Source organism: Streptomyces sp. AK02-01A, from assembly GCF_033795305.1.
Classification (GTDB): Bacteria; Actinomycetota; Actinomycetes; order Streptomycetales; family Streptomycetaceae; genus Streptomyces.
In genome coordinates this window covers 56,195-171,537 of sequence record NZ_JARBAE010000010.1, presented here as the reverse complement: position 1 = coordinate 171,537, position 115,343 = coordinate 56,195, and the positions used below count along the sequence as shown (strand labels likewise).

General features: G+C 70.0%; 104 protein-coding genes and 2 pseudogenes (2 of these 106 running past the window's edge). 67 read left to right on the top strand and 39 right to left on the bottom strand.

Annotated features, from left to right (window positions below; translation table 11 throughout):
- Positions 1–645: the 3' end of a 30S ribosomal protein S1 gene (gene rpsA / locus PV679_RS13340; protein ID WP_093595272.1), read on the top strand. The gene continues 861 nt to the left of window position 1, outside the view; 645 of the gene's 1,506 nt are visible here — the last part of the coding sequence; its start codon lies beyond the left edge, outside the window; it ends in the stop codon at positions 643–645.
- A gap of 92 nt (positions 646–737) precedes the next feature.
- On the opposite strand, the gene PV679_RS13335 is transcribed toward rpsA, so the two are convergent.
- Positions 738–1,700 (bottom strand): right-handed parallel beta-helix repeat-containing protein, encoded by a 963-nt coding sequence (locus PV679_RS13335; RefSeq protein WP_319680378.1) that lies wholly within the window; start codon positions 1,698–1,700, stop codon positions 738–740.
- 304 nt (positions 1,701–2,004) lie between these two features.
- On the opposite strand from PV679_RS13335, the gene PV679_RS13330 reads away from it, so the two are divergent.
- From PV679_RS13330 to PV679_RS13310, 5 genes are all read left to right on the top strand, one after another.
- On the top strand, positions 2,005–3,528 hold the full coding sequence (locus tag PV679_RS13330; protein ID WP_319680394.1) for a flavin monoamine oxidase family protein: 1,524 nt from the start codon (positions 2,005–2,007) through the stop codon (positions 3,526–3,528).
- 141 nt (positions 3,529–3,669) lie between these two features.
- A complete protein-coding gene (locus PV679_RS13325) occupies positions 3,670–4,614 on the top strand; it encodes a PAC2 family protein (protein ID WP_319680377.1) in 945 nt (314 codons plus the stop codon).
- A 186-nt stretch (positions 4,615–4,800) separates the two neighbouring features.
- Complete coding sequence (coaE, locus tag PV679_RS13320; RefSeq protein ID WP_319680376.1) at positions 4,801–5,406, top strand: dephospho-CoA kinase; 606 nt, start codon at positions 4,801–4,803, stop codon at positions 5,404–5,406.
- A gap of 104 nt (positions 5,407–5,510) precedes the next feature.
- The gene (locus tag PV679_RS13315; protein ID WP_319680375.1) at positions 5,511–5,879 is read left to right on the top strand and encodes a hypothetical protein; all 369 of its coding nucleotides are present in this window, start codon (positions 5,511–5,513) and stop codon (positions 5,877–5,879) included.
- Between the two features lie 124 nt (positions 5,880–6,003).
- Positions 6,004–6,384: a tetratricopeptide repeat protein gene (locus PV679_RS13310; protein WP_319680374.1), complete on the top strand. Its 381-nt coding sequence runs from the start codon at positions 6,004–6,006 to the stop codon at positions 6,382–6,384.
- Between the two features lie 43 nt (positions 6,385–6,427).
- On the opposite strand, the gene PV679_RS13305 is transcribed toward PV679_RS13310, so the two are convergent.
- Together PV679_RS13305 and PV679_RS13300 are read right to left on the bottom strand one after the other, a co-directional pair.
- Entirely contained in the window at positions 6,428–6,769 is a 342-nt protein-coding gene (locus tag PV679_RS13305) for a DUF6343 family protein (RefSeq protein ID WP_319680373.1), read from the bottom strand.
- Positions 6,770–6,979: 210 nt separating this feature from the next.
- Positions 6,980–7,321, bottom strand: coding sequence for a hypothetical protein (locus PV679_RS13300; RefSeq protein WP_319680372.1), 342 nt, complete (start codon positions 7,319–7,321; stop codon positions 6,980–6,982).
- 181 nt (positions 7,322–7,502) lie between these two features.
- Between PV679_RS13300 and PV679_RS13295 the strand changes: the two genes are divergently transcribed.
- The 6 genes from PV679_RS13295 to PV679_RS13270 all read left to right on the top strand — a co-directional run bounded on the left by PV679_RS13295 (position 7,503) and on the right by PV679_RS13270 (position 16,038).
- A complete protein-coding gene (locus tag PV679_RS13295; protein ID WP_319680393.1) occupies positions 7,503–8,462 on the top strand; it encodes a slipin family protein in 960 nt (319 codons plus the stop codon).
- A gap of 93 nt (positions 8,463–8,555) precedes the next feature.
- The gene (locus PV679_RS13290; RefSeq protein ID WP_319680371.1) at positions 8,556–9,614 is read left to right on the top strand and encodes an alpha/beta hydrolase; all 1,059 of its coding nucleotides are present in this window, start codon (positions 8,556–8,558) and stop codon (positions 9,612–9,614) included.
- Positions 9,615–9,619: 5 nt separating this feature from the next.
- Complete coding sequence (locus PV679_RS13285) at positions 9,620–11,134, top strand: carboxylesterase/lipase family protein (RefSeq protein WP_416069712.1); 1,515 nt, start codon at positions 9,620–9,622, stop codon at positions 11,132–11,134.
- Between the two features lie 126 nt (positions 11,135–11,260).
- A complete protein-coding gene (locus tag PV679_RS13280; protein WP_319680369.1) occupies positions 11,261–14,311 on the top strand; it encodes a DEAD/DEAH box helicase in 3,051 nt (1,016 codons plus the stop codon).
- A complete protein-coding gene (locus tag PV679_RS13275; protein ID WP_319680368.1) occupies positions 14,308–15,558 on the top strand; it encodes an SWIM zinc finger family protein in 1,251 nt (416 codons plus the stop codon). Before PV679_RS13280 ends, PV679_RS13275 begins: the two co-directional genes overlap by 4 nt.
- Positions 15,559–15,603: 45 nt before the next feature.
- Complete coding sequence (locus tag PV679_RS13270) at positions 15,604–16,038, top strand: hypothetical protein (RefSeq protein ID WP_319680367.1); 435 nt, start codon at positions 15,604–15,606, stop codon at positions 16,036–16,038.
- Positions 16,039–16,183: 145 nt separating this feature from the next.
- On the opposite strand, the gene PV679_RS13265 is transcribed toward PV679_RS13270, so the two are convergent.
- From PV679_RS13265 to PV679_RS13255, 3 genes are all read right to left on the bottom strand, one after another.
- Positions 16,184–17,332 (bottom strand): S1 family peptidase, encoded by a 1,149-nt coding sequence (locus PV679_RS13265; RefSeq protein ID WP_319680366.1) that lies wholly within the window; start codon positions 17,330–17,332, stop codon positions 16,184–16,186.
- 167 nt (positions 17,333–17,499) lie between these two features.
- Positions 17,500–18,048 (bottom strand): hypothetical protein, encoded by a 549-nt coding sequence (locus PV679_RS13260; RefSeq protein WP_319680365.1) that lies wholly within the window; start codon positions 18,046–18,048, stop codon positions 17,500–17,502.
- 219 nt (positions 18,049–18,267) lie between these two features.
- Positions 18,268–19,479 (bottom strand): pyridoxal phosphate-dependent aminotransferase, encoded by a 1,212-nt coding sequence (locus PV679_RS13255; protein WP_319680364.1) that lies wholly within the window; start codon positions 19,477–19,479, stop codon positions 18,268–18,270.
- An 86-nt stretch (positions 19,480–19,565) separates the two neighbouring features.
- On the opposite strand from PV679_RS13255, the gene PV679_RS13250 reads away from it, so the two are divergent.
- Both PV679_RS13250 and PV679_RS13245 read left to right on the top strand, forming a co-directional pair.
- A complete protein-coding gene (locus PV679_RS13250; RefSeq protein WP_319680363.1) occupies positions 19,566–20,213 on the top strand; it encodes a helix-turn-helix domain-containing protein in 648 nt (215 codons plus the stop codon).
- Positions 20,214–20,317: 104 nt separating this feature from the next.
- Positions 20,318–20,956 carry a uridine kinase gene (locus tag PV679_RS13245; protein WP_319680362.1) on the top strand — a complete coding sequence of 213 codons (639 nt, stop codon included), beginning with the start codon at positions 20,318–20,320 and terminating at the stop codon, positions 20,954–20,956.
- 118 nt (positions 20,957–21,074) lie between these two features.
- On the opposite strand, the gene PV679_RS13240 is transcribed toward PV679_RS13245, so the two are convergent.
- From PV679_RS13240 to PV679_RS13225, 4 genes are all read right to left on the bottom strand, one after another.
- Entirely contained in the window at positions 21,075–21,950 is an 876-nt protein-coding gene (locus tag PV679_RS13240; RefSeq protein WP_416069711.1) for a carbohydrate kinase family protein, read from the bottom strand.
- A gap of 20 nt (positions 21,951–21,970) precedes the next feature.
- Positions 21,971–22,879 (bottom strand): pseudouridine-5'-phosphate glycosidase, encoded by a 909-nt coding sequence (locus PV679_RS13235; RefSeq protein ID WP_319680360.1) that lies wholly within the window; start codon positions 22,877–22,879, stop codon positions 21,971–21,973.
- Between the two features lie 256 nt (positions 22,880–23,135).
- Positions 23,136–24,365, bottom strand: a complete 1,230-nt coding sequence (gene fdhA, locus PV679_RS13230; RefSeq protein WP_319680359.1) for a formaldehyde dehydrogenase, glutathione-independent — start codon at positions 24,363–24,365, stop codon at positions 23,136–23,138.
- Positions 24,366–24,763: 398 nt separating this feature from the next.
- A complete protein-coding gene (locus PV679_RS13225) occupies positions 24,764–25,309 on the bottom strand; it encodes a methylated-DNA--[protein]-cysteine S-methyltransferase (RefSeq protein WP_319680358.1) in 546 nt (181 codons plus the stop codon).
- A 218-nt stretch (positions 25,310–25,527) separates the two neighbouring features.
- Here PV679_RS13225 and PV679_RS13220 point away from each other — a divergent pair, with 218 nt between their 5' ends.
- The 5 genes from PV679_RS13220 (at position 25,528) to PV679_RS13200 (ending at position 32,941) form a co-directional block, all read left to right on the top strand.
- Positions 25,528–26,415: an MHYT domain-containing protein gene (locus PV679_RS13220; protein WP_319680357.1), complete on the top strand. Its 888-nt coding sequence runs from the start codon at positions 25,528–25,530 to the stop codon at positions 26,413–26,415.
- A 51-nt stretch (positions 26,416–26,466) separates the two neighbouring features.
- On the top strand, positions 26,467–28,611 hold the full coding sequence (gene uvrB / locus PV679_RS13215) for an excinuclease ABC subunit UvrB (RefSeq protein ID WP_319680356.1): 2,145 nt from the start codon (positions 26,467–26,469) through the stop codon (positions 28,609–28,611).
- A gap of 137 nt (positions 28,612–28,748) precedes the next feature.
- Positions 28,749–29,363 carry a TerD family protein gene (locus PV679_RS13210; protein WP_319680355.1) on the top strand — a complete coding sequence of 205 codons (615 nt, stop codon included), beginning with the start codon at positions 28,749–28,751 and terminating at the stop codon, positions 29,361–29,363.
- Between the two features lie 399 nt (positions 29,364–29,762).
- On the top strand, positions 29,763–31,721 hold the full coding sequence (locus PV679_RS13205; protein WP_319680354.1) for a TerD family protein: 1,959 nt from the start codon (positions 29,763–29,765) through the stop codon (positions 31,719–31,721).
- A 224-nt stretch (positions 31,722–31,945) separates the two neighbouring features.
- Positions 31,946–32,941: a TerC family protein gene (locus tag PV679_RS13200; protein ID WP_319680353.1), complete on the top strand. Its 996-nt coding sequence runs from the start codon at positions 31,946–31,948 to the stop codon at positions 32,939–32,941.
- A gap of 90 nt (positions 32,942–33,031) precedes the next feature.
- Here the strand turns inward: PV679_RS13200 and PV679_RS13195 are convergent, their stop codons facing one another.
- Positions 33,032–33,685, bottom strand: a complete 654-nt coding sequence (locus PV679_RS13195; RefSeq protein WP_319680352.1) for an MBL fold metallo-hydrolase — start codon at positions 33,683–33,685, stop codon at positions 33,032–33,034.
- 10 nt (positions 33,686–33,695) lie between these two features.
- Positions 33,696–34,382, bottom strand: a complete 687-nt coding sequence (locus PV679_RS13190; RefSeq protein ID WP_319680351.1) for a maleylpyruvate isomerase family mycothiol-dependent enzyme — start codon at positions 34,380–34,382, stop codon at positions 33,696–33,698.
- A 225-nt stretch (positions 34,383–34,607) separates the two neighbouring features.
- Here PV679_RS13190 and uvrA point away from each other — a divergent pair, with 225 nt between their 5' ends.
- From uvrA to PV679_RS13105, 17 genes are all read left to right on the top strand, one after another.
- The gene (gene uvrA, locus PV679_RS13185; RefSeq protein WP_319680350.1) at positions 34,608–37,562 is read left to right on the top strand and encodes an excinuclease ABC subunit UvrA; all 2,955 of its coding nucleotides are present in this window, start codon (positions 34,608–34,610) and stop codon (positions 37,560–37,562) included.
- A gap of 53 nt (positions 37,563–37,615) precedes the next feature.
- Positions 37,616–38,491, top strand: coding sequence for an alpha/beta hydrolase (locus PV679_RS13180; protein WP_319680349.1), 876 nt, complete (start codon positions 37,616–37,618; stop codon positions 38,489–38,491).
- A 248-nt stretch (positions 38,492–38,739) separates the two neighbouring features.
- Positions 38,740–39,168 (top strand): Rieske (2Fe-2S) protein, encoded by a 429-nt coding sequence (locus PV679_RS13175; protein ID WP_319680348.1) that lies wholly within the window; start codon positions 38,740–38,742, stop codon positions 39,166–39,168.
- Between the two features lie 142 nt (positions 39,169–39,310).
- Entirely contained in the window at positions 39,311–41,446 is a 2,136-nt protein-coding gene (gene uvrC / locus PV679_RS13170) for an excinuclease ABC subunit UvrC (RefSeq protein ID WP_319680347.1), read from the top strand.
- Positions 41,439–42,377, top strand: a complete 939-nt coding sequence (gene rapZ / locus PV679_RS13165; RefSeq protein WP_319680346.1) for an RNase adapter RapZ — start codon at positions 41,439–41,441, stop codon at positions 42,375–42,377. Before uvrC ends, rapZ begins: the two co-directional genes overlap by 8 nt.
- The gene (locus PV679_RS13160; protein ID WP_319680345.1) at positions 42,374–43,408 is read left to right on the top strand and encodes a uridine diphosphate-N-acetylglucosamine-binding protein YvcK; all 1,035 of its coding nucleotides are present in this window, start codon (positions 42,374–42,376) and stop codon (positions 43,406–43,408) included. Before rapZ ends, PV679_RS13160 begins: the two co-directional genes overlap by 4 nt.
- Positions 43,399–44,388: a DNA-binding protein WhiA gene (gene whiA, locus PV679_RS13155; protein WP_046495602.1), complete on the top strand. Its 990-nt coding sequence runs from the start codon at positions 43,399–43,401 to the stop codon at positions 44,386–44,388. The genes PV679_RS13160 and whiA overlap by 10 nt, the downstream gene beginning before the upstream one ends.
- 152 nt (positions 44,389–44,540) lie before the next feature.
- Positions 44,541–47,492 carry a M14 family metallopeptidase gene (locus PV679_RS13150; protein WP_319680344.1) on the top strand — a complete coding sequence of 984 codons (2,952 nt, stop codon included), beginning with the start codon at positions 44,541–44,543 and terminating at the stop codon, positions 47,490–47,492.
- Between the two features lie 207 nt (positions 47,493–47,699).
- Entirely contained in the window at positions 47,700–48,704 is a 1,005-nt protein-coding gene (gap, locus tag PV679_RS13145; protein ID WP_319680343.1) for a type I glyceraldehyde-3-phosphate dehydrogenase, read from the top strand.
- A gap of 111 nt (positions 48,705–48,815) precedes the next feature.
- A complete protein-coding gene (locus tag PV679_RS13140) occupies positions 48,816–50,039 on the top strand; it encodes a phosphoglycerate kinase (RefSeq protein WP_319680342.1) in 1,224 nt (407 codons plus the stop codon).
- A 7-nt stretch (positions 50,040–50,046) separates the two neighbouring features.
- Entirely contained in the window at positions 50,047–50,841 is a 795-nt protein-coding gene (gene tpiA / locus PV679_RS13135; protein WP_319680341.1) for a triose-phosphate isomerase, read from the top strand.
- A 125-nt stretch (positions 50,842–50,966) separates the two neighbouring features.
- On the top strand, positions 50,967–51,203 hold the full coding sequence (gene secG, locus PV679_RS13130) for a preprotein translocase subunit SecG (protein ID WP_319680340.1): 237 nt from the start codon (positions 50,967–50,969) through the stop codon (positions 51,201–51,203).
- A gap of 171 nt (positions 51,204–51,374) precedes the next feature.
- A complete protein-coding gene (locus tag PV679_RS13125; RefSeq protein ID WP_078854845.1) occupies positions 51,375–51,710 on the top strand; it encodes an RNA polymerase-binding protein RbpA in 336 nt (111 codons plus the stop codon).
- A 216-nt stretch (positions 51,711–51,926) separates the two neighbouring features.
- Positions 51,927–53,138 carry an MFS transporter gene (locus tag PV679_RS13120; RefSeq protein ID WP_319680339.1) on the top strand — a complete coding sequence of 404 codons (1,212 nt, stop codon included), beginning with the start codon at positions 51,927–51,929 and terminating at the stop codon, positions 53,136–53,138.
- 58 nt (positions 53,139–53,196) lie between these two features.
- On the top strand, positions 53,197–54,849 hold the full coding sequence (pgi, locus tag PV679_RS13115) for a glucose-6-phosphate isomerase (protein ID WP_319680392.1): 1,653 nt from the start codon (positions 53,197–53,199) through the stop codon (positions 54,847–54,849).
- A gap of 4 nt (positions 54,850–54,853) precedes the next feature.
- Positions 54,854–55,351 (top strand): PH domain-containing protein, encoded by a 498-nt coding sequence (locus tag PV679_RS13110; RefSeq protein ID WP_319680338.1) that lies wholly within the window; start codon positions 54,854–54,856, stop codon positions 55,349–55,351.
- Positions 55,348–56,934: a PH domain-containing protein gene (locus PV679_RS13105; RefSeq protein WP_319680337.1), complete on the top strand. Its 1,587-nt coding sequence runs from the start codon at positions 55,348–55,350 to the stop codon at positions 56,932–56,934. Before PV679_RS13110 ends, PV679_RS13105 begins: the two co-directional genes overlap by 4 nt.
- Positions 56,935–56,975: 41 nt before the next feature.
- Here PV679_RS13105 and pgl read toward each other — a convergent pair whose 3' ends face one another.
- From pgl to tkt, 5 genes are read right to left on the bottom strand one after another with little or no spacing between them, the layout of a single operon-like run.
- Positions 56,976–57,758, bottom strand: coding sequence for a 6-phosphogluconolactonase (gene pgl, locus PV679_RS13100; RefSeq protein ID WP_416069710.1), 783 nt, complete (start codon positions 57,756–57,758; stop codon positions 56,976–56,978).
- Positions 57,755–58,777, bottom strand: a complete 1,023-nt coding sequence (gene opcA, locus PV679_RS13095; RefSeq protein ID WP_319680336.1) for a glucose-6-phosphate dehydrogenase assembly protein OpcA — start codon at positions 58,775–58,777, stop codon at positions 57,755–57,757. The genes pgl and opcA overlap by 4 nt, the downstream gene beginning before the upstream one ends.
- A complete protein-coding gene (gene zwf, locus PV679_RS13090; RefSeq protein ID WP_319680390.1) occupies positions 58,774–60,306 on the bottom strand; it encodes a glucose-6-phosphate dehydrogenase in 1,533 nt (510 codons plus the stop codon). Before zwf ends, opcA begins: the two co-directional genes overlap by 4 nt.
- Before the next feature lie 3 nt (positions 60,307–60,309).
- Positions 60,310–61,428, bottom strand: coding sequence for a transaldolase (tal, locus tag PV679_RS13085; RefSeq protein WP_319680335.1), 1,119 nt, complete (start codon positions 61,426–61,428; stop codon positions 60,310–60,312).
- A gap of 34 nt (positions 61,429–61,462) precedes the next feature.
- Entirely contained in the window at positions 61,463–63,538 is a 2,076-nt protein-coding gene (tkt, locus tag PV679_RS13080) for a transketolase (RefSeq protein WP_319680334.1), read from the bottom strand.
- A 308-nt stretch (positions 63,539–63,846) separates the two neighbouring features.
- On the opposite strand from tkt, the gene PV679_RS13075 reads away from it, so the two are divergent.
- Positions 63,847–64,800, top strand: coding sequence for a heme o synthase (locus tag PV679_RS13075; protein ID WP_319680333.1), 954 nt, complete (start codon positions 63,847–63,849; stop codon positions 64,798–64,800).
- Positions 64,801–64,921: 121 nt separating this feature from the next.
- On the top strand, positions 64,922–65,323 hold the full coding sequence (locus PV679_RS13070) for a hypothetical protein (protein WP_319680332.1): 402 nt from the start codon (positions 64,922–64,924) through the stop codon (positions 65,321–65,323).
- A 29-nt stretch (positions 65,324–65,352) separates the two neighbouring features.
- Here PV679_RS13070 and PV679_RS13065 read toward each other — a convergent pair whose 3' ends face one another.
- The 3 genes from PV679_RS13065 to PV679_RS13055 form a co-directional block, all read right to left on the bottom strand.
- Positions 65,353–66,321 (bottom strand): COX15/CtaA family protein, encoded by a 969-nt coding sequence (locus tag PV679_RS13065; protein WP_319680331.1) that lies wholly within the window; start codon positions 66,319–66,321, stop codon positions 65,353–65,355.
- Between the two features lie 72 nt (positions 66,322–66,393).
- Positions 66,394–67,161 carry an ABC transporter permease gene (locus tag PV679_RS13060; RefSeq protein WP_319680330.1) on the bottom strand — a complete coding sequence of 256 codons (768 nt, stop codon included), beginning with the start codon at positions 67,159–67,161 and terminating at the stop codon, positions 66,394–66,396.
- Positions 67,158–68,141: an ABC transporter ATP-binding protein gene (locus tag PV679_RS13055; protein WP_319680329.1), complete on the bottom strand. Its 984-nt coding sequence runs from the start codon at positions 68,139–68,141 to the stop codon at positions 67,158–67,160. The genes PV679_RS13060 and PV679_RS13055 overlap by 4 nt, the downstream gene beginning before the upstream one ends.
- 164 nt (positions 68,142–68,305) lie before the next feature.
- On the opposite strand from PV679_RS13055, the gene PV679_RS13050 reads away from it, so the two are divergent.
- The 13 genes from PV679_RS13050 (at position 68,306) to PV679_RS12990 (ending at position 79,670) form a co-directional block, all read left to right on the top strand.
- Positions 68,306–69,049 carry a helix-turn-helix transcriptional regulator gene (locus PV679_RS13050; protein WP_319680328.1) on the top strand — a complete coding sequence of 248 codons (744 nt, stop codon included), beginning with the start codon at positions 68,306–68,308 and terminating at the stop codon, positions 69,047–69,049.
- Entirely contained in the window at positions 69,046–70,467 is a 1,422-nt protein-coding gene (sufB, locus tag PV679_RS13045; protein ID WP_319680327.1) for a Fe-S cluster assembly protein SufB, read from the top strand. Before PV679_RS13050 ends, sufB begins: the two co-directional genes overlap by 4 nt.
- 137 nt (positions 70,468–70,604) lie before the next feature.
- Positions 70,605–71,786 carry a Fe-S cluster assembly protein SufD gene (gene sufD / locus PV679_RS13040; RefSeq protein ID WP_319680326.1) on the top strand — a complete coding sequence of 394 codons (1,182 nt, stop codon included), beginning with the start codon at positions 70,605–70,607 and terminating at the stop codon, positions 71,784–71,786.
- An 8-nt stretch (positions 71,787–71,794) separates the two neighbouring features.
- A complete protein-coding gene (locus tag PV679_RS13035; protein ID WP_319680389.1) occupies positions 71,795–72,112 on the top strand; it encodes a bifunctional 3-phenylpropionate/cinnamic acid dioxygenase ferredoxin subunit in 318 nt (105 codons plus the stop codon).
- 7 nt (positions 72,113–72,119) lie between these two features.
- A complete protein-coding gene (gene sufC / locus PV679_RS13030; protein WP_319680325.1) occupies positions 72,120–72,884 on the top strand; it encodes a Fe-S cluster assembly ATPase SufC in 765 nt (254 codons plus the stop codon).
- Entirely contained in the window at positions 72,881–74,155 is a 1,275-nt protein-coding gene (locus PV679_RS13025) for a cysteine desulfurase (protein ID WP_319680324.1), read from the top strand. The genes sufC and PV679_RS13025 overlap by 4 nt, the downstream gene beginning before the upstream one ends.
- Positions 74,156–74,169: 14 nt before the next feature.
- On the top strand, positions 74,170–74,634 hold the full coding sequence (sufU, locus tag PV679_RS13020) for a Fe-S cluster assembly sulfur transfer protein SufU (RefSeq protein WP_319680323.1): 465 nt from the start codon (positions 74,170–74,172) through the stop codon (positions 74,632–74,634).
- Entirely contained in the window at positions 74,631–74,969 is a 339-nt protein-coding gene (locus tag PV679_RS13015) for a metal-sulfur cluster assembly factor (RefSeq protein ID WP_319680322.1), read from the top strand. The genes sufU and PV679_RS13015 overlap by 4 nt, the downstream gene beginning before the upstream one ends.
- 113 nt (positions 74,970–75,082) lie before the next feature.
- On the top strand, positions 75,083–75,403 hold the full coding sequence (locus PV679_RS13010; protein ID WP_319680321.1) for a multidrug efflux SMR transporter: 321 nt from the start codon (positions 75,083–75,085) through the stop codon (positions 75,401–75,403).
- On the top strand, positions 75,403–75,939 hold the full coding sequence (locus PV679_RS13005) for a TetR/AcrR family transcriptional regulator (protein WP_319680320.1): 537 nt from the start codon (positions 75,403–75,405) through the stop codon (positions 75,937–75,939). Before PV679_RS13010 ends, PV679_RS13005 begins: the two co-directional genes overlap by 1 nt.
- Positions 75,940–76,082: 143 nt before the next feature.
- Positions 76,083–77,072: a 2,3,4,5-tetrahydropyridine-2,6-dicarboxylate N-succinyltransferase gene (dapD, locus tag PV679_RS13000; protein ID WP_319680319.1), complete on the top strand. Its 990-nt coding sequence runs from the start codon at positions 76,083–76,085 to the stop codon at positions 77,070–77,072.
- Positions 77,073–77,354: 282 nt separating this feature from the next.
- Complete coding sequence (locus PV679_RS12995; RefSeq protein ID WP_319680318.1) at positions 77,355–77,948, top strand: SMI1/KNR4 family protein; 594 nt, start codon at positions 77,355–77,357, stop codon at positions 77,946–77,948.
- Positions 77,949–78,149: 201 nt separating this feature from the next.
- Positions 78,150–79,670, top strand: coding sequence for a hypothetical protein (locus tag PV679_RS12990; protein ID WP_319680317.1), 1,521 nt, complete (start codon positions 78,150–78,152; stop codon positions 79,668–79,670).
- A gap of 52 nt (positions 79,671–79,722) precedes the next feature.
- On the opposite strand, the gene PV679_RS12985 is transcribed toward PV679_RS12990, so the two are convergent.
- Positions 79,723–80,490, bottom strand: coding sequence for an SDR family oxidoreductase (locus PV679_RS12985; RefSeq protein ID WP_319680316.1), 768 nt, complete (start codon positions 80,488–80,490; stop codon positions 79,723–79,725).
- Positions 80,491–80,614: 124 nt separating this feature from the next.
- On the opposite strand from PV679_RS12985, the gene PV679_RS12980 reads away from it, so the two are divergent.
- Complete coding sequence (locus PV679_RS12980) at positions 80,615–82,039, top strand: alkaline phosphatase PhoX (protein ID WP_319680315.1); 1,425 nt, start codon at positions 80,615–80,617, stop codon at positions 82,037–82,039.
- 163 nt (positions 82,040–82,202) lie between these two features.
- Positions 82,203–82,430 (top strand): hypothetical protein, encoded by a 228-nt coding sequence (locus PV679_RS12975; RefSeq protein ID WP_078490871.1) that lies wholly within the window; start codon positions 82,203–82,205, stop codon positions 82,428–82,430.
- A gap of 147 nt (positions 82,431–82,577) precedes the next feature.
- Here PV679_RS12975 and PV679_RS12970 read toward each other — a convergent pair whose 3' ends face one another.
- Together PV679_RS12970 and PV679_RS12965 are read right to left on the bottom strand one after the other, a co-directional pair.
- Positions 82,578–83,768, bottom strand: coding sequence for a TerD family protein (locus PV679_RS12970; protein WP_319680314.1), 1,191 nt, complete (start codon positions 83,766–83,768; stop codon positions 82,578–82,580).
- Positions 83,769–83,852: 84 nt separating this feature from the next.
- Positions 83,853–84,662, bottom strand: coding sequence for an NAD(P)-dependent oxidoreductase (locus tag PV679_RS12965; protein ID WP_319680313.1), 810 nt, complete (start codon positions 84,660–84,662; stop codon positions 83,853–83,855).
- A gap of 311 nt (positions 84,663–84,973) precedes the next feature.
- Between PV679_RS12965 and PV679_RS12960 the strand changes: the two genes are divergently transcribed.
- Together PV679_RS12960 and PV679_RS12955 are read left to right on the top strand one after the other, a co-directional pair.
- Positions 84,974–85,930 carry a 5-dehydro-4-deoxyglucarate dehydratase gene (locus PV679_RS12960; protein ID WP_319680312.1) on the top strand — a complete coding sequence of 319 codons (957 nt, stop codon included), beginning with the start codon at positions 84,974–84,976 and terminating at the stop codon, positions 85,928–85,930.
- Positions 85,927–87,102: a hypothetical protein gene (locus tag PV679_RS12955; RefSeq protein WP_319680311.1), complete on the top strand. Its 1,176-nt coding sequence runs from the start codon at positions 85,927–85,929 to the stop codon at positions 87,100–87,102. The genes PV679_RS12960 and PV679_RS12955 overlap by 4 nt, the downstream gene beginning before the upstream one ends.
- On the opposite strand, the gene PV679_RS12950 is transcribed toward PV679_RS12955, so the two are convergent.
- Positions 87,088–88,374: an MFS transporter gene (locus PV679_RS12950; RefSeq protein ID WP_319680310.1), complete on the bottom strand. Its 1,287-nt coding sequence runs from the start codon at positions 88,372–88,374 to the stop codon at positions 87,088–87,090. The genes PV679_RS12955 and PV679_RS12950 overlap by 15 nt on opposite strands.
- A 231-nt stretch (positions 88,375–88,605) precedes the next feature.
- On the opposite strand from PV679_RS12950, the gene PV679_RS12945 reads away from it, so the two are divergent.
- From PV679_RS12945 to PV679_RS12935, 3 genes are all read left to right on the top strand, one after another.
- Positions 88,606–90,054: an NCS2 family permease gene (locus PV679_RS12945; RefSeq protein WP_319680309.1), complete on the top strand. Its 1,449-nt coding sequence runs from the start codon at positions 88,606–88,608 to the stop codon at positions 90,052–90,054.
- A 168-nt stretch (positions 90,055–90,222) separates the two neighbouring features.
- A complete protein-coding gene (locus PV679_RS12940) occupies positions 90,223–90,525 on the top strand; it encodes a hypothetical protein (protein WP_319680308.1) in 303 nt (100 codons plus the stop codon).
- On the top strand, positions 90,522–92,123 hold the full coding sequence (locus PV679_RS12935) for an amidase (RefSeq protein WP_319680307.1): 1,602 nt from the start codon (positions 90,522–90,524) through the stop codon (positions 92,121–92,123). Before PV679_RS12940 ends, PV679_RS12935 begins: the two co-directional genes overlap by 4 nt.
- A 46-nt stretch (positions 92,124–92,169) precedes the next feature.
- Here PV679_RS12935 and PV679_RS12930 read toward each other — a convergent pair whose 3' ends face one another.
- Together PV679_RS12930 and PV679_RS12925 are read right to left on the bottom strand one after the other, a co-directional pair.
- Entirely contained in the window at positions 92,170–93,618 is a 1,449-nt protein-coding gene (locus PV679_RS12930; RefSeq protein ID WP_319680306.1) for a penicillin-binding transpeptidase domain-containing protein, read from the bottom strand.
- A gap of 89 nt (positions 93,619–93,707) precedes the next feature.
- The gene (locus tag PV679_RS12925; RefSeq protein ID WP_319680305.1) at positions 93,708–94,478 is read right to left on the bottom strand and encodes an IclR family transcriptional regulator; all 771 of its coding nucleotides are present in this window, start codon (positions 94,476–94,478) and stop codon (positions 93,708–93,710) included.
- Between the two features lie 165 nt (positions 94,479–94,643).
- Between PV679_RS12925 and PV679_RS12920 the strand changes: the two genes are divergently transcribed.
- The 3 genes from PV679_RS12920 (at position 94,644) to PV679_RS12910 (ending at position 97,564) form a co-directional block, all read left to right on the top strand.
- Positions 94,644–96,176, top strand: coding sequence for an aldehyde dehydrogenase (NADP(+)) (locus tag PV679_RS12920; RefSeq protein WP_319680304.1), 1,533 nt, complete (start codon positions 94,644–94,646; stop codon positions 96,174–96,176).
- A 182-nt stretch (positions 96,177–96,358) separates the two neighbouring features.
- Complete coding sequence (locus tag PV679_RS12915; RefSeq protein WP_319680303.1) at positions 96,359–96,973, top strand: DUF1349 domain-containing protein; 615 nt, start codon at positions 96,359–96,361, stop codon at positions 96,971–96,973.
- 102 nt (positions 96,974–97,075) lie between these two features.
- Positions 97,076–97,564: a GNAT family N-acetyltransferase gene (locus PV679_RS12910; protein WP_319680302.1), complete on the top strand. Its 489-nt coding sequence runs from the start codon at positions 97,076–97,078 to the stop codon at positions 97,562–97,564.
- A gap of 82 nt (positions 97,565–97,646) precedes the next feature.
- Here PV679_RS12910 and PV679_RS12905 read toward each other — a convergent pair whose 3' ends face one another.
- The 5 genes from PV679_RS12905 to PV679_RS12885 all read right to left on the bottom strand — a co-directional run bounded on the left by PV679_RS12905 (position 97,647) and on the right by PV679_RS12885 (position 101,294).
- Positions 97,647–98,825, bottom strand: a complete 1,179-nt coding sequence (locus PV679_RS12905) for a methyltransferase domain-containing protein (protein WP_319680301.1) — start codon at positions 98,823–98,825, stop codon at positions 97,647–97,649.
- A gap of 10 nt (positions 98,826–98,835) precedes the next feature.
- On the bottom strand, positions 98,836–98,973 hold the full coding sequence (locus PV679_RS12900; RefSeq protein ID WP_319680300.1) for a hypothetical protein: 138 nt from the start codon (positions 98,971–98,973) through the stop codon (positions 98,836–98,838).
- Positions 98,974–99,676: 703 nt separating this feature from the next.
- Entirely contained in the window at positions 99,677–100,525 is an 849-nt protein-coding gene (locus PV679_RS12895) for a helix-turn-helix transcriptional regulator (protein WP_319680299.1), read from the bottom strand.
- Positions 100,526–100,531: 6 nt separating this feature from the next.
- Entirely contained in the window at positions 100,532–101,047 is a 516-nt protein-coding gene (locus tag PV679_RS12890) for a DUF6879 family protein (protein WP_319680298.1), read from the bottom strand.
- Positions 101,048–101,051: 4 nt separating this feature from the next.
- Positions 101,052–101,294 carry a hypothetical protein gene (locus PV679_RS12885; protein ID WP_319680297.1) on the bottom strand — a complete coding sequence of 81 codons (243 nt, stop codon included), beginning with the start codon at positions 101,292–101,294 and terminating at the stop codon, positions 101,052–101,054.
- A 567-nt stretch (positions 101,295–101,861) separates the two neighbouring features.
- Here PV679_RS12885 and PV679_RS12880 point away from each other — a divergent pair.
- Positions 101,862–102,590: a DsbA family oxidoreductase gene (locus tag PV679_RS12880; RefSeq protein ID WP_319680296.1), complete on the top strand. Its 729-nt coding sequence runs from the start codon at positions 101,862–101,864 to the stop codon at positions 102,588–102,590.
- Between the two features lie 69 nt (positions 102,591–102,659).
- Positions 102,660–103,709, top strand: a complete 1,050-nt coding sequence (locus PV679_RS12875) for an aminotransferase class V-fold PLP-dependent enzyme (RefSeq protein WP_319680295.1) — start codon at positions 102,660–102,662, stop codon at positions 103,707–103,709.
- Between the two features lie 137 nt (positions 103,710–103,846).
- Here the strand turns inward: PV679_RS12875 and PV679_RS12870 are convergent.
- Positions 103,847–104,326 (bottom strand): annotated as a pseudogene (locus tag PV679_RS12870) (MarR family winged helix-turn-helix transcriptional regulator); the annotation flags it as partial.
- A 153-nt stretch (positions 104,327–104,479) separates the two neighbouring features.
- Here PV679_RS12870 and PV679_RS12865 point away from each other — a divergent pair.
- The gene (locus PV679_RS12865; RefSeq protein ID WP_319680293.1) at positions 104,480–105,538 is read left to right on the top strand and encodes an alkene reductase; all 1,059 of its coding nucleotides are present in this window, start codon (positions 104,480–104,482) and stop codon (positions 105,536–105,538) included.
- 61 nt (positions 105,539–105,599) lie between these two features.
- Here PV679_RS12865 and thpD read toward each other — a convergent pair whose 3' ends face one another.
- The 5 genes from thpD to PV679_RS12840 all read right to left on the bottom strand — a co-directional run bounded on the left by thpD (position 105,600) and on the right by PV679_RS12840 (position 110,346).
- Positions 105,600–106,496 carry an ectoine hydroxylase gene (gene thpD / locus PV679_RS12860; RefSeq protein ID WP_319680292.1) on the bottom strand — a complete coding sequence of 299 codons (897 nt, stop codon included), beginning with the start codon at positions 106,494–106,496 and terminating at the stop codon, positions 105,600–105,602.
- A gap of 2 nt (positions 106,497–106,498) precedes the next feature.
- Complete coding sequence (locus PV679_RS12855; RefSeq protein WP_319680291.1) at positions 106,499–106,897, bottom strand: ectoine synthase; 399 nt, start codon at positions 106,895–106,897, stop codon at positions 106,499–106,501.
- 65 nt (positions 106,898–106,962) lie between these two features.
- Positions 106,963–108,231, bottom strand: a complete 1,269-nt coding sequence (ectB, locus tag PV679_RS12850; RefSeq protein WP_319680290.1) for a diaminobutyrate--2-oxoglutarate transaminase — start codon at positions 108,229–108,231, stop codon at positions 106,963–106,965.
- Positions 108,232–108,368: 137 nt separating this feature from the next.
- Positions 108,369–108,908 (bottom strand): diaminobutyrate acetyltransferase, encoded by a 540-nt coding sequence (ectA, locus tag PV679_RS12845; protein ID WP_319680289.1) that lies wholly within the window; start codon positions 108,906–108,908, stop codon positions 108,369–108,371.
- Between the two features lie 337 nt (positions 108,909–109,245).
- The gene (locus PV679_RS12840) at positions 109,246–110,346 is read right to left on the bottom strand and encodes a pyridoxal-phosphate-dependent aminotransferase family protein (protein ID WP_319680288.1); all 1,101 of its coding nucleotides are present in this window, start codon (positions 110,344–110,346) and stop codon (positions 109,246–109,248) included.
- Positions 110,347–110,499: 153 nt separating this feature from the next.
- On the opposite strand from PV679_RS12840, the gene PV679_RS12835 reads away from it, so the two are divergent.
- Entirely contained in the window at positions 110,500–111,591 is a 1,092-nt protein-coding gene (locus PV679_RS12835; RefSeq protein ID WP_319680287.1) for an amidohydrolase family protein, read from the top strand.
- Positions 111,592–111,908: 317 nt separating this feature from the next.
- Positions 111,909–112,862, top strand: a complete 954-nt coding sequence (locus PV679_RS12830; protein WP_416069709.1) for an SCO1860 family LAETG-anchored protein — start codon at positions 111,909–111,911, stop codon at positions 112,860–112,862.
- A gap of 253 nt (positions 112,863–113,115) precedes the next feature.
- On the opposite strand, the gene cobC is transcribed toward PV679_RS12830, so the two are convergent.
- Positions 113,116–114,177, bottom strand: coding sequence for an Rv2231c family pyridoxal phosphate-dependent protein CobC (gene cobC / locus PV679_RS12825; RefSeq protein ID WP_319680285.1), 1,062 nt, complete (start codon positions 114,175–114,177; stop codon positions 113,116–113,118).
- Between the two features lie 240 nt (positions 114,178–114,417).
- A pseudogene (locus PV679_RS12820) lies at positions 114,418–114,789 on the bottom strand (cobalamin biosynthesis protein); the annotation flags it as partial.
- A gap of 104 nt (positions 114,790–114,893) precedes the next feature.
- On the opposite strand from PV679_RS12820, the gene PV679_RS12815 reads away from it, so the two are divergent.
- Positions 114,894–115,343, top strand: the 5' portion of a protein-coding gene (locus PV679_RS12815) for a ZIP family metal transporter (protein WP_319680284.1). 282 nt of this gene lie beyond the right edge of the window; only the first 450 of its 732 coding nucleotides appear in the window; the start codon lies at positions 114,894–114,896; the stop codon falls past the right edge of the window.

Genomic DNA, 115,343 nt, shown 5'->3' with positions numbered 1-115,343 from the left:
CAGCAGTTCGCCCGGACGCACCAGATCGGTCAGGTCGTCCCCGGCAAGGTCACCAAGCTCGTTCCGTTCGGTGCGTTCGTCCGCGTCGACGAGGGCATCGAGGGTCTGGTGCACATCTCCGAGCTGGCCGAGCGCCACGTGGAGATCCCGGAGCAGGTCGTCCAGGTCAACGACGAGATCTTCGTCAAGGTCATCGACATCGACCTGGAGCGCCGCCGCATCAGCCTCTCGCTGAAGCAGGCCAACGAGTCCTTCGGCAGCGACCCGGCCTCGGTCGAGTTCGACCCGACGCTCTACGGCATGGCCGCGTCCTACGACGACCAGGGCAACTACATCTACCCCGAGGGCTTCGACCCCGAGACCAACGACTGGCTCGAAGGCTTCGAGACCCAGCGCGAGGCGTGGGAGGGCCAGTACGCCGAGGCGCAGCAGCGCTTCGAGCAGCACCAGGCCCAGGTCATCAAGTCCCGCGAGGCCGACGAGGCCGCTGCCGCCGAGGGTGCTGCCGCGCCCGCCGGTGGTGGCAGTGCTCCGGCCGCCTCCGGTGGCTCGTACTCCTCGGAGTCCGCGGACAACTCCGGCGCCCTGGCGTCGGACGAGGCCCTGGCCGCCCTTCGCGAGAAGCTGGCCGGTGGTCAGAGCTGACGCTCCGACCTCGTAGATAGCTGGTCGCACGGCTGAACGTAAGGCCCGCTCCCTCCTGGGGAGCGGGCCTTACGCGTGTCGGCGGCCGTGGATCAGCGGGTGACGGGGATGTTCGTCAGGCCCCTGCCGCCGGTCACGGTGTTGCTGCCGTAGACCGTGGTGGCGCAGCTCGCGCCGTTGTTGGTGACATTGACGGCGAGCTGGTTGGCCCCGGTCGCGCCGCTCAGGTCCGACGTGTTGGAGCGGAAGACCGTGCCGCAGCCCCAGCCGGTCTGCTGGCTGTGCGTCTCGTAGCCGTTGTTGGTCGTGTTCCGGCCGGTGTTGCCCTCGACGAGCACATTGTTGCCCTTGACGTCGACCCAGGAGTCGTCGAAGTTGGCGCCCGTGAGGCCGCCGCCGTCGAAGGTGTTGCCGATGATCCGCGCGCCGGTGGTGCCTTCCTTGATGTCGACGTTCTCGCCGCCGACGTCCGGGCCGATGGTGTTGTTGAGGATCTGCGCGTTGTCGCTGCGGTCGGTGAGCGTGTTGGCGCTGCCGACGTACACGCCTTCGCCCATGCCCCGGCCGTCGTTGCCGGTGTCATAGATCCGTGAGTTCCTGAGGATGCCGTTGGCGCTGGACTCACGGAAGTGCACACCTTCCATGTCCAGGTTGTGCACGGTGACGGAGTCGATGACGACACCGTTGGCCGCGTCCGCCACGATCCCTTTCTGCGCGTCGGTGAGCGTGACGCCCTCGACGGTCCAGTACGCGGCTCCGTTGAGATGGAGGCCGTAGCCTCCGCCGCCGGTGGTGAGGACCGCGGCGGACGAGCCGGTGAGCGTGATCCGGGCAGTGGCGGTGCCGGGCGTGGTCGCCTTGAAGTTGCCTTTGTACGTGCCGTCGGCCAGCCGGATCGTGTCGCCGGGGCGCACGGTGGTGAGGGCCGTCTTGAGCTGGGCGGCGGTCGTCACCTGGATGACGGTCGCGGCGCCCGCCGGAGTGGCCGTCAGCAACGGGCCGCCGGCGCCGAGAAGCGGGACCAGCAGGGCGGGGAGCAGATTTCGGGTGCGCATGGGGGTGCCTTCCCGTCGGGGTGCTCTGAGCGGGTGGGGTGCCCTGAGCATGCCAAGGTCTGGACCAATAGCCAAGCAAAATCCGGTATTTGGGATGGGTGAGGCCGCCGGTGAGCCGGTGAGCGGAGGGCAACGTGTGGGATACACGAGTAACCGGCGGGCCGTAACAAGCCGTTGTCAGGATCCCGGCACACCTGAAGATCGGAAGGGGTACCGGGACATGAGCCATGCGCCGAACACCACCACGGGCACCAGTCGCCGAAGCTTTCTGCGCCAGGTAGGGATCACCGGAGGGGCGGGCGCGATGCTCGCCACCATGGGAGCCATGGGCCTCGCTCCCACCGCCGAGGCCGCGGGCCGTGAACCCGCGTTCCGGGCCCCGCGTACGGGTGACTTCACCCTCAAGGGCAGAGGCGCGGCCAAGGTCGTCATCGTCGGCGGCGGGATAGCCGGTCTGACCTCCGCGTACGAACTGGGCAAAGCCGGCTACGACTGTACGGTCCTGGAGGCCCGGGACCGCACCGGCGGCCGGAACTTCACGGTCCGCGGCGGTGACTCCACCGTCGATCTGTACGGCAACCGCCAGACCGCCCGCTTCAGCGACGGCCAGTACCTGAACGCCGGGCCCGCGCGGATCCCGCAGTGGATGATCACCTTGGACTACTGCCGCGAACTGGGCGTTCCCATCGAGGTCTTCACCAACAGCAACGCCAGCGCGTACATCTACAACGAGAAGGCCGGCATGACGGCCCCGGTCCGCTACCGCACCGCCAAGGCCGACACGTACGGCTATGTCTCCGAGCTGCTCGCCAAGGCCACCAGCAAGGGCGCGCTGGACGGCGAGATCAGCGCCGAGGACCAGGAACGGCTCCTCGAATTCCTCAAGAGCTTCGGTGACATCGGCAGCAAGCTCACCTACACCGGGAGCGAGCACCGCGGCTTCACCGTGGATCCGGCCGCGGCGGGCACACCGGGTGTCGAGCTCGGTTCCGTACCCTCCGTCTCCGAGGTCTTCGCCAGCGGCGTCGGCCGGTACTTCTCGTTCGAGTTCGGCTACGACCAGGCCATGCTGATGTTCCAGCCCGTCGGCGGCATGGACCGCATACCCGCGGCGCTCACCAAGGCGGTCGGCGGACACCGGATCAGGACCGGCGCGGTCGTCCAGAAGATCACGGACAAGGCGCGCGGCGTCACCGTCACCTACACGCAGGACGGCCGTACCCGCTCGATCGACGCGGACTACTGCATCGCCGCGCTGCCGCCGCACATCCTCGCGAAGACCCCGCACAATCTTGGCGCCGCCGTACAGACCGCTCTGGAGGCGGTCAGGCCCTCGTCCGCAGGCAAGATCGGCCTGGAGTACCGCAGCCGCTGGTGGGAGACCGACCACCGGATCTACGGCGGCATCACCGAGACCGACATGGACCTCAGCCACATCTGGTACCCGTCGTACGGCTTCCACGGCAGGCGCGGTCTGATCGTCGGCTACTACAACACCGGCACGAACGCCGATTCGTACGCGGCGCTGAGCCCCGCCGAGCGCGAGAAGCGCGCCGTCGCCCAGGGCGTGAAGATCCACGGCGACCGGTACCGGACCGAGCTGGCCTCCTCCTTCTCCCACCACTGGCGGCAGACCCCGCATCTGGAAGGCGCCTGGCACAGCATGTCCGGCGGTCCGGACGCGCCCGCGTACGCGCCTCTCAACCAGGCGGCGGGCCGGGTCTACTTCGCCGGTGACTATCTCTCCTACGCCGACGCCTGGCAGCATGGCGCCTTCACCTCCGCACGGAAGGTGGTGACCACGCTTCACCAGCGCGTCCTCGCCTGACCGGCCCGCCCGGTGAGCGGATCCGCTCGGCCGGCCGGCCCGGCGAATCCGCTCACCGGATCTGCTCAAAGGGGCGCGGGCGGGGAATGCCCGCGCTCCGAGGGGCGTTCTTTCGTACGAACACGAGGAGGAGCGGTAATCGTGCTTGATCCGCAAGGTTTGTACGAATGGGAGCCCAAGGGCCTCGCCGTTGTGGACGTTGCGCTCGCGCAGGAGTCCGCGGGCCTTGTCATGCTCTACCACTTGGACGGCTATATCGACGCGGGGGAGACCGGCGACCAGATCGTCGAGAGCCTGCTGGAGTCACTGCCTCACCAGGTGGTGGCGCGGTTCGACCACGACAGACTGGTGGACTACCGCGCGCGCCGCCCGCTGCTGACCTTCCGCCGTGACCGGTTCACGAGCTATGAGGTCCCGAAGCTGGAGGTGCGGCTCGTACAGGACGCCACGGGCGCGCCGTTCCTGCTGCTGTCGGGCCCCGAGCCGGACGTCGAGTGGGAGCGTTTCGCGGCGGCCGTACGCCAGATCGTCGACCGACTCGGTGTACGTCTGTCGGTCAATTTCCATGGCATCCCGATGGGCGTTCCGCATACGCGGCCCGTCGGTATCACGCCGCACGGCAACCGCACCGACCTCATGCCGGGACACCGCAGCCCCTTCGACGAGGCGCAGGTGCCCGGCAGCGCCGAGTCACTTCTGGAGTTCCGGCTGATGGAGTCGGACCATGACGTTCTCGGTGTCGCCGCGCATGTCCCGCACTATGTCGCGAGGTCCTCGTACCCGGACGCGGCGCTGACCGCGCTGGAGGCGATCACGGCCGCGACCGGTCTGGTGCTGCCGAGCGTCGCGCACTCATTGCGTACGGAGGCCCAGCGCACCCAGACCGAGATCGAGCGCCAGCTCGGCGAGGGCGACGAGGAACTCGTCGCGATGGTCCAGGGACTTGAGCATCAGTACGACGCCGTGGCGGGTGCGGAGACCCGCGGCAATCTGGTCGCCGAGCCGGCGGAACTGCCCTCGGCCGACGAGATCGGCCGCGAATTCGAGAGGTTCCTCGCGGAGCGGGAGGGCGAGGGCGGCGCGTGAGACGGTCCCGGCGGCGACTGCCGGGCGCCGGTACGGACTCGCTCCGGGACCGACTGGCGCCGGACTGGTTCTGGGACGTGTCGCGAACGTAGCGCCGTCCGCCCGGAGGGCTGGGCCCGCGGCGAGCGCCCGTGCCAGGCGTCGCGGGCGAGGCGGGACGTTCGCCAGAGGCCCTAGGCTGAGTCCATGCTGAAGCTGGGGCTTACGGGCGGAATCGGTGCGGGCAAGAGTGAGGTCTCTCGCCTGCTGACCGGTTATGGAGCGGTACTGATCGACTCCGACCGGATCGCGCGCGAGGTGGTCGAGCCGGGCACACCGGGACTGGGGGCCGTGGTGGCGGAGTTCGGTCCGCAGGTGCTGACGGCCGACGGCGGCCTGGACCGCGCCGGGCTCGGCGCGATCGTCTTCGGTGACCAGGAGCGGCTGCGCGCGCTGAACGCGATCGTGCATCCGCTGGTGCGCGCCCGCTCGGCCGAGCTGGAGGCGGCGGCCGGTCCGGACTCGGTCGTGGTGCACGATGTGCCTCTGCTCGTCGAGAACGGCATGACCGGTCTGTACGACCTGGTGGTGGTCGTGGACGCCTCTCCCGAGACCCAGCTCGACCGGCTCAGCCGGCTGCGCGGAATGCCGGAGCGGGAGGCACGCGACCGCATGGCGGCGCAGGCGAACCGTGAGCAACGCCGTGCGGCCGCGGATGTGGTCATCGACAACGACGGCCCGCTGGAGGAGCTGGAGCCTCAGGTCCGCGCGGTCTGGGAGCGGCTGGCGGAGCGCGCCGCGGCGGGTCGCTGACCTCCGGCGCCGCCGGCGAAGCGCCGTGCGATCCGGTCAAGGCCATGCCACAGCCAGACACCGTACCAGCTTGGGCGCGGCGGCCGGGCGTTACCATCGGACGAGTGGAGCTCGTCTTCGCTGCCATCACGGCCTTCGGCGGCCTGGTGGCGCTCCTCGCGGGTGGTGACAGTCTCCGCCGGGCGCGCCGCATCCTCGCGGCCGGAGAGCCCGCCGTGGCCCTGGTGAAACGCGGGCCGCCCGGCTCGGGACGTCAGGTGCTTCAGTTCGAGACGGCGGACGGCCGGGTCCTTGAGGTCGTCTCGCCGGTTACGCTCACGGCGGGATCGAGCGTTCTGCTCTCGTACGATCCCGGGGATCCACGTGAGGTGGAGCTGCCCGGCCATGGGCACAACCGTCTCGATCTGGGCTTTGTGCTGGTGGGGCTGAGCGCGGTCCTGGTCGGCGCGGTCATGGCGGCCGCCGCGCTGTGACCGGATTCCGCGGTCGTGTTCCCACCGGGCCGCTGTCCGGGAGGCCGCCGTATGGTGACGGGACACGGACAGATGTGCGGAACAGCGCCGCGTGGAAAGCGCGCACCGAGGGAAGGATGCGACCGTGCCCGAGAGCCCGGAGACCCACGTCATCGACTATCGCGCGGCCGAGCAACTGCTGGCCGCGCGGGATCCACGCGGTGCGGTGAAGCTCCTCGACTCGGTGATCGCGGCCCATCCGGAGAACACCGCCGCGCGTCTGCTGCGGGCCCGCGCGTTCTTCGCGGCGGCTCAGCTTCGCCCGGCCGAGCTGGAATTCGAGCTGGTTCTGGAGCGTGAGCCGGACAACGCCTTCGCGCATTTCGCGCTCGCCCGCACCTTTGAGCGTTCCGGCCGACCCGAACAGGCCAAGCGGCATTTCCGTCTCGCGGCGGCGCTGGACCCGAAGCCGGAGTATCTGAAGGCCGCGCGTTTCGACCCCGGCAGCCGTCCCGGCGAGGACTGATCGCGGGGAGCCGCCGGAGCGAGGACTGATCGCGCGCGGTCGCTCATCTGCCGTGCGCGCGGTGACGCGGCCCCCACATCCAGGGCCGGTCCCGGTCTCCGGACCGGTCCTTGACGGCGTCGCCGGCCCCGTCGCGGTCCGGTTCGTAGGGCGGGACGTCCCGTCCGGGCTGATAGTGCGGTCCCTGACGGATATGGCGCAGCACTATCACCAGGTCAACCAGGACGATCAGGAAGAGCACGCCGCAGGCGATCGCCCAGCCCATCCGTCCGACGAGCGCGAACGCCGTGGTGCCGAAGCCCGTCCAGATCAGCCCCCACAGTCCCAGCCAGAACCGCATCCGCAGCGGACTGCGCGCGGTCACGGGTTCGCTTCCGGTACGCATGGCTTTCGCACCTCCTGTCCCTCTTGCGTGCTTCTGACTCCTTGTGTACCCGCAGAGGTGGGAGCCGACCCGGCGCGCGGCCGAATGATGTGGAGCGGCGGCCCTGTCCGGGCCGCGCGGGAGTGTCCGGTGAGCGCTGTCCGTGCGGCCGGCGGGTGAGGGCTCCGGAGCGCCGGCGGGACCGGACGGCGGCGCCGTGGTCGTCGCGGGTCAGTGGACGACGGTGTAGCTGCGCCACGGCCCGACGCCCGGAGGGATCCCGTCGGACAGTGTGGTGGCGATGTATGTGGTCATCCTGCCGGTGCAGTCGGGCGTCGGATACAACACGACGTCGACCAGGGTGCGGTTGGTGAGCTCTACGGCTCCGGCGGGCACCAGCCGGTGGCAGCCCGTGACCAGGGGATCGGACACCTGGACACGCTGCTTCCGTGGCGTCTGGTATTCGATCGTGCCCACCGCGGTCCTGCCGAGTCCGGAACAGCCGGCGACGACGAGGCTCAGGAACGCTGTCCCGGCGGCGATGCCGAGGCGCCGGTGGTCGGTCACGGACATGGGCGCTCCTCGTCGGTGCGGAAGCTTGTGCTGGTCACACTGCCGGATCCGCGGTGGAGTGGCACCAGGTGTGCGGCCGGGCGGGCTACGGGCCGGTAGATCCTGGTCCGCGCGTATCGACTGGCGGGTCATATTGGGCATACCGTGTTATTAAAACCTCGGTCCGGCGTCAGGGGTCATGATGGTCGAGGAACTGGTCATAGCGGTCATCGTGGCGGCCTGCGCCTGTGTGCTGTACGCGCTGTCGGCGGCCCGGATCGTCAAGCAGTACGAGCGAGGTGTGGTCTTCCGCCTGGGCCGGCTGCGAGAGGGCATCCGAGGGCCCGGATTCACGGTGATCGTTCCGTTCGTGGACACACTGCGCAAGGTCAATATGCAGATCGTGACGATGCCGGTGCCGGCGCAGGACGGCATCACCCGGGACAACGTCACCGTGCGCGTGGACGCCGTGATCTATTTCAAGGTCGTGGACCCGGCGGAGGCGCTGGTGCGGGTCGAGGACTACCGGTTCGCGGTGTCGCAGATGGCCCAGACATCGCTGCGGTCGATCATCGGAAAGAGCGACCTCGACGATCTGCTGTCGAACCGGGAGAAGCTGAACCAGGGCCTGGAGCTCATGATCGACAGTCCCGCGATCGGCTGGGGTGTACAGATCGACCGGGTGGAGATCAAGGACGTGTCGCTGCCGGAGACCATGAAGCGGTCGATGGCGCGGCAGGCCGAGGCGGACCGGGAGCGCCGTGCGCGGATCATCAACGCGGACGCGGAGCTGCAGGCGTCGAAGAAGCTGGCGGAGGCCGCCAAGGAGATGTCCGGGCAGCCGGCGGCGCTTCAACTGCGGCTGTTGCAGACGGTGGTGGCCGTCGCGGCGGAGAAGAACTCCACCCTGGTCCTTCCCTTCCCCGTCGAGCTCCTCCGCTTTCTCGAACGCGCCACACCGGGCGAGGCCGTCCAGGCCGTGCGGGCCGTGTCGGGAGCCGCGCAGGCGGCGCCGACGGCGGACACGGCGTGGACAGGACAGGCCGCGTCGACGCCGGCGCCGGACACCGACCCGGCACCTCGTCTGAGCGTCCGGACCTCCGCGACCGAGCGTCCGGACCGTCCGGATGTCCCCGGTGCGGCCGACGGCGCTCATGCCTGACGCTTCGCCGCTCTTCGATACCCCATATCCCCGCTCCTGCGTATAGGGCGCACACATATAAGTGGCCGGACACCACACTGCCTACCGTGAGCCATGTCCGAATCTCCTCTGTCCCCTCCCTCGCTGATCACGCGCCGGGTACGCACCCGGAGGCTCACCGTCCAGGTCACCGAGTGCGCGGACCGCGAGCACGCCGAGCCGGTCCTGTTCATCCACGGCAATGTGTCCTCGTCGGTGTTCTGGCACGACACCATGCGCGACCTGCCGGAGCGGTACCGTCCGATCGCGCCTGATCTGCGGGGCTTCGGCGGCACCGATCCGGAGCCCGTCGACGGCACGCGCGGTGTACGCGACTACACGGACGATCTGGCCGCGCTGCTCGACGCCCTGGGTGTGGAGCGCCCACATCTGGTGGGCTGGTCCCTGGGTGGTGGCATCGCTCTGCGGTTTCTGCGCGACCGGCCGGCCCAGGTGCGCTCGCTCACCCTGGTCAATCCCGTCTCGCCGTACGGCTTCGGCGGCACCCGCGGTCAGGACGGCGCGCTGATCTCTCCGGACGGCGCGGGCTCGGGTGGCGGCGCCGCCAACCCGGACTTCGTGGAGCGGCTGGCCCGGCACGACCGGAGCGAGGAGTCGCCGCTCTCGCCCCGCCAGGTGCTGAACGCGTTCTACGTCAAGCCGCCGCTGCGCCTGGAGCGGGAGGACGAGTATGTCGAATCCATGCTCAGTACCCGTACCGGCGACGACCACTACCCGGGTGACAGCGTCCCGTCGAAGACCTGGCCCGGTATCGCGCCCGGCACACGCGGAGTGCTCAACTGCCTCGCCCCCACCCATTTCCGTATCGACGACCTGCACACGATCACACCCAGGCCACCGGTTCTCTGGGTGCGCGGCGAGGATGATGTGATCATCTCGGACACCTCCGTGTTCGATCTCGCGCATCTCGGCGCGCTCGGAGCCGTCCCGGGCTGGGACGGCACACCGGCCCAGCCGATGATCGCCCAGACCCGCCATGTCCTGGGTCTGTACGCGGAGGCCGGCGGCAGGGTACGAGAGGTGTCGGTGCCCGACGCCGGGCACGCGGTGCACATCGAGCGGCGTGCGGAGTTCGCCGCGGCGCTGCTGGAGACGCTGGCCGAAGGAGCATGACACGTATGGAACCGGTGTGCGCGACCCGGCTGGGCCGGGTCAGAGGCCGTTTCTCCTCGACACCGTCCACCACCTCACCGTCCGGGCCGCCGAACCCGGAGACACCGGACGCCGTCGCGGTGGCCTCCTTCCTGGGCATCCCGTACGCGACCGCGCCGCGCTTCGGACCACCGGTCCCGGTCGAGCCGTGGGAAGGCATACGGCCGGCGGTGTCGTACGGTCCCACCGCGCCCAAAGCCGCCTACGCGCCGCCTCTCGACGCCCTCGTCCCGGAGAACTTCATCGCCGGGAAGCCGGGAGAGAGCTGCCTCAATCTGAATGTCTGGACACCTTCGCCCGGCCCGGAGGCCCGCCTTCCAGTGATGGTGTGGGTGCACGGAGGAGCGTTCTCGAACGGCTCGGGATCGGCCTCCGCGTACGACGGCGGCGCGTTCGCCCGGGACGGTGTGGTGTGTGTGACGCTCAACTACCGTCTCGGGGTGGAGGGTTTTCTCCATCTTGACGGTGTACCGGACAATCGGGGTCTGCTGGACCAGATCGCCGCGCTGGAGTGGGTACGGGACAACATCGCCTTCTTCGGAGGCGACCCGGACCGGGTCACCGTCTTCGGCGAGTCGGCCGGCGCGATGAGTATCGGTGTGCTGCTGGGGCTGGCGAAAGCGCGCGGACTGTTCCGGCGGGCGATCCTCCAGAGCGGCGCGGCCCATCATTTCCTGCGGCCCGCCTCGGCGCGGCTGATCACGGCGCGGCTGGCGGAGAAACTGTCGGTCGCTCCCACCGCGGACGGCTTCGCGGCTGTGCCCGACGCCCGGCTGCTGTCCGCGCAGACGGAGCTGCGGGCGGAGATCGGAGCCCGTCCGGACCCGGCTCTGTGGGGTGAGGCGGCACTCAACATGATGCCGTTCGAACCGGTGCTGGAGGAGCGGATCCCGCCCGCCTCCGACCGCGGTGTCGAACTGCTCGTCGGCAGCAATCGCGAGGAGTACCGCCTCTTTCTGGTGCCCACCGGGCGGCTGGACGCGCTGCGGGAGCCCAAGCTGCGCGCGACCGCCGCGGCGTACGGGCTCGATCCCGGCCCCGCGCTGTCCGTCTACCGCGAGGCGCGGCCCCGCGCCACACCCGGTGAGCTGCTCGACGCCATGTCGACGGACTGGTTCTACCGGATTCCGGCGATCCGGCTCGCCGAGGCCGTGCCCGGTTCGTATCTGTACGAGTTCGCCTGGCGCTCCCCGTGCTTCGACGGCGGGCTGGGCGCCTGTCACGCCTCGGAACTGGGTTTCGTCTTCGACCGGCTGCACGATCCGTCGTACGCGCCGATGCTCGGTGACCGTCCGCCGCAGGAGGTCGCGGACGCGATGCACCGGGCCTGGGTGGCGTTCGCGGAGACCGGCGATCCCGGGTGGGAGGCGTACGACACGGAGAAGCGGACGGCGATGGTGTTCGGCGGCGCCGGAGCGGCCTCCGAGACCGCTCAGGATCTCCGGCCCCGGGAGCGGGAGCTCTGGGAAGGGCTGCGCTGACCTGCGGAGATATCGCTCCGGAGTCGGCTGTCAGACCGCCCGCCTAGACTCGCAGAGGTAAGGGAACCTTGCGGGTGTCGGACCTCGCGGGTGTCGGAACTCGCGGGCGGGAGGGAGTCGGCGGCCATGACGCAATTCGCGCGTACCCCTCAACAGGGACCCGTGCGGGTCGCTGTGGGCCAGGTCGTGCGCGGCCGGCCCGACGCCTCTTCCGGCACGGTGGGACTGGCGCGCTGCGCCGCGGTATTCCTGCCCGCCGGACTGCCGCGCGAGGGACTGGTCGCCTTCTGGTCCCCGGAGGGCGGCCTGCCCGCCGGAGCGGAGGAAGAGCTCGCGGCCATCGCGCGGGCCGAGCCGGGCGGGCATCCGGCCGGATCCGGCCCGGCGGAGCTGACGGTCGTGGTCCGTCAGGACGACGGTGCCGACGGCGTGGCCACGCGCACCGTGCCCGCGGTGCTGCTGCCCGTCGCCGACGCCGTGCCGCTGCTGGTCCGCGCGCGGCGCGACAAGGCGGCGCATCCCGCCGCCGCCTGCTGGGGCGCCGCCGCGCTGCACGCTCTCCAACTGGCCGCGCGCGGCAGACTGCTTCCCGGGCTCACCGCGTCCGACCACGACGCCTGGCGGGCCGGGCCGCTCGACGCCGACGACATCGCGCAGTTGAGGGCGATCGCCGCGGCCATGCCTCCCGAGGCGTATGCCGTGCCGCTCCCGGATCCGCCGTCCCTCCGGCTGCCGGACCCCGAGGCCCTGGTGCGCGCGTTCCTCGACGCCGTGGCCGACACACTGCCGCGCACACCCGCCGCCGCGTATGCCGCTGGAGCGCCGTTCGCCGCCCGGGCGGCGCAGCGTCTGCCGGGAGCCCGCACCTGGGCCGCGGAGGCGGCGGCCGGCATGGACGCGGGCGTCCGGGTCTCGCTCCGCCTCGAACTGTCCGCGTACGACATCTTCGACTCCACGGAGCCGGAGCCGCGGCAGGAGAAGGGGCCGGAGCCGGAATCGGGGACGGACGAGGCCGTCCGCTCCGGTGCCGGTCATGACGACGACGGTGCCACGCGGCGGGCCGGAGCCGCCCTCGTACAGATCCACAGTCTGGCCGACCCGACCCTGGTCATCGACGCGGCCCGGCTCTGGGCGGGCGACGGCGACGAGAGCTTCGGCCCGCGCGCCCGTATCGACGCGATGCTCGCGCTGCGCCGCGCCGCCCGCGTCTGGGCCCCGCTCGCGCGGCTGCTGGAGCGCGACGTCCCGGACGCGCTGCCGCTCTCCGAGGACGAGCTGTACGAACTGCTCGGCCCGGGCGCGGCCCGCCTCGCCGCCGCGGGTGTCGCCGTCCACTGGCCCAGGGAGCTGGCCCGTACGCTCACCGCGGCGGCGGTCGTCCGACCCGCGCCGGGCTCGGCCACGGACGGCACGCAGTTCTTCGACAGCGAGGAACTCCTCAAATTCAACTGGCAGTTGGCGCTCGACGGCGATCCCCTCACGGAACAGGAGATGGACGCGCTCGCCGAGTCGCACCGCCCGATCGTGCGTCTGCGGGACCAATGGGTGGTGGTCGATCCCGCGCTCGTACGCAAGGCACGCAAACGGGAACTGGGCCTGCTGGAGCCGGTCGACGCCCTGGCGGTCGCCCTCGCGGGCACCGCCGAGGTGGACGGCGAGATGGTGGAAGCGGTCCCGACGGGCGCTCTGGCGGCCCTGCGCGACCGCCTCATCTCCGGCCCGGCCGTGGTGCCCCAGCCCGCGGCTCTGGCCGCGACGCTGCGCGACTACCAGCTCCGCGGCCTCGCCTGGCTGGACCTGATGACCTCGCTCGGCCTCGGCGGCTGCCTCGCGGACGACATGGGCCTCGGCAAGACCGTCACCGTCATCGCCCTCCATCTGCACCGGGACCGCCCGGCGCCGACCCTCGTGGTCTGTCCCGCCTCGCTGCTCGGCAACTGGCAGCGCGAGATCACCCGCTTCGCGCCCGGAGTGCCCGTGCACCGCTTCCACGGCGCCGGACGCACCCTGGACGAGGTGGCGGGCGGCTTCGTCCTCACCACCTACGGCACCATGCGCGGCAGCGCGGAGACACTCGCGGCGCACACCTGGGGGATGGTCGTCGCCGACGAGGCCCAGCACGTCAAGAATCCGTTCTCCTCCACGGCCAAGGCGCTCCGCACGATTCCGGCGCCCGCCAGGATCGCTCTGACAGGCACCCCGGTCGAGAACAACCTCTCCGAACTGTGGGCGCTGCTCGACTGGACCACGCCCGGCCTGCTCGGTCCGCTCAAGGCGTTCAGATCACGCCACGCCCGGATCGTCGAGAACGTCGAGAACGCGAAGAGCGCCGGCGTCAAGGACGCCGACAACGCGGAGGCGGTGGAGCGGCTGTCCCGGCTGGTCCGGCCGTTCCTGCTGCGCAGGAAGAAGTCCGACCCGGGCATCGTGCCCGAGCTGCCGCCCAAGACGGAGAGCGACCATCCCGTCCCGCTCACCCGGGAACAGGCGTCGCTGTACGAGGCGGTCGTCCGCGAGACGATGGCGGCCATCGAGGACGCGGAGGGCATCGCGCGTCGCGGCCTCGTGATGAAGCTGCTCACCGCGCTCAAACAGATCTGCAACCATCCGGCGCAATATCTGAAGGAGGACGCGTCCCGGCTTACCGGCCGCTCAGGCAAGCTGGCCCTCCTCGACGAGCTGCTCGACACGATCCTCACCGAGGACGGCTCGGTTCTGATCTTCACCCAGTACGTATCGATGGCCCGGCTGCTCTCCGCGCACCTCGCGGCCCGCGCGATCCCGTCCCAGCTTCTCCACGGCGGCACGCCCGTCGCGGAGCGCGAGCGCATGGTGGACCGGTTCCAGTCCGGCGAGGCGCCGGTCTTCGTCCTCTCCCTCAAGGCCGCGGGCACCGGCCTCAACCTCACCCGGGCCGGCCATGTCGTGCACTTCGACCGCTGGTGGAATCCAGCCGTCGAGGAACAGGCGACGGACCGGGCCTATCGCATCGGCCAGACCCAGCCCGTGCAGGTCCACCGGCTGATCGCGGAGGGTACGGTCGAGGACCGGATCGCCGAGATGCTCGCGTCCAAGAGGGCGCTGGCCGACGCCGTTCTCGGTTCGGGCGAAGCGGCTCTGACCGAGCTGACCGACCGGGAGCTGGCCGATCTGGTCTCCCTGCGGAGACTGTCATGACGGCCCCACGCGCACCCAGACACGACGACCGCCGCCGCACCTTCCCCGCCCTGCCGCCTCGGCCGGGCGGCGGCAACGGCGCCTTCGCCACCACCTGGTGGGGCAACGCCTGGGTCGAATCCATGGAGGACAGCGCCCTCGATCCGGCCCGCCTCCAGCGCGGCCGTGCCTACGCGAGCCGTGGCCTTGTGGACGCCATCACGGTCACCCCGGGTCGCGTCATGGCCTATGTCCATGGCTCCAGGGCCCGTCCGTACCGTACGGAAATCCGTCTTCGCACCATCGGCGACACGGAATGGGAAGAGCTCCTCGACGCCGCGGCGGACCGCCCCGACCACATCGCCGCCCTGCTCGACAAGGACATGCCGCACGCTCTCGCCGAGTCCGCCGACCTCCTCCCGACCGCCGGCGATCTCACCCCGGACTGCTCCTGCCCGGACGACGGCTATCCCTGCAAGCACGCCGCCGCTCTCTGCTATCAGACGGCCAGGCTCCTCGACGAGGACCCGTTCGTCCTGTTCCTGATGCGCGGCCGCGGCGAGCACGAAGTGCTCGCCGATCTCACCCGGCGCAACGCCACCCGTTCGGCGGCCGAACGGACCACGGCCGCACCGCCCATGCCCACGGTCGAGGCCCACACGGCACTCGCTCCGCGCACGCTCCCTTCGCTTCCGCCTCCATTTCCCGCGCCGTCGCAGCCCGGGCGCCCGCCCGCCTATCCGGAAGCTCCGGGCGCTCCTGACCCGCTCGCGCTGGATCTCCTCGCCACCGAGGCGGCGGCCCGCGCGTACACCTTCCTCACCACCGGCCTCGACCCCGTCGCGGCCCTCACTCCCTGGCAGGACGCCGTCCGCCTGGCCGCCGCGCACCCGGGCTCCGGACTGACCGCCTCCACTCGCGCCCTCTACCGGGACCTGGCCGCCGCTCTCCACCGCACCCCCACCGATCTGGCCCGCGCGGTCGCCGCCTGGCGCCAGGGCGGACTCTCCGGGCTCACCGTCCTCGAAGACGCCTGGGACCCGCCGGCCGGCCCCTTCGACCGCGCGCGCCCCGCGCTCGCCGCGGCCGACTTCCCGTATTTCCGCCCCTGGCGCAACCGGCTGGCCACGCCCTCCCTGCAACTCCGCTTCGGCCGGGACGGGCTCTGGTACGGCTATGAATCGGACCGTGACCGTGAGGACTGGTGGCCGCGCGGCACTCCGGACACCGATCCGGTGGGCGCGCTCACAGCCCTGCTCGGACGGTGACCGGTAGGCTCTTCGCCGTATCGGTCGGTGGTCGAAGGAGGCGCGGTGGAAGCCGAGTTGGTGGCACTCGCGACGGCGGGCGCGACGGCACTCGTCCAGCAGATGGCGACGGACGGCTGGACGCGGGCACGCGAGCGGATGGTGCGGTTCTTCGCCGAACGGGGCTCCGCGTCGCCGGAAACGATCGAGTCCGACCTGGAGACGGCCCGTGCCGAACTGGTCGCGGCCCAGCAGGACGACGACGAAACGACCGCCGCCGACCTCCGGGCCGAATGGCGCAACCGTCTGCGCCGGACTCTCCGGGAAGATCCGGCAGCCGCCGTCGAACTGCGCGCGCTGCTCGACGAGTTGACGCCAGGACTTCCCGTCCAGCAGGTCCACGTCCACAACACCGTCAGCGGCGGCATCCAGCACGCCCCGGTCATCCAGGCCGGCACCATCAACGGTCTGCGTCTGGGCGGACCGGACTCCGGGCACTGACGGTCCTCCGTACGGCGTCCCGGCCGTCCGGCGGCATCTCACCATCACGCCGGTGTGCGCCATGGCCGAAGCCGGAGGCACGGAGCTGCCGGGGCGCTGCCGCGGCATGGTGCGCTCCGTACCTCCGGCGCCGTCGGACGGTCCGTCAGGCCGTGTGCAGAGTCAGCCCGTAGCGGCCCAGAATCTCGTTGATCGGCTGGTGCCAGGTCTCGCCACCGCTGCTGCAGTTGCCCCAGCCGCCAGAGGTGACGCCCTGTGCCTGGTCACCGCTGAGGAACGAGCCGCCCGAGTCGCCCGGCTCGGCGCAGACGCTCGTCTTGGTCATCTGATAGACGGCGCCCTGGCTGTAGTTCACCGTCTCGTTCGTCGCCAGCACATTGCCGCAGTGCCAGTGCGAGGTGGAGCCGGACCGGCAGATCGAGGCGCCGATCGGGGCCACGGCGGAGCCCCGGACAAGCTGGTCGGGGACGGCGCCCCAGCCGAGGACGACCGGGACGGTCCACCAGCCGCTGCCGACATTCACCCACGCGTAGTCGTCGCCCGGGAACGACGACCCCTGGAAGTTGCCGATGTACGAGCCGTCCCAGCCGCTGACGGAGGCGCCCGCCTGGCCGCAGTGGCCGGCCGTGACAAAGCCGCCGTACACGGAGAAGCCGATGGAACACCTGACATTGCCCGTGTAGTACGGGTCGCCGCCGACGGTCCCGGCGGCAAAGGTCCGTGGTGCCTCGGCGGTCTCCTTGACCGTGACGGGACCCGTCTGCCGGGCGCGCGCGACGAAGTCGCGGACATCGTTGTCGCTCTTCTGTCCGGCGACGACGTTCACCACGACCTGGTTGGCCTTCGGGTCGACATGCCAGCTACTGACACCGTCAGGAGCGTCGAGCGCGTCGATCCGCGACTTGGCCGCGTCGAGCTGTCGCGCGCTGTGCTTGACGATTCGTACGGTCGCGCCTGTCGCCCGTACGGCGTCGGCCTTCTGCTCGTCGGTGACGGCGACGGCCAGTGTGCCGTCGGCCGCGTCGAACCAGGAGCCGCCGTAGGAGGATCCCGCCGCGCGCCGGGCCTTACCTTCCACAGCGGTCGCTGTCTTCTCCGCGGCCAGACGTGCCTTCGCCTGGCTCTCGGTCAGGCCCAGGTCTTCCCGCATCGCGGAGAGCAGACCGGCGCTGACTCCCGGCGCCGGAGCGGGTGTGGGGGAGGCGGCGGCCGCCGGGGCGAGCCCGACGGCTGCCCAGGTGCCGAGCAGGAGGAGGGCGGACAGGCCGGTACGCGTAACTACCGTGCGTCTCAAGGGATTGGCCCTTCTGTTGTTCCAGCATCGTGGGGATGGAACAGCAGGCGCCCGAGAGCGCTCTCAGGCGGTGCCAGGCCGGAGCGTAGTCGAGGGTTCATAGTCAGGTCCATGCCAAGTATCAGGATCGGCCGATTGGGCCGCCTCGATCCTCGCGTGGCGCAGGGTCAGGAGGTACGCGGCGCGACTCCTTCCGCCCAGCGCACCAGTGCGGTGAAGTCCGCCTCCCGCAGTCCTCGCCTGGGATGGATGCGCAGCAGCAGCGCCGGAGCGTCGTGGTGGGCCGCCACATGAGCCGTGTCCAGGTCCGTGATCATGTCGTCGACCCAGGCGAAGGGCCGGCCGGCGGCCCAATTCAGCAGCGGGCGGGTCTTCCAGTAGAGCCCGTCGGGATCCTTCGCGAAGAGTTCAGGCCATTCGATCACCGGGAGGTCGCCGGGGAGGCCGACAACGGGAGCTATCAGAGTGTTGGCCTCGTGCATCCAGGTGGTGGCCCAGGTGAGTTCGAAGGGCAGGGCCAGCAGCCGTGGGCCGTGTCCTGGGTTGAGGCGCACGCGCAGGCCGCGACGGTGACTGCGCGAGCCAGGAGTCTGGCGGGAGAGCCAGGACGAGGGATGCAGGCGGAGGCTCGTATAGCCGCGCGGGCGGGGGAGTCGGGCGGCGTACGGATTGAGGGGACCGTCCACATCGAGGAGGAGTAGCGGGCGAGCCGTCATGCACCATGACTGCCCGTCGCGCGGGCGGGTTACGACTGCCGGGGCGCACCAACTGGGCTCTGCCGGCTCGGCGGAGCGACGGCCCGTGCTCAAGGGCTCCGCCGATCGTGCGTGGGCGTGTCGTGGAGTCGGGCGCGGCAGCGGCCGTGGTCCGCCGGGCGGGATGTGTCAGACAGGGCCTGGGCACCGTGTCCCGCTCTCCGAGGCAACCGTCCGCGGTCATTGGCGGTATCCGCTGAGGAAGCGGCCGATCCGGCTGATGGCCGCGTCCAGGTCGTCGGCGTAGGGAAGAGTCAGGATCCGGAAGTGGTCCGGGCGCGGCCAGTTGAACCCCGTGCCCTGCACGACCTGGATCTTCTCGCGCAGCAGCAGGTCCAGCACGAATCGCTCGTCGTCATGGATCTTGTGCACCTTGGGATCCAGCCGAGGGAAGGCGTAGAGGGCGCCTTTCGGCTTTACGCACGAGACTCCCGGGATCTCGTTGAGCTTTTCCCAGGCGCGGTTGCGCTGCTCGTGCAGCCTTCCGCCGGGCGCGGTGAGTTCCTGGATGGTCTGACGGCCGCCGAGCGCGGCCTGTATGGCGTACTGGGCGGGCGCGTTGGGGCACAGTCGCATCGACGCGAGCATCGTCAGCCCTTCGAGATAGCTGCGCGCGTGCTGTTTGGGCCCGGTGACGACAAGCCAGCCGGAGCGGAAACCGGCCACGCGATATGTCTTCGAGAGCCCGCTGAAGGTGAGGACGACCAGATCGGGAGCGAGCGCGGCGGCGGTGTGGTGGACCGCGTCGTCATAGACGATCTGGTCGTAGATCTCGTCGGCGAACACCATGAGCTGATGACGGCGGGCGAGATCGAGAATGCCCTCGACGATCTCGCGCGGATAGACCGCGCCGGTGGGGTTGTTGGGATTGATGATCACCACGGCCTTCGTCCGGTCGGTGATCTTCGACGCCAGGTCGTCGAGGTCCGGATACCAGTCGGCGGACTCGTCGCAGAGATAGTGCACGGGACGGCCGCCGGCCAGCGCGGTGACGGCGGTCCAGAGAGGGAAGTCCGGTGCCGGGATGAGGACTTCGTCGCCGTCCTCCAGCAGGGCCTGCACCGCCATCGAGACCAGCTCGGAGACGCCGTTCCCGAGGAAGATGTCATCGACGGTGACATCGGCCAGACCCAGGGTCTGGTAGCGCTGGGCGACGGCGCGGCGCGCGGAGAGGATGCCGCGTGAGTCCGTGTAGCCGTGCGCCTGCGGCAGCATCCGGATCATGTCCTGCAGGATCTCCTCCGGCGCCTCGAAGCCGAAGAGCGCCGGGTTGCCGGTGTTGAGGCGCAGGACGCTGTGGCCCGCCTCCTCCAGCGCGTCGGCCTGCTCGATCACCGGACCGCGGATCTCGTAGCAGACCTCGCTGAGCTTGCTCGACTGCCGGAACTCCATGTGGTGGCCTCCCAGACCTTGTTGCGATACTTGGTTTTACCAAGTCCGAGCTTGGAAAGTCCAACAACATGTCTAGAATGCGTCACATGCCACGCCGCCGAAGCTACGACCAGTACTGCGCCGCCGCCCGTGCCCTCGACGCCGTGGGCGACCGCTGGACCCTGCTGATCGTGCGGGAACTGCTGGCGGGCCCGCGCCGCTACACGGATCTGCACGCCGATCTGCCCGGTGTCAGCACGGATGTGCTGGCGTCCCGGCTCAAGGACATGGAGCGCGACGAACTGGCCACGCGCCGCCGGCTGCCCCCGCCGGCCAGCGCGTATGTGTATGAACTCACCGAACGCGGCCGGGGGTTGCTGCCGGTGCTCACGGCGCTGGCGGAGTGGGGCGCGCCGGAGTTGGCGGAGCGCCGTCCGACCGATGCCGTGCGGGCGCACTGGTTCGCCATACCGCTGCTGCCGGTGCTCGACGGACTCGCGGGTCCGTCGGGTCTCCAGGGCGCGGGGACGCTGGAGGTCCGGCTCGACGAGGGCGCGTTTCATATACGGCTCGGCGAGGGCGATTTGGCTTATGGCGACGGGCCGGCCGACAGCGCGGACGCCCGCCTTGTGCTCGACTCGGACACCTGCCGCGCGCTGAGCGAAGGCGCGCTGACGGTGGAAGACGGCGTACGGGACGGGCGTATCGAGGTGTCCGGCGAAGGGACGCTGGCAAAAGTCCTGCGCGGCGAATGACCGGCCCGCGAGGTGTGTGAGGGACAAGGACGCGGCCCGTCGCGCGCCCGGGCCCGGCCGGGCCGCCGGGCCCGGATCCCTGGACACTGGACGATGATGGACGGGTGCGACTCGAAGCGATCACCTGGGAGCGGCTGACCGAGGCCCTGGCCGAGCGGGTTCTGAAGACGGAACCGGCGGACGGGGGCTCCTGGCTGCGCGTCGCCTTCGACGGAGCGCCCGCCGCCCGGCCCGGGGAGCAGGCGGAGGCGCTCGCCGAAGCCCTGCGGGTACGCGGCCGGTCGGTGCTCGTCGTCGGGACCGGCGGCTTTCTGCGGCCGGCCTCGCTGCGGTACGAGTACGGCCGCGAGGATCCGGAGGCGTATTACAGCGGCTGGTTCGACACCGGGGCGCTGTGGCGGGAGGTGTTCGGACCGCTGGACCCCGGCGGCACCGGGCGGGTGCTGCCCGATCTCTGGGATCCGGCCACCGACCGGGCGACGCGCAGCACGCCCAGCGAACTCCCGCCCGGCGGTGTGCTGGTGGTGCATGGACCGCTGCTGCTCGGGCACTGGTTCCCGTTCGACCTCACGGTGCATCTGCGGCTGTCGCCGGGTGCGCTCCGGCGCCGTACCGACGAGGACGAGCGCTGGACGCTTCCGGCCTTCGAACGCTACGAGGAAGAGGTGATCCCGGCCGAGGCAGCCGATGTGCTCGTGCGGGCCGACGATCCGCGCCACCCCGCGTGGGGCGGCCTGAGCTGACCGAAGGCAGAGACACGGACCGAAGGCAGGCGCGTCGACCGAAGGCAGACCCGCTGACGGCAGGCGGAGGCAGCCTCGATACGGCGGGGCCGGGCGGATCTCTTTCCCGTCTCGTCCGCTACGGTGCGGCCGGTCGGCCGCCCGGCACCGTCACCGCGCGCGCTCCCGCCCGGCAGCCCTCCGCCGCGGCCGCCGCCGGATCCGCACCTGCCAGCCGGGCCGCGAGAAACGCACCGGTGAAGGCGTCCCCGGCCCCCGTCGAGTCCACCGCTCTCGCCGGGACCGGCGGGACGCGCGCCCGGACGGCTCCTGCCTCCGCGACCAGAGCGCCTTCCGCGCCCAGGGTCACCACGACCACCGGCACCCGTCGGCTGAGCTCGGCAGCGGCGTCCGCCATGTCCGTCAGACCGGTGAGGATCCTGGCCTCGTCGGCGTTGGGCAGCAGCGTCTCCACGTCCTCGATCGCCGCCAGGAACCGCTCCGTACCCAGTTCCTTGATGAACCCCGCCGAGGCGGGGTCCACACTCACCGGAACACCGCGTTCCCGCGCCGACCTCAGCGCGGCGACGGCCAGCCGCCGGCTCGCGTCGGCGAAGAAGAGATAGCCCGAGAGATGCAGCCGGCCGACTCCGTCCAGCAGCGCCGGCGACCAGTCCGCGGGCGAGAGACACAGGGCCGCACCGCTGTCGGTGAGGAGAGTGCGCTCGGCGGACGCGTCGACCAGACAGATCACCGTGGCGGTCGGCACCCGGTCGTCGACGACAAGACGCGCTCGTACTCCGGCCTGCCGCAGCCGTTCCTCGTGCCAGTCACGGGCGTCCGCTCCCACGCGCGCCAGCAGCCGTACGTCCGAACAGCCGGTGCGGACGGCCCAGCAGGCCGCGTTGGCCCCGGCGCCGCCCGGCAGCGTACGGATTTCGGCGGCCGTGTCCGTGCCGTGCGCGAGCGGAGTCCGGTAGCGCGCGACGACATCGGTGACGACATCCCCGATCACCAGAAGCGCTCCGCCGGATGTCACAAGGCCGCCGCGATCCGCGCCGCGAGCCGCACATTGCCGCGAACCGCCGCGAGGTTCGCCTCCAGTGACGCGCCGCCGGTCCGCCGCATCAGATGTTCCAGCAGAAACGGGGTGACGGCCTGACCGGCGACGCCCCGGGCCTCGCACTCGGCCAGCGCCTCCGCGAGCACCTGGTCGTGCAGTACCGGATCAAGCTGTTCCGCCTCCGGGACGGGGTTGGCGACGATGAGCGCCGCCTCCGGTCCGCCGAGTGTCTCCTGGGCGCTCATCACCGCCGCCACCTCCTCGGGCGTGCGGACCGTCCAGTCGACCGGCTCGCCGGAGGAGGCCAGATAGAAGCCGGGGAAACGTTCCGTCCCGTAGCCCAGGACGCCGACTCCCAGGGTTTCCAGCCGCTGCAGGGTCGCGGGTACGTCCAGGATCGATTTGACGCCCGCGCAGACGACCGTGATCCGGGTCCGGGCCAGCAGCCGCAGATCGGCCGACTCGTCCTGTGTCTCCGTCCAGCCGCGGTGCACCCCGCCCAGGCCGCCCGTCGCGAAGACCCGGATCCCGGCGCGCGCGGCCAGGAACGCCGTGGCGGACACGGTCGTCGCGCCACTCGCACCCGCCGCGAGCGCCGGCGCCAGATCGCGATGTCCGAGCTTGCGCACGGAATCGTCTTCGGCGATCCGCTCCAACTGGTGCTTGGCCAAGCCCACATGGGGCCGGCCGTCCAGTACGGCCACGGTGGCGGGGACGGCTCCGCCGGACCGTACGAGCGCCTCAAGCTCCTGCGCGACCGCCAGATTGCGAGGCCGTGGCAGCCCGTGCGCGATGATCGTCGACTCCAGGGCGACGACGGGACGGCGTTCGGCGAGCGCCTCTCGTACCTCGGCGGACAGTTGCGATGTGGTGTCTGACATGTCCCCATCCATGGCACGCCCGGGGCCCGCGCAAACGTCTGCGGCGGCAGGCGCGGCCGTCAGCGGGCATATCAGGCGGCTCACCGGTTCAGAAAAGCCACTGAGCACGGAAAAGTCACTGAGCACGGAAAAGCCACCGGGCACGGAAAAGCCACCGGGCACGGAATCGCCGACCGGCGCAGAACGCCGGTCGGCGAAACTTTCCGCGCGCCGAGTCCCGGCAGGGATGCGCGCGCGACCTTCTGAGACGGTCGCCTCAGGCGGCCTTGAGTCCGTCCAGCACGCCGTGCGGATTGAGCACGTACTTCCGGCTCGCACCCTTGTCGAACTCCGCGTAGCCGCGCGGCGCCTCGTCCAGTGGGATCACCGTGGCGTTGACCGCCTTCGCGATCTGGACCCGGTCCTTCAGGATCGCCATCGCCAGGCCCCGGTGGTACTTCATCACCGGGCACTGGCCCGTGCTGAACGTGTGGCTCTTCGCCCAGCCCAGTCCCAGCCGTACCTTCAGTGTTCCCGTCTTCGCGTCCGAGTCGACACCGCCCGGGTCGTCCGTGACATACAGTCCCGGGATGCCGAGCGCGCCGCCCGCCCTGACGATGCTCATCAGGGAGTTGAGGACGGTCGCCGGGGCCTCCTCGGAGTCCTTGCCGGGCGCGCGCGCCTCGAAGCCGACCGCGTCGACCGCCGCGTCCACCTCCGGCGTACCCAGAATCTGGTCGATCTGCTCCTCGGCCGAGCCCTTCGTGAGGTCGACGGTCTCACAGCCGAAGCTGCGTGCCTGGGCGAGCCGTTCGGCGTTGAGGTCGCCGACGATGACGACCGCCGCGCCGAGCAGTTGCGCCGAGCAGGCAGCCGCCAGACCGACCGGGCCGGCGCCCGCGACATACACCGTGGAGCCGACGGTCGTACCCGCGGTCACCGCCCCGTGGTAGCCGGTCGGGAAGATGTCCGACAGCATCGTCAGGTCGAGGAGCTTTTCGAGCGCCGCGTCCCGGTCGGGGAACCGGAGCAGATTGAAGTCCGCGTACGGCGCCATGACGTACTCCGCCTGGCCGCCGACCCAGCCGCCCATGTCGACATAGCCGAAGGCCGCGCCGGGACGTCCCGGATTGACGTTCAGACAGATGCCTGTCTGACGCTCCTTGCAGTTGCGGCAGCGGCCGCAGGCGATGTTGAAAGGTACCGACACCACGTCCCCGACCTGGATGAATTCGACGTCGGGACCGCGCTCGACCACCTCACCGGTGATTTCGTGCCCGAGGACCAAGCCCTCGGGGGCGGTGGTGCGGCCTCGTACCATGTGCTGGTCGCTGCCGCAGATGTTGCTCGCCAGGACCTTGAGGATGACCCCGTGCCGGCACTTACGGCCGACATTCGCGGGTGCCACGCCTGGCCCGTCGTGGAGTTCAAGCGTCGGGAAGTCGATATTGGTGACGTTCACCTCGCCCGGCTTGATGTACGTGACCGCCTTGTTTCCTCCACTCATGCTGACTCGCCGTCCCTTCGGCTCTACTCGTCCAGCGGATGACTCGGCCTGTGCGCGTGATCGCGTTGTCGCGTTGTCACGCCATGGAGTCTGCTACCGAGCGGGCGGGCCGGCCGAGGAAGCTTGCGGGTACGTGTGTGGCCGGTCAGCGGGTGCCGGACGCCCTGAGCCCGTGCACTGTGTCCGCCGGAATGTACGCGCGGTGGTGCTCCGGTGATCAGCTTAAGCCCGCCAGGTAAAACGGACAAGTGGCTATAGGAAGGTGCAAATTACCGAAAAGTGTGCAGGCGTGTGGCGTATGCGCTCACACTTTTCCGGTCGGCTCGCTTCCTGTGGCCGAGACCGTGACCATTTTTCTGGCCGGGGCGTGGCGAAGCGGCCACTGAGAGCCGCGTTGCTCAGAACAGCGGCTCCGGAAGCACTCCTTCCAGAGCGAGCAGCCGGCGCTTTGTCTCCAGCCCGCCACCGAACCCACCGAGTCCTCCGTCGCTCTCCACCACCCGGTGGCACGGCACGACCACCGGCAGCGGGTTGGAGCCCATCGCCACACCCACTGCCTGGGCGGCCCGGGGCTGCCCGACCCGCTCGGCCAGATCGCCGTAACCGACCACGGTGCCGTACGAGACGCCCGTCGCCAGCTCGCGCAGCACCTGCCGGTTGAACCCCGAGGAGAGCGACCAGTCCAGCGGCAGACGAAACTCCCGGAGGCCGCCCGCGAAGTACGCGGACAGCATGCGTATCGGCTCGGCCAGCCGGCCCGTCGCCGATTCGACCGGCGTGGCACCGAGCCGGTCCCTCAGCCGCCCGAGCGCCTTCTCGCGCACCGGTTCCTCGGCGTGGAAGACGACGCTCACCAGTCCCTGGCCGGTGGCGGCCAGCAGCAGCGGTCCGATGTCGCTCCCGACCACGGCCCACTCGACCGACGACTGTCCGTAACTGTTCATGCGGCCCACCGTACGACCCGCCACTGACATCGATCCGCGCAGGCGGTTCGCCGGTCACCCGCTGACGGCGCGGTCCGTGCCGCGACGACCGCCGCACTCCGCCGCCGTGTCGTGTCCGTCGATTTCCGGGGCGCTGTTTGCATACCGGTCCGGCCGTCCTACCCTCGCCCGACCAGCGCTTCCGCACGCGGAGCACCAGGGGCGAAGGACATACCGGTATGCAGGGGACAATCGACGGATTCAGCTACGGCCTCGTCACACCTGTGGCGGCTTTTCTCATGGCCTGCCTGGGCGGTGCGCTCGGTCTGCGCTGCGCCGCGCGGTATCTGCGGACCAGGCATCCCTGGAAGGCCGGTTTACTCGTCCTCGGCGCGGCCTCGATCGGCTCCGGCGTCTGGACGATGCACTTCATCGCGATGATGGGTTTCGCCGTCTCCGGGACACCGGTCGGCTACGACCGCCTGACGACCTTCGCCAGCCTGGCCGTGGTGATCGTCATGACCGGCATCGGAATCCTCATCGTGGGCCACCGCGGTGCGACTCCGATGGCTCTGGTCACAGGCGGCACCATCACCGGTCTCTCCATCGCCACCATGCACTACCTCGGCATGGAGGGCATGCGGCTGCACGGGCGCATCGAGTACGACACCGTGACCGTCGCGCTCTCGGTCATGATCGCCGTCGCCGCGGCGATCACCGCGCTGTGGGTGATCACCTCGCACCGGGGCTTTCCGGCGAGCCTGGGCGCCTGTCTGGTGATGGGCGTCGCGGCCACCGGTATGCACTACACCGGCATGGCGGCGGTCAACATCCATCCGGAACTCCCCACCGGCGCCAGTGGTGGTGTCCCGGCCGTCGAGCTGCTCGCCCCGATGCTCATCGGCCCGGCGGTCTTCCTGGTGCTGGCGGGCGCGGTCGTCCTGATCGATCCGCTGATCGTGGCCGGTGGTCCGGACAGCGGGCCGCCGGTGCGGGCGGTGACCGGCCGGTGCAGGGGAGCGGTGCCCTCACAGCGGATGCGGCCGCGTCCGTCCTCCCGCGAACCCGCCGGCCGGACGGCCGTGAGGTCCGCGTGCCGCGACTCCCCGGACCTCCGTGACCGGTGATCCGCCACCGCTCAGGGCCCGACTGTCAGTGCGGGGTCGTACGGTGGATCCATGCGGCCCGTTTCCAAGATCGAACGTACGGTGGCGCCCTTCGAGGTCGTCAGCTCCTACCAGCCCAGCGGTGACCAGCCGGCGGCCATCGCCGAGCTGGAGCGTCGTGTTCGCGCAGGTGAGAAGGATGTCGTCCTGCTCGGTGCCACCGGCACGGGAAAGTCCGCGACCACCGCCTGGATGATCGAGAAGCTTCAGCGTCCCACTCTGGTGATGGCGCCGAACAAGACCCTCGCCGCCCAGTTGGCGAACGAGTTCCGCGAGCTGCTGCCCAACAACGCCGTCGAATACTTCGTCTCGTACTACGACTACTACCAGCCCGAGGCGTACGTCCCGCAGTCGGACACCTACATCGAGAAGGACTCCTCCATCAACGAGGAGGTCGAGCGGCTGCGCCACTCCGCGACGAACTCCCTCCTCACCCGGCGGGACGTGATCGTGGTCGCCTCCGTCTCCTGCATCTACGGCCTCGGTACGCCGCAGGAGTACGTGGACCGGATGGTGCCGCTGAAGGTGGGCGCCGAGATGGACCGGGACGAGTTGCTCCGCCGCTTCGTCGACATCCAGTACACGCGCAACGACGTGGCGTTCGCGCGCGGCACCTTCCGTGTCCGGGGCGACACCATCGAGATCTTCCCGGTCTACGAGGAACTGGCCGTCCGCATCGAGATGTTCGGTGACGAGATCGAGGCGCTGTCCACGCTGCACCCGCTCACCGGCGAGGTGATCAGCGACGACGACGAGCTCTACATCTTCCCGGCGAGCCACTACGTGGCAGGACCCGAGCGCATGGAGAAGGCGGTCAACGGCATCGAAAAGGAGCTGGAGTCCCGCCTGGGCGAGCTGGACAAGCAGGGCAAGCTGCTGGAATCACAGCGGCTGCGCATGCGTACGACGTACGACATCGAGATGATGCGCCAGATCGGCTCCTGCTCCGGTATCGAGAACTACTCGATGCATTTCGACGACCGTTCTCCCGGCACCGCGCCCAACACCCTCCTCGACTACTTCCCGGAGGACTTCCTGCTGGTCATCGACGAGTCGCATGTCACCGTGCCGCAGATCGGCGCGATGTACGAAGGCGACGCGTCCCGCAAGCGGACCCTCGTCGACCACGGCTTCCGGCTGCCGTCGGCGCTCGACAACCGGCCGCTGAAGTGGGAGGAGTTCCAGCAGCGGGTCGGCCAGGCCGTCTATCTCTCCGCCACCCCGGGGAACTACGAGCTCTCCCGGTCCGAGGGCTTTGTGGAGCAGATCATCCGCCCCACGGGACTCATCGACCCGGAGGTCGTCGTCAAGCCCACGGAGGGCCAGATCGACGACCTGGTGCACGAGATCCGTGAGCGCACCGCGAAGGACGAGCGGGTCCTGGTGACCACCCTCACCAAGAAGATGGCCGAGGACCTCACCGACTACTTCCTTGAGCTGGGCATCCAGGTGCGGTATCTGCACAGCGACGTCGACACTCTGCGCCGCGTCGAGCTGCTGCGCGAGCTGCGCGCCGGTGAGTACGACGTCCTCGTCGGCATCAACCTGCTGCGCGAGGGCCTCGACCTTCCGGAGGTCTCGCTGGTGGCGATCCTCGACGCCGACAAGGAAGGCTTCCTGCGCTCCGGCACCTCGCTGATCCAGACCATCGGCCGGGCCGCGCGAAACGTGTCGGGACAGGTCCATATGTACGCCGACAGAATCACTCCGGCGATGGAGAAGGCCATCGAGGAGACGAACCGCCGCCGCGAGAAGCAGGTCGCGTACAACACCGAGCGCGGTATCGACCCGCAGCCGCTCCGCAAGAAGATCAACGACATCGTCGCGACCATCGCGCGCGAGGAGGTCGACACCGAGGCGCTGCTGGGCACGGGCTACCGGCAGTCGAAGGACGGCAAACCGGGCAAGGCTCCGGTGCCTTCGCTCGGTGCGAAGGCGACCAAGGCGGCGAAGTCGAAGGCGGGCAAGGCCGGTTCGGCGGGCGCGGTTCTCACCGACCGTCCCGCCACCGAACTCGCCGGGATCATCGAGGAGATGACCGACCGGATGAGGGCCGCCGCCGCCGAGCTCCAGTTCGAGGTAGCGGCGCGCCTGCGTGACGAAGTGGGCGAACTGAAGAAGGAGTTGCGGCAAATGAGGGAGGCGGGGCTCGGCTGACGGCCCCGGGCACCGGGTGTGTTGCAAGACCGACACAAAAACGGTCCAAGCCTGCTACGCCGTCCGGGCGGCTGCGTAGGGTTCTGCGCAACCGCATACGGACGGTAGCGGGGGAACCATTCGAGAGGGGACGGCGCATGGTGGACGTATCCAAGGGCAGTGCGCCCGGGGGCCCTGGGGTCAATCTGACCAAGGGACAGGCCATCAGCCTGGAGAAGAAGGACGGCGGCAGCCTGACCGCGGTGCGTATGGGGCTCGGCTGGCAGGCCGCGCCGCGCCGGGGTCTGTTCGGCTCCCGCACCCGCGAGATCGACCTGGACGCCTCGGCGGTGCTGTTCGCCGACAAGCAGCCGGTCGACGTGGTCTTCTTCCGCCACCTCGTCAGCGATGACGGCTCGGTGCGGCACACCGGTGACAATCTGGTCGGCGGCGCCGGACAGGGCGGCGACGACGAAGCGATCCTGGTCGACCTCCAGCGGGTCCCGGTCCATATCGACCAGATCGTCTTCACGGTGAACTCCTTCACCGGGCAGACGTTCCAGGAGGTGCAGAACGCCTTCTGCCGCATCGTCGACGAGACCAACGGCCAGGAGCTCGCCCGTTACACGCTCGACGGCGGAGGCCAGTACACCGCGCAGATCATGGCGAAGGTGAACCGAGCGGGCGCGGGCTGGCAGATGACGGCCCTCGGAAACCCGGCCAACGGCCGTACGTTCCAGGACCTGATGCCGGCGATCCTTCCGCATCTGTAGACCGCGTCCCGCGCCGCGTCTGTGGACCGGGTCCGCAGAGACGCGTTCGCGGATACGGGTCTGTAGAGCGGATACGGGTCTGTGGTTACGGCACGGGTCTGTGGAAAACGACCGGTCCCGGCCGACGGCCCGGCCCGTCCGGTCGCGGGACGAAGGGCCGGCGCGCGGACGGGCCGGATCACACGGGCGACCGCGGCATCGCGGCGAGGCGCCGTCCGCGTGACACCGGCCGAGGTCGACGGCGGCGGCGTGGGCCGGCGAAGACCGGCCGGGCGGGGGCCCGACCGGTACGAGCGGCTTCCGGAGCCACGCCGCCGTCCCGCACCGCGGACCATGTCCGGCATTCCCGCAGCACCGACACCTGAACACCGACGCGGCACTGACGAGGGGACAGAGGCGATGACGGCCGAGCTGGTCCGGGGGCAGAACCACCCCTTGCCCCACACTCGACTGGAGATCCGGGTGGCGGCCGGCGCACCGCTCCTGGCGTGCGCCACCCTCGGCGACGCACAGGGCACCGTGCGCGGCACCGAGTGGCTCGCCCATCCCGGCTCGCCCACGCTTCCGGGCATCGAGGTGTCGCGCCAGGCCGCCGCCGACCTGCGCTTCCATGTCGATCTGGGCGCCATGCCGGAGCAGGTGGGGCTGGTGCGGATCCTGCTCGCTCTGCCCGAGGACACCGGAGGACCGGACCGCTTCGGTGTCACGGCCGCGCCCTTCGCCGCCGTCACCTCCACCGAGGGCACCGAGATCGCCAGCTTCACGCTCACCGGTCTGGGCGCCGAGTCCGCCGTCGTCGCGCTGGAGCTCTACCGCCGCCAGGGCGCCTGGAAGGTCCGGGCCGTCGGCCAGGGATACGCGGGCGGGCTCGCCGAACTGCTGAGCGACCAGGGACTCGCGCGGGCCCGTGCCGTCGCCACGGGCATCCAGGAGACGGTCGCCCGGCATCTGGCCGGCGCGGTCCAGGCGCCGCTGTCCAGTGCGCCGGACAGCGCCCGGTCCAGGCCCGACGGCGTGCCGTCGTCCGCCGCACCGGCCCCGGCCGGCTCCGTCCCGGCCCAGCAGCCAGCGTCCGCCACGCCACGGGCCGCCGTGCCCGACGCCGTGCCGCAGCCGGCCGGCGCCCAGCAGGACGGAGCGGTCAATTACACGCATCCGGGCCGTCGGACGTCCACACCGCCCACACCACCTCCGGCGGCGCCGCCCGCCGAGCCGGGACAGCCGCGCCGCCCGGTCGCCGGCGATGCCACGGGCTGGTCCCTGGAGGAGCGGCTCTACAACCAGGTCTGGGGCATGTTCGAGGACCTGGCCCGCTCCGTGGCGGCGTACCGCAGTGCGATGGACTTCGCCGAGTCCCGGATGGACCAGGAACTGGACCGGGTTCTCGCCGATCCGCGCAACCGCGTCGGCGGCGCGGGCGACGCCGCCCGGGAGGCGGCCCGCGCCAAGCACGACGAGCTCGCCGCGCGGGCCCGTGAGGTCCTCGACCGCGATCTCGATCAGCTCGTCGCCGAATCCGAGGTCGTCGAGCCCGCGCTGCCGGCCGCCTACGCCCGCTGGGACAACCCCGTATGGCATGCCTATCGCGTTCCGATGGAGATCCCGATGGCGCTGCGCCTGGGCGATGTCCATCTGCCCGAGCACCCGGATCTGCGGATACCGATGCTCGTACGGCTGCCGCTGGAGCGAGGACTCTGGGTGGACAGCGGCCGGGCCGGTTCCGAGGCCGCGCTGCTGATGGACGAGGCCCAGCTCCGCGGGCTCGCCATGGACACCGCGGTCTCCGTCGCCGGACGTCTCCTCGCCGTGTATCCGCCCGGCGAGTTCACGGTCCATGTGATCGACCCGGCCGGTTCGGCGGCCGCCTCGCTGGCTCCGCTGACGGTGACCGGCGTCCTCGCCGAGCCGCCCGCGGCCGGCGCCGCGGGAGTGTCGGCCGTCCTCGCGAAGCTCACGCGGCGGGTGGATCTGCTGCAGATGGCGGTGCGCGGCGGCGCCGCCGGCTCTCTCCCGCCGGATCTGGACGCCGCCGAGCATCTGCTGATCGTCAATGACTTCCCGCACGGCTTCGACGACCGCGCGGTGACCCAGTTGCGCTATCTCGCCGACGAAGGGCCGACGGTGGGTGTGCATCTGCTGATGGTCGTGGACCGTGAGGAGACGAGCGACTACGGACCGGTGCTGGATCCGCTCTGGCGGTCCATGCTGCGGATCACCCCTGTCCCGGACGATCATCTGGCCGATCCCTGGGTCGGCCATGTCTGGACGTATGAGCCGCCCGCGGTCCCGAGAGGCAGCCGGGTGCTCGTCCAGGCGCTGGAACAGGTGGCGGCCGCCAGGCGTGCCTGGCGGCGCTGACCTGCACACTTGGCAGCTCTTTACCTCATTCTTTACCTTCTCTTGGTTTTTCCTGTACTCTTCTTTGCAGCGGAGGGGAGTACTCCCACATCGCGACGTACCCGTCAATACGGACCGCCATCGGTCCCGGGGCGTCGGCCCGGGGAGCGGCAGTGCCGCCCGGGTGGAGGAGACCTCCGGCAGCGACGACGCTGATCAGTTGCCGTACGACGCCGGAGGCGCAAGTGGATGTTTCATGGACCCTGTGGACACTGACCATTCTTGGTCTGTCCGCGTTGATCGCGGTCGACTTCTTCATCGGGCGCAAGCCCCATGACGTGTCGATGAAGGAAGCCGGAATCTGGACGGGCGTCTGGATCGCCCTGGCCGCGCTGTTCGGACTCGGTCTGATGGTCTTCGGCACGAGCCAGGCTTCCGGCGAGTTCTTCGCGGGCTTCATCACGGAGAAGTCGCTCAGTGTCGACAACCTCTTCGTCTTCGTCCTGATCATGGCGAAGTTCTCGGTGCCGTCGCATCTTCAGCAGCGGGTGCTGCTCATCGGGGTGCTGATAGCGCTCGTCCTGCGCGCGGTGTTCATCGCCGCCGGCGCCGCGATCATCGCCAGCTTCTCGTGGGTCTTCTTCATCTTCGGCGCGTTCCTGATCTACACCGCCTGGAAACTCATCCAGGAGGCGCGCTCCGGCGAGGAGGAAGAGGAGTTCGAGGAGAACCGCCTTCTCAAGTCCATCGAGCGGCGCTTCGGAGTCGCCGACCAGTACCACGGCACCAAGCTGTTCATACGGAACAACGGCAAGCGGATCCTGACCCCGCTGATGGTGGTCATGCTCGCCATCGGCACCACCGATGTGCTGTTCGCGCTGGACTCCATACCGGCGATCTTCGGTCTGACCCAGGACCCGTACATCGTCTTCACCGCCAACGCCTTCGCCCTGATGGGGCTGCGGCAGCTCTACTTCCTCATCGGCGGACTGCTGAGGAGGCTGGTGCACCTCAGCTACGGCCTGTCGGTCATCCTGGGCTTCATCGGAGTGAAGCTGGTGCTGCACGCGCTCCACGAGACGGGAGTGCATGTCCCCGAGATCTCCATCCCGGTCTCGCTGGCCGTCATCTGCGGCGTCCTGATCATCACCACGATCACCAGCCTGATCGCCTCCAAGAAGCAGGCGGAGCGCGATGCGGTGGCCGAGGCGGAGAGGGCGGAGAAGGCGGACAGCATCTAAGCCTGACCCGCGCACGGCGGACGCGGGGCGAGCGGCGGCGCTGCCGCTCGCCCCGCCTCCGCGTCCGGCCGCCGGACCGGACCCGTCGGGTCACCAGCCGCGGGCGCGCCAAGCCGCCAGGTGGGGGCGTTCGTCACCGAGGGTGGAGTCGTTTCCGTGGCCGGGATAGATCCAGGTCTCGTCCGGCAGCGGCTCGAAGATCTTCGATTCGAGCCCGTCCATCAGGCTCGTGAAGTCCGCGGGGTTCCCGGTCTTCCCGGGGCCGCCGGGGAAGAGGCAGTCGCCCGTGAAGGCATGCGGATGGCCGTGCGGGTCGTCGTAGACCAGGACGATGGAGCCGGGAGTGTGGCCCACCAGCCGCAGGGCGGTGAGCTCGATCCGGCCGACCTTGATCGTGTCACCGTCCTCGACCGGGACATCGGTGGGGACGGGGATGCCCTCGGCGTCGTACCGGCCCGCGAAAGTACGGGCGCCCGTGGCCGCCACGACCTCGGCGAGAGCCTGCCAGTGGTCGCCATGGCGATGAGTGGTGACGACGGACGCGATGCCGTCGTCGCCGATCAGGGTCAGCAGCGTCGCGGCGTCACAGGCCGCGTCGATGAGCAACTGCTCGCCGGTGGTCCGGCAGCGCAGCAGATAGGCGTTGTTCTCCATCGGCCCGACGGCGACCTTGGAGATCATCAGGGCCGGCAACTCGTGCACATCCGCCGGCCCGCCGACTTTCACCGCTCCGCTGTACGTCATACGGCTCAGCCTATAGCGGAGGCAGCACGGGCAGTTGGCCGTCCGGCGCCTTCAGCGCGGCCCCGTCGCGGCGGCCCGCGAGCCAGCCCATCAGATCCGGCGCCGGCCCGCTGACGGAGAGCGCGGTGCCCTCTGTGCGGCCGGTGCGCCAGATGCGCCCGTCGGACGCGCTCAGGGCCAGTGGCGGGACGGCGGGATTGCCGGAGAAGCGCTCCGCGAGGAAGCCGATCTCCCGGTCGGTGAACTCGTCGGAGAGATCTTCAAGATCACGGCCCAGGCCCAGGTCGACATGGTGCAGCTCGACCTCGGCCCAGCGCCGGAAAGGGACTCGGGCGGCCATGTCCGTGACGCCGTTGCGCATCGTGACCACACGCGTCCAGTCGGCGGGCAGGGCCGAGGAATGCTGGAAGCGGGCGGCGGTGTTACGTACATCGGTGAGCTGGACCGCGAGGGACCTGGACGCGTCCCGCTCGATGTCGGCCTCCCGCGCTTCGGCGCTCTCGTACATCGGCCGGCCCTCAAGAACATTGGCCAAGGCGTCCGCGTTCCTGGCGATATGGGCCAGCACATGTCCACGGCTCCAGCCCGGCAGCCGTGACGGCGCGGCCAGGCCGGCGTTGTCCAGAAGAGCGGCTTCGCTGAGAAGCCGTTCGGTCGCTTCACGTACAGATGCCAGGTCGTGCACATGATCGATCATGTGCAGACGATAGCGCCGCCACTCGATCGGGTGAAGGCAGTCGGCGGCAGCCAAAAATCGAATGTGCGTGCTATAGGCTCGGGAGAGGCATCCTGGCATGTAGGCAATCCGAAGCCCGGCAGACCAAAGCCGGCACATACCGCTTGGCAACCATCGCTGTGGCGACCCCCCTAGTCTGGGATGGGGGCTCCGCCCCTGCTTCTCTTCAGAAAGGTGCGGACCGGCGTGGCCGACCGTCTCATCGTCCGTGGCGCGCGCGAGCACAATCTCAAAAACGTGTCGCTCGACCTCCCCCGTGACTCCCTCATCGTCTTCACCGGGCTCTCCGGGTCGGGCAAGTCCTCTCTCGCGTTCGACACGATCTTCGCCGAAGGACAGCGCCGGTACGTGGAGTCGCTCTCCTCCTACGCCCGGCAGTTCCTCGGTCAGATGGACAAGCCGGACGTCGACTTCATCGAAGGTCTCTCCCCGGCCGTCTCCATCGACCAGAAGTCGACCTCGCGCAACCCGCGCTCGACGGTCGGCACGATCACCGAGGTCTACGACTACCTCCGGCTGCTCTTCGCCAGGATCGGCAAGCCGCACTGCCCCGAGTGCGGCCGGCCGATCTCACGGCAGTCGCCGCAGGCCATCGTCGACAGAGTGCTGGAGCTGCCCGAGGGCAGCCGTTTCCAGGTTCTCTCGCCGCTCGTCCGCGAGCGCAAGGGCGAGTTCGTCGACCTCTTCGCCGATCTGCAGACCAAGGGCTACAGCCGGGCCAGGGTCGACGGCCGGACCATCCAGCTCACCGAGCCGCCCGCGCTCAAGAAGCAGGAGAAGCACACCATCGAGGTGGTCGTCGACCGCCTCACGGTGAAGGACAGCGCCAAGCGCCGGCTGACCGACTCGGTCGAGACCGCCCTCGGCCTCTCCGGTGGCATGGTCGTGCTCGACTTCGTGGACCTCCCGGAGGACGACCCCGAGCGCGAGCGGATGTACTCCGAGCACCTGTACTGCCCGTACGACGACCTCTCCTTCGAGGAGCTGGAGCCGCGCTCCTTCTCCTTCAACTCGCCCTTCGGCGCCTGCCCCGACTGCACCGGCATCGGTACGCGGATGGAGGTCGACCCGGAGCTGATCGTCCCGGACGAGGAGAAGTCGCTCGACGAGGGTGCGATTCATCCGTGGTCGCACGGCCACACCAGGGAGTACTTCGGCCGGCTGATCGGCGGCCTCTCCGAGGCCCTCGGCTTCCGTACGGACATTCCGTGGGCGGGACTGCCGCAGCGCGCCAAGAAGGCCCTGCTGTACGGCCACAAGACCCAGGTCGAGGTCCGCTACCGCAACAGGTACGGGCGGGAGCGCGCCTACACCACCCCCGCCTTCGAAGGCGCGGTCTCCTTCGTCAAGCGGCGGCACTCGGAGGCCGAGAGCGACACCAGCAGGGAGCGCTTCGAGGGCTATATGCGCGAGGTGCCCTGCCCGACCTGTGAGGGCACCAGGCTCAAGCCGATCGTCCTGGCGGTCACGGTCATGGAGAAGTCCATCGCCGATGTCGCCGCGCTGTCGATCAGCGACTGCGCGGAGTTCCTCGGCAGGCTCACGCTGAACGCCCGGGACAAGAAGATCGCCGAGCGGGTGCTCAAGGAGGTCAACGAGCGGCTGAAGTTCCTGGTCGACGTCGGCCTGGACTATCTGTCGCTGAACCGCGCGGCCGGGACACTCTCCGGCGGTGAGGCGCAGCGCATCCGGCTCGCCACACAGATCGGCTCCGGTCTGGTCGGTGTGCTGTACGTCCTCGACGAGCCGTCCATCGGCCTGCACCAGCGGGACAACCACCGGCTCATCGAGACCCTGGTCCGGCTCCGTGACATGGGCAACACCCTGATCGTCGTGGAGCACGACGAGGACACCATCAAGGTGGCCGACTGGGTGGTGGACATCGGCCCCGGCGCGGGTGAGCACGGCGGCAAGGTCGTGCACTCCGGACCGTTGAAGGGCCTCCTGGCCAACAAGGAGTCGCTGACCGGCCAGTACCTCGCCCGCAAGAGGTCCATTCCCACCCCGGACATCCGCAGGCCCGTCGACCCGGCTCGGCAGCTCACCGTGCACGGCGCGCGGGAGAACAACCTGCGGGACATCGACGTGTCCTTCCCGCTGGGCGTGTTCGCGGCGGTCACGGGCGTCTCGGGCTCCGGCAAGTCGACGCTGGTCAACGACATCCTCTACACCCACCTGGCGCGCGAGCTGAACGGCGCGAAGTCGGTGCCCGGACGGCACACCCGGGTCGACGGCGACGACCTGGTCGACAAGGTCGTCCATGTCGACCAGTCGCCCATCGGCCGTACGCCCCGGTCCAACCCGGCCACGTACACCGGGGTCTTCGACCATGTCCGCAAGCTCTTCGCGGAGACGATGGAGGCCAAGGTCCGCGGCTATCTCCCCGGGCGCTTCTCGTTCAACGTCAAGGGCGGCCGCTGCGAGAACTGCTCGGGCGACGGCACCATCAAGATCGAGATGAACTTCCTGCCCGATGTCTATGTCCCGTGCGAGGTCTGCCACGGCGCGCGTTACAACCGGGAGACGCTGGAGGTCCACTACAAGGGCAAGTCCATCGCCGAGGTGCTGGACATGCCGATCGAGGAGGCCCTGGACTTCTTCGAGGCGGTCCCGACGATCTCGCGTCATCTGAAGACCCTCAACGAGGTGGGCCTGGGCTATGTCCGGCTGGGCCAGTCGGCGCCGACCCTCTCGGGCGGCGAGGCGCAGCGGGTGAAGCTGTCGAGCGAGCTGCAGAAGCGTTCCACGGGCCGTACGGTCTATGTCCTGGACGAGCCCACGACCGGTCTGCACTTCGAGGACATCAGCAAGCTGATCACGGTGCTGTCGGGTCTGGTCGAGAAGGGCAACTCGGTGATCGTCATCGAGCACAACCTGGACGTCATCAAGACGGCGGACTGGGTGATCGACATGGGTCCCGAAGGCGGCAACGGCGGCGGTCTGGTCATCGCGGAAGGCACCCCGGAGCAGGTGGCCGGGGTTCCGGCCAGCCACACCGGGAAGTTTCTGCGGGAGATTCTCGACGCGGAGCGGATCAGTGACGCGTCGCCCGAGAAGAAGACCACCACGCGGAAGACCACGGCGCGGAAGACCGCGGCCAAGAAGCCGGTCGCGGCCAGGACGGGCTCCGGGCGCGCCTGACCGTCCCACCCGCCGGGCGGCTGCGGTCGCCTCTTCCCGGGCACAATCCCGGGATGGACGAGACGCTCCCGGCGGGTGAGACGGTACGGACGGATGACGGCGTACGGCTCTGGGCCGCCCGTGCGGCGGACGGCCCGGACGAGCCCGTGGTCCTCTGTCACGGCGGCCCGGGGCTGTGGGACACGCTGGAGGAGGTCGCCGCTCTGCTGGGAGACCGGCCGGTGTTCCGCTGGGACCAGCGTGGCTGCGGGCGCTCCCAGCGGTCGGGGCCGTACAGCACGGGCCGGTCCGTGGCCGACCTCGACGCCGTACGCCGGCACTTCGGGCTGGACCGGATGGCGCTGCTCGGACACTCCTGGGGCGCCCAGCTCGCTCTGAGCTACGCGCTGGCCGGTCCCGGCCGGGTCAGCGCACTGATCTATGTGTCCGGCACGGGCATCGACGACGAGTCGGCCTGGCATCCGCCCTACCGGGAGGCCCTGCGGCGGCGGCTGGGCGAGCACCGGCGCCGCTGGGAGGAGCTGCGGGACCGGCGCGGTGGCCTTTCGGAGGCGGAGGACCGGGAGCTCGCGATTCTCCAGTGGTCGGTGGACTTCACCGACCACGAGCACGCCCTGGAGCATGCCGAGGCGATGGCGACCCCATGGTTCGGCGTCAACCACGAATGCAATGCCACCATCAACGCCGAGACGAGGAGAAGCCTGGCCGTGGGCGGGATGCGGGTCCGGTGCGCGGCGCTGGACATTCCGGTACTCATCGTGGACGGCGAGGCCGACATCCGGCCCCGCCGGGCGGTGGACTCGCTGGAGAGCGCGCTGCCCGACGTGACCCGGACGACCCTCGCCGGTGCCGGACACCTGCCGTGGACCGAGGACCCGGCGGGCTTCGGCGCGGCGGCGCGCGCCTTTCTCGCCGGTAGACGCGTCTGAGGGCTGTCCGGGCCCGGCCGGCTCCGCCGCGTACGGCGGCCGGGCGCGACATGCCTCCGGGCCGGGTCGGTCAAGGATTCTCCGGCGACGACGATCACCGGCCGAACGTCATCCACACCGGCCGCCCGGTGCCATGAGGACGGCCCCCGGACGGCCGCCGGAACGGCCCCGGTATCGTCGCGTATGTCGTCGGCACAGCCGACCGCGGCCCGTCCGACACCGACCGACCCCTGCCCAGTGGAGACACCATGCCCGGCCTGCCCGCTCCTCGCCGTACCGTGCTGAAGGGCGCCGCACTCGCCGGCGCGGCCGGACTGGGTCTGGCGGCCTGTTCCACCGAGTCGAAGCTGGGCCACGCCGAGAACCCGACGCCGACCGCTCCCGTCGACCTCGGCGCGGCGGACGCGATCCCCGTCGGCGGTGCCAAGCTCTACCGGGAACAGCGGCTGGTCGTGAGCTGTCCCGCCGAAGGCGTGTACAAGGCGTTCAGCGCGCAGTGCACCCATGCGGGCTGTCTCCTGGAGAAGCTGGAGGGCACCGTCGGCGACTGTCCCTGTCACGGCAGCCGCTTCGACGTCACCACCGGGCAGGCCGTCCAGGGCCCCGCGACCGTGCCGCTGCCCGAGGTCCCGGTCAGGGCCGACGGCGGCAAGCTCGTCGCCGGTCCGAGCGCCTGAGCCCGGCCCGCACCCGCGCGGGGAACATCGCGGAGATCCCGCCAGGAAGAGGCGCCTCCGCCGAGGTCCGCCGACCGGCGCGAGCCCCGGACGAACGCCCGGCGCGTCCACACTGTCCGTGCCCGCAAGTAGGGTGGACGGCATGGCCGACCCCTCCAGCTACCGCCCCAAGCCGGGACAGATCCCCGACTCGCCGGGGGTCTACAAATTCCGCGACGAACACCGCCGGGTGATCTACGTCGGGAAGGCGAAAAGCCTGCGTCAGCGGCTCGCCAACTACTTCCAGGACCTGACGAGCCTGCATCCGCGCACCCGCTCCATGGTCACCACGGCCGCCTCCGTCGAGTGGACCGTCGTCTCCACCGAGGTCGAGGCGCTGCAGCTCGAATACTCCTGGATCAAGGAGTACGACCCTCGTTTCAACGTCAAGTACCGCGACGACAAGAGCTATCCCTCTCTCGCGGTCACGCTGAACGAGGAGTTTCCGCGGGTCCAGGTCATGCGCGGCGCCAAGAAGAAGGGCGTGCGCTATTTCGGACCGTACGGACACGCCTGGGCCATCCGCGAGACGGTCGATCTGATGCTCCGTGTCTTTCCCGTACGGACCTGCTCCGCCGGGGTGTTCAAGAACGCGGCGCGGACCGGCCGGCCGTGTCTGCTCGGCTATATCGGCAAGTGCTCCGCGCCGTGCGTCGGCCGGGTCACGGCCGAGGAGCACCGTGAACTGGCCGAGGAATTCTGCGACTTCATGGCGGGACGCACCGGTACATACATCCGCCGCCTTGAGCAGCGGATGACCGAGGCCGCCGAGGACATGGAGTACGAGAAGGCGGCCCGGCTGCGTGACGACATAGGCGCGCTGCGCCGCGCGATGGAGAAGAACGCGGTCGTGCTCGCCGACGCCACCGACGCGGATCTCATCGCCGTGGCCGAGGACGAACTGGAAGCCGCCGTACAGATCTTCCATGTCCGCGGCGGCCGGGTCCGCGGCCAGCGCGGCTGGGTGACGGACAAGGTCGAGGCCGTCGACACGGCGGGCCTCGTGGAGCACGCGCTCCAGCAGCTCTACGGCGAGGAGAGCGGCGACGCCGTTCCCAAGGAGGTCCTTGTCCCGGCCCTGCCCGAGGACACGGACGCCGTCACCCAGTGGCTGACCGGGCGCCGCGGGTCGCTGGTGTCGCTGCGGATTCCGCAGCGCGGCGACAAGAAGGACCTGATGGCGACGGTCGGGCGCAATGCCCAGCAGGCTCTCGTCCTGCACAAGACCAAGCGCGCCAGCGATCTCACCACCCGCTCCCGGGCCCTGGAGGAGATCACCGAAGCCCTCGGCCTGGACAGCGCGCCGCTGCGGATCGAGTGCTTCGACATCTCGCATCTCCAGGGCGACGACGTCGTGGCCTCCATGGTGGTCTTCGAGGACGGGCTCGCCCGCAAGAGTGAGTACCGCCGCTTCCAGATCAAGGGTTTCGAGGGCCAGGACGACGTCCGGTCGATGCATGAAGTGATCACTCGTCGCTTCAAGCGCTATCTCCAGGAGAAGGAGAAGACCGGCGAGTGGCCGGAGCAGCCGGAGCCGGAGCCCGTCGTCGGGCCTCCGAGCGAGTCTCCGGAGGGGCCCTTGGCCGGACCGCTCACGGTGGCGCTCGCGATACCTCCCGTCGGGCCGCTGACCGTGCCGGCGCTCGGCACCACGGCGGTCGCCGGGCCTGCCGTGTCGACGGCCCGGACGGGCTCTGCCGCCGAGGACGACGGCAGTCCCAAGCGCTTCGCCTACCCGCCGCAGCTCGTGGTCGTGGACGGCGGACAGCCGCAGGTCGCGGCCGCCAAGCGGGCTCTCGACGAGCTGGGCATCGACGATGTCGCCGTCTGCGGTCTCGCCAAGCGGCTGGAAGAGGTCTGGCTGCCCGAGGACGACGATCCGGTGGTACTGCCCCGCTCCAGCGAGGGCCTGTACCTCCTCCAGCGTGTACGGGACGAGGCGCACCGCTTCGCCATCACCTATCAGCGGGTCAAACGGGCCAAACGCATCAGGACCAGCCCGCTCGATGACGTCCCTGGCCTCGGCGAGTCCCGCAAGCAGGCGCTCATCAAGCATTTCGGCTCGGTGAAGAGGCTGCGGCAGGCGACAATCGAGCAGATCTGCGAGGTGCCGGGGCTGGGCCGCAAGACGGCCGAGTCCGTGGTCGTGGCCCTGGCCAAGGCGGCCCCGGCGGCACCCGCCGTGAACACGGCAACAGGAGAGATCATGGAAGACAACGGGGGCAGCACGCATGACTGAGCACGACCGGGACGGAGCAGGGCACGTGAGTACGGGCACCTCCAAGGAGGCTGTTGAGGCCGTCGACGCGGCCATTCCCGAGCTGGTGATCATTTCCGGTATGTCGGGCGCGGGCCGCAGCACCGCGGCCAAGTGTCTGGAGGACCTCGGCTGGTTCGTGGTGGACAACCTGCCGCCCGCGCTGATCCCCACCATGGTGGAGCTGGGCGCGCGCTCGCAGGGCAATGTGGCGCGGATCGCCGTGGTCGTCGACGTCCGGGGCCGGCGGTTCTTCGACAACCTCCGCGAGTCGCTCGCCGATCTCGACGCCAAGCAGGTGACTCGCCGGATCGTCTTCCTGGAGTCCTCCGACGAGGCGCTGGTCCGCCGCTTCGAGTCCGTCCGCCGTCCGCACCCGCTGCAGGGAGACGGCCGGATCGTCGACGGCATCGAGGCCGAGCGCGATCTGCTGCGCGAGCTGCGCGGCGACGCCGATCTGGTGATCGACACCTCCAGCCTCAACGTCCATGAGCTGCGCGCCAAGATGGACGCCCAGTTCGCCGGCGACGAGAAGCCGGAGCTACGGGCGACCGTCATGTCCTTCGGCTACAAGTACGGGCTGCCGGTCGACGCGGACCTGGTGGTGGACTGCCGCTTCCTGCCCAATCCGCACTGGGTGCCCGAGCTGCGTCCCTTCACCGGGCTCAACGAGGAGGTGTCCGCGTATGTCTTCAACCAGCCGGGCGCCAAGGAGTTCCTCGACCGCTACACCGAGCTGCTCCAGCTCATCGCCACCGGATACCGCCGCGAGGGCAAGCGCTATGTGACCGTCGCGGTGGGCTGTACGGGTGGCAAGCACCGCTCCGTCGCCATGTCCGAGAAGCTCGCCGCGCGCCTCGCCTCCGAAGGCATCGAGACCGTGGTCGTCCACCGGGACATGGGGCGCGAGTGACCGGACGCACCTTCCGTATGCGTCGGCTGCGCCGGGGCGCGCCGGCGCTGTCGGCGCGCGGGCGCGGTGCCCAGCCCAAGGTGGTCGCGCTCGGCGGCGGCATGGGTCTGTCCGCGTCCCTCGCCGCGCTCCGCAGGATCACCGGCGATCTGACGGCCGTTGTCACCGTCGCCGACGACGGCGGCTCCAGCGGCCGGCTCCGCGAGGAGCTGGGTGTCCTGCCGCCGGGCGACCTGCGCAAAGCCCTGGCCGCGCTCTGCGGCGACGACGACTGGGGCCAGACCTGGGCCCGGGTGATCCAGCACCGCTTCCAGTCCCAGGGCGAGCTCCACGAGCACGCGGTCGGCAATCTGCTGATCGTCGCCCTGTGGGAGCAGCTCGGCGACCATGTCCAGGCCCTGGACCTGGTCGGCAAGCTCCTCGGCGCGCACGGCCGGGTGCTGCCCATGTCCGCCGTACCACTGGAGCTGCAGGCGCTCGTACGCGGGCACGATCCGGCGCGGCCCGACGAGGTGGACACGGTCCGCGGCCAGGCCACGGTCGCGCTGACCCGGGGCGAGGTGCAGTCCGTCCATGTGGTGCCGCACGACCCGCCGGCCGTCCCGGAGGCCGTCGCCGCGGTCATGGACGCCGACTGGGTGGTGCTCGGTCCGGGCTCCTGGTTCTCCTCGGTGATCCCGCATCTGCTGGTGCCCGAGCTGCTCGACGCGCTCGTCGAGACCAAGGCCCGCCGGGTTCTCTCACTGAACCTCGCGCCGCAACCCGGTGAAACCGATGGCTTCTCACCGCAGCGTCATTTGGAGGTTTTGGGGCGACACGCCCCTAAACTCGCCCTGGACGTGGTGCTGGCCGACGAGGCCGCCGTGCCCGACTGCGAGTCACTCGCCGATGCCGCGAAACGGTTCGGCGCCGCGGTCGAGCTGGCGCCGGTGGCCGCGCCAGACAGCTCCCCGGTCCATGATCCGGAGCTGCTGGCAGCCGCGTACGACCGTATTTTTCGGATGCATGGAAGGATCGGCCCATGGCGATGACGCCAGCGGTGAAAGACGAGATCGCCCGCCTCCCCGTCACCCGGACGTGCTGCAGGAAGGCGGAGGTCTCGGCGATCCTTCGGTTCGCGGGCGGGCTGCACCTGGTGAGCGGCCGCATTGTGATCGAGGCGGAGCTGGACACCAGCATCGCCGCGCGCCGGCTCCGCAAGGACATCCTGGAGATCTTCGGGCACAACTCCGAGCTGGTGGTGATGGCTCCCGGCGGACTGCGCCGCGGCAGCCGGTACGTCGTACGGGTGATTACCGGCGGCGATCAGCTCGCGCGGCAGACCGGGCTGGTCGACGGCCGCGGCCGTCCGATCCGCGGACTGCCACCGCAGGTCGTCTCCGGCGCCACCTGTGACGCCGAGGCGGCCTGGCGCGGCGCCTTCCTGGCGCACGGTTCGCTCACCGAGCCCGGTCGCTCCTCCTCGCTGGAGGTGACCTGCCCCGGTCCCGAGGCCGCTCTCGCGCTGGTCGGCGCGGCCCGTCGGCTGCAGATCGCCGCCAAGGCCCGCGAGGTGCGCGGCGTGGACCGGGTCGTCGTACGGGACGGTGACGCGATCGGCGCGCTGCTGACCCGGCTCGGCGCGCATGAATCGGTGCTGGCCTGGGAAGAGCGCCGGATGCGCCGCGAGGTCCGGGCCACGGCCAACCGCCTGGCCAACTTCGACGACGCGAATCTGCGCCGCTCCGCCCGCGCGGCGGTCGCCGCCGGCGCCCGGGTCCAGCGCGCGCTGGAGATCCTCGGCGAAGAGGTGCCCGAGCACCTCGCCGCCGCGGGCCGGCTGCGTATGGAGCACAAGCAGGCGTCTCTGGAGGAACTGGGCGCACTCGCCGACCCGCCGCTCACCAAGGACGCGGTAGCGGGCCGGATCCGCCGGCTGCTGGCCATGGCCGACAAGCGCGCGCAGGATCTCGGCATTCCGGGCACGGAGTCCAATCTCAGCGAGGAACTCGCCGACGGACTTGTCGGCTGAGACCGCCTTCGTCCCAACTGCCTGCTGCCGGCGCCGAATAGGTGCTGGCAGCAGGCATTTTGCCGCCGCTTGGCGCGCCCTTGACATGATCATGGAGCGTGGCCAGCCTGGCGTCTGTCCACGGATGTGGCAGACAACGGCAAGGGGGGCACATGAGACGCAGAGCGAGATCGATCCTCGCGGCGGGCACACTGCTGCTGGGCGGCCTGGCGGCGGTGCCGACAGCTCAGGCACAGTCCGGAGCGGCCGGCGAACCGGGTGCGGACGCGGTGAGGGTCTTCGACGCCCAGGTCACCAAGGAGCAGATACCGCTGCTTCTCGCGGCGGGCCAGGACGCGCGGGAATTCGCCGAACTGGCTCCGGAGAAGGGGACGGCGGACGTCGAGCTGTTTCTCACCGGCGCCCAGGCGCGCGCTCTGGAGAAGCAAGGTGTCGAGGTCACCGAGCGGAAGGCCGCGGCGAAGGCCGAGGCCCGGCTGCGGGCCGAGAGCGACGGGGTCTACCGCCCGTACAGCGGCAAGGGCAATCTCCAGGAGGAGATCGTCAAGACCGGGCAGGCCAACCCGCGCATCGCCAAGGTCGTCTCCATCGGCAAGACCGTCCAGGGCCAGGACATCCTCGCGCTGAAGCTCAGCAAGGGCGCGCGGACGACCAAGGACGGAGCCAAGCCGTCCGTGCTGTACATGTCCAACCAGCACGCCAGGGAGTGGATCACTCCCGAGATGACCCGCCGGCTGATGCACCACTTCGTGGACAACTACGGCAAGGACCGGCGGATCACGAAGATCGTCGACTCCACCGAACTGTGGTTCGTCCTCTCCGCCAACCCGGACGGCTACGACTACACGCACAGCGACGACAGTGCCAGGCTGTGGCGCAAGAACCTCCGTGACGTCGACGGCGACGGGACACTGACCTCGGCCGACGGCGTCGACCTCAACCGGAACTTCGGCTACAAGTGGGGTTACGACGACGAGGGCTCGTCGCCGCGGTCGACCGGTGAGACCTACCGGGGCGCCGGCCCGAACTCCGAGCCGGAGACCCAGGCGATCGACCGCTTCGAAAAGCGCATCGGCTTCGACTACGGCGTCAACTACCACTCCGCCGCCGAACTGCTGCTCTACGGCGTGGGCTGGCAGGTCGCCACTCCGACACCGGACGACGTGCTCTACGAGGCGCTCGCCGGCACTCCCGAGAACTCCGCGATCCCCGGCTACTACCCGCAGGTCTCCTCCGAGCTGTACACCACCAACGGTGAGGCCGACGGCCACGCGGCGAACGTCAACGGAACGATGATGTTCACCCCGGAGATGACCACCTGTCAGACCGCCTCCGCCATCGACCCGGCGGACGCCTGGGAGGCGCGCGACTGCCAGTCCGGCTTCAACTTCCCGGATGACGAGAAGCTGATCCAGGGCGAGTTCGCCAAGAACCTTCCCTTCGCGCTCTCCGTCGCCGAGACCGCCGGCCACCCGGACCAGCCCACCTCCTCGGTCGGTCTGACGGCGCCCGACTTCACGCTCGACCCGTTCACCACCTCGTACGCGCGCGGCGCCGACCAGCAGGTCGCCGTCACCGTCCGCAAGTCGGTCCGGGACAAGGAGCTCAACTACCGGATCAACGGCGGCCGTACGCGCGACGAGGACCTCAAGGCGTGGAAGGGCGGCGAGACCTACGGCGGTGAGGACAACCTCCACTTCGACGAGTACCGCGCCGAGGTCGAGGACGCGGATCCCGGCGACAAGGTCGAGGTCTGGTTCACCGGACGGACCAGGAGCGGAAAGTCCACCGCGAGTGATCACTTCACCTACACCGTCGCCGAACGTCCCCGCGCCGACACGCTCGTGATCGCCGAGGAGGGCGCACCGGCTCAGCAGACCAGGGCCTACACCGACGCGCTGCGGGCCAATGGCCGCACCGCCGTCGTCTGGGACGTCGCCGCCCAGGGCGCGCCGCATCCGCTGGGCGTCCTCGGTCACTTCTCCACCGCTGTCCACTACACCGGCGCCGTGGCACCGGGCGGCGACACCCAGCTCGCCGTACGCGACTTCCTCAACGAGGGCGGCAAGCTGATCGAGGCCGGCGAGCTGGCCGGTGGCAACGCCCAGGTCGGGCGGGCCGCGACCAATGACTTCAGCCAGTACTACCTCGGCGCGTACGGACGTACGTCCACCAGCGGGGCCACCGGCTTCACCGGCGCCGGCGCGCTCTCGGGAGCCGGCGGACCGCTCGGCGCGGCGCCCGGCAATCCGCTGAACGCGGCGGGCGCCTACACCGTGACCTCGGACACCCTGGACGCCGAGACCTATCCGCAGTTCAAGAGCGCCCAGGGAGGTTCGTACACCGGGATCGTCAACCCGTACGCGCCGTACGAGGGCCAGTGGATGGCGGCGGCCAGCCACGAGGACGACGACTGGCGGCGCCTCAGCCGCACCGTCGACCTCACGGGCGTCACCGCGGCCGAGAAGCCCGAACTCCGCTTCGCGCTCAACTGGAACACCGAGCCGGGCTACGACCACGCCGTCCTGGAGGCCCACACCTCCGGCGCCGAGGACTGGACCACACTTCCCGAGGCCGGCGGCGCGAGCAGCTCCGCCGTCCCGGACGAGTGCGAGGCCGGATTCTTCCTCGCCGGCCATCCGTTCCTCGGCCACTATCTGACGCTCGGGCCCGACGGCTGCGCCGCGACCGGCACCAGCGGTGCCTGGAACAGCCTCACCGGCAGCTCGAACGGCTGGAAGCAGGTCGCCTTCGACCTCAGTGCCTACGCAGGCAAGAAGGTGGAGCTGTCGCTCAGCTACATCACCGACCCCGGCAGCGGCGGCCGTGGCGTGTTCGCGGACAACGCGCGGCTGGCCGTGGGCGGCGTGGAGAAGGAGTCCGAGGGCTTCGAGACCTCGCTGGGCGTGTGGACCACTCCGGGAGCACCGGAAGGCAGCCCGGCCGTGACAGGAGACTGGGCGCGCTCTCAGGAAGCCTTCAAGGCCTACGCGTCGGTCACGACGCGCGACACCGTGCTGCTCGGCTTCGGTCTGGAGCATGTGCAGGACGCGGAGCGGCGCGCGGCGGTGCTGGGCAAGGCCCTGCGGGCGCTGCGTCACTGATCCGCACATCCGTATGTCTGTACGTACGCCGATGACCTCGGCGAGCGGTGGCCCGTACCCCTACCGATGGGTACGGGCCGCCGTCGGCTCGCAGGGCCGCTCGATGTCACCTCGCGCCCTGCGGAGAGGTAGGGTCATAAGCGGTCGGGGACATCCCATACAACTCGCCGGCGTCGAAACCCGGCGTACCAACGAGGAGATCGGTTCGTGACGATCCGCGTAGGCATCAACGGCTTTGGCCGCATCGGTCGTAACTACTTCCGCGCGCTGCTGGAGCAGGGTGCAGACATCGAGATCGTGGCTGTCAACGACCTGGGTGACACTGCGACCACGGCCCACTTGCTGAAGTACGACACCATCCTGGGCCGCCTCAAAGCCGAGGTGAGCCACACCGCCGACACGATCACGGTCGACGGCCACGTCATCAAGGTGCTCTCCGAGCGCAACCCCTCCGACATTCCGTGGGGCGAGCTGGGCGTCGACATCGTCATCGAGTCGACCGGCATCTTCACCAAGAAGGCCGACGCCGAGAAGCACATCGCGGGCGGCGCGAAGAAGGTCCTCATCTCGGCTCCGGCCAAGGACGAGGACATCACCATCGTGATGGGCGTCAACCAGGAGAAGTACGACGCGGCCAACCACCACGTCATCTCCAACGCCTCCTGCACCACCAACTGTGTGGCGCCGATGGCCAAGGTCCTCCTGGAGAACTTCGGCATCGTCAAGGGCATGATGACCACGGTCCACGCCTACACGAACGACCAGCGCATCCTTGACTTCCCGCACAAGGATCTCCGCCGCGCGCGTGCCGCCGCCGAGAACATCATTCCGACCACCACCGGTGCCGCCAAGGCCACCGCGCTGGTGATCCCGGAGCTGGCGGGCAAGCTCGACGGCATCGCGATGCGTGTCCCGGTCCCGACGGGTTCCGTCACCGACCTGGTTGTCGAGCTGGAGCGCGAGGTGACCAAGGACGAGGTCAACAACGCGTTCCAGAAGGCGGCCGAGGGCCAGCTCAAGGGCATCCTGGACTACACCGAGGACCAGATCGTCTCCTCGGACATCGTCAACTGGCCGGCCTCCTGCACCTTCGACTCCTCCCTGACCATGGTCCAGGGCAAGAGCGTCAAGGTCATCGGCTGGTACGACAACGAGTGGGGCTACTCCAACCGTCTGGTCGATCTGACCGTCTTCGTCGGCGGCCAGCTCTGATCCAGGGCAGGTAAGGCACCTCGATGTGAGTGACAGGGCTCGGTCGGCGCGAAGCGCGCCGTTCGAGCCCTGTTGGCCTGTCCAGACCTTCCAAGGAGTCCAGCAGTAGATATGAAGACGATCGACGAACTTCTCGCCGAAGGGGTCGCCGGCAAGCGCGTATTCGTCCGCGCCGACCTCAATGTGCCGCTCGAACACGGCACCGGCAGTGCAAAGATCACCGACGACGGCCGTATCCGCGCCGTTCAGCCGACCATCGCCACCCTCGCCGAGGCCGGCGCCCGCGTGATCGTCGCGTCCCACCTGGGCCGTCCCAAGGGCGCTCCGGATCCCGCCTTCTCGCTCGCACCGGCGGCCGCGCGCCTCGGCGAACTCCTCGGCGCCGACGTGGCGTTCGCGACCGACACGGTCGGCGAGTCGGCCACGTCCGTTGTCGCGGGCCTCGCCGACGGCCAGGTCGCCGTCATCGAGAACCTCCGCTTCAACGCCGGTGAGACCTCGAAGGACGACGCCGAGCGCGGTGCCTTCGCCGACCAGCTCGCCGGACTCGCCGACCTGTATGTGGGCGACGGTTTCGGCGCGGTGCACCGCAAGCACGCCTCGGTCTTCGACCTCCCGGCTCGCCTGCCGCACGCGGCCGGCTATCTGATCGCCACCGAGGTCGGCGTCCTCAAGAAGCTCACCGACGATGTCAAGCGGCCGTACGCGGTCGTCCTCGGCGGCGCCAAGGTCTCCGACAAGCTCGGGGTCATCGACCACCTGCTGGACAAGGCCGACCGCATCCTGATCGGCGGCGGCATGCTCTTCACCTTCCTCAAGGCGCAGGGGCACGAGATCGGCTCCTCGCTTCTCCAGGAGGACCAGATCACGGTCGTCCAGGAGTATCTGGAGCGGGCCAAGGAGCGCGGTGTGGAGTTCGTGCTCCCTGTCGACGTCCTGGTCGCGCCGGAGTTCCCGGACCTGAAGACCAAGGCCCCGGCGCACCCCACCACGGTCGCCGCGGACGCCATGCCGGCCGGACAGCAGGGCCTGGACATCGGTCCCGAGACCTGCGCGCTCTACGCCTCGAAGCTCGCCGACGCCGCCACCGTCTTCTGGAACGGTCCCATGGGCGTCTTCGAGCACCCCGACTACGCCGAGGGCACCCGTGCCGTCGCCCAGGCGCTCGTCGACTCCCCGGCCTTCTCGGTCGTCGGCGGTGGCGACTCCGCCGCGGCCGTCCGGATCCTGGGCTTCGACGAGAAGGCTTTCGGCCATATCTCGACCGGTGGCGGCGCGAGCCTCGAATACCTCGAAGGCAAGACGCTTCCCGGCCTCGCCGCACTGGAGGACTGACCCTTTTATGACTGCTTCATCCGAAAAGGTCGAACGCAAGCCGCTGATGGCGGGCAACTGGAAGATGAACCTCAACCACCTTGAGGCCATCGCGCACGTCCAGAAGCTCGCCTTCGCGCTGGCCGACAAGGACTACGACGCCGTCGAGGTCGCCGTCCTGCCGCCCTTCACCGATCTGCGGTCCGTGCAGACGCTGGTCGACGGCGACAAGCTCAAGATCAAGTACGGTGCCCAGGACGTCTCGCGGCACGACTCCGGTGCCTACACCGGCGAGATCTCCGGCTCCATGCTGGCCAAGCTCAAGTGCGCCTATGTCGCCGTCGGACACTCCGAGCGGCGCCAGTACCACGCCGAGACGGACGAGATCTGCAACGCCAAGGTCAAGGTCGCGTACCGGCACGGCCTGACGCCGATCCTCTGTGTCGGCGAGGGCCTGGACGTACGCAAGGCCGGTGAGCAGGTCGCGTACACCCTGGGCCAGCTCGACGGCGGGCTCAAGGACATCCCGGCCGACCAGGCCGAGTCCATCGTGATCGCGTACGAGCCGGTGTGGGCCATCGGTACCGGCGAGGTCGCCACCCCGGAGGACGCCCAGGAGGTCTGCGGAGCGATCCGCGGGCGGCTGGCGGAGCTGTACTCGCAGGAGCTGGCCGACAAGGTCCGGATCCAGTACGGCGGCTCGGTGAAGTCCGGGAATGTAGCCGCGATCATGGCCCAGCCCGATGTGGACGGCGCCCTGGTGGGCGGCGCCGCGCTGGACGCCGAGGAGTTTGTCAAGATCGTCAGGTTCCGCGACCAGTAAGTATGCGGTAGCACGGATCCGTCGTACCCTTGCGGGGGCCGAGTCGGCATGATGTCAGATGTCGGCCGGCCCCCGTTGTCCGTCAGTCCTGTCAGTCCCGTCCGTCCGAGGAAGTTGGTTCAGCCGTGGTTCTGGGGTTCTCGATCGCCCTCATCATCTTCAGCCTGCTGCTGATGCTTCTGGTGCTGATGCACAAGGGCAAGGGCGGCGGCCTCTCCGACATGTTCGGTGGCGGAATGCAGTCGTCCGTCGGTGGTTCCTCTGTCGCCGAGCGTAACCTCGACCGCATCACCGTGGTTGTCGGTCTGCTGTGGTTCGCGAGCATTGTCGTACTTGGTCTGGTCCTCAAGCTGGACAGCTGACCTCAGGTACGGTACGGCGGCGCGGGCGCGGCCTATCATGAGGTTCAACGCCCCGCGGCGAGGGGTAACTCCCTTCACTGGAAGCGCGTTGGGCCTTACGTAGACTGGGGCGCCCGGCAGCGGAGCTGCCTATCGATGCTTTGCGGCACCATCACGCAGGGAGTTACGACCGTGGCAAGTGGCAACGCGATCCGGGGAAGCCGGGTCGGAGCGGGGCCGATGGGTGAGGCCGAGCGTGGCGAGTCCGCGCCCCGCCTGCGCATCTCCTTCTGGTGCTCCAACGGGCACGAGACGGTGCCGAGCTTCGCCAGTGACGCACAGGTTCCGGAGACGTGGGACTGCCCGCGCTGCGGATTCCCGGCCGGTCAGGACCGGGACAATCCGCCGGACCCGCCGCGCACCGAGCCGTACAAGACGCATCTCGCCTATGTGCGAGAGCGGCGCAGCGACGCCGACGGCGAAGCGATCCTCGCCGAGGCGCTCGCCAAACTCCGCGGCGAACTCTGAGGGCTGTCCCTTGGGCCCTGCCCGAGACGTGTTCCAGCGGTCCCGTCAGCGCCGCGCCGCGGTACCGCGTGTTTTCTGATCCGGCCGGACATCCACAGGTGTCCGGCCGGAACGCTTTTGTTCCCGCGCCCTCCCGGTGCGATCCGCGCCGGTGTCCGGCCGCGTTGTCAGTGGCAGCCCCTACGGTCATGAAGCAATGGACCGAAAGGGGGAGTTGTGACGGCTGTCGACTCGGTACCGGTAGGAGCGCCGACCTGGCGCGGAGGGTTCGGCCGGCTCTGGTCGGCCGCGGTGGTCTCCCGATTCGGTGACGCGCTGCGCACGGCGGCCGTGCCACTGCTCGCCGCCTCGCTCACGGACGATCCACTGCTGATCGCGTCGGTGACGGGCTGCGGCTATCTGCCGTGGCTGCTGTTCGGGCTGCTCGGCGGCGCGGTCGCCGACCGGGTCGACCAGCGGCGGGCGATGTGGGCCGTCGATCTGGCGCGGGCCGCGCTGATGGCGGCCTTCGCGGTGGCCGTGGGTCTGGGCCACGCCTCGATCGCGCTGCTGCTCGCGCTCGCCTTCGCGCTCACCACGCTCCAGACCCTGTTCGACAACGCCGCGACGGCCCTGCTGCCGTCACTGGTGCCACGCCAGGCGCTGGGCAGCGCCAACGCCCGGCTGATGACCGGGCAGCAGATCGCCGGCGGCTTTCTGGCGGCTCCGCTGGTGCCCGCGCTGCTGCTCGCGGGCGCGGCGGTGCCGTACGCGGCCGATGCCGTGACCTATGGGCTGGCCGCGCTGCTGATCGCCTCGTTGCGGGCCGAGCCTCCGGCGCGGGCGCCACGGAAGGCGGGCACCACGCTGAGAGGCGAGATCGCCGACGGTGTGCGTGCCCTGTGGCGGGACCGCACGCTGCGCGGGCTGTGCACGGCGACCACACTCTGCAACATCGGGATGGGCGCACTGATCGCGACCCTGGTGCTGCATGTCACAGGCTGGCTCGGTGCGGGAAACAGCGGCTACTCGCTGACCATCGCGGCCTACGGAGTGGGAAGCGTGGTGGGCGGCCTGCTGGCCAAGCGGCTGTCCGAGTGGACGGGCCGGGTGCGTGGCATGTTCCTGGCCGGAGTCGTCCAGACCGGCTGTCTCGTGGTGCTGGGTACGGTCCGTGAGACCGCGGCGGCGATCGTCTGCCTCGGCGTTTTCGGCGTCTTCGGCATGGTGTGGAACGTGAATCAGGCCACCTTGACGCAGGAGCGCGGTCCCGCGGAGATGCTGGGCCGGATCAGCTCGGCCTTCCGTACGCTCGCGGTGGGCGGCGCGCCGCTCGGTGCGCTGCTGGGCGGCGCGGCGGCGGCCGGATGGGGCCTGAACACACCCGCGCTGCTGGCCGCCGTGCTGTTCGTGCTTGCCGTCGCGTCGTTGTCGTTTCTGATCAATTAGGTTGGAGACGCAGCAGGGCATGCACGCAGGCACGAGAAGAAGTGGGCTGATGTCCGAAATGAACGCAGGAAGCCGTACCAGGCTCAACCGGATGCCCGAGTGGAGCGCGCTGGGTAAACACCGTGAGCAGTTGGGAGCGACACATCTCCGGGAGCTGTTCGCCTCCGACGCGGGACGCGGCACCGGCTACACCCTCCGGGTGGGCGACCTCTACCTGGACTACTCCAAGCACCTGGTGACGGACGAGACGCTGGCGCTGCTGCGCGAGCTGGCCGCCGCCACCGGGGTGGCGGAGCTGCGGGACGCGATGTTCCGTGGCGAGAAGATCAACACCACCGAGGACCGCGCGGTACTGCACACCGCGCTGCGCGCCCCGCGTGACGCAGTCATCGAGGTGGACGGGCAGAACGTCGTGCCGGCGGTGCACGCCGTGCTCGACAGGATGAGCGCCTTCTCCGACAGGATCAGGTCCGGAGAGTGGACCGGTCACACCGGCCGGCCGATCAAGAACGTGGTCAATATCGGTATCGGCGGCTCCGACCTCGGACCCGCGATGGCGTACGAGGCGCTCCGGTCCTTCACCGACCGGGATCTGACGGTCCGTTTCGTCTCGAATGTCGACGGCGCCGACCTCCACGAGGCCGTGCGGGACCTCGACCCGGCCGAGACGCTGTTCATCATCGCCTCGAAGACCTTCACCACGATCGAGACCATCACCAACGCCACCTCTGCCCGTGACTGGCTGCTGAGCGGCCTCCAGGCCGGCCAGGAGGCCGTCGCCAAGCACTTCGTGGCTCTCTCCACGAACGCCGAGAAGGTCTCCGGATTCGGCATCGACACGGCCAACATGTTCGAGTTCTGGGACTGGGTCGGCGGGCGCTACTCGTTCGACTCGGCCATCGGGCTCTCGCTGATGATCGCGATCGGCCCCGCCAGGTTCCGCGAGATGCTCGACGGCTTCCACCTCGTCGACGAGCACTTCCGCACGGCGCCGCCGGAGGCCAACGCCCCGATACTGCTGGGCCTGCTGGGCGTCTGGTACGGATCGTTCTTCGACGCCCAGACGCACGCCGTCCTTCCGTACAGCCACTACCTGTCGAAGTTCACGGCATATCTCCAGCAGCTCGACATGGAGTCCAACGGCAAGTCCGTGGACCGGGACGGCGATCCGGTCGACTGGCAGACCGGGCCGGTGGTCTGGGGCACGCCGGGCACCAACGGGCAGCACGCCTACTACCAGTTGATCCACCAGGGCACCAAGGTCATCCCGGCCGACTTCATCGGCTTCGCCCGGCCCGTCGCCGGTCTGCGGCCCGGTCTGGCCGCACAGCACGACCTGCTCATGGCCAACTTCTTCGCTCAGACACAGGCGCTCGCGTTCGGCAAGACGCCCGAGGAGGTACGGGCCGAGGGAGTGGCCGAGCAACTGGTGCCGCACAAGACGTTCCGCGGCAACCACCCGACCACCACCATCCTCGCCGAGGAGCTCACGCCGTCCGTCCTGGGCCAGCTCATCGCGCTGTACGAGCACAAGGTGTTCGTCCAGGGCGCCGTCTGGAACATCGACTCCTTCGACCAGTGGGGCGTCGAGCTCGGCAAGGTCCTCGCCAAGAAGATCGAGCCGGTGCTCACCGGGGACGAGGCGGGCGAGCGGCTGGACAGCTCGACCTCGGCACTGGTCTCCACCTATCGCTCGCTGCGCGGTCGCTGAACCGATGGGTGACGGGGGACGACGGCTGCGACCGCCGAACAACACACTGGACAGACGCGCCATCGGCTGGTGGCGCGCGCAGTGGCTGCTGCTGACCGTCGTCCCCGTGGCGGTACTGGCCGTGCTGGGCGTGTTCATCGCCTCCGCGCGGCCGTGGCTCCTCATATCCGCCGCGGCCCTCGCGGTGCTCGGTCTGGCCTGTGCGGCGTTCGTGCCCGTGTGGTGGTTCAGGCTGCACCGGTGGGAGGTGACGGACGAGGCGGTCTATGTCCGCACCGGACTCCTGCGCCAGGAGTGGCGGATCGCGCCGATGTCCCGGATCCAGACCGTGGACACCGTGCGCGGTCCGCTGGAGCAGTTGTTCAGGCTGTCCACGGTGATAGTGACGACCGCGTCCGCCAAGGGCGCGGTGCACATCGAGGGGCTCGACCACGAGCTGGCCGCGGAGCTGGCCGAGCGGCTGACGCGGATCACCCGGGCCACCCCGGGCGATGCCACATGAGCGAGGAGACGGGCCCGCGGGAGCCCCTGGACGAAGGATGGCGGCGGCTCGACCGGCGGACCCTCCTCGTGACCGCGGCGGTCATGGCGGGCGTCGCCCTGAGCGCGAGCGTGCCGACCGCCATCGGCCTGGCGGGCGGCATGCCGCTGTGGAAGGCGACAGCCCTGGTGCTGGCCGGTGCGGCGCTGCTGATTGTCTGCGGCACGGGCGGCGACTACGTCCGATGGCGGCGCACCCGCTATCGCACAGGACCCGAGCGCGCCGAGCTCCACACGGGCCTGTTCCTGGTCAAGCGCCGTTCGCTGGCCCGCGAGCGGATCCGTACCGTCGATCTGACGGCCGACCCGCTGCTGCGCGTGCTCGGGCTGGTGAAGGTCCGCATAGGCACCGGTGAGCACTCCGGCGGCGAGTCCACGCTGGAACTCGACCCGGTCACCAGGGCCGAGGGCGAACGGCTTCGGACGGAGCTCCTCGACCACACGAACGACATGTCCGGAGGCGTGCACGAGGGCACGCTGGCGGTTCTGGACCCGGGCTGGATCCGGTACGCACCGATATCCTTTCTCGCTCCGCTGCTCGGAGGAGCGGCGGTGGGCGGGCTGTTGCAGGTCAGCGAGTGGTTCGGGGTACAGACGCGGGTGATCGACTGGATAGGTGACCGGCTGCGCGACACACCTCTCGGCTGGGCGGTCGTGATACTCGTGGCGGCGGCCGGGCTCGCCGGTGTCGTCGGCGCGCTGGGCCTGTGGATCGAGATGTGGTGGAACTACCGGCTGGAACGGGAGCCGGGCGGCACCCTGCGGGTCCGCCGCGGACTGTTCACCTCCCGCTCGGTCTCCGTCGAGGAGCGGCGGCTGCGCGGTGTGGAGCTGGTCGAGCCGCTCGGCGTCCGGCTGGTCGGCGCGGCCAGACTGGACGCGGTCGCGACCGGGCTCGTCCATGACGACGAGGACAAGCACGCCGACCACAGGAATCTGCTGCCCGCCGCGCCGCGCGCGGTGGCGGACGCGGTGGCCGCGCGGGTGCTGCGTGAATCCGCTTCGCCGACGCGGACGGCCCGCCTCACCGCGCACCCTCGCGCCGCCCGCGCCCGCCGGCTGCGCCGGGCCCTGGCCGCCGCGCTGCCGCCGGTCGTGATCCTTTCGGTCCTCGGCCTGCTGCTGCCCGACGGCCCGCCGGCCAGAGCTCTGCTGTACGCGGCGCTGGCGAGCGCCGTGATCCTGCCGCCGGCGGCCGTACTGCTCGCCCTTGACGCCTACCGCAACCTGGGCCATGGCCTCAGCGGCGCCTATCTGGTGGCCCGCTCGGGATCACTGCGGCGCACGACGGTCGCTCTCCAGCGCGCGGGCGTGATCGGCTGGACGGTCAGACAGTCGTACTTCCAGCGGCGGGCGGGCCTGCTGACACTGACGGCGACGACGGCCGCGGGCGAGGGCGCGTACCACGTCCATGACACGGCACAGGACGAGGGCCTCGCCTTCGCGGAAGAAGCGGTCCCCGGGCTGCTGAAGCCCTTCCTGGAGCCGAAGGACCGGTGGCCGACCGCGGCCCCGGAGAACGCGCACGGCCCGGAGACGCCCTGAAGGACGTGTCCGGGCCGCGGTGCGGGACCAGCGGGACGGCGTCAGGCCGACGCCGGCGGATAGAGGCCCCGGGGCAGGGCGGACGCCGCCGCGGCGTCCAGCAGCCACAGCGTGCGGCTGCGGCCGTGGGCGCCGGCCGCGGGAGCCTGGATCTCGCCCGCTCCCGACAGCGCGATCTCCGCGGCCTTCGCCTTGTCCTCGCCCGCCGCCAGCAGCCACACCTCCTGCGCCGCGCGGATCGCCGGCAGCGTGAGGGAGATACGCAGCGGCGGAGGCTTGGGCGCGCCGTGCACGGCGACCACCGTGCGTTCGGTCTCCCGTACGCCCGGATACTCCGGGAAGAGCGACGCGACATGGGTGTCCGGGCCGACGCCCAGCATCAGGACGTCGAAGCTGGGCACCGCCGCGTGGTCCTCGGGCCGGGCCGCCGCGGCGAGTTCCGTGGCGTACGCGGCGGCCGCGGCCTCCACGTCATTGCCGTACGGACCGTCCGAGGCCGGCATGGCGTGGACCCGCGACGGGTCCACCGGCACCGAATCGAGCAGCGCCTGCCGCGCCTGCGTGATGTTCCGCTCCGGGTCGCCGTCCGGCAGGAAGCGCTCGTCGCCCCACCACAGGTCCAGCCGCGACCAGTCGATCGCGTCCCGGGCCGGCGCCGACGACAGCGCGGCCAGCAGGCCGTTGCCGTTGCGTCCGCCCGTCAGGACCACCGACGCGGAGCCGCGAGCGGCCTGGGCGTCCACGATCTTCGTGATCAGCCGGGCCGCCGCGGCCTGCGCCATCAGCTCCTTGTCGCGGTGGACGACGAGTTGCGGAGCGGTCACTTCGTCGCCGCCTTCTTGGCGGGCGCCTTCTTCTGCACGGCCGCCGGTGCGTCGGCCGCCTTCGCGGGCTCCGCGGCGGGCGCCGGCTGCGACGCGTCGCCCAGCCGGTGCACACCGAACCGCAGCGCCGACGCGTAGATGTCGTCCGGGTCCAGCCGGCGCAGCTCCTCCGCGATCAGCTCGGAGGTCTCCCGCCGCTTCAGCGCCACCGCCCGGTCCGGCTGGCCCTCGATGGCGAGCGTCGCCAGCGAGCCGTCCGCCCGGCCCAGGCTGATCGGGCCGCAGGTGGTCTCCATCCGTACGGCCGTGAGACCAGGACCCGACGAGACCGCGCGCTTCACCGGCACATGCAGCCGGTCAGCGAGCCACATGGCGAGCAGCTCGACGCTCGGATTGGTCTCCTCGCCCTCCACCTCGACCGAGGTGACATCGCAGGACACCTGGTCCAGCGCGGCCGCGACCATCGAGCGCCACGGAGTGATCCGGGTCCAGGACAGATCCGTGTCACCCGGCACATATGTGCCGGCGCGGGCCGTCAGCTCCTCGACGGGATGCTCGGCGGCGTAGGTGTCCGTCACCCGTCGCTGGGCCAGCTTGCCCAGCGCGTCCTTGGCGGGGTCCACCGGCGCGTTGACCGGCCACCACACCACGACCGGTGCGTCGGGCAGCAGCAGCGGCAGTACCACGGACTGGGCATGGTCTATGACCTCGCCGTACAGCCGCAGGACGATCGTCTCGCCGGTACCGGCGTCCACGCCCACCCGCACCTCGGCGTCGAGGCGTGCCTTGGCCCGGTCGCGCGGCGAGCGGGAGACCCGCTTGACGACGACCAGCTTCCTCGACGGATGCTCACGGGACGCCTCGTTGGCGGCCTTGAGCGCGTCGTACGCGTTCTCCTCGTCGGTGACGAGGACCAGCGTGAGGACCATGCCGACGGCGGGGGTGCCGATCGCCCGGCGTCCCTGCACCAGCGCCTTGTTGATCTTGCTGGACGTGGTGTCCGTAAGGTCGATCTTCATGGCCGACGCCAGCTCCGTCCGTCTCGTGCGAGCATTTCGTCCGCCTCGGCCGGACCCCAGGTCCCGGACTCGTACTGCGCGGGCTTGCCGTGCTTGTCCCAGAACTCCTCGATCGGGTCGAGGATCTTCCAGGACAGCTCGACCTCCTCCACCCGCGGGAAGAGGTTCGAGTCGCCGAGCAGCACATCGAGGATGAGCCGCTCGTACGCCTCGGGGCTGGACTCCGTGAAGGATTCGCCGTACGCGAAGTCCATCGAGACGTCACGCACCTCCATCGAGGTGCCCGGCACCTTGGAGCCGAAGCGCATGGTCACGCCCTCGTCCGGCTGGACACGGATGACCAGGGCGTTCTGTCCCAGCTCCTCGGTGGCCGTGTGGTCGAAGGGAGAGTGCGGCGCGCGCTGGAAGACGACCGCGATCTCGGTGACCCGGCGGCCGAGCCGCTTGCCGGTACGGAGATAGAACGGGACGCCCGCCCAGCGGCGATTGTCGATCTCCAGCTTCACCGCGGCGTAGGTGTCGGTCTTCGACCTGGGGTCGATGCCCTCTTCCTGGAGATAGCCGACGGCCTTCTCGCCGCCCTGCCAGCCCGCCGCGTACTGCGCGCGCACCGTGTGCGCCGCGAGATCCTTGGGCAGCTTCACCGCGCCCAGCACCTTTGTCTTCTCCGCCGCGAGCGCGTCCGCGTCGAAGGAGGCGGGCTCCTCCATGGCGGTCAGCGCCAGCAACTGGAGCAGGTGGTTCTGGATCACGTCACGCGCGGCGCCGATGCCGTCGTAGTAGCCGGCCCGGCCGCCGATGCCGATGTCCTCGGCCATGGTGATCTGTACGTGGTCGACATACGACCGGTTCCAGATCGGCTCGAAGAGGGTGTTGGCGAACCGCAGCGCCAGAATGTTCTGGACGGTCTCCTTGCCCAGGTAGTGGTCGATCCGGAAGACCTCGTTGGACGGGAAGACCTCGTGGACGACCTTGTTGAGGTCCTGCGCGGAAGCCAGGTCGTGGCCGAACGGCTTCTCGATGACCGCGCGGCGCCAGGACCCCTCCCGCTGGTCGGCCAGCCCGTGCTTCTTGAGCTGCTGGACGACCTGCGGAAAGAACTTCGGCGGTACGGAGAGATAGAACGCGAAGTTGCCGCCGGTTCCCTGCGACTTGTCGAGATCCTCGATCGTCGACTTCAGGTTCTCGAACGCCTCGTCGTCGTCGAAGTCGCCCTGGACGAAGCGCATCCCCTGGATGAGCTGCTGCCAGACCTCTTCGCGGAACGGCGTACGGGCGTGCTCCTTGACCGCGTCGTGGACCTCCTGCGCGAAGTCCTCGTCCTGCCATTCGCGGCGTGCGAAACCGACGAGCGAGAAGCCCGGCGGCAGCAGGCCGCGGTTGGCCAGGTCATAGATCGCAGGCATCAGCTTTTTGCGGGACAAATCGCCCGTGACGCCAAAGATGACCAGGCCCGACGGCCCCGCGATACGCGGGAGCCGTCGGTCCGCGGCGTCACGGAGCGGGTTCGCTCCGTGGGTTGCGGTCAGGGTTCAGCCCTCCGAAGGGGCGAGGCGCTTGAGCTCCGCCTCGGTCGACTTGAGCAGATCGGTCCAGGCCGCCTCGAACTTCTCGACGCCCTCGTCCTCCAGGAGCTGGACGACCTCGTCGTACGAGATTCCGAGCTTCTCCACGGCTTCGAGGTCGGCGCGTGCCTGGTCGTATGTGCCGCGCACGGTGTCGCCGCTGATCGTGCCCTGGGCCGCGGTGGCGTCGAGGGTGGCCTCCGGCATGGTGTTCACCGTGTTGGGAGCGACCAGCTCCTCCACGTACATCGTGGCCTTGTACGCCGGGTCCTTCACGCCGGTCGAGGCCCACAGCGGACGCTGCTTGTTGGCCTGCGCCCGGTCCAGGACCGCCCAGCGGTCCGTGGAGAAGACCTCTTCGTACGCCTCGTACGCGAGACGCGCGTTGGCCAGGGCCGCCTTGCCGCGGGCCTCCTTGGCCTCGGGCGTGCCCAGCGCGTCGAGCCGCTTGTCGATCTCGGTGTCCACGCGGGACACGAAGAAGGACGCCACCGAGTGGATCTTGGAGAGGTCGAGGCCGGCGGCCTTCGCCTTCTCCAGACCGGTGACGTACGCCTCCATGACCTCGCGGTAGCGCTCCAGCGAGAAGATCAGCGTGACATTGACGCTGATGCCCCGGGCGATGGTCTCGGTGATCGCGGGCAGACCGGCCTTGGTCGCCGGGATCTTGATGAGCGTGTTCGGGCGGTCCACCAGCCAGGCGAGCTGCTTGGCCTCGGCGATGGTCGCCCCGGTGTTGTGCGCCAGGCGCGGGTCGACCTCGATGGAGACCCGGCCGTCCTGGCCCTGCGTCGCGTCGAAGACGGGCCGCAGGATGTCGGCGGCGTCACGTACGTCCGCCGTCGTGATCATGCGGATGGCTTCTTCGACGGTGACCTTGCGGGCGGCGAGATCGATGAGCTGGCTGTCGTAGCCGTCGCCCTGCGAGATCGCCTTCTGGAAGATCGACGGGTTGGTCGTCACGCCCACCACGTGCTGCTGCTCGATCAGTTCGGCGAGATTGCCGGACGTGATCCGCTTGCGCGACAGGTCGTCGAGCCAGATCGCGACGCCTTCGTCGGAGAGGCGCTTGAGTGCGTCTGTCATGAGGATTGCATCTCCTACAGTTCGTATAACAGCGTCAGCGCGCTGACGCCGCAAGAGATTCCCGCGCGGCGGCGGCCACTGCGTCAGCAGTGAAGCCGAACTCGCGGAAGAGGACCTTGCCGTCCGCCGAAGCGCCGAAGTGCTCCAGCGAAACGATGCGCCCTGCCTCACCCACGAAGCGGTGCCAGGTGAGCCCGATTCCGGCCTCGACCGCCACCCGCGCCTTCACGGACGGCGGCAGCACCGAGTCCCGGTACCCCTGGTCCTGCTCCTCGAACCACTCGACCGACGGCATCGAGACGACCCGCGTCGCGATCCCCGCGGCCTGGAGCTGCTCACGCGCCTCCACGGCGAGCTGCACCTCGGAGCCCGTGCCGATCAGCACGACCTGCGGGTCGCCGCCGTCGGCCTCGAAGAGCACGTAACCACCCTTGGCGGCATCGTCGTTGGCCTCGTAGGTCGGCACACCCTGACGGGTCAGGGCCAGACCGTGCGGGGCGCCCTTGGCGTGCCGCTTGAGGATCTCGCGCCAGGCGATCGCCGTCTCATTGGCGTCGGCCGGGCGGACGATGTTCAGACCCGGGATGGCACGCAGCACCGAGAGGTGCTCGACCGGCTGATGGGTCGGACCGTCCTCGCCGAGACCGATGGAGTCGTGCGTCCATACATAGGTGACGGGCACCTGCATCAGCGCCGCGAGCCGGACGGCCGGACGCATGTAGTCGGAGAACACCAGGAAAGTGCCGCCGTAGATACGGGTGTTGCCGTGCAGCGCGATGCCGTTCATCGTCGAACCCATGGCGTGCTCGCGGATGCCGTAGTGCACCGTGCGGCCGTACGGGTCCGCACCCGGCAGCGGGTTGCCCACCGGAAGGAACGACGACGTCTTGTCGATGGTGGTGTTGTTCGATCCCGCGAGGTCGGCGGAGCCGCCCCACAGCTCGGGGATGATCTCGCCGAGCGCCTGGAGCACCTTGCCGGACGCGGCGCGGGTCGCGACGGACTTGCCGGTCTCGAAGGCGGGGAGCTTGTCCTCCCAGCCGGTGGGCAGCTCGCCCGCCCTGACCCGGTCGAACGTGGCCGCGCGCTCGGGGTTGGCCGTACGCCACGCGGCGAAGGTCTTCTCCCAGTCGGCGCGCGTCTCACGGCCGCGGTCGAGCGCCTCACGCGTGTGCGCCAGGACCTCGTCGGCGACGTCGAAGGACTTCTCCGGGTCGAAGCCGAGGACCCGCTTGGTGGCGGCGACCTCGTCCGCGCCGAGCGCCGAGCCGTGCGCGGCCTCGGTGTTCTGGGCGTGCGGGGCCGGCCAGGCGATGATCGAGCGGGCCGCGATGAAGGACGGACGCCCGGTCTCCGCCTGCGCCGCCTTCAGCGCGCGGTACAGACCGGCCGGGTCCAGGTCGCCGCTGGGAAGCTGCTCGACGCGCTGGACGTGCCAGCCGTACGCCTCGTACCGCTTGAGGGTGTCCTCGGAGACCGCGGTCTCCGTGTCGCCCTCGATGGAGATGTGGTTGTCGTCCCACAGCAGAACCAGGTTGCCCAGCTTCTGGTGGCCGGCCAGCGAGGACGCCTCGGCCGAGATGCCCTCCTGGAGGCAGCCGTCGCCGGCGATCGTCCAGATGGTGTGGTCGAACGGCGAGGTGCCGGGCGCCGCGTCCGGGTCGTACAGACCGCGCTCGTAACGGGCGGCCATCGCCATGCCCACGGCGTTCGCGACGCCCTGGCCGAGCGGTCCGGTGGTGGTCTCCACACCGACGGTGTGTCCGTGCTCCGGGTGGCCGGGGGTCTTCGAACCCCAGGTGCGGAAGGACTCCAGATCGGGCAGCTCCAGGCCGTAGCCGGCCAGATAGAGCTGGGTGTAGAGAGTCAGGGACGAGTGGCCAGCCGAGAGAATGAAACGGTCGCGGCCGGTCCACTGCGGGTCGCTGGGGTCGTGCCTCATGAGCTTCTGGAAAAGCACATAAGCGGCGGGGGCCAGGCTCATGGCCGTACCCGGATGGCCGTTGCCGACCTTCTGTACGGAATCCATGGCCAGGACGCGAGCGGTGTCAACCGCCCGGCTGTCCAATTCGGTCCACTCAAGGTCTGTGGTGGTCGGCTTGGTGCTCACCCTGAGTCAGGGCTCCTCTCCACATGTCGAATCCCGGTGTCTGTGTGCGCACCGGTTCGTTGTCGAGCCTACCCTCGCAGCAACGCCCGTCTTTTCCGGTGCCCGGCGGTAATAAACCAGGCACTGCCAGGGTGCAGCGCGGGCGTGAACTTCGCCTCCCGAGGGGCGCGGGACCGTACCGGGAGGGCGCTCAACACGACCCCACCCCCGCGAAGGACGACATATGGGCAACGTCTAGAGTGGCGTGGTACGCGCAAGTCCTTACCGGTGTTTCACGCCCGTGGCTTGCTGGGATTTCTCTGTCAGGGGTGTGCGTGACGGCCGTCGAGTCCCGACCCGCAGGGGTCGTCTTGACTCCGAGCCCGGGGGGCCATCGGCCGTTCGGGGCCCGCGTCAAGGCGTTCGTGGCGCTGACCAAGCCGCGGATCATCGAGCTGCTGCTCATCACCACCGTCCCGGTGATGTTCCTGGCCGCGCGGAGCGTGCCGGATCTGTGGCTGGTGCTCATCACCTGTGTCGGTGGTTATCTCTCCGCCGGCGGTGCGAACGCGCTGAACATGTACATCGACCGTGACATCGACGCCCTGATGGACCGTACGTCACAGCGTCCACTGGTCACGGGAATGGTCTCGCCGCGTGAGGCGCTGGTCTTCGGCCTCACGCTGACCGTGGTCTCGACGCTCTGGTTCGGACTGCTGGTCAACTGGCTGTCCGCGGCCCTCGCGCTGGGCGCGCTCCTCTTCTATGTGGTCGTCTACACACTGATCCTCAAGCGGCGTACCTCCCAGAACATCGTCTGGGGCGGTATCGCGGGCTGTATGCCGGTACTGATCGGCTGGTCGGCGGTCACCAACTCGATGTCCTGGGCCCCGGTCGTTCTCTTCCTCGTCATGTTCTTCTGGACGCCGCCGCACTACTGGCCGCTGTCGATGAAGGTGAAGGAGGACTACGCGCGGGTAGGCGTTCCCATGCTTCCCGTCGTCGCCTCCAATCGAGTGGTGGCCCGCCAGATCGTCCTCTACAGCTGGGTGATGGTCCTCGTCTCGCTGTTGCTGACGCCGTTGGGCTACACCGGCTGGTTCTACACCGCGGTGGCGCTGGTGGCCGGCGGATGGTGGCTCTGGGAGGCGCACGGACTCCAGTCGCGCGCCAAGGCCGGCGAGGCGGGCGGCAAGCTCAAGGAGATGCGGCTGTTCCACTGGTCCATCACCTATGTGTCACTGCTCTTCGTGGCGGTGGCGGTGGATCCCTTCCTGCGCTGACAGCTTTCTCTTCATTTCATTCCGCTTCATATCCGTTTCATCCGTGACGGGCGGGGCGCGTGGCACAGGCCACGCGGCCCGCCCGTCGCCGGTTCGTCTACCCGTCGGTAGCATCCAGGGCATGGCAGAGATCCAGCAGCAGGTGGACGAGAACGACCGGCACGACGAGAGCGACCGGCGCCCGGAGCACGACAGGGCCGGCGCACGGCGGGAAGCGCGCGCCGAGCGCGGGGCCGTCCGGCTGGCCAAGCGGATCGCGGCCTTCGCCAGGCGGCACGGCGGCGCGGAGGGTCATCTTGAGTACGTCGGACGGGCGGGCACTCGCATCGTGCTCGTCGGCGAGGACGGCGACTGGGGCGACCTGGTCGCTCCCACGCACACCGTCGCGAAGAGCGCCGCGGAGAAAGCGGGCCTGACTCTGCACGAGTCCTTCGACGGGGAGTTCGCGGCCAAGGTGCGGACCGGCCCGTACGAGTGGAAGCGGATGGCCGGTATCCAGGTCGGTGGCCGCGCCAACGGCTGAGGCGCGCCGGCGTCCGCCGCCACGCGCTGTCAGACGGCTGAGAGCGCCGGATCCGACTGGGCGGGGATCTCGGCCGTGGTCACCGGACGCTCGCGCAGGCTCATCGCCAGCCGCAGCACGGCGATCCACACCAGGCAGGAGCCGAACATATGGGCTCCGACCAGGACTTCGGGAAGGCCGGTGAAGAACTGCACATAGCCGATACCGCCCTGGGCGAGCAGGACCAGCAGCAGATCACGGGCGCGCGCCCGGGTGTCGACAGGAGCGTCCACCACCCTCAGCACCAGCCACATCGCGACGGCCAGCGCGCAGACGATCCAGGCGAACACCGCGTGCACATGAGCGGCGGTGGACCAGTCGAACGGCATCCGGGGCACATCGCTGCTGTCGCCCGCGTGCGGGCCCGAGCCCGTCACCGTGGTGCCCGCGGCGATCAGCACCACCGACGCCACGACCAGCGCCCAGGACAGCTTGCGCACCGGACGCGGCACGCGCGGGCGGGCGGCGCCGTCGCCCTCACGGGCGCGCAGCCAGGTCAGGGTGGTGACGGTCAGCAGTGCGGAGGCGAGCAGGAAGTGTCCTGCCACCGTCCACGGGTTGAGCCCCGCCCACACCGTGATTCCGCCGAGCACCGCGTTGCCCATCACGATCCAGAACTGCGACCACGCGAGCCGGGTCAGCCCGCGCCGCCAGGGCTTGGTGGACCGCGCGGCGACGATCGCCCAGCCGACGGCCGCGCACAGGACGTACGTCAGCATCCGGTTGCCGAACTCGATGGCGCCGTGCAGTCCCTGCGCCGGTGTGGCGAAGAGGCTGTCGTCCGTGCACTTGGGCCAGGTGTCGCAGCCGAGACCGGAGCCGGTCAGCCGGACCGCGCCGCCGGTGACGACGATCACCACGCTCATCAGGACGGCGCCGAGCGCGGCGCGCCGGAGCGTACGGGGCGAAGGCGTCCAGCGCCGGGCGACAAGGGCGAGGGGGGTCAACACGGCAACCATCGTAGGCGGGAGCTTGTGCGGGTTTTCACGAGGGGTACGTATGCCGCGTCCGTGCTCATCCGCTCACTCCCGTCACTCCCAGCGGAAGAACGCGCCTGCCGCGCCGAGGCCCACCGCGGCCCAGACGGCGAGGATCCCGAGGTCGCTCCAGGGCGTTCCGGCGCCGTGCTGGAGCACGTCCCGCAGACCGTCCGAGAGCGCCGAGATCGGCAGCAGCCCGAGCACCTCCCGCGCCGCGTCCGGGAACTTCTCCAGCGGAACGATCACACCGCCGCCCACCAGCAGCAGCAGGAAGACCAGATTCGCGGCGGCCAGGGTCGCCTCGGCCCGCAGAGTCCCGGCCATCAGCAGACCGAGCCCGGAGAAGGCCGCGGTGCCGAGTACGAGCAGCAGCAGCACCGCGAGCGGGTTTCCGTGCGGCGACCAGCCGAGTATGAGAGCGATCACGGCGAGCAGCACGATCTGGAGGACCTCGGTGACCAGCACGGAGAGGGTCTTGGCGGTCATCAGGGCCCAGCGCGGCAGCGGTGAGGCGGCGAGCCGCTTGAGCACGCCGTACCGCCGCTCGAAACCGGTGGCGATGGCCTGGCCGGTGAACGCCGTGGACATCACCGCCAGCGCGAGGACGCCGGGCGCCAGGAAGTCCACGGCCTCGCCCGCGCCGGTGTCGACGACGTCCACGGTCGAGAACAGCACCAGCAGCAGGGACGGAATGATCACCGTCAGCAGAAGCTGCTCGCCGTTGCGCAGCAGCAGCTTCGTCTCGAACGCGCTCTGCGCGGCGATCATGCGGAGCAGTGGTGCCGCGCCGGGCGCCGGAGCGTAGATGCCGGTGCTCATGAACGCAGCTCCTTGCCGGTCAGTTCGAGGAAGACGTCCTCCAGCGTGTGCCGCTCCACGGAGATCCCGTCGGCCAGCACACCGTGCTGCGCGCACCAGGACGCCACCGTGGCCAGGAGCTGCGGATCGACCGCGCCGCTGATCCGGTACGACCCGGGCGTCAGCTCGGCGGCCGCGGTGCCGTCGGGCAGTGCCTTCAGCAGTGAGCCGAGATCGAGGCCGGGCCGTCCGGTGAAGCGCAGCGTGTTCTCCGCGCCTCCGCGGCACAGCTCCTCGGGACTGCCCTGGGCGATGGCCCGGCCCGCGTCGATGATCACGACATCGTCGGCCAGGGTCTCGGCCTCGTCCATGAAGTGCGTGGTCAGCACCACTCCGACGCCGTCGGCGCGCAGCTCGCGGACCAGATCCCAGGTGGAGCGGCGGGCCTGCGGGTCGAGCCCGGCGGTCGGCTCGTCCAGGAAGACCAGCTCCGGGCGGCCGACGACGGCGAGGGCCAGCGCGAGCCGCTGCTGCTGGCCGCCGGAGAGCCGCCGGTAGGTGGTACGGCCGCAGCCGCCGAGGCCGAGGCGTTCGATCAGGGCGTCCACATCGAGCGGTCGCGCGTGCAGCCGGGCCATGTGGCGGAGCATCTCGTCGGCGCGCGCACCGGAGTACACGCCGCCGGACTGGAGCATCACGCCGATGCGCGGGCGGAGCCGGGCGGCGTCGGCGACCGGGTCGAGACCGAGCACGCGCACGGTGCCGGCGTCGGTCCTGCGGTAGCCCTCGCAGATCTCGACCGTGGTGGTCTTGCCGGCGCCGTTGGGACCGAGCACGGCGGTGACCGTCCCGGCGCGGACCGTCAGATCGAGACCGTCCACCGCGGTCCTGGCGCCGTATCGCTTGACGAGGCCCCGGACCTCGACGACCGGTTCTCCGGAGGTCCGGCCCGCGGCCGAGCCGCTGTCGGGCAGAGAACCACCCGGGGAGACGCTGTACATGCGGGGAAGTTTAGGCAGGTTCGCCAGGCCCCGGGTGCACCGGGGCGAAGTAGACGGCCCAAGGCCGAAGGCGCTCTTCTTAGGTAACCCTTAGTGACAAACGGCACCGCGGCCCGGCCCGGACACGGTTGTCAGGGCCGGGGGAATTACGCAACAATGGCGTTGTGAAATACGTTGGCGAGGCTCCGCAGGAGGAACTCGCGACCGGCGAGCACTCCACTCGCAACCGGATCGCGCGCTCCATCCTGGACCACGGCCCGTCCACGGTCTCCGAGCTGGCGGGGCGCCTCGGACTCACCCAGGCGGCCGTCCGCCGCCATCTCGACGCCCTCACCGCCGACTCCGTGGTGGAATCACGTGACCAGCGAGTCTACGGTTCGCGCGGCCGAGGCCGGCCCGCCAAGGTGTTCGCCCTGACCGACTGCGGCCGGGACGCCTTCGACCAGTCCTACGACAAGCTGGCCGCCGATGCCCTCCAGTGGATCGCCCGTGCGGCCGGCGGCGGAGCCCGTGGCGAGGCGGCCGTCGCCGCCTTCGCCCGCGCCCGGATCGCCGGCCAGGCCGAGGGCTACCGCGAGGCGGTCGAGGCGGCGGAGCCCGAGAAGCGTACCGAGGCGCTCGCCAGGGCGCTGAGCACCGACGGGTACGCCGCCGCGGCGCGCGGCGCGCCCAACGGCCAGGGCGAGCAGCTCTGCCAGCACCACTGCCCGGTCGCGCATGTCGCCGAGCAGTTCCCGCAGCTCTGCGAGGCGGAGACGGAATTCTTCTCCCAACTGCTCGGGACCCATGTGCAGCGGCTGGCCACCATCGCTCACGGTGACGGGGTCTGCACGACCTTCATTCCCCGCGCCACATCACAGACCACCCATCACGCATCTGAACGCACAGCCGGGAGGAACCCCGCATGACGCTCCCCACGGAGACTGCCCATCCTGAGCTTGAGGGTCTGGGCACGTACGAATTCGGCTGGGCCGACTCCGACGCGGCCGGCGCCGCGGCCAAGCGCGGTCTTTCCGAGGCTGTCGTCCGCGACATCTCGGAGAAGAAGAACGAGCCGGAGTGGATGCTGAAGCTGCGGCTCAAGGGCCTGCGCCTGTTCGACAAGAAGCCCATGCCCAACTGGGGCTCCGATCTGTCGGGCATCGACTTCGACAACATCAAGTACTTCGTGCGCTCCACCGAGAAGCAGGCGGCTTCCTGGGACGAGCTGCCCGAGGACATCAAGAACACGTACGACAAGCTCGGCATCCCCGAGGCGGAGAAGCAGCGCCTTGTCGCCGGTGTCGCGGCCCAGTACGAGTCGGAGGTCGTCTACCACCAGATCCGTGAGGACCTGGAGGAGCAGGGCGTCATCTTCCTGGACACGGACACCGCGCTCAAGGAGCACCCGGAGCTGTTCCAGGAGTACTTCGGCACGGTCATCCCGGTCGGCGACAACAAGTTCGCCTCGCTGAACTCGGCCGTGTGGTCCGGCGGATCGTTCATCTATGTGCCGAAGGGTGTGCGCGTCGACATCCCGCTCCAGGCCTACTTCCGTATCAACACGGAGAACATGGGCCAGTTCGAGCGGACGCTGATCATCGTCGACGAGGACGCCTACGTCCACTACGTCGAAGGCTGCACCGCGCCGGTCTACTCCTCGGACTCGCTGCACAGCGCCGTGGTCGAGATCATCGTCAAGAAGGGCGCGCGCTGCCGCTACACGACCATCCAGAACTGGTCGAACAACGTCTACAACCTGGTCACCAAGCGTGCCGTGGCGTACGAGGGCGCGACCATGGAGTGGGTCGACGGCAACATCGGCTCCAAGGTCACCATGAAGTACCCGGCCGTCTACCTGATGGGCGAGCACGCCAGGGGCGAGACCCTGTCCATCGCCTTCGCGGGCGAGGGCCAGCACCAGGACGCCGGCGCCAAGATGGTCCACATGGCACCGCACACCTCGTCGAACATCGTCTCCAAGTCGGTGGCGCGCGGTGGCGGCCGTACCTCGTACCGCGGTCTGATCGAGATCGGCGAGGGCGCCGAGGGCTCCAAGTCCAATGTGCTCTGTGACGCGCTGCTGGTCGACACGATCTCCCGCTCCGACACATACCCGTACGTGGACGTCCGCGAGGACGACGTGTCCATGGGCCATGAGGCGACCGTCTCCAAGGTCTCCGAGGACCAGCTCTTCTATCTGATGAGCCGCGGTCTCTCCGAGTTCGAGGCGATGGCGATGATCGTGCGTGGCTTCGTCGAGCCGATCGCCAAGGAACTGCCCATGGAGTACGCGCTGGAGCTCAACCGGCTGATCGAGCTGCAGATGGAAGGCTCCGTCGGCTAGCTGCCGTGCCGGACGTTCCGGACCCACGAAGACCGGACGGACAGGGCCTGGCCCGGACCGATCCCGGGCCCGACGCGCCGTCCCGCGGCAGCGACCGATTTCTTACGCAGAGGCAGAGAGAGAGCACGACGACAGCCATGGCTGAGGCTCAGAACATTCCGGCGGGCTCCACGACCGCCGGATCGATCGCGGTGGCCGCCGAGTCCACCGTCGCCACGCGCATGAGCGCGCCCCCGTCCTTCGACGTCGCGGACTTCCCGGTCCCGCACGGCCGCGAGGAGGAGTGGCGGTTCACGCCGCTGGAGCGGCTGCGCGGACTGCACGACGGCACCGCCGTCGCGACGGACGGCAGCGTCACGGTCGAGGTGACCGCGCCCGAGGGCGTCGTCGTCGAGACCGTCGGCCGTGACGACGCGCGGATCGGCAGGGCCGGTACGCCGGTGGACCGGATCGCCGCCCAGGCGTACTCCTCGTTCGAGAAGGCCTCGGTCGTCTCGGTGCCGAAGGAGACCGTGCTCGGCGAGCCGATCCGGATCGCCGTCCATGGGGAAGGGGGCACCGCCTATGCGCACCAGGTCATCGAGATCGGAGCCTTCGCCGAGGCGGTCGTCGTCATCGACCACACCGGTGACGCCGTGGTCGCCGGCAATGTCGACTACCTCATCGGCGACGGCGCCAAGCTGACCGTCGTGTCCGTCCAGGACTGGGACGACAAGGCCGTCCATGTCGCCCAGCACAACGCGCTGGTCGGCCGCGACGCCTCCTTCAAGTCGATCGTCGTCACCTTCGGCGGCGATGTCGTGCGGCTCCACCCGCGCGTGCGGTACGCGGGCCCCGGTGGCGAGGCCGAGCTGCTCGGTCTGTACTTCACCGACCGCGGTCAGCACCAGGAGCACCGTCTCCTGGTCGACCACAACGCCCCGCACTGCAAGTCCAACGCCGCCTACAAGGGCGCGCTCCAGGGCACCGACGCGCACGCCGTCTGGATCGGTGACGTCGTGATCCGCGCCAGCGCCGAGGGCACCGACACCTACGAGATGAACCGCAACCTGGTCCTCACGGACGGCGCGCGGGTCGACTCCGTGCCGAACCTGGAGATCGAGACCGGTGAGATCGCCGGCGCCGGCCATGCCTCGGCCACCGGCCGGTTCGACGACGAGCAGCTCTTCTATCTGATGGCCCGCGGTATCCCGGAGACCGAGGCCCGCCGGCTGGTCGTCCGCGGCTTCTTCGCCGAGCTGGTCCAGCGGATCGGGCTGCCCGACCTTGAGGAGCGCCTGCTGGCCAAGATCGAGGCGGAGCTGGAGACCGTGTCATGAGCGGCCCGGTGGACTTCGTCCGTGTCTGCGCGCTGGACGAGCTGGAGGAGGGCACCCCGAAGCGGGTGGAACTCGACGGCACGCCGGTCTCCGTGGTCCGCACCGAGGGCGAGGTGTTCGCGATCAATGACATCTGCTCGCACGCCAACGTGTCGCTGTCGGAGGGCGAGGTGGAGGACTGCATGATCGAATGCTGGCTGCACGGTTCCAGTTTCGACCTCCGGACCGGCAAGCCGTCCGGCCTTCCCGCGACGCGCCCCGTGCCCGTATACCCCGTAAAGATCGAAGGGGACGATGTGCTCGTCTCCGTCACCCAGGAGTCCTGAGTCACCCATGGCAACGCTTGAAATCCACGACCTGCACGTCTCCGTCGAAGCCGAGGGCGGCCCCCGCGAGATCCTCAAGGGCGTCGACCTCACCGTCAGGCAGGGCGAGACGCACGCCATCATGGGCCCCAACGGCTCCGGCAAGTCGACCCTCGCGTACTCGCTCGCGGGCCACCCCAAGTACACGATCACCGGTGGCACCGTGACGCTGGACGGCGAGGACGTCCTGGCGATGACCGTAGACGAGCGCGCCCGCGCCGGCCTCTTCCTCGCGATGCAGTATCCGGTCGAGGTGCCCGGTGTCTCCGTCTCCAACTTCCTGCGCACCTCCGCCACCGCCGTGCGCGGCGAGGCCCCGAAGCTGCGTACCTGGGTGAAGGAGGTCAAGGAGACCATGGAGCGTCTCCAGATGGACGCGTCCTTCGCCGAGCGCAATCTGAACGAGGGCTTCTCCGGCGGTGAGAAGAAGCGTCACGAGATCCTTCAGCTCGAACTGCTCAAGCCCAGGATCGCGATCCTCGACGAGACCGACTCCGGTCTTGACGTCGACGCGCTGCGGATCGTCTCCGAGGGCGTCAACCGTGTCCGCGACACCGGCGAGGTCGGCACGCTGCTGATCACGCACTACACGCGGATTCTCCGTTACATCAAGCCCGACTTCGTGCATGTCTTCGCACAGGGCCGCATCGCCGAGTCCGGCGGCGCGGAGCTCGCGGACAAGCTGGAGAACGAGGGCTACGAGGCATATGCGAAGGGTGGCGTTACGGCGTGACACAGCTGCCGGGCCTTCTCACAGCATCGGATCGACTGCTCGACGAGGCGATCCGCAAGGATTTCCCGATCCTCGACCGAGTCATCCATGACGGCAAGAAGCTCGTGTACCTGGACTCCGCAGCGACCTCGCAGAAGCCGCGCCAGGTGCTCGACGTCCTGAATGAGTACTACGAGCAACACAACGCGAACGTCCATCGCGGTGTGTACACCATCGCCGAGGAGGCCACGGCGCTGTACGAGGGCGCCCGTGACAAGGTCGCCGCCTTCATCAACGCTCCGAGCCGCGACGAGGTGATCTTCACCAAGAACGCCTCCGAGTCGCTGAACCTCGTGGCCAACATGCTCGGCTGGGCCGACGAGCCCTACCGGGTGGACCACGAGACCGAGATCGTCATCACGGAGATGGAGCACCACTCCAACATCGTGCCGTGGCAGCTCCTCTCGCAGCGCACGGGCGCGAAGCTGAAGTGGTTCGGCATCACCGACGACGGCCGGCTGGACCTCTCCAACATCGACGAGATCATCACCGAGAAGACGAAGATCGTCTCCTTTGTGCTGGTCTCCAACATCCTCGGCACGCACAACCCGGTCGAGGCGATCATCCGGCGTGCGCAGGAGGTCGGTGCGCTGGTCTGCATCGACGCCTCGCAGGCAGCCCCGCACATGACGCTCGACGTGCAGGCGCTGCAGGCCGACTTCGTGGCCTTCACCGGCCACAAGATGGTCGGACCGACGGGCATCGGCGTGCTCTGGGGCCGCCAGGAGCTGCTGGAGGACCTGCCTCCGTTCCTCGGCGGCGGCGAGATGATCGAGACCGTGTCGATGCACTCCTCGACCTACGCGCCGGCACCGCACAAGTTCGAGGCAGGCACGCCGCCGATCGCCCAGGCGGTCGGTCTCGGCGCGGCCGTGGACTACCTCAGCGCGATCGGCATGGACCGGATCGCCGCGCACGAGCAGGCGATCACCGAGTACGCCGTGAAGCGTCTGCTGGATGTCCCGGACCTGCGGATCATCGGTCCCGCGACGGCCGAGGACCGCGGCGCCACGATTTCCTTCACACTCGGCGACATCCACCCGCACGATGTGGGGCAGGTGCTGGACGAGCAGGGCATAGCGGTCCGGGTCGGCCACCACTGCGCGCGGCCGGTGTGCCTCCGGTACGGAATTCCCGCGACCACGCGAGCGTCTTTCTATCTGTACTCCACTCCGGCCGAGGTCGACGCTCTGGTCGAAGGGCTGGAGCATGTCCGTAACTTCTTCGGATGAGGGACGACTGACCCGTGAAGCTCGATTCGATGTACCAGGACGTCATCCTGGACCACTACAAGCACCCGCACGGGCGCGGTCTGCGGGACGGCGACGCCGAGGTGCACCATGTCAATCCGACCTGTGGTGACGAGATCACACTGCGGGTGCGGTACGAGGGCTCCCGGATCGCGGATGTCTCGTACGAGGGCCAGGGCTGCTCGATCAGCCAGGCCAGCGCATCCGTACTGAACGAGCTCCTGGTCGGCAAGGAGCTGGCCGAGGCGCGGAAGATCCAGGGCACCTTCCTGGAGCTGATGCAGTCCAAAGGGCAGATCGAGCCGGACGACGCGATGGAGGAGGTGCTGGAGGACGCGGTCGCGTTCGTCGGCGTCTCCAAGTACCCGGCGCGTGTGAAGTGCGCGCTGCTGAGCTGGATGGCGTGGAAGGACGCGACAGCCCAGGCTCTGGGCGACAGCGCGACGAAGGAGACAGCATGAGCGAGAACGAGACCGTGACCATGAAGCCGGCCTCGGAGGACGAGGTCCGCGAGGCGCTGTACGACGTCGTCGACCCGGAGCTGGGCATCGATGTCGTCAACCTCGGCCTGATCTACGGCATTCACATCGACGACTCCAACACCGCCACCCTGGACATGACCCTGACGTCCGCGGCCTGTCCGCTGACCGATGTGATCGAGGACCAGGCGAAGGCGGCGACGGACGGCATCGTCAACGAACTCAAGATCAACTGGGTCTGGATGCCGCCGTGGGGTCCTGACAAGATCACGGACGACGGCCGCGAGCAGTTGCGCGCGCTGGGCTTCAACGTCTGAGCGGACACGTCCGAGGGCTCCACGACCGTTTCCGGCCGTGGGGCCCTTTCGTGTGGCACGCGCGGCAAGGCCGGTGTGTACAGCCGTACGCATCGATACGTACACTCGTACACATGGGATATGGACTGCTGGCCGCGGCGATAGCGGCGGAGGTGGCCGGCACGACGGCCATGAAGTACAGCGAGGGCTTCACCAGACTCTGGCCCTCGCTGGGCACCGTCGCCGGTTATCTGCTCGCCTTCACGCTGCTCGCGCAGACACTGAAGACCCTCTCCGTGGGCACCGCCTACGCGATCTGGGCGGGCACCGGCACGGCGGCCATCGCCGTCATCGGCATCCTCTTCATGGGCGAGTCGGCCGGCCTGGTCAAACTGGCCGGCATCGTCCTGGTGATCGCGGGTGTCATCGTGCTCAATCTCGGAGGAGCCCACTGATGACCCGCCGTTACGACCCCGAGCGGCGCCAGCGCATCATCGACGCCGCGCTCCGGGTGGTCGGGCGCGGCGGTATCGCGGGGCTGAGCCACCGCACCGTCGCCGCCGAGGCCGATGTGCCGCTCGGCTCGACCACCTACCACTTCGCCTCCCTGGACGAACTGCTCGTCGCCGCGCTCCGGCAGGCCAACGAGGGCTTCGCGACCGCCGTACGGGAGAGCGGCGCCCTCGCCGACCCGCGGTGCGATGTCGCCGGAGAGCTGGCCCGGCTCACCGGGGAGTGGCTCGCCGGTGACCGCGTCGGCGTCGAGCTGGAGTACGAGCTGTATCTCGCGGCCCTGCGACGGCCCGCGCTGCGCCCGGTCGCCGCGGAGTGGTGCGCCGCGATGGCCGAAACGCTGTCCCGGCGCACCGACCCCGACACGGCGCGGGCGCTGGTCGCGCTGCTGGACGGGATCTGTCTGCGGGTGCTCCTCACGGACGCGGCGTACGATCCCGGCCACACGCGCGAGATGCTGGCGCGGCTGATTCCATGAGCGGACCCGTCGGCGGCCGTCGTCGCGCCGGTCGTGAGGCGCGCCGCCTTCCGGTGACCGTCCGGGCTGAGCTGGGCCGACGCGTACGCCCGTCACCTGAGACCGGTTCGCCCGGGGAGCGTCCGGCCCGTTAAATTCTGTGCATGACCGACACGACTTCTCCCCGCACCACCGGCGCCGTCGCCGCCGGCCTCGCCACCTTCTCCGCGGACGGCACCGTCCTCGACACCTGGTTCCCGGCGCCCGAGCTCTCCGCCGAGCCCGGCCCCGCCGGTACCGAGCGGCTCTCCGCCGAGCGTGCCGTGGAACTGCTCGGAGAGGGCGCGGCCAAGGCGATCGGGCCCGACGCCCGCCGCGCGGTCGAGGTCGTCGCCGTCCGTACGGTCATCGCCTCGCTCGACGACAAGCCGATGGACGCGCACGACGCGTATCTGCGCCTGCACCTGCTCAGCCACCGTCTGGTCAAGCCGCACGGCCAGAGCCTCGAAGGCGTCTTCGGGCTGCTCGCCAATGTCGCCTGGACCTCGCTCGGCCCTGTCGCCGTCGACGGACTGGAGACGGTGCGGCTCAACGCCCGCGCCGAGGGCCTGCACCTTCAGGTGACCTCGATCGACAAGTTCCCGCGGATGACCGACTACGTCGCACCGAAGGGTGTCCGGATCGCGGACGCCGACCGGGTACGTCTCGGCGCGCATCTCGCCGAGGGCACGACCGTGATGCACGAGGGCTTCGTCAACTTCAACGCCGGCACCCTCGGCACCTCGATGGTGGAGGGCCGGATCTCGGCGGGTGTCGTCATCGGCAACGGCTCCGACATCGGTGGCGGCGCCTCCACCATGGGCACTCTCTCCGGCGGCGGCACGGAGCGCATCGTCATCGGCGAGCGCTGTCTGATCGGCGCAGAGGCGGGCGTCGGCATCGCGCTCGGCGACGAGTGTGTTGTCGAGGCCGGTCTGTATGTCACGGCCGGTACGCGTGTGTCACTGCCCGACGGTCAGATCGTCAAGGCGCGTGAGCTGTCCGGCGCGAGCAATATCCTCTTCCGCCGCAACTCGGTCACCGGCGCCGTCGAGGCCCGCCCGAACAACGCGGTGTGGGGCGGCCTCAACGACGTGCTGCACAGTCACAACTGACCTGCGGCGCCCGCGAGTTCTCCGTACGCCTTCAGCGGCCCGCCGGCCGGCTCCCGGCCGGCGGGCCGCGCCTCTCGCCGGGCCCTCGCGGGCGCGCGCCGGCGGTACCGGTGGGCGTGCGTCCGCGTTCGCGTATCGCCGTCGGCCGCCGGAGGAGACGGCTCCGGCCGCGCCGGTGGAACGCGGAGATCTGCCTCCGGTGAGTGACGGAGCGCCCGGCGACAGCGTGCCGGAGGGGGCTTCGGGGTAACCGAGGCCGGACTGTCAGTGGGTGCTGGTCCAATGAGGGACGTGGAAGGCATGGAGATCATGGACACCGAGAACGCCGACCCGGGGGAACTCGACGCGCTGCGCGCGGCCTTCCCGCCGGAGCGCTGTCTGCCGCCGCTGGGATGGGACGCGGTGCGCGCCTTCGAGCGCGAGCACGGGATCGTCCTGCCCGAGCCGTACCGCACACTGGTCGCCGAGATCTGCGACGGCTGCGGCGACGGACCCGCCGATGTCGACGGCCTGATACCCGTGGCGGCGCTGCCCGCCGACTGGGGCCCCGACCAGGGGCAGCGGGTGCTGTCGGAGCCCTTTCCGCTGACCGAGGCATGGGTGTGGGAGGACGACCCGCGGCCGTACGAGGAGATCGAGCCGCTCATCGACGAGGTCTGCAACCACGGAAGCGTGGTGCTGGGCACGGACGGTTGCGGTATGTACTGGCACCTTGTCGTCACCGGTGCGGACCGGGGCCGGATCTGGAACATCAGCGATGTGGGCGCGGCGCCGTTCGGAGTGGCGTTCGGCCGGAGCGCGGCGGAAGAGGGTTTCGCCGGCTGGGTGAGCCACTGGGCCACCACGCGTCGGCCGTGGTTCGACATCGTGGTGTGAGGTCGTGGACCGGCGAGCGGACCGGCCGGTGTCGGTGCTGACGAGGGCCGTTCGGCGCGCGCGATCCGCCGGCCGGCCACATGACGTGTCAGGAGCCACCGGACGTACGTTCCTTGACGAGTACATGAACCAAGTGGAAACCCGCCGGATGCGTCTACGCTGGGCAGGCCCCGACCCGTACGCCGCAAGGAGAACCAGTAGATGCCCGGAGACCGTCTCGCCCTGCCGCCGGTGCGGCTGCCCTCGGACGCCGAGCTGGCGCGGGACGCGCTTGCCGCCCCACTGCTCGCCCGGGCCGTCCGGCTCGCCCGCTGGGCGGGGCCGGGGACACGGGTGGAAGCCGGAGGAGAACTGGTCGACGAGCAGCTCCCCGCGGCGGCCGAGCTGCTCGGCCTCGACGACGAGCTGGCCGAGGGAGACGGCGAGGCATACGCCAGTGAGGCGTGGCGGGTCGCGGTGGACACCGGGCTGATCGCGGTCGAGGAGCCCGGCAGCGCGGACTCCGCCGAGCCGGTGGGCGCGCGGGACACCGGAGATTCCGCGGCGGACGAGCACGACGCCGAAGGGCGCGTCACGGCGGGCGAGCAGCTCGCGGTGATCACCTCCGGCGCTCCTCAGGACATCCTGTCGCTCTGGCTGGACGCTCTCGATGTCGTGTTCGCCGACGCGACCGCGCCGGTCCTCGACGATCTGGCCGCGGCCATCGGTGACGACGGCGAGATCGACCTCGAATCGCTGGACTGGGACCCGGAGCTGGAGGCGGAGTTCCTGGAGGGCGTCCTCGGCAATCTCTATCTGCTGTCCGTCGCCGACGGAGGAGTGGCGGAAGGGCCCGTGCCCCTGCCCGTGCTCGCCGCCTCCATGATCGTGCCCGACGACATGGGCGAACCCACCGACGACGTCCTTGAGCAGGTGTCCGAGGCGATGATGCGGCTGGACGACCAGTTCCGGCTGCTGGAGCCGATCGGGCTCGTCTCGTATGTACCGGTGGACGAGGCGCTGATGGCGGAGGACGCGCAGGAGGCGCCCGATCCGTCCCTGCCCGTCGACGAGGAGGACGTCTCCCGTTACGGGATGGTGCAGCTCACACCGCTGGGGCTCTACGGGATCAGGGAGCGGATGCTGGAGGCCGGAGTCGACGCGCCCGCCGTCGGCGATCTCGCGGACAAGGACGCGTACGCGCTGCTGGACGGAGTCGCGCACTTCCCGGAGCTGTCGGCGCGCGCCGAGACGGAACAGTGGCTCGACCGCCGCGCGCCGACCGACGCCGCGCGTGAACTGCTCGCCGCCGCCCGTGGCACCGACACCGGCGCGCCGCTGCGCCGGCTCCACTGCCAGCAGGCGCTCTCACTCGTCGGCGCGGAGGCCGAGTCCGCGGTACGGGAGGTCCTGGACGACACGGAGCTGGGCGGTCTGGCGCGCGTCTGGCTCGCCGAGCTGGGATCCGGCGATGTACCGCCGCCGCCCGAATCCATGATCTTCTGGCTGGCCGTGGACACCATCGCGGCGCAGCTCGACGCCGACGGCGAACCGGACGAGCTCCAGGAGCTGGTCGAGGGCCTGGTCGGTCAGCACAGCGGCTTCTTCGCGGAGGCGTGGCGCGTCGACCATCCGGCCACGGCGGACGTCCTGGAGGCGATGGGCCGCCTGCACCGGGACCGTACCGTCTCGAAGGAAGCCAGGAAGGCGGCGTTCAAGGCCCGCTCGCGCCCGAGGGACTGACGTGGAGCCGGATCCGCCGCCTCGTGCCCGGGCGGCGGGTCCGGCTCAGTCGTCAGGTGCGCAGATGCGAGGCGCCGTTCAGGTCCAGCACCGCTCCCGACGACCACTCGGCCCGCGGCGACGCGAGCCAGAGGACCGCGTCCGCGATCTCCTCCGGTGAGGCCACCCGGCCGAACGGGCTCTGAGCGCGGATCGATTCGCCCTCCTCACCGGTCAGCCGGTCCGCGACACGTTCCGTGGTGAAGAAACCCGGTGCGACGGAGGCGACTCCGATGCCGTACGGCGCCAGGGAGACGGCCAGGGACTGGCCGAGCGCGTGGACCGCCGCCTTGGTGGCGCCGTAGGCCGGATGGTCCGGTTCGCCGCGGAAGGCGCCGCGGGAGCCGATGTTGACGATCCGGCCGCCCGTGGACCGGTCGATCATGGAGCGCGCGGCGCGATGGCTGAGCAGCGCGGTGGCCAGCAGGTTGACGGACATATGCCGCTGCCAGGCCTCGGCCCACTCCTCGTACGACGTGGTGGGCAGCGGATGGCGCTCGTTCACGGCGGCGTTGTTGACGAGTACGTCGATTCCGCCGAGCGCCTCGGCCGCCGCGTCCGCGACCCGCGCCGCCCCGGCCGGGTCCGACAGGTCACCGCCCACGAGCACATGGCCCGTACCGGCCAGTGACTCCACGGTGAGCCGTGCGTCGGCCTCGCGGCTGCCGTAGTGGACGGCGACCCGGTCGCCGTTGGCGGCGAAGGCCCTGGCGACGGCGCGGCCCAGGCCGCGGGAGGCGCCGCTGACAAGGACACGGCGGCCGGTTGCGGGCAGGTTCAAGGAAGCGGGCCTCTCGATGTCGGACGGTGTTCAGCCGGCGTTCGCACGCGGGCGGAAGTGTCGGGAGCGTACCTCGGCACAGCACCGCCCTCGTGTGCCCCCCTTGTGCCCACAGGAGACCGTGATGCCGCTGACCCGCAGGGAATTCACCGGAAGATCCGCACTCACCGGGGCGGGTTTCGTCCTCACCGGAGCCGCCGGCGCGCTCGCCACCGCGCCCGGAGCGCTCGCTGCCGAGGACGCTCCCGAGGTCGCCACCGGAGCCGCTCCCGAGCCGGGTTACGGCCGGCTGCTCTCCGATCCCCGGGGTGTACTGGCGCTGCCCGCCGGGTTCACATACGAGATCATCACGCATAGTGGTGTCACCAAGCTGGAGTCCGGCGAGGACACGCCCTCCAACCACGACGGCACCGCCACCTTCGAAGGCCCGCGCGGAGTCACCCTGCTGGTCAACAACCATGAGCTGAAGGGTCCCAGGACCGACTGGGAGTATCCGGTGCCGCTCACCGAGGGCCTGGTCTACGACCCCGCCGCGGCCGGCGGCTGCACGGTCGTCGAGACCCGCCCCGGTGGCCGCACCGCCGAGTGGGTCGGCATCGCCGGTACCTCCACCAACTGCGCCGGCGGACGCACTCCCTGGGGCACCTGGCTCACCTGCGAGGAGAACTCCGACCGGGCCGGCGAGAACGGCATGACCAGGGACCACGGTTATGTCTTCGAGGTGGATCCCTACGACCGCCGCGCCAACCGTGATCCCCGGCCCGTCAAGGCGTTCGGCCGCTTCGACCACGAGGCCGTCGTCATCGATCCCCGTACCGGCTACGCCTATCTGACGGAGGACGCCTCCGGTCCCAACGGGCTCCTCTACCGGTGGATCCCGCCGCACGGCTTCCAGCACGGCCACGGACAGCTCCGCCGCCTCGCCGCCGACGCCGGTGTCCTCCAGGCTCCCCGCTGCTTCGACGCGGGCGGCCGCTTCGTCGACGACCTCTCGCGCGCCACCAGGATCGGCGTCGTCTACGGCGTCGACTGGGTGGACGTACCCGACCGGGACGCGAAGACCGTCGACGTACGCGAGCAGTTCGACGGCGAGGACGTCACCCGGGCCAGGAAGCTGGAAGGCATGTGGTGGGCCGACGGCGGCGCGTACATCGTGGCCGCCGTGCGGCGCACCCGTGACGAGAGCCCGGGTGCGCCGCACGACGGACAGGTGTGGTTCTACCACCCGAGGCGGCGCACGCTGACCCTCAAGGTGCTGCTGGGCGTCAACGCCGACCCCGCCGAGGACGGTGCCTTCGACGGCCCGGACAACATCACCGTCTCGCCGTACGGCGGCCTGGTCGTCGCGGAGGACGGCGAGGGCGTCCAGCACCTCTTCGGTGCGACGGAGAGCGGCCGTACGTATCCCATCGCCCGCAATGACCTCAACGACAGCGAGTTCACCGGTGTCGTCTTCTCGCCCGACGGCCGCACCCTGTACGCGAATATCCAGGAGCCGGGCATCATGCTGGCCGTCACCGGCCCGTGGCGGCGCTCACCGCGGCACTGACCCCGCCGGTCACCCGGCGGGTACGGCCCGTGGACGTGGTGTTCCGTACGGTGCGCCGAGGGCCGGCGGACGGGCCGCACACTGCCCCTGGAAGGGGTGATCCGGCGGCCCGTCGGTCGCCGGGCATGGCGCGGCGGGGCTCATTGGGCGCATACTCCAAGTAATGACAAAGTCAGCCGGATCCCGGCGCCACCTGCCGTCCAGTCCCTTCAACCGCCAGGCCCCGGCCTCTCCACCGCCCGAGCAGTTCGATGTGGGAGACCGTGTCTCCCATGACCAGTTCGGATTGGGCAGAGTCATCGGAGTCGAGGGCGAACATGCCGTGCTCATCGATTTCTCGGGGCGACAGGGGAGGATCCTGAGCCCCTTCGCCAAGCTCACAAAGCTCTGAGACCGAGCCCGGAGCCGGAGGCCAAGCCCCCGAGCCGCCGCGGGTCCTGAAGGACCCCGGCGGCCCGAAGGGGCATGTTTTTTGCCCGCGCGCCCGGTGTCCGGTCGTGCGCGCGCCGGCTGCCCGCGCCGGCTGTGCGCGCGCCGCTCAGAGGATCTTCGCGGAGGGCTTCACCATGCCGCGGACCGTGCGGGACTTCACGAACTCCCCGAGGCCGGTCATCTCCCATTCGCCGGAGAACTGCTTGACCAGTTTCGCCATCATCACGCCGGTCTGCGGCTCGGCGGTGGTCAGATCGAAGCGCACCAGCTCCTCGTCCGTGGCCGCGTCGATCAGGCGGCAGTACGCCTTGGCGACCTCGGTGAACTTCTGGCCCGAGAAGGAGTTGACCGTGAAGACCAGGCCGGTCGCCTCTGCGGGCAGCCGGCCGAGATCGACGACGATCACCTCGTCGTCACCCGCGCCCTCTCCGGTGAGGTTGTCCCCGGAGTGCTTGACGGCTCCGCCGAGGATGGAGAGCTTGCCGAAGTAGCAACTGTCCAGGTGGTTGCGGTTCGGGCCGTAGGCGATCACGGAGGCGTCCAGGTCGATGTCCTTGCCCCGGTACGCCGGCTCCCAGCCGAGACCCATCTTGACCTTGGAGAGCAGCGGGCGGCCGCCCTTGACCAGGGACACCGTCTGGTTCTTCTGGAGGTTGACCCGGCCCTTGTCCAGGTTGATCCTGCCGGTGCCGGGCGCGGCGGGCGCGGCGGGCGGGGCGGCGGGCACCGGCGGAGCCGCGGCGACGCGCGGATCGGCCACCGGGGGAGCGGGCGCGGTGGCAGCGGCCGGTGCGGGCTCCTCGACCGAGACACCGAAGTCGGTGGCGATCCCGGCCAGTCCGTCGGCGTATCCCTGGCCGACCGCACGGACCTTCCACGCGCCGTTCCGCTGGTAGATCTCCACGATCACCAGAGCGGTCTCGGTGCCCAGCCGGGGCGGCGTGAAGGTGGCGAGCACGCTGCCGCCGGCCGCGTCGCGGACGGTGGCGGTGGGCTCGATGCCCTGGAAGCTCTGCCCCGCGGCGTCCGGGCTCGCCGTGACGACGATCTTCTCGATACCGGCCGGGACGGCGGAGGTGTCGACGACGATCGCGTCGGGCGCCGAGCCGCCGCCCGAGCGGTAGGTCACACCGGGGCCCGCCGGCTGGTTGTAGAAGATGAAGTCGTCGTCTGAGCGCACCTTGCCGTCGGCGGTGAGCAGCAGGCCCGATACGTCGAGCCGCACGGGAGCGGCGACGTCCACCGCCACATGAGTGGTGGAGAGAGGGATGTTCGAGCCGGGGGTCATAGCTGTCATGCCAGACGTAACGAACGACCCCGCTTTACCGTTCCCTTACCTACCGCCGGACGGGTCGCGGCCCCGGTGTCCCACCGGTCCCGCTCAGTGCGGCCACCGGGGCGGACGCGTGGTGAAGTGGCCGCCCAGATGGGCGTGGTCCGGATTGTCCGGGTCGAGCTCGCCCTGTTCCGCGACGAGCTTCTCGGCGTACTGCTCCGAGTCGTCCCGCGGCTCGTATCCCAGCGCCCGCGCGGTCGTCAGGTCCCACCACAGCCGGGTGTTGGCGGAGGAGCCGTAGACGACGCTGTGGCCCACGTCCGGAGCGGTGAGCGCGGCGTGGAAGAGCCGGGCGCCGTCGCCGGGGCTCATCCAGACGGAGAGCATCCGCACGGAGGTGGGTTCCAGGAAGCAGGAGCCGATGCGGACGGAGACGGTCTCCATGCCGTGCAGGTCCCAGTAGAGCTGCGCGAGATCCTCGCCGAAGCCCTTGGAGAGCCCGTAGTACGTGTCGGGCCGGCGCGGTGTGTCGACCGGGATCAGCGGGTCGTCGCCGCGCGGGCGCGGAGTGAAGCCGACCGCGTGGTTGCTGGACGCGAAGACCGTGCGCCGGACGCCTTCCGCGCGAGCCGCCTCGTAGAGGTTGTACGTCCCCTCGATGTTGGCCCGCAGGATCTTGTCGAAGGAGGCTTCCAGCGAGATGGCCGCGAGATGGATGATCGCGTCGACTCCTCGCACGGCTTCCCGCAGCGCCTCCTTGTCCGCCAGATCGGCGGTGATCGCGTCCGGCTCGCCGTGGACGGGGACGGCGTCGAAGAGCCGCAACTCGTAGCCGTACGCGGGCAGCAGGCCCCGCATGAGGGTGCCGAGGCCGCCTGCGGCGCCGGTGAGCAGGACGGTGCGGGGTGCGGGCATCGGCGGGAATCTCCTCGCGGCTGGGACGGCTGGGACGGCTGGGACGGCTGGAATCGCTGGGATCACTAGGAGATCCGACCGGATCCACTCTCAGATTCGTAGACAAAATTCACATGCGTGGACACGCTAAAGAGTGCGCGCGGGCAGCGTCAAGTGTCGCGCGGAGGTGGTGAATCCGCTCCTGGGTTGCGGTTTCCCGTCTTGACCTGCGCCGCGCGGCTGCCTTAGCGTGGCAGCGTTCAGAGATATGGACGTCGATCAGAATTGTGCACGAGCGATGAGCGCTCGACGCACGGCCCAGGGAGCGCCCCGTGACCTCAGCCCCGCTCGCCGCCCGCCTCACCCGAGTGGAGGGGCCGCTGTTCTTCCCCGTCACCGCGTACGGCCCCGACGGCACCCTCGACCTTGACGCGTTTCGCGCGCACGTCAGAGGAGGCGTCGCCGCGGGCGCCGCCGCGGTCTTCGCCTGCTGCGGCACGGGTGAGTTCCACGCGCTCACTCCCGAGGAGTTCCGCGCCTGTGTCGAGGCGGCCGTCGAGGCGACCGAGGGCCGGGTGCCCGTCGTCGCGGGCGCGGGTTATGGCACGGCGCTCGCGATCCAGTACGCGAAGATCGCCGAGGAGGCCGGCGCGGACGGACTGCTCGCCATGCCGCCGTATCTGGTCGTCGCCGACCAGGAGGGGCTGCTCCGTCATTACACCGCGCTGGCCGGTGCCACCGGCCTGGAGATCATCGTCTACCAGCGTGACAACGCCGTGTTCACGCCGGAGACCGTCGTCGGCCTCTCCCGGGTGGACGGTGTCATCGGACTCAAGGACGGCTACGGCGACCTCGATCTGATGCAGCGCATCCTCAGCGCCGTACGCACCGAGGAGCCCGGCCGCGACTTCCTCTACTTCAACGGCCTGCCGACCGCCGAACTCACCGGCCTCGCCTACCGCGGCATCGGTGTCACCCTGTACTCCTCCGCGGTCTTCTGCTTCGCGCCGGAGATCGCACTCGCCTTCCACCGGGCCCTGACCACCAACGACGACACCACCGTGAACCGCCTCCTGGACGGCTTCTACCGCCCGCTGGTCGAACTGCGCGCCAAGGGCCGCGGATACGCCGTCTCGCTGGTCAAGGCGGGCGTCAGACTGCGCGGACTGGACGTCGGCGAGGTGCGGCCGCCGCTCAGCGAGCCGCGGCCCGCGCACCTCAAGGAACTCACCGAGATCATCGCCGCGGGCCACGCCCTGCTCGGCGACGGCGCGGTGGAGCGCGCGTGAAGACCTCCGCCTTCCTCTATCCCTGGGACGTGACGGGCGACCCGGACGCGCCCGCCAGGATCGCGGACCTCGGCGTCCAGCAGGTCACCCTCGCCTCCGCGTACCACTCCACGCGCGCGCTGACGCCACGTCATCCGCGCCATCGCGTCGTCACGGCCGAACACGCGGCCGTCCTCTATCCCGTGGACGAGGCCCGCTGGGCGCGGCGTGAGCCGCGTCCGTACGCCGCCGGCGCCTGGGCCCCGGGCGACGCCTACGGCGAGGCCGCCGCGGCGCTGGCCGGCGCCGGCCTCGACGTGCACACCTGGGTGGTCCTCGCGCACAACTCCCGCCTCGGCGCGGAGCGTCCGGACACCTCCGTGGTCAATGCCTACGGCGACCGCTATCCCTGGGCGCCCTGTGTCGCGCGGCCCGCCGTCGCCGCGTATCTGGTGGAGCTGGCGGCGGAGGCCGCCGTACGTCCCGGAGCGCGCGGCACCGAGCTGGAGTCCTGCGGCTGGTACGGACTGGCGCATCTGCACGCACACGACAAGATCGCGGGCGTCGGCCTCGGTGACGCGGCGCAGTATCTGATGTCGCTCTGCTTCTGCTCCGACTGCCGGGAGGGATACGCCGGACTCGGCGTGTCCCCGGACGAACTCGGCGGTACGGTCCGGCGCGCGCTGGAGCCGGTCTGGGCCACGGGCTCCGCCGACGCCGGCTGGGCCGGGGTCGAGAAGCTCCTCGGCGCCGACCTCGCCGCCGTCACGCTCGACTGGCGCGGCCGGACCGCCCGGGCGCTCCAGGAGTCGGCGGTCGCGGCGGTACGGGCGGCGTCCGGGCCCGGCTTCCAGGTGCTGCTGCACGCCGACCCCGCGCCGTACCGCACCGGCGCCAACGCGGGAGTGGATCCGGCGCACATCCTGGGCGTCGCGGACGGAGTCGTCCTGCCCTGCACCGGAGGAGCGGCGGACGCGATGCTGAGCCCCTTCGCCGCGCACCGCACCGGATCCTCCGTGCTGGCGGCCAACTTCACCGTCGTCAGCGGTATGGGCGGCAGTCCGGCCACGCTCGCCGAGGACGCCGCGCAGGCGGCGGCGCTCGGAGCGAACGAACTGCGGCTCTACCACGCCGGGCTGGCCTCGGACGCGGATCTGACGGCCGTCGCCGCCGGTCTGTCACGTCTCGGCTGATCCGGCTGATCCGGCTGATCCGGCGGGTCCGGCGGGTCCGGCGGGCCCGGCGGGTCCGTCCTGGCCGGCCGTGGCCGGCCAGGTCCGGAGCCGGGCGGTGGCGGCCAGGACGAGCGCCGTCAGCAGCCCTGTCACGCCGGCCACCGGCAGCAGCACGGTGAGGTCGACGAACGCGATCAGGCCCGCGCCGAGGGCCAGCGCCACCGCGTTCGGCGCGAAGATCAGTGTGCCGGCGGTGGCGGCCGTCCGGCCGAGCGCCGTGTCCGGGATGTCCCGCTGCACCGCCGTCAGCGCGGCGATCAGCACACACGGCAGACCGGCTCCGATTCCCAGTGAGGCCGCCAGCACGACGGCGTCGTACGGCAGCGCCCGCAGACCGGCCGACAGCGCGAACAGCGCGATGCCCGCCGCCGCGAACACCCGCTCGGGCAGCCGGCGCAGCAGCGGACCCGCCAGCAGGCCGGTCAGTACGGATCCGGCTCCCTGGACCGCGTACAGCAGGCCCAGATAGCCGGGCGCGTGGCCGAGGCCCCGGTCGACGACCGCGAAACCGGCCGCGCCGCTGAGCCCGGCGAGCAGCATCGTCACCGACGCGGCGAGGACGAGCGGACGTACGGCCTCGGTGTCCCACAGCCGCCGGGCACCCTCCGTCAGCCCGGACCACCGCGCGCCCGAAGGCTCCGGGACCGGTTTCTCCTCGCGTACGCGCATCAGCGCGAAGCACCCGGCGGCCAGCACGAATGTCGCCGCGTCGAGCAGCGCCACGGGCCCGCCGCCGAATCGCGCGTACAGCCCCGCGCCCGCGAGCGGCGCGACGAGCTTCATGCCCTCGTTGGCGGCCGTCCTGAGCCCGTTGAAGTCGCCCAGCAGCCGTCTGTCGACGACCGCGGCGACGACGGCCGTCTCCGCCGCGTCCTGGACGACGCCGCTGACGCCGTATACGAACAGCACGCCGAAGAGGATCCAGACACGGTCCGCCGAATCGACGGCGAGCAGCGAGGTCAGCAGTACCGCCATGGCGAGAGCGCAGCCGATCAGCAGCGGCCGCCGGCGCACCCGGTCGGCGACCGTTCCCAGCAGCGGTCCGGCCACCGTCGGCGCCCACATCGCGAAGACGGTGAGCGCGGCCAGACTGTCGGAACCGGTCAGCGACTTGACCCAGATCCCGGACGCCAGCCACAGCGCGGACGTACCGAAGCCGGACACGATCACACCGGACAGATACAGCACCGCCTCGCGGTCCCGCAGCACACCGCCACCGCTCCAGCCCATCTCTCCACCAGCCCTTCAGCCCGCCGGACGCGCCGCCCGTACGGCCGTCAGCGTGGCGGCTGAGGACCGGCCGGCGCATCGGGCGATCGCCCTATTCACGGGCGGCGGGACGGTCCTCAGAGAGCTCCGGCGGCCGGCCGCCGGACGCGTAACACGGCGAAAACCTGAACTGTCCCTGACAGGGGCACAATCCCCGTACCCACCGGCGACCTTCAGCCACAGAGGAGCACCATGTCAGGCCAGACCGTGGACAGCCCGTCAGAGACCGGCGAGCCGGCACAACGCGGCGCGCTCGACCGCTACTTCAAGATCAGCGAACGTGGTTCGACATACGGACGTGAGATACGCGGCGGCGTCGCCACCTTCTTCACGATGGCCTACATCCTGGTGCTCAACCCGATCATCCTCGGCGGCGCGGAGGACAAGTTCGGCGCCCAGCTCTCCGGACCGCAACTGGTCACCGTCACCGCGCTGGTGGCCGCCGTGATGACCGCGGTGATGGGCCTCGGCGGCAATCTGCCGCTCGCCGTCGCCGCCGGTCTCGGGCTCAACGCCGTCGTCGCCTTCCAGCTCGCACCGCTGATGAGCTGGCCGGACGCGATGGGTCTGATCGTCCTGGAGGGCCTGCTGATCTGTGCGCTGGTGCTCACCGGACTGCGCGAGGCGGTCATGAACGCCATCCCGGTCCCGCTCAAGCAGGCCATCAGCGTCGGCATCGGCCTCTTCCTCGCCTTCATCGGCTTCATCGACGCGGGTTTCACCACCCGTATCCCCGGCGAGACCGGCTCCGTACCGGTCCAGCTCGGCGCCTCCGGACAGCTCTCCGGCTGGCCGGTGCTGGTCTTCTGCCTCGGTGTGCTGCTCATGGTGGCCCTGGTGGCGCGCAAGGCGAAGGGCGCCATCCTGATCGGCATCATCGTGACGACCGTTGTCGCGATCGTCATCAATGAGATCGCGGACATCGAGCCCGCCGCCTGGGGCCTGACCGCGCCCTCGGTTCCCGACGATGTCGTCGCCGCGCCGGACTTCGGTCTTGTCGGCTCCTTCAGCCTGTTCGGCGCCTTCCAGCAGGTCGGAGCGGTGACACTGGTCCTGCTGGTCTTCACGCTCCTCCTGAGCGACTTCTTCGACACCATGGGGACCGTCGTCGGCGTCACCAACGAGGCCGGGCTTCTCGACGAGAACGGCAAGGTGCCCGGCATCGGCCGCGTCCTGCTGATCGACGGCGCGGCGGCGGTGGCGGGCGGCGCCGCCTCGGCCTCCTCGAACACTTCGTACATCGAGTCAGCGGCCGGTGTCGGCGAGGGAGCCCGTACCGGCTTCGCGTCCCTGGTCACCGGCGCTCTCTTCGGGCTCTGCCTGTTCCTCGCGCCGCTCGCGCTGGTCGTCCCGGCGCAGGCCGCCGCTCCGGCGCTGGTCGTGGTGGGCTTCCTGCTGATGTCGCAGGTACGCCACATCGACTGGGAGAAGTACGAGATCGCGATCCCGGCCTTTCTGACGATCGCCGTCATGCCGTTCACGTACTCCATCACCAATGGCATCGGCGCCGGGTTCATCTCCTATGTCCTCATCAAGGCCGTGCTGGGCAAGGCGCGTGAGGTGCACTGGCTGCTCTGGGGCACCGCGGCGCTCTTCGTCGTCTACTTCGCGATCGACCCGGTCGAGCAGTTGTTCAACTGACGGCGGCGCGTGGGCGGTCAGGAGCGGCACGGTGCGGCGGCCCGCGGGTCCGCCCGGCGTGGGCACTCTGTAACGCCCGTGAATCAAGTGCTCAATGGGGCAGTCATCGACGGGTGATGGAGTCGCGCACTGCACCCCCCGCATGGTCTGGCGATCCCGGAGGTTTCCTTGAGCCAGCCTCAGCCGCCCACGCAAGAACAGCTCGACACCTATATACGGACCAGACTCGCCCTCGCCGGTGTCGATCTCGCCCTGCTGCCCGAACAGCCGGACCCCGAGACCGGTGTGCCCACCCGCGACCAGGTGCTGCGTTCGCTGCGGTCCTTCGTCGCCGCGACGCCCGCCGCCATCTCCGGCTGGGCGCCGCCCGTGAGCGCGGCGCCGGCCGCGGCGTACACCCAGCAGGCCTCGCCACCGCTGCTCTATCCGTCGATCACCGAAGCCTGGACCGGAAAGGCGGACCAGCGATGAGCCGCGCGCTCAACCGCCGTGTCTTCCTGGCCGGTTCGGCCGCGGCGACGGGCGCCGTGGTGGGCGGTGCGGTCCTGCCGACGGCCGCGCACGCCACTTCTCCGAACTCACCGGGCGCCAAGCCGTACCTCCCGTACCTCCCGGATATCGACGTACGGGACGCGGCGCGCCGCGATCCCACCGAGGCCACGCTCGCCGAGGCCGCGGTCCTGATGCGGCGCCACCGGCTGACGTCCGCCACCCTCGTGGAGGCGTACCTCGACCGGATCGAGACCTACGACTCCACCTATCAGGCGTATGCCGAGGTGACCGCCACGACCGCGCTGGCCGCCGCACGCCGGGCCGACCGGAGTGCCGGGAAGCGCGGCGTGCTGAGCGGCATCCCGCTCTGCGTCAAGGACAACTACTTCACCGACGGCGTGCCCACGCGCTGCAATTCGTACATCTTCCAGGACTTCGTCCCGGACTACGACGCCACCGCGGTCGCCCGGCTCACCTCGGCCGGCGGCATCGTGCTCGGCAAGGGACAGATGGGACCGCTCGCCACCACGCGCGCGACCACTCCGAACGGGACCGTCACCACCGTCAACGCCTGGACGCCGGACAACCCGGCCACCGATCCCGGCGGCTCTTCCACCGGCCCCGCCTGCGCCGTCGCCGGGCGGATGGCCTCCTCCGCCATCGGCACGCAGACCGGCGGATCCATCGTCCAGCCCTCCAACCGGCAGAACCTCACCGGTCTGAAGCCCACCATGGGCCGGATCTCCGCCTACGGCGTGATCCCGCTCTCCTACACCCGCGACCATCCCGGACCGCTGGCGCGCGACGCGATGGACGCGGCTCTGATGCTGGCCGTGATGGCGGGCCCGGACCCGCACGATCCGCGCACACTCGGCCTGCCGGGCCTGCCGGATCTCGTCCGGGCCGCGACTCCGGTGGTCTCCCGGCGCGGTGCGGTCCGTATGCGCCGCGCGGTCACGATCGGTGTGCCCGCCGACTTCCTCAGCGGCGCCACCGAGGTGCGCCAGGCGTTTCTCGGCCGCCTCGACGCCATATCCGGAGTGACCCTGGTCAATGTCACCTATCCGGACGACTGGGCGCTGCTGACCGGCACCTTCAATGACGCCCGGCTGTCGGAGCGGACCGAACCCTTCCGGCACTGGCTGCGCGAGGATCCGACCAAGTTCGGAGTCTCCCTGCTGAGCTGGCTGCAGGGGCTGATGCTCTCCGGCGACGAATGGATCACGGCGCAGCGGGCCAAGAACCATCTGCTGCGCGAGGTCCTGGACGGCGTCATGGCCCGCTGTGACGTACTGCTCCAGACCGGGCCCGTGCCCTTCGACATCCTCGGCCTGCCGGAGATCGCCTTTCCCGTCGGCTTCACGGCGGGGATACCGGCCGGTGTCATCCTCGGCGGCCGGCCGTACGAGGAGGACAGGCTGCTGGAGGTCGCCGCCGCCTACCAGGCGGTGACCGACTGGCACACCCGCCGGCCCGCGGACCCGGCGGCCAAGCCCGCAGGCCGGGCCGCCGCGAAGGCCGCGGGCGCCGGCCGTCCGCGTCTCTCGGCGGAGGAGGCGGCCGCGCAGAGCGCCTGAGCCCCGGCCGTGCGGCCGCTGCGCGCAGCGGCCGCACGGCCGGCGGTCAGTTCAGCGCCGCCGTCATCATCTTCCGGGCCACCGGCGCGGCCAGACCGTTGCCGCTCACCTCCGAGCGCGCCGCGCCGGAGTCCTCGACGACCACCGCGACCGCCACCTCCTTGCCGGTGGCCGCGTCCTTCGCGTACGAGGTGAACCACGCGTACGGCGTCCGGCTGTTGTCCACGCCGTGCTGCGCCGTGCCGGTCTTGCCGCCCACCTCCGCGCCGTCGATCCGCGCGTTCGTGCCCGTACCGTCCTCGACGACCGTCACCATCGCGTCGCGGAGCTGCTCGGCCGTCGAGGAGGAGACGACGCGCCGCGAGTCGCCGTCCGGCCAGGACAGCAAGGTGTCACCGGCCGCGTCCACGACCCGGGACACCATGTGCGGAGCCGCCAGCAGGCCGTCATGGGCCAGGGCCGACGACACCATGGCCATCTGGAGCGGCGTCGCGGTCACATCGAACTGGCCGATGCCGGACAGCGCCGTCTGCGCGTCGTCCATGCCGGACGGATACACACTCTCCGAGGCCCGCACCGGCATGTCCTGCGCGGTGTCGTCGAAACCGAACTTCTCCGCCATCGCGCGGACCTTGCTCTGACCGAGCTCCACGGCCATCTTCGCGAAGACGGTGTTGCAGGAGTACCTCAGGGCCGTGCGGATACTGGCGTCCGCACAGGGCGCGGACGCGCTCTCGTTGCGCAGGACCGTCGTCGTGGCGGGCAGCGTGTACGGATCGGGGCTCGCGGTCGGCTCGTCGACCGAGCCGTAGAGGCCGTCCTCCAGCGCCGCCGCCGCGACGACCAGCTTGAAGGTCGAGCCGGGCGGCAGCGGCTGCCGCAGCGCCCGGTTGACCATCGGCTTGGCCGCGTCCCCGGTCAGCTTCCGCCAGGCGTCTCCGTCCGTCGTACCGCTGATCTCCGTGGGGTCGTACGACGGGGTGCTGACGACGGCGAGGACACGTCCGGTCGACGGGTCGAGCGCGACGGCCGCGCCCTTCTTGCCGCCCAGCGCGCGATAGCCGGCCCGCTGCACCGCGGGGTCGATCGTCGTCACCACATCGCCCGGTCTGGTCCGCTCGCCCGTGATCGCGCCGAGCGGGCTCTTCAGCCGGCTGTCCGTTCCGTCGAGCACATCCGCGTAGATGCCCTCCAACTGGGTGGAGCCGTACGCCTGCGAGCTGTAGCCGGTGACGGGAGCGTAGAGCGCGCCGTCCGGATAGGTCCGCGCGTACGAGAGATCGCCGTCCCGCGTCCGTCTGGAGCCCGTGACCGGCGAGCCGGCCACGATGATGTCGCCCAGCGGCTGCGCGTACTGCGCGATGGCCTTCCGCCGGTTGTACTGGTCGTCCGCGAGAGCCCGGGCCTCGTACGCCTGGAGCCAGGTCGCCCGCACCAGCAGGGCGAGGACCATCAGCAGACAGACCACCGATGTGTGTCTGATCGTCTTGTTCATCCCGAATGAGGGACGAGCGGGGCCGGAGGCGTGTTCCCGCCGGCCCGGCTTCTCAGAAAGTCTTCATTCCCGGTGTCCGGGGCCGTCCGTCAGAGCCGACGGGTGGCGAGTGTGAGCCGGTCGCGCGCGTCGAACAGCGCGTCCTTGATCATCTGCTCGTGGCCGGGAGTGAGCCGGGCCACCGGTACGGAGCAGCTCATCGCGTCCCGGGCCGGCGTCCGGTACGGGATCGCGATGCCGAAGCAGCGCAGCCCGAGAGTGTTCTCCTCGCGGTCCACGGCGAAGCCCTGCTCACGGACGGTGTGCAGCTCCTCGATCAGCTTCTCGCGGTCGGTGATGGTGTGCTCGGTCAGCGCCGGCAGGGTCTCCGGCAGCATCTTGCGCACCTGCTCGTCGCTGTGGGTCGCGAGCAGCGCCTTGCCGAGCGAGGTCGAGTGGGCGGGCAGCCGGCGGCCGACCCGGGTGAAGGGGCGCAGATAGTGCTGCGACTGGCGGGTGGCGAGATAGACGACATTGGTGCCGTCGAGCCGCGCGAGGTGGATGGTCTCGGAAGTGTCGTCGGAGAGCCGGTCCAGGGTGGGCCGGGCGGCGGCGACGACCTCGTCACCGTCGATGTACGAGGTGCCGACCAGCAGCGCCCGGACGCCGATGCCGTACCGCGTGCCGGTCGCGTCCGTCTCCACCCAGCCCAGCTCGACCAGCGTGCGCAGCAGCATGTAGAGGCTGGACTTGGGATAGCCGACCGCTTCCTGGACCGTGGCGAGGGAGTGCATTCCGGGGCGTCCGGCGAAGTATTCGAGCAGCTCCACCGTTCTCACGGCGGACTTGACTTGTGCCCCACCGGTTTCCGCAGCCGACATCGCCCCTCGCCCTTCTTGCCCTCTTGACCGGTCTCGCCGACCACTCTTGACCACGCGGAACGCGCGGAAATAGAGTCCTTACCGATTCACTATCAGGAATCGTGTTCAGAATACCGAACAACTCCTGATGGATGGCAGAGGTCGGAAGCCGGGAAGGAAGCCGCGGTGACAGCAGCACCAGTCTGGAGTGTCGACCCCCGAACGGGGAAGCCGCGTGAGCAGGTCGCGGACGAGGCCACGGCCGAGGAGATCGACCGCGCGGTGCGCGGCGCCCACACCGCCAGGACCGCGCTCGCCGACCGTACCGCGCGCGCCGCCCTGCTCCGTACCGCCGCGGATCTGCTCGACGCGGCCGGTGACCATGTCATCGAGGCCGCGGACGCGGAGACCGCTCTCGGCCCCGTCCGGCTCACCGGCGAACTCGCCCGCACCACCGCGCAGTTGAGGGCCTTCGCCGAAGTGGTCGACGACGGTGCCTTCCTCGACGTACGCATCGACCACGCCGACGGGACGCGCACTCCGCCCTGGCCCGACCTGCGCCGCTGGAAGGTGCCGCTCGGTGTCGTCGCCGTCTACTCCGCGAGCAACTTCCCGCTCGCCTTCTCCGTGCCCGGCGGCGACACGGCCAGCGCGCTCGCCGCGGGCTGTCCCGTCGTCGTCAAGGCGCATCCCGACCATCCCGCCACCTCCGAGCTCTGCGCCTCCCTGCTGCGCAGGGCCGCCGCGCGAGTGGGTCTGGACGAGAACGTACTGACCCTCGTGCACGGCTTCGAGGCCGGCGTCGAACTGGTCAGGCATCCACTGGTCGCCGCGGCCGGCTTCACCGGTTCGATACGCGGCGGTCGCGCGCTCTTCGACGCCGCGGCCGCCCGGCCCGCGCCGATCCCCTTCCACGGCGAACTCGGTTCGCTGAACCCGGTGGTGGTCACCGAGGCCGCGGCCGCCGAGCGCGCCGAGCAGATCGGCGCCGGGCTGGCCGGCTCGATGACGCTGGGGGAGGGGCAGTTCTGCACCAAGCCCGGTTTTGTCCTGGCCCCGGCCGGCGCCGCCGGAGACCGGCTGCTCAAGTCCCTGACAACGGCCGTCAGCGAGACCGAGCCCGGCGTGATGCTCGACCACCGGATGCGGGACGCCTTCGTCGCGGGCGTACGCGAACGGGCCGGACTTCCCGGCGTCGAGGCCCCGATCACTCCCGGCGCCGGTGGCGAACATACCGTCAGCGCGGGCTTTCTGACCCTGCCGGCCGAGCTGCTCGCGGCCGAGGGGCCGCACGACGTGCTGCTGGAGGAGTGCTTCGGCCCGGTGACGGTGGTCGCGCGCTACACCTCGTCCGACGAGATCACCTCGGTCCTCTCCCGGCTGCCAGGCAACCTCACGGCCACACTCCAGCTCGCCGAGGAGGAGGCCGACGGCACCGAGCCGGGCGCCGCCGAACTGCTCGCGGAACTGACCCCGCTCGCCGGACGCGTCCTGGTCAACGGCTGGCCGACCGGTGTGGCCGTCGCTCCCGCCCAGCACCACGGCGGCCCCTACCCGGCGACCACCTCGACCTCCACCTCCGTCGGGGCCACGGCCATCGAACGCTGGCTGCGCCCCGTCTCCTACCAGTCCACCCCGGCCCCGCTGCTCCCGCCCGAGCTGCGCGACGACAACCCGCTGGACCTGCCGCGCCATGTCGACGGCCGGCCGGAGAACTGACAACGCCCATGAACGAGCCGATCGATCTGCCCGAACTCCCTTTCCCACTAGGACGTGTCTGACACATAGCGCCGTCCGCCCGGGGGGCGGGGCCCGCGACGTCTGGTGCGTGCGGTCCCAAGGCGGAGGATCATCCGTGTACTGGACGTACTCGGATGACTCCGACAACGCGGTGAGCGTGCGTGCCAGGCGTCGCAGGCCAGGCGGGATGTGTCAGACAGGGCCTAAGGCCGTACGGCCCCGACGGCGGGTGGACGTACGGCGCCGGAGTGCTCACCGGCCGCGCGGGAGCCCGGCAGGACCGCTTCGTACCGCCGTCGGGCGAGTCCCTGGAGCCGGCCTCGGGCGCGCCCCGGCTGCTCGGCGCACCGGAGGGCGACTTCCAGCTACTCGCCCGGGTCACGGTCGGCTTCGCCGCCTTCGACGCGGGCGTGCTCTGTCTGGAGGTCAGCGGACACCAGTGGGCGAAGCTCTGTCTGGAGCTGTCTCCGGACCGGCCGACCGTCTGCACGGTCGTCACGCGCGGTCACTCCGACGACGCCAACTCCTTCGTGGTGGAAGGCGACAGCTTCTGGCCGCGGATCAGCCGCACCGGCACGGCGTTCGCCTTCCACGCCTCGGCGGACGGCGAGGCATGGACCTTCGTACGGGTCTTCACGCTCGGCACGGCGGCGGAGGCCGCGGCGGCCCGGGTGGGCTTTCTGGCGCAGTCGCCGACGGGCGAGGGATGCGCGGTGAGCTTCGACCGGATCGCCTTCCGGCCACGGGGCCTGACGAACACACGGGACGGAAGCTGAGCCGGGCGCGCGGGGTCGCTTCCGGCTGAGCTCGGCCACCTCGCCTTCCGGCGCGGTCGCCTCGTCGCAACCGTCGGCCGCGCCGTGCTCGTCTGCCTCACCATGATCAGAGCAGCCACTCCGGACGACCTCGACGCCATCGCCGCTCTCCACACCGAAGCCCGCGCCACCTACTACCGCGGCCATCTGCCGGAAGCCGAGTACGACGGCCCCGCCGAGCGCGCCCGCACCCGGCACGCCTGGTCCGTCGCGCTCGCCCGCGCAGAGCCGGAGGCGGCGGTGCTCCGCGCCGAACACGACGGAGTGGTCGCGGGCGTCGCGGCCTACCGCCCGGTCGACGGCGTCATGACGCTCACCCAGCTCCATGTCTCCCCGGCCCACTGGCGCCAGGGCATCGGCACCGCACTGCACACGGCCTGTGTCACCGCCTGGCAGCACGCCGGAGTCCGCACCGCCCGCCTGCAGGTCTTCGAACACAACACCCGCGCCCAGGCCTTCTACATCCGGCACGGCTGGTACCCCGATCCCGGGAACCCTCGCCACGGCACCCACCTCGAACTGCGTCTGGCGGTGCCCGCGCCCGATGGATGAGCCGCGCCTCGGGCCGTTGATCCCGCCCGTGCGCCACGGGGCAGCACACGAACGGGGCCGCTCACGGGCCGCTGCGGGCGTTCTACGGCCCGCCGAGGACAGGCACGGGGTTGTCCGGCCGGTCGAGCCAGACCCGCTCCGCGTCGCCCTTCACGGTGAGCCCGAACCGCCCGAACCCCGGTCGCCCCTGGTTGTCCCACCAGTGGTAGGCCCCGACCACCTCATCCCAGAGATTCCGGGGGCCGGACTGGTAGACCTCGAATTCCTCGCGGCCAGGCACGTAATCGGCCGTCGCCCATGACGTGACAGCGGTATCCCGTAGCCACAGCGTGTAAGAGCCGTCGGCGTAGGGCTCCATCCACGGGAAAGCCTCGGGCACCTGAATCCCGATTGCGAACATGACCGGCCAGTCGCCCACCGATTCCGGGGAAAGACTGGTCATGCCGCGTCGTCCGTCCGCCGGCCACTTCCGGCCTCCAAGGTATTCGCGGACGTGTTTCCGCTCGGTGCGCTGAGCACGTAGCCGCATGAATGCGGAGGACCCGAGGAACCAGCCGGTAGCGCTTCCGTCCTCGGCCACAGCGAGCCGGGCCACCGCTTCCCCGCCATACGTAGGTCCCCATGGCGCGACGATGAGCCCGCCCGGTTTCGTCTGCGCGATCCATTGCCAGGGAACACTGCCGATTGAGGCGGTGGCGATTACGCGGTCGTACGGGGCATCCTCGGCGTATCCCTCGGCCCCGTCACCGGTGATGGAGAGGGGATCGAACCCGGCGTCATTCAGCCGTTTACGCGCATCGCGCGCTGTATCCGCGTCCACCTCAACCGTGACGACATTTTCAGCGCCGACCCGGTGAGACAGCAGCGCCGCATTCCAGCCGGTGCCGGTACCGATCTCCAACACCCGCCGGCCGTTCTCGACGTTCAGCGAATCAAGCATCGAGAAGACCATGGTTGGCATGGAATTGGAGCTTGACGGGATCTTGCCCTTTCCGGGACCGGTGTGGGCGCCGTCATCCCATTGCGTCGTGATCGGCGCGTCGCGGTAGACGGCCTCCCACCACGCCGCGGGATCCTCGCTTCGAATTAATCGATCATCCTGCCGATTCATGCCGGCGCGACCGGGCCAGATCATGTCAGGAATGAACAGATGCCGGGGCGCCGCGTTGAACGCAGGCAGCCAATCGCTTTTGAGCGCTCCATTTTTCATGAGCGCAGAGGCGAGCCTTTCTGGGCCCGCCTCCTCTTTACGGTCGCTCATCGGCCTTGACTCACTCACCGTCCGCTGGGCCCTTGCCGTCGTTCGTGTTGCCCCCCTCGTCCGAACCGCCCCCGCCGTGCTTGTTCCCGCTGTCGCTGTCGTCCTGGGGGTTCCCACCGTCGACCATCGTCAGCCACCATGTACGCATTTCCGTACCTCCCATACCAGCGAACCGACGTGCTTTTGCCCGCCGGGGTATTTCGCGCCCCCACTGGAAATGGACTGAAAGACAGGAGAGCCTTCCGCTTTCATATGTCAACAGGGACGAAGCCTATAAGCGGACGGAATTGGCAACGCGGCCCATCGTGCCCCATGACGCGCCCCACGCGCCCCGTACGCGTGCCCTTTGCCGCCTCCCCGGTTTTTCCCCGGCCCTTCGGGGTGCTCGCGGGCCGTCCCGACGGCGCTCATGCCCTCCACCTCTCCCCTCACACGTCTCCCGCCCTCGGTGCTGTCGGTCGTGCACAAGACGTAGGCAATCAGGGGGAGTTGCTGCCTGAGGCTGACCGACTCCGGGAGCGGGAGAGGCGACGCGTGGCGCTGTTGTGGCCACTCGGGTGCGCTCATCAATGGTCCGCCGAGAGGTGACGACGCAACCTGACGTTGCAGTCACTACGTCTGCTCGCGTCACCGTTCGCCTGTGCCCGGTCGTGCTCCATGGCGACGTTGTCGCAGTGCGCGCAACCCGGTCTCGGCTTCGGGTCGCCGTCGAACCTCAGCGGCAAGGTCACTGGTGCACTCGGATAGGTTCGCGCATCGCTCATGCCGACCCCTTCGCGTCTTCGGATGACGACAACGCTAGGAACAGCAGGACCTCAACTCACAGCCGATTGCACGTGATTGCGCACGTGTTAGACGAGCGAGTCCCGGGCCTTGGCCAGCAGCGCACGCGCTTTCTCCCCGTAGACCGCCATCTCCGCCAGCGTCGCAAACGTGTCGGCGTACGCCTTGATTTCGCTGGGCTGCGTAATCGTGAGATAGCCGGACACCAGCTCCACATTCACCTGTGCCGAGTCGAAGATCCAGAAGCCTTCTACCGGCATGCGCACCCGGCCGAGACGAACAGGGACCACTCCTACGCTGACATTCGGCAGAACAGCGACCGTCAGCAGGTGGTCAAGTTGCTCTGCTTGGGTGTCTGCGCTGCCTAGCCCATTGCCCAACACGGATTCCTCCACGAGGAACACGAAGCGTCGTTGCCCCTCACGCAACACACTCTGACGCTCCATGCGGGCGGCCACCGCATCGGCGACGTCGTCAACGGCAACCCGCCTGCGCTGGACAGCGCGCAACACATCCTCTGTGTAGCCGAAGGTCTGGAGAAGACCGGGAAAGAGCCCCGGCGAGTAGGCCCGGAACCATCGAGTTCGCTCATACAGCGGCAAGCGGGCTTCCTGCGCTCGCCGCAGACCCGCGCGCTCCATGCGGCGCCAGGACACCCACATATCGTCCACAGCCCGTAGAGAGGCAATCAAGTCGTCTGTCTGATCCTCCGCGCCGCATGCTCGGCACCACGCTCGAATGTCGTCCGCGCTGGGCTGCGTCTTCCCTGTCGAGATCCGAGAGACTTTGGACGGGTGCCAGCCGCACAGTGCGGCAACGTGTCGCCCTTCCAGCCCGGAGTCCCCTACCAACTCCCGTAGCCGGTTGGCCAGGGCTTGCCGAGCTTGCTGGACGCTGGATGACGCTGATTGGGGCATGGCGCACTAGACCGGCCTGTACTTCTCGTGCGGTGTAGCCCGCTGCCACACCAACTCGAATGCGGACGAGACCAGTTGGACCACTTTCGGCTCCGTCCGCCACTCCCGGTCAACGACCTCCCCGACGCCGGAAAAGTACGTGAACAAGACCGCTTCGCCGTCGAACATCCACAGGTCGGTACCAGGTAGCGGAATGTCAGCGGCCCGGCGCCGGGGGAGCCAACGAACCAGTTCACCCGCCACCACGTTCGGGAACGTCACATCGTGCTCGTACCGGATGTAGTCCGTTACCGGCTCCGACACGATCCGCGCCCGCCGTATGACCACACCGCGCGCCCCCGTCTCGACCACCACGTCAAGGAACGGACGCCACCACGTCGAGCGGTCGGCGTCAGGGTCCAGGCGCTTGCCGTTCTGCCATGCGATGAACCCGGGGTCGCTGGGCTGGTAGGCGTCGCGCATCTCCAGATGCACGGCGGAGTGCCGAGCTTTCGCCAGACCCTCAAGTACAGGGTTCGTCATCGTCCTACTCGCTGTCGGGGCTGGGCAGGTACTGCCGCATGACCTTGGGAAGCCTGATGATCACCTCATGATCCGGAACCTCCGTGCTGTGACCGGGGATTGACCCGATCTCCTGGCACGCTTTCACCTCCGATTCCGTGGCCCGGTACGACTGGATCAGCAGATCCCCGCTCTCCTCGTCCAGCCAGATCGTCGGCGAGTCTGTGTCAGGGGTGTTCGGGACGATCCCCAGGAAACGCAAGCGCATGACCTCTCCCTGTGTCGATCCGATTGCAGCCGATTGCTTGAGCCTCACCACCCGGCACGGACCGTCAAGAGCGCCCGACCCGTGGGCAGTTGACCTGAACAAGCAAGCGGGGCATGGGGGATCACCTACAGACAGGGCGCGGAAGTGGCGACAAAGTGGCGGAGGTATGGCGTAGTTGTGCCGCCACAGATCCGTTGAAATAGCTGCCATGACCAGGAAGACACTTGAAAGCCGGCGCCCCACCATGGAACTCCGTCGCGGTGGACCGCACTTGACCATTCAGCGTGTCCCGGGATGGCTGGTAGCAGCTCTCAGCACGGCCACGGGAAGCGGGCTCGCGGCATGGCTCACGTCCCGGTGACTCACGCTTCGGGCAGCCGGTGACGGAGCAAGGGAGGCACTCCCGAGAAGTGACTGAGGCCTGTCCCGTAGCGCATGCCGCCGGTCCGCCGCTTCGGCCGGGAGCGCTCGTCGGCTCCGGGGAATGCCATGCGGGGCCGGGCGCGTTTCCGTCCTGGCGGAGGCGGCCTCCGTGCGTAACCCGCGAGCCTGGAGAGAAGCAGACACATGCGCGTCGAGATCTGGAGCGACATCGCCTGTCCGTGGTGTTACATCGGGAAGGCCCGCTTCGAGAAGGGCCTCGCGGCCTTCGCCCACCGGGACGAGGTCGAGGTGGTGCACCGGTCGTTCGAGCTGGACCCGGGACGGGCCAGGAAGGACACCGGCGATGTGGTCGACATGATCGTGGCCAAGTACGGGCGCACTCGCGAGGAGGCCCTCGCCATGGAGGAGAACGTCGCCTCCAACGCGCACTCGGAGGGGCTCGGTTACCGCACCGAGGGGCGTGATCACGGCAACACCTTCGATATCCACCGGTTGTCGCATCTCGCCAAGGCCCGGGGCCGTCAGGACGAACTGCTGAACCTCGCCTACCGGGCGAACTTCGCCGAGGAGCGCTCCGTCTACGACCACGAGACCCTGGTGGACCTCGCGGTCGAGGCCGGTCTGGACGAGGCGGAGGCGCGAGGTGTTCTCGCCGACTCCGACGCGTACGCCGACGATGTGCGGGCCGATGAGCGCGAGGCCGCCGAACTCGGCGCGAACGGCGTGCCGTTCTTTGTCCTCGACCGGCGCTACGGAGTCTCCGGCGGGCAGCCGGCCGAACTGTTCACGCAGGCGCTGGAGCAGGCGTGGCAAGGCAGGACGATCACGCCGATCGGCGGGTCCGCCCAGGACGCGGCCGCCTGTGACACCGACGGTTCCTGCGAGGTTCCGCAGGCCGGGGCCCATTCATAAGGACCTCTTGGGTGTGCCCTTCAGCGATACGCGATTGACTGCGGTGTGGGCGGGTCCCAGGGTGGGCGCATGGACACCCTGGGAGGCGCCGAGTTCGCGCCGGAGACGACGTATCTGAACACCGCCAGTTGCGGACTGCTGCCCCTCCGGGCCGTCGAGGCCGTGCGGGCCCTGGCCGAGGAGAACGCGACCGGGCGGCGCGGAGAGGGCGCGGGAAGTTTTGAGTCGGTCGGCGCCGCTCGCGCCTCGTTCGCACGGCTTGTCGGGGTCCCGGCGGAACGGGTCGCCGTGGGCAGCGCGGTCTCCGTCCATGTCGGACTGATCGCGGCCTCGATGGAGACGGGCGCCGAAGTGCTCGTCCCGGAGGGCGAGTTCAGTTCGGTTGTCACACCCTTCTCCGTCCGTGCCGACCTGAAGCTGCGATACGCGCCGCTGGACCGCCTGGCCGAGGCGGTGCGGCCCGGCACCGCGCTGGTGGCCCTCTCGGCGGTCCAGTCCGCCGACGGCAGGATCGCCGACCTGGACGCGGTGCGGGCCGCGGCGGCCGCCCACGGCGCTCGTACGCTGGTGGACGCCAGCCAGGCCGCCGGCTGGCTGCCGTTCGACGCGGGAGCGTACGACTACACCGTCACCGGCGGGTTCAAGTTCCTGGTCAGCCCGCGCGGCACATCCTTCCTCACCGTCACGGAAGAGGCGCAGGAGTCACTCGTCCCGCTGCACGCGGGCTGGGTCGCGGGAGAGGATCTCTGGGGCAGCACCTACGGTCCCGTCGAGCCACTGGCCCACTCCGCGAGGCGCTTCGACGAGCCGACGTCCTTTCTCTCCTACCACGGCGCGGAGCAGTCCCTCGCGCTCCTGGAGGAGATCGGCGTCGAGGCGATCCATGCCTACAGCACCGCTCTCGCGGCCCGCTTCAGGGAAGGGCTGACCGGCCTCGGGCTGGAACCGGTCCCCGGTGACTCCGCCGTTGTCGCCGTCCCGGGGCTGACACACCGTCATCCCGATCTGCGCCGGGCCGAAGTGGATGTCTCGGCCCGCGCCGGGAATCTGCGAGCCGCCTTCCACCTCTACAACTCCACCGCCGACGTCGATCGCGCGCTGGAGGTGCTCGCCGGCTGAGCCGTGTCCCTGGGACGTCTTCAGACGGTACGACGCGGCCGGCCCGGGGACCGGGACAGGCCGGGCGCCGGGGCCGCACCGGGCCCGGCGCGCCGGCCGGTCTCCGGCTCCGGCCCCGGAGGCAGCGGCAGAGGCGGCGGGCAGTCCTCGGTCGCCGCGCAGAGATTCGCCTCCACCTTGGCCAGCAGCCGGGCCAGTTCCTCGCGCTCGGTGTCGTCGAGGCCCGCGAGAGTGCGCTCCTCCAGCTCGGTCCAGGCGTCCTCCACCCCGGAGCGCAGCCCGCAGCTCTCAGCGGTGGCCTCCACCAGGACGGCGCGCCTGTCCAGCGGGTCCGGTGAGCGCTTCACATGGCCGCCGCTGTCCAGCCGCTGAAGCATCTTGGTGACGGTCGAGGGATCGAGGTCCATCGACTTGATCAGCTCGGACTGGCGCACCGCCGCCGCGTCCCACAGGCGCATCATCAGAAGCTCCTGGCCGGGATAGAGACCGGTGCGCCGCAGCAGCTTGCCGGCGGCGGCCCGGTGCAGCCGGGAGACCCGGGACAAGGCATGGCTGACGGGTCCGCCGAGCGCGGTGCCGGGCAGGTCGTCGGTACAGGCAGGGTCGTCCGATTTCATATGAATGAGCTTATCTTGGCCGGCCAAGGAATGAGCCGGAGAGATCGGTGGTTGATTGGTTGGCCGACCATGTATTGACGTCGGCGACCAGTTCGGCGGGCACCTGACGTGCCCGCCGTCCGCCACGGTCCACATAGCGCTATGGGAGCCTTCATGACCACCGCGTTCGATCCGATCGACCTCTCGGGTACGCAGCTTGTCAATCGCATCGCCATGGCACCGATGACTCGCAGCCGAGCCTTCGGCCCGGGTCACTCACCCACCGATTCCACGGTGGAGTATTACGCGCAGCGTGCCTCGGCCGGCCTGATCATCACCGAGGGCACCCAGCCCTCCGTGGTCGGCCAGGGCTATCCGGACACTCCCGGCCTGCACAGCGAGGAGCAGGTCGCGGCCTGGCGCAAGGTCACCGACGCCGTGCACGCCAAGGGCGGAAAGATCTTCGCGCAGCTTATGCACTCCGGCCGGATCGGCCATCCGGATCTGCTGCCGGACGGCCTGGTCCCGGTCAGCGCCTCCGATGTCGCCCCGCCGGGACAGGCATACTTCCACGACGGCCCCAAGGACTTCGTCGCTCCGCGTGAGCTGACCTCGGACGAGGTACGTGACACCATCGCCGACTTTGTCTCGGCGGCCCGCAACGCCATCGAGGCCGGCTTCGACGGAGTCGAGCTGCACGGCGCGAACGGCTATCTGATCCACCAGTTCCTGGCCCCGAACACCAATCTGCGCACCGACGAGTGGGGCGGCTCCGTCGAGGGCCGTATCCGCTTCGCGGTCGAGGTGACCCGGGCCGTCGCCGAGGAGATCGGGGCCTCGCGCACCGCTCTGCGGATCTCGCCCGGAAACCCGTACAACGGCATCGTGGAGCCCGAGCCCGAGCCGACGTACACCGCGCTGGTCCAGCGACTGGAGCCGATCGGCCTCGCCTATCTGCATCTCATCGAGAACACGCGTGAGTTCACGGTCGTCGTGCGCAAACTGTTCACGGGGACGCTCGTCCTCAACGCCGCGACCGACGGTTTCACCGGCCCCGACGAGCTGAGTCTGATCGAGGACGGTACCGCCGATGTCATCTCCTTCGGCGTTCTCTTCCTCACCAATCCGGACCTGCCCGCCCGGCTGAAGGCCGGCGGGCCGTTCAACACCCCGGACCAGGCCACCTTCTTCGGCGGAGACGACAAGGGTTATATCGACTATCCCGCGCTGTGAGCGAGGCGGCGGGACGGACCCTGATCGTCCGTCCCGCCGCCGGCCGGTTCCGGTCGCCGTCCTACCTCACCGGAGTGAAGTCCCGGGCGCCGATGAAGTCGGGCCGTGGCGCGGGCGCCGCGAACGGCTCGACCGCCTCGTTGTCCACGCTGTTGAACACGATGAAGACATTGCTGCGCGGATACGGCGTGATGTTGTCGCCCGAGCCGTGCATGCAGTTGCAGTCGAACCAGGTCGCAGAACCGGCCCTGCCCGTGAAGAGCCTGATGCCGTGTTCGTCGGCCATCTCCGTCAGCGCCGCGTGCGACGGCGTCCCGGCGTCCTGCATCTGGAGCGACCGCTTGTAGTTGTCCTCCGGAGTCTCGCCCGCGCAGCCCAGGAAGGTCCGGTGCGACCCTGGCATGATCATCAGGCCGCCGTTGGTGTCGTAGTTCTCGGTCAGCGCGATGGAGACGGACACGGCGCGCATGTTCGGCAGGCCGTCCTCGGCGTGCCAGGTCTCGAAGTCCGAGTGCCAGTAGAAGCCCGAGGCTCCGAAGCCCGGTTTGACGTTGATCCGCGACTGGTGGACATAGACGTCCGAGCCCAGGATCTGCCGGGCGCGGCCCACCACCCTTTCGTCCCGTACGAGTCCGGCGAAGATCTCGCTGATGCGGTGGACCTCGAAGACGGACCGTACGTCCCGCGACGTGGGCTCGATGATCGAGCGCTCGTCGGCCCGTACGGCCGGGTCGGTCGTCAGCCGTTCCAGTTCGGCGCGGTAGAGCGCGACCTCGTCCGGGCCGATCAGTTGGTCGACGGTGAGGAAGCCGTCCCGCTCGAAGCCGTCGAGTCCGGCCGGAGCGATCGGTCCCGGGGTGCCGGGCGCGGACCAGACGACGGGGTCCTGCCGTGGAGTGGTCACCTCGCCGAGGCCGCGGGTCGGATACAGGTCGGTGCGCGCAGGGGCGGTGGTCATGGTCAGCCCTCCTCGGTCAGCAGCGGATAGACGCCGTTCTCGTCGTGGTCCTCCCGCCCTGTCACGGGCGGATTGAAGACGCAGACGCAGCGGAAGTCGGTTTTCGGACGGAGCGTGTGGTGCTCGTGCCCGTCCAGCAGATACATCGTGCCGGGAGAGATCCAGTGGGTCTCGCCGGTGTCGTCGTTGGTGAGTTCGGCCTCGCCCTCGACGCACAGCACGGCCTCGATGTGGTTGGCGTACCACATCGACGTCTCCGTACCCGCGTACAGGACGGTCTCGTGCAGGGAGAAGCCGACCTTCTCCTTGGCGAGCACGATGCGCTTGCTCTCCCAGGTGCCGGAGGCCGACTTCACATGACGGTCGGTGTTCTCGATGTCCTTGAACGATCGGACGATCACGGTGCGTTGGTGCCTTTCTCTTGTACGAGGTCTCTGATGCGGAGCCCTCGTGTACGGAGCCGGCGTCAGGCGGTCTCGCGGACCGCGCGGGCCACGGTGCGCAGGCCCTCGTCCAGCTCGTCGGGTGTGATGGTGAGCGGCGGCAGCAGCTTCACCACCTCGCTCCGCGGGCCCGAGGTCTCCAGCAGCAGTCCCCGCTCGAAGGCGCGAGCGCAGACGGCGGAGGCGCGGGCCTTGTCGGCGAACTCCAGACCCCAGACCAGACCGCGGCCCCGGAACTCGGCGGTCGTGCCGGTGGTCTCGGCGGAGATGGCCAGCAGTGCCTGTTCGACCTGCTCACCCCGGGCTATGGTCTGCTTCTCCATCTGGCCGTCGGCCCAGTACGTATTGAGCGCGGCGGTCGCGGTGACGAAGGCCGGATTGTTGCCCCGGAAGGTCCCGTTGTGCTCGCCCGGCTCCCAGATGTCCAGTTCCGGGCTGAACAGGCAGAGGGACATGGGAAGCCCGTACCCGCTGATGGACTTCGAAAGCGTGACGATGTCCGGTGTGATGCCCGCCTCCTCGAAGGAGAAGAAGGCGCCGGTGCGGCCACAGCCCATCTGGATGTCGTCGACGATCAGAAGCATGTCGCGGCGGTGGCACAGATCGGCCAGCGCCCGCAGCCACTCGGGCCGCGCGACATTGATGCCGCCCTCGCCCTGGACCGTCTCGACGATCACCGCGGCGGGCTTGTTCAGCCCGGAGCCCTGGTCCTCCAGCAGCCGCTCGAACCACAGGAAGTCCGGCGTGCGGCCGTCCAGATAGTTGTCGAACGGCATGGGAGTGCCATGGACCAGCGGTATCCCGGCGCCGGCGCGCTTGAACGCGTTTCCGGTGACCGCGAGCGAGCCCAGGGACATGCCGTGGAAGGCGTTGGTGAAGGAGATGATCGACTCGCGGCCCTTCACCTTGCGGGCGAGCTTGAGGGCGGACTCGACCGCGTTGGTGCCGGTGGGGCCCGGGAACATCACCTTGTACGGGAGGTCGCGCGGCCGCAGCACCACATTCTGGAAGGACTCCAGGAAGGCGCGTTTCGCGGTCGTCGCCATGTCGAGTCCGTGGGTGATGCCGTCGCGCTCGATGTAGTCGATCAGCGCCCGTTTCAGGACCGGGTTGTTGTGGCCGTAGTTGAGAGAGCCGGCGCCCGCGAAGAAGTCGAGGTAGGAGTGACCGTCCTCGTCGGTGAGCCGGCTGCCCTGCGCGCGGTCGAACACGGCGGGCCAGCCGCGGCAGTAGCTGCGTACCTCGGACTCGATGGCCTCGAAGACACTCAGAGCGGGCGGGATGATAGTCACGGGGATCTCCTGCCGGTGGAAAGTGAGAAGAGAAGGGGTCTGTTCGGGACGGGAGCGGACCGGTCCTCGCGGCGGGCGGCCGGCGGCGGTGGGCGCCCGGCGCGGAGGCAGGAGCGTGCTCACGCCTCAGCGGCGTCTCAGAAGGAGAGCGGGCCGATCCGGTACAGCACCTCCGGCTGGTGTCCCCGCTCGGGGAACAGTCCGCCGTCGAAGAGAACCTCGCGCTCCAGTGCCGCGCCGTGGCGGGCGGCATACGCGGTGAACAGTCGGTCCGAGGCGGTGTTGTCGGGTGTCACGGTCGTCTCCAGCGCCGTGATTCCCCGCTCCTTGGCCACGCGGGCGGTCAGCTCGTCCAGCAGGACGCCGGCGAGCCCGCGTCCACGCCGGCTCGCGTCGACGGCCACTTGCCACACGACGAGCGCCTCGGGGCGCTCGGGCCGTATGTATCCGGTGACGAAGGCGGTCGGTGCTCCTGCCTCGTCGCGGGCGACGAGGGACGTGGCGCCGAAGTCACGGCACCAGAGCAGATAGCTGTACGAGGAGTTGAGGTCCAGGACCTCGGAGTCGCGGGCAATGCGCCAGATCGCGGCTCCGTCCTCCACTCGTGGGGTGTCGATCGCAAAGGACTGATTGAATTCGCTTCGGGCGCCTGCAAGGTCTGCTTGTGCGGCGGTCATACAGAGTGAATTTACCTAGCAAATTCCGAACATGCATCTCCTGCAGGGGTTGGCGGTGAGGCTGACCTGTGTTATCGCCAGGGCCCCGCGACCTCTGAATCCAAGGAAAAATGAGGGGATGTGGGTTGAAAATGCAGGGCAAAACGGACAGATTTGTGGACTGGGTCACATATCTGTAACGCTCGCGAGACCGGTCCGACTCACTCCCGCGGCGCTGATAAAACCTTGCGTTTAGGGTATCGAGCAGTGGGCAGAAGCAAACGGGAAGCTGCCCTCAATAAGGCAGCTTCCCGTATTTCTGTATTTCGCTGTCGGCGGCTTATTTAATTTCCGGATGCTACCGCCATATGTCGCGGACCGCGCGCTCGGCCGCGTCTTGGTCCACCGGCGCGCCGGTCTCGGCGAGTGCGGCGCCCAGGGCCCTGAGCGAGGACAGCACCGCCGCCGGCGTCGCGTCGGTGCCGTAGTGATTGACCCGGATCATCTCCTTGGCCCACGCGCCGCCGCCGGCGATCAGCGGCAGCGCCGGATCGGCGGCCAGTGCCCGCGCCACCAGCTCACCGGCGTCGACGCCGGCCGGAGTGCGGAGCGTCGTGGCGACGGGCGCCGCGTCGGCCGCCTCGGTCACGAACGGCCGCAGACCGCCGGCCAGCGCGAGCGCGCCCGCCCTGGTGGCAGCGGCGGCCGAGGCGTGCCGGGCCATGACCGTCTCCAGGCCGTCCGCCTCGACGCGCTCGGCGCACGCCTCCAGCGCCAGCATCTCCAACTGGGCCGGAGCGTGCGGCAGCGCTCGCCGGCCGGTGTCGATCCAGCGCTCCTTCCAGTCGAGCAGCGAGAGATACGAGCGCCGCGGCGCCCGCGGATTGGCGGCGAACCGCTCCCAGGCGCGCTCGCTGACCGACACCGCCGAGACCCCGGCGGGTCCGCCCATCGCCTTCTGCGCGCCTATCACACACAGATCCACGCCCCAGGCGTCGGGCAGCAGGGGCTCGGCGGCCACCGAGGCGACGGCGTCCAGCATGAACAGCGCGCCGTGGGCCCGTACCACCTCGCCGATCGCGGCGACCGGGTTGGTGTTGCCGGTCGCCGCCTCGGCGTGCACCAGGGACACGAAGTCGATCTCGGGACGCGCGGCGAGGGCCCGCTCGACCTGCGCCGCGGTCACGGCGGTGTGGAAGGGCACCTCCAGGTCGACGACCGTGGCCCCGCAGTCGCGCAGCCAGTTTCCGAAGGTCTGTCCATACGGGCCCGTGACCACGTTCAGCGCGGTGGAACCGGGCCTGGCGCCGCCCCGGACGCAGCCCTCCAGCGGCAGCAGGGCCTCACCCTGCATGATCACGACATCGTTCTCGGTGGCGAGGAGCGAGGCGAGGCGACGTTCGACGGCGGCGAAGTGCGCGGCGGTCAGCGGAGCCAGGTCCAGCAGCGGATGTGTCACGGCGGTGCTCTCTTCGGAAGGACGCTTCGGTGGTGTCGGCGGGTCGGGACCGGACCGGTGCGGGTCCGGCTCGGATCCACCGGTCGAGAGTAAGGGCTGTCCGGCGGGGGATCGCGGGGCGGCCCTGGTCCACGGTTTCGTACAGTGCTGCCCATGAGTGATCAGGCGGTGCTGCGGGTGAAGGGGCGGGTGCTTGTCGGGCCCGAGGAGGCCAGGGACGAGTTGTGGGTGGTGGGCGGCAGGATCACCTACGAGCGCCCGGCCGGAGCCCGCGATGTCCGTACCGTCGAGGGCTGGGCGCTGCCCGGACTGGTCGACGCGCACTGCCATGTCGGGCTCGGCCACCACGGCGCGGTCGACGCGGCGACCAGTGAGAAGCAGGCGCTCAGCGACCGCGATACGGGCACGCTGCTGCTGCGTGACGCCGGATCGCCCGCGGACACCCGCTGGATCGACGACCGCGACGATCTGCCGAAGATCATCAGGGCGGGCCGCCACATTGCCCGCACCCGCCGCTACATCCGTGGCTTCGCCCATGAGATCGAGCCGGAGGATCTGGTGGCCTTCGTCGGCAGGGAAGCCCGGCGCGGCGACGGCTGGGTCAAGCTCGTCGGCGACTGGATCGACCGTGACGCGGGCTGTCTGACCGCGAGCTGGCCGCGCGCCGAAGTCGAGGCGGCCATCGCGGAGGCGCACCGGCTCGGCGCGCGGGTCACCGCGCACTGCTTCGCCGAGGTGGCTCTGCGTGATCTTGTCGAGGCCGGGATCGACTGTGTCGAGCACGCGACGGGACTCACCGAGGACACCATTCCGCTGTTCGCGGAGCGTGGCGTCGCGATCGTCCCCACGCTGGTCAATATCGCGACGTTCCCGCGGCTCGCGGCGGCCGGTCAGGAGAAGTTCCCGCGCTGGTCGGCGCAGATGAACCGGCTCCACGAGCGCCGTTACGACACCGTGGGAGCGGCGTACGACGCGGGCATCCAGATCTTCGTCGGCACGGACGCCGGCGGCTCGCTGGCCCATGGCCTGGTGGCGGCCGAGGTCGAGGAGCTGGTCAAGGCGGGTATCCCGGCGGTGGAGGCACTCTCGGCGACGGCCTGGGCCGCACGCGGCTGGCTGGGCCGCCCGGCGCTGGAGGAAGGAGCCCCGGCGGATCTCGTCGTGTACGACGAGGACCCGCGTGCGGACGTACGGGTGCTGGCCGCGCCTCGGCGGATCGTGCTGAACGGGCATGTCGTCGGCTGACCCGGGCCGCCTCCGGAGCGGCGCCGGGTTGACGGCGCGTGACGCGAAGGCGACGCGCGTCGTTGAAAGGCCTTATGCGCACCCGGCCGAGGCCGGACGGTACGCGACCTGAGGCTCCGTCGCACGGGTGACGCCGGAGAATGCGTGTGCCACAAGAATCGAATATGGGCCCGGAAACCCCACTTTAGAGTGAACTCACCGCAGGTGTCTGTCAGTTCACCCACAGTGCGTAAAGATTCCGGTGTCCCAGTCGCCGCCGCCTCGTGTCCCGATGTCGGAAGCGGCGGCGCCAGATCTCTTGTGGGGGTTTCACCATCTTGAACAGCAATACCTTCCGCATGCCCGCACGCCGCTGCGCCGGTGTCGTGGCCGCCGTGGCGCTGACGGCGGGGCCGGTGCTCCTCGCCGCTCCGGCGCAGGCCACCGAGGGCAAGGGCGAAGGGCGGGCGAGTGCGGTCGTACTCAGGGCCGGCCTCGATGTGTCCCTGCTCAACAAGACCGTCCATGTGCCGCTCCGGGCCTCGCTCAACGAGGTGGAGGCGCCGGCGAGCGCCGAGCGGACCGCGCTGAGCGTCCGGCTGGACGGGGTCGACCAGGGCAGGTCCTTCAGCGTGCTGCGCGCCGATGTGGCGACCGCCAGGGCGACCGCCGACAAGCGCGGCGCGCAGGGCTACACCAACCTCGCTCACGCGAAGGTGCATGTCCCCGGCCTGCCGCTGCTCTCGCTCATCGAGATCCAGGAGGTCACGTCCAAGGCGGTCTGCGAGGCCGGGAAGCGGCCGGTCGCCGAGTCCAATCTGCTCGGCCGGGTAAGGGTCCTCGGCAAGAGGATCACGCTCTCCGCCGGTGGTCCGACCGTTGTCACGGTGCCGGGCGTGGGCGAGGTGAGGCTCGATCTGTCGAAGACGAACACCACCTCCCGTACGGCCGCGGCCACCGCGCTGCGGCTCAAGGTGTCGGTGAACCCGCTCAATCTGAACGTCGCGGAGGTGGAGGGCGTCGTCACCCTCGCCGAGGCCACCTGCGAGTCACCGAAGGCGCCCGCCGCGGCCCAGGGACCGGAGAAGACCGAGCAGCCGGAGGCGGAGCAGGAGTCCGAGGCGCCGGCCGGAGAGGGCCTGAAGCCCCAGAGCGCCGTGGAGCCGGCGAAGGAGAACCTCGCGGAGACCGGGGGCAGTTCCGCGACACCGTATCTGGCGGGCGGGGCGGCGGTCCTGCTCGCGGCGGGCGGTGGCGCCCTCGCCATGGCGAGGGCCCGGGCGAAGCGCTGACCCGCCGACCGGCCCCGCAGGGGGGAGCCGGAGGGGGGAGCCGGAGGGTTTGAGGGGACCCACCAGGATCCGGCGGACCGGGGCCGGGGGGCCAAGGTCTGAGGAGGCCTTGGCGGAGAGCGGTGTCCCGGTGCGGGGGCACCGCTCTCCCACATGGCACGGCTCTCCGCTGTCGCCGGTACGAGGCGCCGCCGGTACGAGGCGCCGCCGGTACGGGCCCGCGAAGATCGACCGGACAGCGCCTGAAACGGTGTCAGCCGCCGACCGCCGTCAGGGCCTGGTCCAGCGCCTGCAGAAAGCGGTTGGTCGTGGCCCGGTCGCGGACCGCGAGGCGCAGCCACTCCCGGTCGAGGCCGGGAAAGGTGTCGCCTCGGCGCGTGGCGAAACCCAGCGTGCGCAGGCGGGCCCGTACCGCGTCCGCGCGTGCCATCCGTATCAGCACGAAGGGCCCGCGCGCCGTATCCACCGTCCGTACCTCCTCGAACTCCGCCAGGCCCGCCAGCAGATGGGTCCGCTCCACCGCCGTCCGCACGGCGGCCTCTTCCGCCTCCTTGAGCGCGGCGGCCGAGACGCATGCCTCGGCCGCCGCCAGCGCCGGAGTCGAGACCGGCCAGAGCGGCTGCGCGCGCTCCAGCGCGGCCACCGTGTCCGGCCCGGCCAGTACATAACCGATGCGCAGCCCCGCGAGCCCCCAGGTCTTGGTGAGGCTGCGCAGCACCACCAGTCCCGGGACATCGGTACGTCCGGCCAGCGCTTCCGGCTCGCCGGGCACCGCGTCCATGAACGCCTCGTCCACCACCAAGGTCCGCCCGGGACGGGCGAGCCGGGTGATCGCCGCCGCCGGATGGAGCACGGACGTCGGGTTCGTCGGATTCCCGAGCACCACCAGATCCGCGTCCTCCGGGACGGCCGCCGGATCCAGCCGGAAGCCGTCCTCCGCACGCAGCAGCACCCGGCGCACCTCGTGGCCCGCGTCCCGCAGCGCCGCCTCCGGCTCGGTGAACTGCGGATGCACGACGACGGGCCGGCGGACCGGCAGCGCGCGGGCGAGCAGGACGAACGCCTCGGCCGCACCCGCCGTCAGCAGCGTCCGTTCCACCGGCAGTCCATGCCGCGCCGCGACCGCCGCGCGCGCCGCCCGCCCGTCCGGATAGGCGGCGAGTCCGGTCAGCGAACCGGCGATGCACGCACGCAGCCAGTCCGGCGGAGTGCCGGTACGGACATTGACCGCGAGATCGACGAGGCCGCTCGCCGCGTCCCGCAGTTCGGCGTCGCCATGATGGCGCAGATCGTGGTGATCAGCGCGCGTAGACATGGCAGTCACGGATCTGATCACCAGTTATGACGGCTCTCGCTCGCGCACGGGAGCGCACCTGCGGCACTGCCGTCGCCAACGACGGCCCGGGCTGGACCACGCGGGTCATCGGACTCCTTCCGAATGCCACCGGCAGCCCCGGGGCGTCGCCATGCGGCCCGCGATGCTCCGCGTGGCCGCTGCTGTATACCGTCAACACCCTCATCATGTCCGCACGCGTCCGTTCCACTCCGCCCGGGCCCGGCGCACCACGGCGCAGGTGACCGCCGAGCGCCCGGCGCGCGGGCTCGACTTCCGCTTCGGTACGAGGAGTTCACCTCCGCCCGCCAGCGCGGCGGCCTCGGCGACGGACGGTGTGCCCACGGCGGCCAGCGGCGCGGCGGACGGATTCGGTACGGCGATTCCGGCCAGCAGAGCGGCCGGATATCCCCGCACCGGCACACCCAGCCGGGCCGCCGCTCCGACGATCCCGGCCTCGCCGGCCCTGGTGTCAAGAGTCGCCAGCTCGACGACGGAGAGCGGTGCGAGTCCCGCGTCCCGCAGCGTGTCCTCGATCAGCCCGAGCACCTCGCCGGCACCGGCGCCACCGCGCGCGCCGACCCCTACGACCAGCACGTACGACGAGGCCACGGCGCCGGTCATGGACCGCGCCTTTCCGGCCCGGCGGCGTGTCCCGGATGTGCGAAGTACGGGCCCGATCGGCTATGCAGGGGCGCATGGCGGTCTTCGTCGCGCTCGGCGCGTTCCTCATGACGCTGTTCGGCGGCTGGACGGCGCAGCGCGTCACCGACCGCCGCCATCTCGTACTGGGCCTGGCCGGCGGTCTGATGCTCGGCGTGGTCGGACTGGATCTGCTGCCGGAGGCGATGCGCGCGGCCGGTGCGGAGGTCCTCGGAGTGCCGCAGGCGCTGCTGCTGTTCGTCGGCGGCTTTCTCGTGGCCCATCTGGTGGAACGGTTGCTCGCCGGCCGCCGGGCGGCCCACGGCGCCGGCCCTCGGGAAGACGGCCGGGCACCGGGAACAGGACTGGCCGCGGCGGCCGCCATGGTCGGCCACAGCCTGATGGACGGCGTCGCGCTCGGCGCGGCCTTCCAGGTCGGCGGCGGCATGGGCACCGCCGTCGCGGTCGCCGTCATCGCGCACGACTTCGCCGACGGCTTCAACACG

Coding starts and splice junctions, on each gene's coding strand:
- PV679_RS13335 (WP_319680378.1), bottom strand. CDS start 1,700: ATGCGCACCCGAAATCTGCTCCCCGCCCTGCTGGTCCCGCTTCTCGGC.
- PV679_RS13330 (WP_319680394.1), top strand. CDS start 2,005: ATGCTCGCCACCATGGGAGCCATGGGCCTCGCTCCCACCGCCGAGGCC.
- coaE (WP_319680376.1), top strand. CDS start 4,801: ATGCTGAAGCTGGGGCTTACGGGCGGAATCGGTGCGGGCAAGAGTGAG.
- PV679_RS13305 (WP_319680373.1), bottom strand. CDS start 6,769: ATGCGTACCGGAAGCGAACCCGTGACCGCGCGCAGTCCGCTGCGGATG.
- PV679_RS13300 (WP_319680372.1), bottom strand. CDS start 7,321: ATGTCCGTGACCGACCACCGGCGCCTCGGCATCGCCGCCGGGACAGCG.
- PV679_RS13295 (WP_319680393.1), top strand. CDS start 7,503: ATGGTCGAGGAACTGGTCATAGCGGTCATCGTGGCGGCCTGCGCCTGT.
- PV679_RS13290 (WP_319680371.1), top strand. CDS start 8,556: ATGTCCGAATCTCCTCTGTCCCCTCCCTCGCTGATCACGCGCCGGGTA.
- PV679_RS13285 (WP_416069712.1), top strand. CDS start 9,620: ATGGAACCGGTGTGCGCGACCCGGCTGGGCCGGGTCAGAGGCCGTTTC.
- PV679_RS13280 (WP_319680369.1), top strand. CDS start 11,261: ATGACGCAATTCGCGCGTACCCCTCAACAGGGACCCGTGCGGGTCGCT.
- PV679_RS13275 (WP_319680368.1), top strand. CDS start 14,308: ATGACGGCCCCACGCGCACCCAGACACGACGACCGCCGCCGCACCTTC.
- PV679_RS13260 (WP_319680365.1), bottom strand. CDS start 18,048: ATGACGGCTCGCCCGCTACTCCTCCTCGATGTGGACGGTCCCCTCAAT.
- PV679_RS13255 (WP_319680364.1), bottom strand. CDS start 19,479: ATGGAGTTCCGGCAGTCGAGCAAGCTCAGCGAGGTCTGCTACGAGATC.
- PV679_RS13250 (WP_319680363.1), top strand. CDS start 19,566: ATGCCACGCCGCCGAAGCTACGACCAGTACTGCGCCGCCGCCCGTGCC.
- PV679_RS13235 (WP_319680360.1), bottom strand. CDS start 22,879: ATGTCAGACACCACATCGCAACTGTCCGCCGAGGTACGAGAGGCGCTC.
- fdhA (WP_319680359.1), bottom strand. CDS start 24,365: ATGAGTGGAGGAAACAAGGCGGTCACGTACATCAAGCCGGGCGAGGTG.
- PV679_RS13225 (WP_319680358.1), bottom strand. CDS start 25,309: ATGAACAGTTACGGACAGTCGTCGGTCGAGTGGGCCGTGGTCGGGAGC.
- PV679_RS13220 (WP_319680357.1), top strand. CDS start 25,528: ATGCAGGGGACAATCGACGGATTCAGCTACGGCCTCGTCACACCTGTG.
- uvrB (WP_319680356.1), top strand. CDS start 26,467: ATGCGGCCCGTTTCCAAGATCGAACGTACGGTGGCGCCCTTCGAGGTC.
- PV679_RS13210 (WP_319680355.1), top strand. CDS start 28,749: ATGGTGGACGTATCCAAGGGCAGTGCGCCCGGGGGCCCTGGGGTCAAT.
- PV679_RS13205 (WP_319680354.1), top strand. CDS start 29,763: ATGACGGCCGAGCTGGTCCGGGGGCAGAACCACCCCTTGCCCCACACT.
- PV679_RS13195 (WP_319680352.1), bottom strand. CDS start 33,685: ATGACGTACAGCGGAGCGGTGAAAGTCGGCGGGCCGGCGGATGTGCAC.
- PV679_RS13190 (WP_319680351.1), bottom strand. CDS start 34,382: ATGATCGATCATGTGCACGACCTGGCATCTGTACGTGAAGCGACCGAA.
- PV679_RS13180 (WP_319680349.1), top strand. CDS start 37,616: ATGGACGAGACGCTCCCGGCGGGTGAGACGGTACGGACGGATGACGGC.
- PV679_RS13175 (WP_319680348.1), top strand. CDS start 38,740: ATGCCCGGCCTGCCCGCTCCTCGCCGTACCGTGCTGAAGGGCGCCGCA.
- uvrC (WP_319680347.1), top strand. CDS start 39,311: ATGGCCGACCCCTCCAGCTACCGCCCCAAGCCGGGACAGATCCCCGAC.
- rapZ (WP_319680346.1), top strand. CDS start 41,439: ATGACTGAGCACGACCGGGACGGAGCAGGGCACGTGAGTACGGGCACC.
- whiA (WP_046495602.1), top strand. CDS start 43,399: ATGGCGATGACGCCAGCGGTGAAAGACGAGATCGCCCGCCTCCCCGTC.
- PV679_RS13150 (WP_319680344.1), top strand. CDS start 44,541: ATGAGACGCAGAGCGAGATCGATCCTCGCGGCGGGCACACTGCTGCTG.
- PV679_RS13140 (WP_319680342.1), top strand. CDS start 48,816: ATGAAGACGATCGACGAACTTCTCGCCGAAGGGGTCGCCGGCAAGCGC.
- tpiA (WP_319680341.1), top strand. CDS start 50,047: ATGACTGCTTCATCCGAAAAGGTCGAACGCAAGCCGCTGATGGCGGGC.
- pgi (WP_319680392.1), top strand. CDS start 53,197: ATGAACGCAGGAAGCCGTACCAGGCTCAACCGGATGCCCGAGTGGAGC.
- PV679_RS13110 (WP_319680338.1), top strand. CDS start 54,854: ATGGGTGACGGGGGACGACGGCTGCGACCGCCGAACAACACACTGGAC.
- PV679_RS13105 (WP_319680337.1), top strand. CDS start 55,348: ATGAGCGAGGAGACGGGCCCGCGGGAGCCCCTGGACGAAGGATGGCGG.
- opcA (WP_319680336.1), bottom strand. CDS start 58,777: ATGAAGATCGACCTTACGGACACCACGTCCAGCAAGATCAACAAGGCG.
- tal (WP_319680335.1), bottom strand. CDS start 61,428: ATGACAGACGCACTCAAGCGCCTCTCCGACGAAGGCGTCGCGATCTGG.
- PV679_RS13070 (WP_319680332.1), top strand. CDS start 64,922: ATGGCAGAGATCCAGCAGCAGGTGGACGAGAACGACCGGCACGACGAG.
- PV679_RS13065 (WP_319680331.1), bottom strand. CDS start 66,321: ATGGTTGCCGTGTTGACCCCCCTCGCCCTTGTCGCCCGGCGCTGGACG.
- PV679_RS13060 (WP_319680330.1), bottom strand. CDS start 67,161: ATGAGCACCGGCATCTACGCTCCGGCGCCCGGCGCGGCACCACTGCTC.
- PV679_RS13055 (WP_319680329.1), bottom strand. CDS start 68,141: ATGTACAGCGTCTCCCCGGGTGGTTCTCTGCCCGACAGCGGCTCGGCC.
- sufB (WP_319680327.1), top strand. CDS start 69,046: ATGACGCTCCCCACGGAGACTGCCCATCCTGAGCTTGAGGGTCTGGGC.
- sufD (WP_319680326.1), top strand. CDS start 70,605: ATGGCTGAGGCTCAGAACATTCCGGCGGGCTCCACGACCGCCGGATCG.
- sufC (WP_319680325.1), top strand. CDS start 72,120: ATGGCAACGCTTGAAATCCACGACCTGCACGTCTCCGTCGAAGCCGAG.
- PV679_RS13015 (WP_319680322.1), top strand. CDS start 74,631: ATGAGCGAGAACGAGACCGTGACCATGAAGCCGGCCTCGGAGGACGAG.
- PV679_RS13010 (WP_319680321.1), top strand. CDS start 75,083: ATGGGATATGGACTGCTGGCCGCGGCGATAGCGGCGGAGGTGGCCGGC.
- PV679_RS13005 (WP_319680320.1), top strand. CDS start 75,403: ATGACCCGCCGTTACGACCCCGAGCGGCGCCAGCGCATCATCGACGCC.
- dapD (WP_319680319.1), top strand. CDS start 76,083: ATGACCGACACGACTTCTCCCCGCACCACCGGCGCCGTCGCCGCCGGC.
- PV679_RS12995 (WP_319680318.1), top strand. CDS start 77,355: ATGAGGGACGTGGAAGGCATGGAGATCATGGACACCGAGAACGCCGAC.
- PV679_RS12990 (WP_319680317.1), top strand. CDS start 78,150: ATGCCCGGAGACCGTCTCGCCCTGCCGCCGGTGCGGCTGCCCTCGGAC.
- PV679_RS12980 (WP_319680315.1), top strand. CDS start 80,615: ATGCCGCTGACCCGCAGGGAATTCACCGGAAGATCCGCACTCACCGGG.
- PV679_RS12975 (WP_078490871.1), top strand. CDS start 82,203: ATGACAAAGTCAGCCGGATCCCGGCGCCACCTGCCGTCCAGTCCCTTC.
- PV679_RS12970 (WP_319680314.1), bottom strand. CDS start 83,768: ATGACAGCTATGACCCCCGGCTCGAACATCCCTCTCTCCACCACTCAT.
- PV679_RS12965 (WP_319680313.1), bottom strand. CDS start 84,662: ATGCCCGCACCCCGCACCGTCCTGCTCACCGGCGCCGCAGGCGGCCTC.
- PV679_RS12950 (WP_319680310.1), bottom strand. CDS start 88,374: ATGGGCTGGAGCGGTGGCGGTGTGCTGCGGGACCGCGAGGCGGTGCTG.
- PV679_RS12945 (WP_319680309.1), top strand. CDS start 88,606: ATGTCAGGCCAGACCGTGGACAGCCCGTCAGAGACCGGCGAGCCGGCA.
- PV679_RS12935 (WP_319680307.1), top strand. CDS start 90,522: ATGAGCCGCGCGCTCAACCGCCGTGTCTTCCTGGCCGGTTCGGCCGCG.
- PV679_RS12930 (WP_319680306.1), bottom strand. CDS start 93,618: ATGAACAAGACGATCAGACACACATCGGTGGTCTGTCTGCTGATGGTC.
- PV679_RS12925 (WP_319680305.1), bottom strand. CDS start 94,478: ATGTCGGCTGCGGAAACCGGTGGGGCACAAGTCAAGTCCGCCGTGAGA.
- PV679_RS12910 (WP_319680302.1), top strand. CDS start 97,076: ATGATCAGAGCAGCCACTCCGGACGACCTCGACGCCATCGCCGCTCTC.
- PV679_RS12905 (WP_319680301.1), bottom strand. CDS start 98,825: ATGAGCGACCGTAAAGAGGAGGCGGGCCCAGAAAGGCTCGCCTCTGCG.
- PV679_RS12900 (WP_319680300.1), bottom strand. CDS start 98,973: ATGCGTACATGGTGGCTGACGATGGTCGACGGTGGGAACCCCCAGGAC.
- PV679_RS12895 (WP_319680299.1), bottom strand. CDS start 100,525: ATGCCCCAATCAGCGTCATCCAGCGTCCAGCAAGCTCGGCAAGCCCTG.
- PV679_RS12890 (WP_319680298.1), bottom strand. CDS start 101,047: ATGACGAACCCTGTACTTGAGGGTCTGGCGAAAGCTCGGCACTCCGCC.
- PV679_RS12885 (WP_319680297.1), bottom strand. CDS start 101,294: ATGCGCTTGCGTTTCCTGGGGATCGTCCCGAACACCCCTGACACAGAC.
- PV679_RS12880 (WP_319680296.1), top strand. CDS start 101,862: ATGCGCGTCGAGATCTGGAGCGACATCGCCTGTCCGTGGTGTTACATC.
- PV679_RS12875 (WP_319680295.1), top strand. CDS start 102,660: ATGGACACCCTGGGAGGCGCCGAGTTCGCGCCGGAGACGACGTATCTG.
- PV679_RS12865 (WP_319680293.1), top strand. CDS start 104,480: ATGACCACCGCGTTCGATCCGATCGACCTCTCGGGTACGCAGCTTGTC.
- thpD (WP_319680292.1), bottom strand. CDS start 106,496: ATGACCACCGCCCCTGCGCGCACCGACCTGTATCCGACCCGCGGCCTC.
- ectA (WP_319680289.1), bottom strand. CDS start 108,908: ATGACCGCCGCACAAGCAGACCTTGCAGGCGCCCGAAGCGAATTCAAT.
- PV679_RS12835 (WP_319680287.1), top strand. CDS start 110,500: ATGAGTGATCAGGCGGTGCTGCGGGTGAAGGGGCGGGTGCTTGTCGGG.
- cobC (WP_319680285.1), bottom strand. CDS start 114,177: ATGTCTACGCGCGCTGATCACCACGATCTGCGCCATCATGGCGACGCC.